109 protein-coding genes and 1 pseudogene (2 of these 110 only partly in view) are annotated in these 112,416 nt (G+C 72.7%); 54 read left to right on the plus strand and 56 right to left on the minus strand.

Going from position 1 to position 112,416, the window contains the following annotated elements:
* The 3 genes in view from AMK16_RS10525 to AMK16_RS10535 are tightly spaced (at most 48 nt apart) and all read right to left on the minus strand, a layout consistent with a single transcriptional unit that may run on beyond the window.
* Positions 1-407: the 5' portion of an AAA family ATPase gene (locus tag AMK16_RS10525; protein WP_073912322.1), read on the minus strand. It extends 877 nt beyond the left edge of the window; 407 of the gene's 1,284 nt are visible here — the first part of the coding sequence; it begins with the start codon at positions 405-407; the stop codon falls past the left edge of the window.
* Positions 408-414: 7 nt separating this feature from the next.
* Positions 415-1,116, minus strand: coding sequence for a Flp pilus assembly protein CpaB (gene cpaB / locus AMK16_RS10530; RefSeq protein WP_073912325.1), 702 nt, complete (start codon positions 1,114-1,116; stop codon positions 415-417).
* 48 nt (positions 1,117-1,164) lie between these two features.
* Positions 1,165-2,067: a hypothetical protein gene (locus AMK16_RS10535; protein ID WP_073912329.1), complete on the minus strand. Its 903-nt coding sequence runs from the start codon at positions 2,065-2,067 to the stop codon at positions 1,165-1,167.
* A 344-nt stretch (positions 2,068-2,411) separates the two neighbouring features.
* Between AMK16_RS10535 and AMK16_RS10540 the strand changes: the two genes are divergently transcribed.
* Positions 2,412-4,106, plus strand: coding sequence for a chitinase (locus tag AMK16_RS10540; protein ID WP_073912332.1), 1,695 nt, complete (start codon positions 2,412-2,414; stop codon positions 4,104-4,106).
* Between the two features lie 125 nt (positions 4,107-4,231).
* A complete protein-coding gene (locus tag AMK16_RS10545; protein WP_073912336.1) occupies positions 4,232-5,566 on the plus strand; it encodes a M14 family metallopeptidase in 1,335 nt (444 codons plus the stop codon).
* Between the two features lie 145 nt (positions 5,567-5,711).
* On the opposite strand, the gene AMK16_RS10550 is transcribed toward AMK16_RS10545, so the two are convergent.
* Positions 5,712-6,122: a RidA family protein gene (locus AMK16_RS10550; RefSeq protein ID WP_073912339.1), complete on the minus strand. Its 411-nt coding sequence runs from the start codon at positions 6,120-6,122 to the stop codon at positions 5,712-5,714.
* A complete protein-coding gene (locus AMK16_RS10555) occupies positions 6,119-6,889 on the minus strand; it encodes an IclR family transcriptional regulator (RefSeq protein WP_073912342.1) in 771 nt (256 codons plus the stop codon). Before AMK16_RS10555 ends, AMK16_RS10550 begins: the two co-directional genes overlap by 4 nt.
* 177 nt (positions 6,890-7,066) lie before the next feature.
* On the opposite strand from AMK16_RS10555, the gene AMK16_RS10560 reads away from it, so the two are divergent.
* From AMK16_RS10560 to AMK16_RS10590, 7 genes are all read left to right on the plus strand, one after another.
* The gene (locus AMK16_RS10560) at positions 7,067-8,356 is read left to right on the plus strand and encodes an alanine racemase (RefSeq protein WP_073912346.1); all 1,290 of its coding nucleotides are present in this window, start codon (positions 7,067-7,069) and stop codon (positions 8,354-8,356) included.
* Positions 8,357-8,365: 9 nt separating this feature from the next.
* Positions 8,366-9,961, plus strand: coding sequence for an N-acyl-D-amino-acid deacylase family protein (locus AMK16_RS10565; protein WP_073912349.1), 1,596 nt, complete (start codon positions 8,366-8,368; stop codon positions 9,959-9,961).
* A gap of 5 nt (positions 9,962-9,966) precedes the next feature.
* Positions 9,967-10,983 carry a YdcF family protein gene (locus AMK16_RS10570; protein WP_073912352.1) on the plus strand — a complete coding sequence of 339 codons (1,017 nt, stop codon included), beginning with the start codon at positions 9,967-9,969 and terminating at the stop codon, positions 10,981-10,983.
* Between the two features lie 112 nt (positions 10,984-11,095).
* Positions 11,096-11,281 (plus strand): hypothetical protein, encoded by a 186-nt coding sequence (locus AMK16_RS10575; protein WP_073912355.1) that lies wholly within the window; start codon positions 11,096-11,098, stop codon positions 11,279-11,281.
* 217 nt (positions 11,282-11,498) lie between these two features.
* Positions 11,499-11,951: a nitroreductase/quinone reductase family protein gene (locus AMK16_RS10580; protein ID WP_073912358.1), complete on the plus strand. Its 453-nt coding sequence runs from the start codon at positions 11,499-11,501 to the stop codon at positions 11,949-11,951.
* A 276-nt stretch (positions 11,952-12,227) separates the two neighbouring features.
* Positions 12,228-13,439, plus strand: coding sequence for a pyridoxal phosphate-dependent aminotransferase (locus AMK16_RS10585; protein WP_073912361.1), 1,212 nt, complete (start codon positions 12,228-12,230; stop codon positions 13,437-13,439).
* 100 nt (positions 13,440-13,539) lie between these two features.
* On the plus strand, positions 13,540-13,935 hold the full coding sequence (locus tag AMK16_RS10590) for an SCO4983 family protein (protein WP_073912364.1): 396 nt from the start codon (positions 13,540-13,542) through the stop codon (positions 13,933-13,935).
* A gap of 538 nt (positions 13,936-14,473) precedes the next feature.
* On the opposite strand, the gene AMK16_RS10595 is transcribed toward AMK16_RS10590, so the two are convergent.
* Positions 14,474-14,896, minus strand: coding sequence for a hypothetical protein (locus AMK16_RS10595; RefSeq protein ID WP_143196808.1), 423 nt, complete (start codon positions 14,894-14,896; stop codon positions 14,474-14,476).
* A 406-nt stretch (positions 14,897-15,302) separates the two neighbouring features.
* Here AMK16_RS10595 and AMK16_RS38065 point away from each other — a divergent pair, with 406 nt between their 5' ends.
* Entirely contained in the window at positions 15,303-15,437 is a 135-nt protein-coding gene (locus AMK16_RS38065; RefSeq protein ID WP_274535353.1) for a hypothetical protein, read from the plus strand.
* 132 nt (positions 15,438-15,569) lie between these two features.
* On the opposite strand, the gene AMK16_RS10600 is transcribed toward AMK16_RS38065, so the two are convergent.
* Complete coding sequence (locus AMK16_RS10600; RefSeq protein ID WP_073912372.1) at positions 15,570-17,426, minus strand: phosphoenolpyruvate carboxykinase (GTP); 1,857 nt, start codon at positions 17,424-17,426, stop codon at positions 15,570-15,572.
* 319 nt (positions 17,427-17,745) lie between these two features.
* Here AMK16_RS10600 and trhA point away from each other — a divergent pair, with 319 nt between their 5' ends.
* Entirely contained in the window at positions 17,746-18,363 is a 618-nt protein-coding gene (gene trhA / locus AMK16_RS10605) for a PAQR family membrane homeostasis protein TrhA (protein WP_073913581.1), read from the plus strand.
* Between the two features lie 19 nt (positions 18,364-18,382).
* On the opposite strand, the gene AMK16_RS10610 is transcribed toward trhA, so the two are convergent.
* Positions 18,383-20,446: a thioredoxin domain-containing protein gene (locus AMK16_RS10610; protein ID WP_073912375.1), complete on the minus strand. Its 2,064-nt coding sequence runs from the start codon at positions 20,444-20,446 to the stop codon at positions 18,383-18,385.
* A gap of 27 nt (positions 20,447-20,473) precedes the next feature.
* On the minus strand, positions 20,474-21,655 hold the full coding sequence (locus AMK16_RS10615) for a DUF4344 domain-containing metallopeptidase (protein ID WP_079191436.1): 1,182 nt from the start codon (positions 21,653-21,655) through the stop codon (positions 20,474-20,476).
* Between the two features lie 149 nt (positions 21,656-21,804).
* On the opposite strand from AMK16_RS10615, the gene AMK16_RS10620 reads away from it, so the two are divergent.
* Positions 21,805-25,128, plus strand: a complete 3,324-nt coding sequence (locus tag AMK16_RS10620; RefSeq protein WP_073913585.1) for a tetratricopeptide repeat protein — start codon at positions 21,805-21,807, stop codon at positions 25,126-25,128.
* Between the two features lie 111 nt (positions 25,129-25,239).
* On the opposite strand, the gene AMK16_RS10625 is transcribed toward AMK16_RS10620, so the two are convergent.
* The gene (locus AMK16_RS10625; protein WP_073912381.1) at positions 25,240-25,461 is read right to left on the minus strand and encodes a hypothetical protein; all 222 of its coding nucleotides are present in this window, start codon (positions 25,459-25,461) and stop codon (positions 25,240-25,242) included.
* Positions 25,462-25,463: 2 nt separating this feature from the next.
* The gene (gene mca, locus AMK16_RS10630; RefSeq protein WP_073912385.1) at positions 25,464-26,345 is read right to left on the minus strand and encodes a mycothiol conjugate amidase Mca; all 882 of its coding nucleotides are present in this window, start codon (positions 26,343-26,345) and stop codon (positions 25,464-25,466) included.
* Positions 26,346-26,464: 119 nt separating this feature from the next.
* On the opposite strand from mca, the gene AMK16_RS10635 reads away from it, so the two are divergent.
* Complete coding sequence (locus AMK16_RS10635) at positions 26,465-26,878, plus strand: DUF4307 domain-containing protein (RefSeq protein WP_073912389.1); 414 nt, start codon at positions 26,465-26,467, stop codon at positions 26,876-26,878.
* A gap of 245 nt (positions 26,879-27,123) precedes the next feature.
* Positions 27,124-27,621, plus strand: coding sequence for a transcription elongation factor GreA (greA, locus tag AMK16_RS10640; protein ID WP_073912392.1), 498 nt, complete (start codon positions 27,124-27,126; stop codon positions 27,619-27,621).
* A gap of 143 nt (positions 27,622-27,764) precedes the next feature.
* Here the strand turns inward: greA and AMK16_RS10645 are convergent, their stop codons facing one another.
* The 3 genes from AMK16_RS10645 to ilvA form a co-directional block, all read right to left on the minus strand.
* Positions 27,765-28,568 (minus strand): ABC transporter permease, encoded by an 804-nt coding sequence (locus AMK16_RS10645; RefSeq protein WP_107417124.1) that lies wholly within the window; start codon positions 28,566-28,568, stop codon positions 27,765-27,767.
* 86 nt (positions 28,569-28,654) lie between these two features.
* Positions 28,655-29,677, minus strand: a complete 1,023-nt coding sequence (locus tag AMK16_RS10650) for an ATP-binding cassette domain-containing protein (RefSeq protein ID WP_073912398.1) — start codon at positions 29,675-29,677, stop codon at positions 28,655-28,657.
* Positions 29,678-29,905: 228 nt separating this feature from the next.
* Positions 29,906-31,138: a threonine ammonia-lyase gene (ilvA, locus tag AMK16_RS10655; protein ID WP_073912401.1), complete on the minus strand. Its 1,233-nt coding sequence runs from the start codon at positions 31,136-31,138 to the stop codon at positions 29,906-29,908.
* 298 nt (positions 31,139-31,436) lie between these two features.
* On the opposite strand from ilvA, the gene AMK16_RS10660 reads away from it, so the two are divergent.
* The 3 genes from AMK16_RS10660 (at position 31,437) to AMK16_RS10670 (ending at position 32,713) form a co-directional block, all read left to right on the plus strand.
* On the plus strand, positions 31,437-31,958 hold the full coding sequence (locus tag AMK16_RS10660) for a MarR family winged helix-turn-helix transcriptional regulator (RefSeq protein ID WP_073912404.1): 522 nt from the start codon (positions 31,437-31,439) through the stop codon (positions 31,956-31,958).
* 81 nt (positions 31,959-32,039) lie between these two features.
* Positions 32,040-32,462 carry a sigma factor-like helix-turn-helix DNA-binding protein gene (locus AMK16_RS10665; RefSeq protein ID WP_073912407.1) on the plus strand — a complete coding sequence of 141 codons (423 nt, stop codon included), beginning with the start codon at positions 32,040-32,042 and terminating at the stop codon, positions 32,460-32,462.
* On the plus strand, positions 32,459-32,713 hold the full coding sequence (locus AMK16_RS10670) for a hypothetical protein (protein ID WP_073912411.1): 255 nt from the start codon (positions 32,459-32,461) through the stop codon (positions 32,711-32,713). Before AMK16_RS10665 ends, AMK16_RS10670 begins: the two co-directional genes overlap by 4 nt.
* A gap of 123 nt (positions 32,714-32,836) precedes the next feature.
* Here AMK16_RS10670 and AMK16_RS10675 read toward each other — a convergent pair whose 3' ends face one another.
* A complete protein-coding gene (locus AMK16_RS10675; RefSeq protein WP_073912415.1) occupies positions 32,837-33,994 on the minus strand; it encodes a cystathionine gamma-synthase in 1,158 nt (385 codons plus the stop codon).
* A gap of 76 nt (positions 33,995-34,070) precedes the next feature.
* Here AMK16_RS10675 and AMK16_RS10680 point away from each other — a divergent pair, with 76 nt between their 5' ends.
* Positions 34,071-35,174 (plus strand): hypothetical protein, encoded by a 1,104-nt coding sequence (locus AMK16_RS10680; protein ID WP_073912418.1) that lies wholly within the window; start codon positions 34,071-34,073, stop codon positions 35,172-35,174.
* Positions 35,175-35,246: 72 nt separating this feature from the next.
* Positions 35,247-35,909 (plus strand): peptide-methionine (S)-S-oxide reductase MsrA, encoded by a 663-nt coding sequence (gene msrA / locus AMK16_RS10685; protein WP_073912421.1) that lies wholly within the window; start codon positions 35,247-35,249, stop codon positions 35,907-35,909.
* Positions 35,910-36,130: 221 nt separating this feature from the next.
* On the opposite strand, the gene AMK16_RS10690 is transcribed toward msrA, so the two are convergent.
* Positions 36,131-37,177: an NAD(P)-dependent alcohol dehydrogenase gene (locus AMK16_RS10690; RefSeq protein ID WP_073912425.1), complete on the minus strand. Its 1,047-nt coding sequence runs from the start codon at positions 37,175-37,177 to the stop codon at positions 36,131-36,133.
* A gap of 284 nt (positions 37,178-37,461) precedes the next feature.
* On the opposite strand from AMK16_RS10690, the gene AMK16_RS10695 reads away from it, so the two are divergent.
* The gene (locus AMK16_RS10695) at positions 37,462-38,409 is read left to right on the plus strand and encodes a helix-turn-helix transcriptional regulator (RefSeq protein ID WP_079191437.1); all 948 of its coding nucleotides are present in this window, start codon (positions 37,462-37,464) and stop codon (positions 38,407-38,409) included.
* A gap of 43 nt (positions 38,410-38,452) precedes the next feature.
* Here AMK16_RS10695 and AMK16_RS10700 read toward each other — a convergent pair whose 3' ends face one another.
* The 3 genes from AMK16_RS10700 to AMK16_RS10710 all read right to left on the minus strand — a co-directional run bounded on the left by AMK16_RS10700 (position 38,453) and on the right by AMK16_RS10710 (position 41,367).
* Positions 38,453-39,415, minus strand: coding sequence for a GNAT family N-acetyltransferase (locus tag AMK16_RS10700; RefSeq protein ID WP_079191438.1), 963 nt, complete (start codon positions 39,413-39,415; stop codon positions 38,453-38,455).
* Between the two features lie 207 nt (positions 39,416-39,622).
* Positions 39,623-40,891, minus strand: coding sequence for a L,D-transpeptidase (locus tag AMK16_RS10705; protein WP_073912429.1), 1,269 nt, complete (start codon positions 40,889-40,891; stop codon positions 39,623-39,625).
* 134 nt (positions 40,892-41,025) lie between these two features.
* Complete coding sequence (locus AMK16_RS10710) at positions 41,026-41,367, minus strand: hypothetical protein (RefSeq protein ID WP_073912433.1); 342 nt, start codon at positions 41,365-41,367, stop codon at positions 41,026-41,028.
* 107 nt (positions 41,368-41,474) lie between these two features.
* Here AMK16_RS10710 and AMK16_RS10715 point away from each other — a divergent pair, with 107 nt between their 5' ends.
* On the plus strand, positions 41,475-41,837 hold the full coding sequence (locus tag AMK16_RS10715) for a hypothetical protein (RefSeq protein ID WP_073912437.1): 363 nt from the start codon (positions 41,475-41,477) through the stop codon (positions 41,835-41,837).
* A gap of 91 nt (positions 41,838-41,928) precedes the next feature.
* Here the strand turns inward: AMK16_RS10715 and hutH are convergent, their stop codons facing one another.
* The 5 genes from hutH to AMK16_RS10740 form a co-directional block, all read right to left on the minus strand.
* Positions 41,929-43,470, minus strand: coding sequence for a histidine ammonia-lyase (hutH, locus tag AMK16_RS10720; RefSeq protein WP_073912441.1), 1,542 nt, complete (start codon positions 43,468-43,470; stop codon positions 41,929-41,931).
* Between the two features lie 141 nt (positions 43,471-43,611).
* Positions 43,612-44,727, minus strand: coding sequence for a GGDEF domain-containing protein (locus AMK16_RS10725; protein ID WP_073912445.1), 1,116 nt, complete (start codon positions 44,725-44,727; stop codon positions 43,612-43,614).
* Between the two features lie 89 nt (positions 44,728-44,816).
* Positions 44,817-45,611 (minus strand): enoyl-CoA hydratase/isomerase family protein, encoded by a 795-nt coding sequence (locus AMK16_RS10730; RefSeq protein WP_073912449.1) that lies wholly within the window; start codon positions 45,609-45,611, stop codon positions 44,817-44,819.
* A gap of 26 nt (positions 45,612-45,637) precedes the next feature.
* A complete protein-coding gene (locus AMK16_RS10735; RefSeq protein WP_073912453.1) occupies positions 45,638-46,792 on the minus strand; it encodes an adenylate/guanylate cyclase domain-containing protein in 1,155 nt (384 codons plus the stop codon).
* A gap of 350 nt (positions 46,793-47,142) precedes the next feature.
* The gene (locus AMK16_RS10740) at positions 47,143-48,009 is read right to left on the minus strand and encodes a biotin--[acetyl-CoA-carboxylase] ligase (RefSeq protein ID WP_073912456.1); all 867 of its coding nucleotides are present in this window, start codon (positions 48,007-48,009) and stop codon (positions 47,143-47,145) included.
* Between the two features lie 131 nt (positions 48,010-48,140).
* Between AMK16_RS10740 and AMK16_RS10745 the strand changes: the two genes are divergently transcribed.
* The 4 genes from AMK16_RS10745 to AMK16_RS10755 all read left to right on the plus strand — a co-directional run bounded on the left by AMK16_RS10745 (position 48,141) and on the right by AMK16_RS10755 (position 50,982).
* Positions 48,141-49,733, plus strand: coding sequence for an acyl-CoA carboxylase subunit beta (locus AMK16_RS10745; RefSeq protein ID WP_073912460.1), 1,593 nt, complete (start codon positions 48,141-48,143; stop codon positions 49,731-49,733).
* A gap of 15 nt (positions 49,734-49,748) precedes the next feature.
* Positions 49,749-49,955 carry an acyl-CoA carboxylase epsilon subunit gene (locus AMK16_RS10750; protein ID WP_199885427.1) on the plus strand — a complete coding sequence of 69 codons (207 nt, stop codon included), beginning with the start codon at positions 49,749-49,751 and terminating at the stop codon, positions 49,953-49,955.
* A 124-nt stretch (positions 49,956-50,079) separates the two neighbouring features.
* Positions 50,080-50,211, plus strand: coding sequence for a morphogenic membrane protein MmpB (gene mmpB / locus AMK16_RS38070; RefSeq protein WP_274535354.1), 132 nt, complete (start codon positions 50,080-50,082; stop codon positions 50,209-50,211).
* A 150-nt stretch (positions 50,212-50,361) separates the two neighbouring features.
* On the plus strand, positions 50,362-50,982 hold the full coding sequence (locus tag AMK16_RS10755) for a nucleoside triphosphate pyrophosphatase (RefSeq protein ID WP_073912468.1): 621 nt from the start codon (positions 50,362-50,364) through the stop codon (positions 50,980-50,982).
* Here the strand turns inward: AMK16_RS10755 and AMK16_RS10760 are convergent.
* A complete protein-coding gene (locus AMK16_RS10760) occupies positions 50,963-51,391 on the minus strand; it encodes a hypothetical protein (RefSeq protein WP_242438677.1) in 429 nt (142 codons plus the stop codon). The two genes, AMK16_RS10755 and AMK16_RS10760, sit on opposite strands and share 20 nt — an antisense overlap.
* A 371-nt stretch (positions 51,392-51,762) precedes the next feature.
* On the opposite strand from AMK16_RS10760, the gene AMK16_RS10765 reads away from it, so the two are divergent.
* The gene (locus tag AMK16_RS10765; protein WP_073912471.1) at positions 51,763-53,523 is read left to right on the plus strand and encodes an acetyl/propionyl/methylcrotonyl-CoA carboxylase subunit alpha; all 1,761 of its coding nucleotides are present in this window, start codon (positions 51,763-51,765) and stop codon (positions 53,521-53,523) included.
* A gap of 116 nt (positions 53,524-53,639) precedes the next feature.
* Here AMK16_RS10765 and AMK16_RS10770 read toward each other — a convergent pair whose 3' ends face one another.
* Both AMK16_RS10770 and AMK16_RS10775 read right to left on the minus strand, forming a co-directional pair.
* Positions 53,640-54,554 carry a DeoR/GlpR family DNA-binding transcription regulator gene (locus AMK16_RS10770; RefSeq protein WP_242438704.1) on the minus strand — a complete coding sequence of 305 codons (915 nt, stop codon included), beginning with the start codon at positions 54,552-54,554 and terminating at the stop codon, positions 53,640-53,642.
* 211 nt (positions 54,555-54,765) lie between these two features.
* A complete protein-coding gene (locus AMK16_RS10775) occupies positions 54,766-56,205 on the minus strand; it encodes an NAD(P)H-quinone dehydrogenase (protein WP_073912477.1) in 1,440 nt (479 codons plus the stop codon).
* Positions 56,206-56,435: 230 nt separating this feature from the next.
* Between AMK16_RS10775 and AMK16_RS10780 the strand changes: the two genes are divergently transcribed.
* From AMK16_RS10780 to AMK16_RS10790, 3 genes are all read left to right on the plus strand, one after another.
* Positions 56,436-56,873, plus strand: a complete 438-nt coding sequence (locus tag AMK16_RS10780; protein ID WP_073912479.1) for a gamma-glutamylcyclotransferase — start codon at positions 56,436-56,438, stop codon at positions 56,871-56,873.
* Between the two features lie 132 nt (positions 56,874-57,005).
* The gene (locus AMK16_RS10785) at positions 57,006-57,812 is read left to right on the plus strand and encodes a purine-nucleoside phosphorylase (protein ID WP_073912483.1); all 807 of its coding nucleotides are present in this window, start codon (positions 57,006-57,008) and stop codon (positions 57,810-57,812) included.
* A gap of 45 nt (positions 57,813-57,857) precedes the next feature.
* The gene (locus tag AMK16_RS10790; protein ID WP_073912487.1) at positions 57,858-59,513 is read left to right on the plus strand and encodes a phospho-sugar mutase; all 1,656 of its coding nucleotides are present in this window, start codon (positions 57,858-57,860) and stop codon (positions 59,511-59,513) included.
* Positions 59,514-59,960: 447 nt separating this feature from the next.
* Here AMK16_RS10790 and AMK16_RS10795 read toward each other — a convergent pair whose 3' ends face one another.
* From AMK16_RS10795 to afsQ1, 3 genes are read right to left on the minus strand one after another with little or no spacing between them, the layout of a single operon-like run.
* Entirely contained in the window at positions 59,961-60,596 is a 636-nt protein-coding gene (locus AMK16_RS10795; protein WP_242438678.1) for a hypothetical protein, read from the minus strand.
* The gene (locus AMK16_RS10800; RefSeq protein WP_073912491.1) at positions 60,580-62,067 is read right to left on the minus strand and encodes a sensor histidine kinase; all 1,488 of its coding nucleotides are present in this window, start codon (positions 62,065-62,067) and stop codon (positions 60,580-60,582) included. Before AMK16_RS10800 ends, AMK16_RS10795 begins: the two co-directional genes overlap by 17 nt.
* Positions 62,064-62,741: a two-component system response regulator AfsQ1 gene (gene afsQ1 / locus AMK16_RS10805; protein ID WP_189970338.1), complete on the minus strand. Its 678-nt coding sequence runs from the start codon at positions 62,739-62,741 to the stop codon at positions 62,064-62,066. The genes AMK16_RS10800 and afsQ1 overlap by 4 nt, the downstream gene beginning before the upstream one ends.
* A gap of 185 nt (positions 62,742-62,926) precedes the next feature.
* On the opposite strand from afsQ1, the gene AMK16_RS10810 reads away from it, so the two are divergent.
* On the plus strand, positions 62,927-63,631 hold the full coding sequence (locus tag AMK16_RS10810; protein ID WP_073912494.1) for a SigE family RNA polymerase sigma factor: 705 nt from the start codon (positions 62,927-62,929) through the stop codon (positions 63,629-63,631).
* Positions 63,632-63,761: 130 nt separating this feature from the next.
* Here the strand turns inward: AMK16_RS10810 and AMK16_RS10815 are convergent, their stop codons facing one another.
* Positions 63,762-64,496, minus strand: coding sequence for a uridine kinase family protein (locus AMK16_RS10815; protein WP_073913601.1), 735 nt, complete (start codon positions 64,494-64,496; stop codon positions 63,762-63,764).
* A gap of 54 nt (positions 64,497-64,550) precedes the next feature.
* Here AMK16_RS10815 and AMK16_RS10820 point away from each other — a divergent pair, with 54 nt between their 5' ends.
* Positions 64,551-64,898, plus strand: a complete 348-nt coding sequence (locus tag AMK16_RS10820; protein WP_073912498.1) for a hypothetical protein — start codon at positions 64,551-64,553, stop codon at positions 64,896-64,898.
* Between the two features lie 84 nt (positions 64,899-64,982).
* Here the strand turns inward: AMK16_RS10820 and AMK16_RS10825 are convergent, their stop codons facing one another.
* From AMK16_RS10825 to deoC, 3 genes are read right to left on the minus strand one after another with little or no spacing between them, the layout of a single operon-like run.
* Positions 64,983-65,885, minus strand: coding sequence for an aldehyde dehydrogenase family protein (locus AMK16_RS10825; RefSeq protein ID WP_073912502.1), 903 nt, complete (start codon positions 65,883-65,885; stop codon positions 64,983-64,985).
* Positions 65,878-67,323 carry an aldehyde dehydrogenase family protein gene (locus AMK16_RS10830; RefSeq protein WP_073913631.1) on the minus strand — a complete coding sequence of 482 codons (1,446 nt, stop codon included), beginning with the start codon at positions 67,321-67,323 and terminating at the stop codon, positions 65,878-65,880. Before AMK16_RS10830 ends, AMK16_RS10825 begins: the two co-directional genes overlap by 8 nt.
* Positions 67,324-67,333: 10 nt before the next feature.
* Positions 67,334-68,296, minus strand: coding sequence for a deoxyribose-phosphate aldolase (gene deoC, locus AMK16_RS10835; protein WP_107417100.1), 963 nt, complete (start codon positions 68,294-68,296; stop codon positions 67,334-67,336).
* Positions 68,297-68,540: 244 nt separating this feature from the next.
* Between deoC and AMK16_RS10840 the strand changes: the two genes are divergently transcribed.
* From AMK16_RS10840 to AMK16_RS10860, 5 genes are all read left to right on the plus strand, one after another.
* On the plus strand, positions 68,541-69,545 hold the full coding sequence (locus AMK16_RS10840) for a hypothetical protein (RefSeq protein WP_073912506.1): 1,005 nt from the start codon (positions 68,541-68,543) through the stop codon (positions 69,543-69,545).
* Between the two features lie 79 nt (positions 69,546-69,624).
* Positions 69,625-70,248 carry a class F sortase gene (locus AMK16_RS10845; protein WP_073912509.1) on the plus strand — a complete coding sequence of 208 codons (624 nt, stop codon included), beginning with the start codon at positions 69,625-69,627 and terminating at the stop codon, positions 70,246-70,248.
* A gap of 25 nt (positions 70,249-70,273) precedes the next feature.
* Positions 70,274-70,921, plus strand: a complete 648-nt coding sequence (locus AMK16_RS10850; protein ID WP_073912513.1) for a PH domain-containing protein — start codon at positions 70,274-70,276, stop codon at positions 70,919-70,921.
* Positions 70,922-71,542: 621 nt separating this feature from the next.
* Positions 71,543-72,115, plus strand: a complete 573-nt coding sequence (locus AMK16_RS10855; protein ID WP_079191439.1) for a VanZ family protein — start codon at positions 71,543-71,545, stop codon at positions 72,113-72,115.
* A 37-nt stretch (positions 72,116-72,152) separates the two neighbouring features.
* Entirely contained in the window at positions 72,153-72,353 is a 201-nt protein-coding gene (locus AMK16_RS10860; RefSeq protein ID WP_073912517.1) for a PspC domain-containing protein, read from the plus strand.
* Positions 72,354-72,446: 93 nt separating this feature from the next.
* On the opposite strand, the gene AMK16_RS10865 is transcribed toward AMK16_RS10860, so the two are convergent.
* The 3 genes from AMK16_RS10865 to AMK16_RS10875 form a co-directional block, all read right to left on the minus strand.
* A complete protein-coding gene (locus AMK16_RS10865) occupies positions 72,447-73,217 on the minus strand; it encodes a hypothetical protein (protein ID WP_079191481.1) in 771 nt (256 codons plus the stop codon).
* 128 nt (positions 73,218-73,345) lie between these two features.
* The gene (locus AMK16_RS10870) at positions 73,346-73,612 is read right to left on the minus strand and encodes a hypothetical protein (RefSeq protein ID WP_073912524.1); all 267 of its coding nucleotides are present in this window, start codon (positions 73,610-73,612) and stop codon (positions 73,346-73,348) included.
* A 140-nt stretch (positions 73,613-73,752) separates the two neighbouring features.
* On the minus strand, positions 73,753-74,901 hold the full coding sequence (locus AMK16_RS10875; protein ID WP_073912527.1) for an adenosine deaminase: 1,149 nt from the start codon (positions 74,899-74,901) through the stop codon (positions 73,753-73,755).
* Between the two features lie 113 nt (positions 74,902-75,014).
* Here AMK16_RS10875 and AMK16_RS10880 point away from each other — a divergent pair, with 113 nt between their 5' ends.
* Both AMK16_RS10880 and AMK16_RS10885 read left to right on the plus strand, forming a co-directional pair.
* Entirely contained in the window at positions 75,015-75,737 is a 723-nt protein-coding gene (locus tag AMK16_RS10880) for an alpha/beta hydrolase (protein ID WP_073912530.1), read from the plus strand.
* Between the two features lie 117 nt (positions 75,738-75,854).
* A complete protein-coding gene (locus AMK16_RS10885) occupies positions 75,855-76,226 on the plus strand; it encodes a cupin domain-containing protein (RefSeq protein WP_073912533.1) in 372 nt (123 codons plus the stop codon).
* Here the strand turns inward: AMK16_RS10885 and AMK16_RS10890 are convergent.
* Positions 76,202-77,446, minus strand: coding sequence for an ATP-grasp domain-containing protein (locus AMK16_RS10890; RefSeq protein ID WP_073912536.1), 1,245 nt, complete (start codon positions 77,444-77,446; stop codon positions 76,202-76,204). The two genes, AMK16_RS10885 and AMK16_RS10890, sit on opposite strands and share 25 nt — an antisense overlap.
* 143 nt (positions 77,447-77,589) lie before the next feature.
* Here AMK16_RS10890 and AMK16_RS10895 point away from each other — a divergent pair, with 143 nt between their 5' ends.
* A complete protein-coding gene (locus tag AMK16_RS10895) occupies positions 77,590-78,603 on the plus strand; it encodes a helix-turn-helix domain-containing protein (RefSeq protein WP_242438679.1) in 1,014 nt (337 codons plus the stop codon).
* On the opposite strand, the gene AMK16_RS10900 is transcribed toward AMK16_RS10895, so the two are convergent.
* Entirely contained in the window at positions 78,600-79,538 is a 939-nt protein-coding gene (locus AMK16_RS10900; protein ID WP_073913640.1) for a LysR family transcriptional regulator, read from the minus strand. The genes AMK16_RS10895 and AMK16_RS10900 overlap by 4 nt on opposite strands.
* 98 nt (positions 79,539-79,636) lie before the next feature.
* Here AMK16_RS10900 and AMK16_RS10905 point away from each other — a divergent pair, with 98 nt between their 5' ends.
* Both AMK16_RS10905 and AMK16_RS10910 read left to right on the plus strand, forming a co-directional pair.
* Complete coding sequence (locus tag AMK16_RS10905; RefSeq protein ID WP_073912544.1) at positions 79,637-80,968, plus strand: MFS transporter; 1,332 nt, start codon at positions 79,637-79,639, stop codon at positions 80,966-80,968.
* Positions 80,969-81,093: 125 nt separating this feature from the next.
* The gene (locus AMK16_RS10910) at positions 81,094-82,107 is read left to right on the plus strand and encodes a sigma-70 family RNA polymerase sigma factor (RefSeq protein ID WP_073912548.1); all 1,014 of its coding nucleotides are present in this window, start codon (positions 81,094-81,096) and stop codon (positions 82,105-82,107) included.
* On the opposite strand, the gene AMK16_RS10915 is transcribed toward AMK16_RS10910, so the two are convergent.
* The 12 genes and pseudogenes from AMK16_RS10915 to AMK16_RS10970 form a co-directional block, all read right to left on the minus strand.
* A complete protein-coding gene (locus tag AMK16_RS10915; RefSeq protein WP_073912552.1) occupies positions 81,994-82,335 on the minus strand; it encodes an STAS domain-containing protein in 342 nt (113 codons plus the stop codon). The genes AMK16_RS10910 and AMK16_RS10915 overlap by 114 nt on opposite strands.
* 206 nt (positions 82,336-82,541) lie before the next feature.
* Positions 82,542-83,819 carry a thymidine phosphorylase gene (locus AMK16_RS10920; RefSeq protein ID WP_073912555.1) on the minus strand — a complete coding sequence of 426 codons (1,278 nt, stop codon included), beginning with the start codon at positions 83,817-83,819 and terminating at the stop codon, positions 82,542-82,544.
* 99 nt (positions 83,820-83,918) lie between these two features.
* The gene (locus AMK16_RS10925; RefSeq protein ID WP_073912559.1) at positions 83,919-84,338 is read right to left on the minus strand and encodes a cytidine deaminase; all 420 of its coding nucleotides are present in this window, start codon (positions 84,336-84,338) and stop codon (positions 83,919-83,921) included.
* On the minus strand, positions 84,335-85,600 hold the full coding sequence (locus AMK16_RS10930) for an ABC transporter permease (protein WP_073912563.1): 1,266 nt from the start codon (positions 85,598-85,600) through the stop codon (positions 84,335-84,337). Before AMK16_RS10930 ends, AMK16_RS10925 begins: the two co-directional genes overlap by 4 nt.
* Positions 85,597-86,712, minus strand: coding sequence for an ABC transporter permease (locus tag AMK16_RS10935; RefSeq protein WP_073912566.1), 1,116 nt, complete (start codon positions 86,710-86,712; stop codon positions 85,597-85,599). Before AMK16_RS10935 ends, AMK16_RS10930 begins: the two co-directional genes overlap by 4 nt.
* Entirely contained in the window at positions 86,709-88,376 is a 1,668-nt protein-coding gene (locus AMK16_RS10940; protein ID WP_073913643.1) for an ABC transporter ATP-binding protein, read from the minus strand. Before AMK16_RS10940 ends, AMK16_RS10935 begins: the two co-directional genes overlap by 4 nt.
* Positions 88,377-88,627: 251 nt before the next feature.
* The gene (locus AMK16_RS10945; RefSeq protein WP_073912569.1) at positions 88,628-89,680 is read right to left on the minus strand and encodes a BMP family lipoprotein; all 1,053 of its coding nucleotides are present in this window, start codon (positions 89,678-89,680) and stop codon (positions 88,628-88,630) included.
* A gap of 225 nt (positions 89,681-89,905) precedes the next feature.
* Positions 89,906-91,153 carry an amidohydrolase gene (locus AMK16_RS10950; protein WP_073912572.1) on the minus strand — a complete coding sequence of 416 codons (1,248 nt, stop codon included), beginning with the start codon at positions 91,151-91,153 and terminating at the stop codon, positions 89,906-89,908.
* 137 nt (positions 91,154-91,290) lie between these two features.
* Positions 91,291-92,544 (minus strand): hypothetical protein, encoded by a 1,254-nt coding sequence (locus AMK16_RS10955; RefSeq protein WP_073912574.1) that lies wholly within the window; start codon positions 92,542-92,544, stop codon positions 91,291-91,293.
* Between the two features lie 32 nt (positions 92,545-92,576).
* Positions 92,577-93,485, minus strand: a complete 909-nt coding sequence (locus tag AMK16_RS37120; protein ID WP_073913647.1) for an N-acetylneuraminate synthase family protein — start codon at positions 93,483-93,485, stop codon at positions 92,577-92,579.
* A 501-nt stretch (positions 93,486-93,986) separates the two neighbouring features.
* A pseudogene (locus AMK16_RS37125) lies at positions 93,987-94,358 on the minus strand (cytidylyltransferase domain-containing protein); the annotation flags it as partial.
* Positions 94,355-95,707 carry a DUF6716 putative glycosyltransferase gene (locus AMK16_RS10970; RefSeq protein WP_073912577.1) on the minus strand — a complete coding sequence of 451 codons (1,353 nt, stop codon included), beginning with the start codon at positions 95,705-95,707 and terminating at the stop codon, positions 94,355-94,357. The gene AMK16_RS10970 and the pseudogene AMK16_RS37125, both read right to left, overlap by 4 nt.
* Before the next feature lie 177 nt (positions 95,708-95,884).
* On the opposite strand from AMK16_RS10970, the gene AMK16_RS10975 reads away from it, so the two are divergent.
* Together AMK16_RS10975 and AMK16_RS10980 are read left to right on the plus strand one after the other, a co-directional pair.
* Entirely contained in the window at positions 95,885-96,865 is a 981-nt protein-coding gene (locus AMK16_RS10975; protein WP_073912580.1) for a glycosyltransferase family 2 protein, read from the plus strand.
* A complete protein-coding gene (locus AMK16_RS10980; RefSeq protein ID WP_073912583.1) occupies positions 96,865-98,280 on the plus strand; it encodes a polysialyltransferase family glycosyltransferase in 1,416 nt (471 codons plus the stop codon). The genes AMK16_RS10975 and AMK16_RS10980 overlap by 1 nt, the downstream gene beginning before the upstream one ends.
* Here AMK16_RS10980 and leuE read toward each other — a convergent pair.
* Together leuE and AMK16_RS10990 are read right to left on the minus strand one after the other, a co-directional pair.
* Positions 98,273-98,938: a leucine efflux protein LeuE gene (leuE, locus tag AMK16_RS10985; RefSeq protein WP_073912587.1), complete on the minus strand. Its 666-nt coding sequence runs from the start codon at positions 98,936-98,938 to the stop codon at positions 98,273-98,275. The genes AMK16_RS10980 and leuE overlap by 8 nt on opposite strands.
* A 45-nt stretch (positions 98,939-98,983) precedes the next feature.
* Positions 98,984-100,564 (minus strand): acyl-CoA mutase large subunit family protein, encoded by a 1,581-nt coding sequence (locus tag AMK16_RS10990; protein WP_073912591.1) that lies wholly within the window; start codon positions 100,562-100,564, stop codon positions 98,984-98,986.
* 180 nt (positions 100,565-100,744) lie between these two features.
* Between AMK16_RS10990 and AMK16_RS10995 the strand changes: the two genes are divergently transcribed.
* Complete coding sequence (locus AMK16_RS10995; protein WP_073912595.1) at positions 100,745-101,629, plus strand: L,D-transpeptidase family protein; 885 nt, start codon at positions 100,745-100,747, stop codon at positions 101,627-101,629.
* A 167-nt stretch (positions 101,630-101,796) separates the two neighbouring features.
* Here the strand turns inward: AMK16_RS10995 and AMK16_RS11000 are convergent, their stop codons facing one another.
* Entirely contained in the window at positions 101,797-102,870 is a 1,074-nt protein-coding gene (locus tag AMK16_RS11000) for a hypothetical protein (RefSeq protein ID WP_073912600.1), read from the minus strand.
* Positions 102,870-103,610 (minus strand): RNA polymerase sigma factor, encoded by a 741-nt coding sequence (locus tag AMK16_RS11005; protein WP_079191442.1) that lies wholly within the window; start codon positions 103,608-103,610, stop codon positions 102,870-102,872. The genes AMK16_RS11000 and AMK16_RS11005 overlap by 1 nt, the downstream gene beginning before the upstream one ends.
* Positions 103,611-103,979: 369 nt before the next feature.
* On the opposite strand from AMK16_RS11005, the gene AMK16_RS11010 reads away from it, so the two are divergent.
* From AMK16_RS11010 to AMK16_RS11055, 10 genes are all read left to right on the plus strand, one after another.
* Positions 103,980-104,642, plus strand: a complete 663-nt coding sequence (locus AMK16_RS11010; protein WP_073912608.1) for a 2-oxo-4-hydroxy-4-carboxy-5-ureidoimidazoline decarboxylase — start codon at positions 103,980-103,982, stop codon at positions 104,640-104,642.
* 152 nt (positions 104,643-104,794) lie between these two features.
* Positions 104,795-105,175 (plus strand): succinate dehydrogenase, cytochrome b556 subunit, encoded by a 381-nt coding sequence (sdhC, locus tag AMK16_RS11015; RefSeq protein ID WP_073912611.1) that lies wholly within the window; start codon positions 104,795-104,797, stop codon positions 105,173-105,175.
* Between the two features lie 5 nt (positions 105,176-105,180).
* Positions 105,181-105,663 (plus strand): succinate dehydrogenase hydrophobic membrane anchor subunit, encoded by a 483-nt coding sequence (locus AMK16_RS11020; RefSeq protein ID WP_073912615.1) that lies wholly within the window; start codon positions 105,181-105,183, stop codon positions 105,661-105,663.
* Between the two features lie 23 nt (positions 105,664-105,686).
* Positions 105,687-107,441 carry a succinate dehydrogenase flavoprotein subunit gene (sdhA, locus tag AMK16_RS11025; protein WP_073912618.1) on the plus strand — a complete coding sequence of 585 codons (1,755 nt, stop codon included), beginning with the start codon at positions 105,687-105,689 and terminating at the stop codon, positions 107,439-107,441.
* On the plus strand, positions 107,441-108,208 hold the full coding sequence (locus AMK16_RS11030; protein WP_073912621.1) for a succinate dehydrogenase iron-sulfur subunit: 768 nt from the start codon (positions 107,441-107,443) through the stop codon (positions 108,206-108,208). Before sdhA ends, AMK16_RS11030 begins: the two co-directional genes overlap by 1 nt.
* A 191-nt stretch (positions 108,209-108,399) precedes the next feature.
* Positions 108,400-108,948: a hypothetical protein gene (locus tag AMK16_RS11035; RefSeq protein WP_073912625.1), complete on the plus strand. Its 549-nt coding sequence runs from the start codon at positions 108,400-108,402 to the stop codon at positions 108,946-108,948.
* A 153-nt stretch (positions 108,949-109,101) separates the two neighbouring features.
* On the plus strand, positions 109,102-109,494 hold the full coding sequence (locus AMK16_RS11040) for a VOC family protein (protein WP_073912629.1): 393 nt from the start codon (positions 109,102-109,104) through the stop codon (positions 109,492-109,494).
* 249 nt (positions 109,495-109,743) lie between these two features.
* Positions 109,744-110,148, plus strand: a complete 405-nt coding sequence (locus AMK16_RS11045) for a hypothetical protein (RefSeq protein WP_073912632.1) — start codon at positions 109,744-109,746, stop codon at positions 110,146-110,148.
* A 4-nt stretch (positions 110,149-110,152) separates the two neighbouring features.
* Complete coding sequence (locus AMK16_RS11050) at positions 110,153-110,578, plus strand: thiol-disulfide oxidoreductase DCC family protein (protein WP_073912636.1); 426 nt, start codon at positions 110,153-110,155, stop codon at positions 110,576-110,578.
* A gap of 11 nt (positions 110,579-110,589) precedes the next feature.
* Positions 110,590-111,342 carry a TetR/AcrR family transcriptional regulator gene (locus AMK16_RS11055; RefSeq protein ID WP_073912639.1) on the plus strand — a complete coding sequence of 251 codons (753 nt, stop codon included), beginning with the start codon at positions 110,590-110,592 and terminating at the stop codon, positions 111,340-111,342.
* Positions 111,343-111,554: 212 nt separating this feature from the next.
* Here the strand turns inward: AMK16_RS11055 and AMK16_RS11060 are convergent, their stop codons facing one another.
* Positions 111,555-112,416: the 3' portion of a metallophosphoesterase gene (locus AMK16_RS11060; protein WP_073912643.1), read on the minus strand. It continues 518 nt past the right edge of the window; only the last 862 of its 1,380 coding nucleotides appear in the window; the start codon falls outside the window, past its right edge; it ends in the stop codon at positions 111,555-111,557.

The following is a 112,416-nucleotide window of genomic DNA, read 5'->3' on the forward strand; positions in this document are numbered from 1 at the left end:
TGGCGGCGTACGCCCACGGACCACTGGGCGGCGGCCTGGACCCGTGCGGCGAGTTCCTCGTAGGTGAGCGGGAGGCCGATCAGGCCCCGGGCGCCCGAGTCCATCGCGGCGGAGAAGAGGGCCGGGCCCGCGTCGGAGGAGACCAGGACGACGCCGACCGCGGGGAAGCGCAGGGCCACTTCCCGGACGAGTTCCAGCGCGGGCGCCGGGCCGATCCGCTCGTGTACGAGGACGACCTCGGGCAGTTCGTCGACGGACTCCGCGGCGAGGCGGGCCAGGGTGTCCAGGAGGGTGGTGGAGTCGGGGACCGGGGGGGCCGGCTCGGAGGCGGGCAGCTGGCTCAGCAGCGTCACGATGACGCGCGCGGCGTCCGGGTCGCCGACCGCGGGGAGGATTCGGGTGGTCATCCGGGCCTCACTTGTCCCCGTCGAGGGTGTACGTGCGGTCGCTCGCGCTGGGCGCCGAGTCGGTGCCGGGGGCGACCAGGGCCAGGCGTACGTGCTCCGCGAAGGATTCGGCGTAGGCGACGCGCTGGGTGTCCTTGGTGTTCAGGGCGAAGGTGATCGGGACGGCCTCGGCGGGTCCCTTGCGGTCGCTGTCCTTCTCCAGGGCGGTGAGCTTGCCGACGCCCAGGACCCGGGCGTTGGCGACGATGATCACCGAGCGGGCCGGGTCGGTGTCCTTGGCGCCCTTGAAGGTGGCGATGATGTTGACCTTGGCGCCCGAGGTGATCTTGCCCGCCACGCCCGTCGCCGCGTCGATCATGATGGCGATCTCCTGCTCACCGGGCTGGAGCTGCGGCCGGTCGACGAACATGTCCGTCTGGAGCAGCGAGCCCTTCTTCAGGGTGGTGAGCGCGATCTTGTCCTTGAGCGCGCCGAGGTCGGTGACGGCGGTCTGCGACAGCCACCGCCGCGGGACGGTGACCTCCTCGAACTGCCCGCCCGACAGCGGGCTGTACGGAGCTATGTCGCCCTTGGCCCGGTAGGCGACGACCTCGGACCCGACCTTGGAGTTGACGTCGCCGATCACCACGAGGACTCCCGCGAAGGCCCCCAGGGCGCACAGGACCGACAGGAGCAGCAGAATGACGCCGCGGCGCTGGCGTGAGTTCATAGGCCGTACTACCTCGCCGTTCTTCGTTCGTTCGTGGTGTCGGGTCGGTCAGGGTCCAAAGCGGGCGGTACTCGCCGGTGCGGTGGCCGGCGGCGGTGCGGCGAGCGGGGCGGCGAGCGGCGCGGCGCAGAAGCCGCAGCGGTCGCCGATGAGTTCGAACCCGCACCAGCGGCACTCCTCGCGGCGGACCGAGGCGACCAGCTGGTAGAGGACGGAGGGGTCCGGGATCCCGGCGGCGAACTCCACCAGCTTCGCGGTGCCCCACCAGCCGGGCGAGCCGGCCGGCAGCGGGTTCTCCATGATCCCCTGCACCTGCCAGGCGGGGGCGAGTTCGGCCGCGACCCACTCGGAGGCGAGCTGGCCCCGGGCGAAGGTGAGGTGCGTGGCGAAGGCGGGCCCCGGGGGCAGTGCACCGGGACCGTGGGCTCCGGACCCGCCGCCGAGCCGGGCCAGGTGCGGCGTGGGGTGGGCGAGGACGGCGAACTGCGCGTTCGGGGACCAGGACCTGGCGTGCGCCTTGAGTCCGACCGGGACCCGGTCGAGTCTGGCGACCGAGCCCAGCAGGGCGCCGGCGTAGATGTAGTGGGACAGCAGCCGGGCGGCGGAGGCGATGACCCCGGGGCTGAAGTCGCAGACGCTCAGCTGGCGGAGCTGACGCACCAGCAGGGCGGTTGCCAGGGGCGGCAGATCGATTCCGAGGAGCGCGATCCGGTCGGTTTCCAGGATGGCGCGCACGGTGTGCAGCCGCTGGACGGTGGTGGGGGGCAGCCAGTTCGGCACGATGGCCACGAGGTGACCGTGGCGCTCCAGCAGGGCGCTGGTCTCGGCGAGCGCGCCCTCCAGGTCGAGCTGGTCGGGCGGGTGGAGCACGGCGGCGCCGGGCGTGTGCCGGTCGGGGGCCGGAAGCACCAGATCGGTGCTGGTGACGGCAATGGCGGTCGGCACGCGCATCCCCCTGTTCACCCCGTACGCCCGAAACTGTCGCGTGGTCGTCACCGGCGCGCACGCACTGCGCGACCGCGAACGATCGGCAAGCTTCCCCCTTGCCCCAGCACCATATCCGCGACCCCCGTGACAGGGCAGGGCCTTGGGAATTCCCGTGCTGGCGGCACGGGTCACAGGTGGCGGGAAATGCGGACAACAGGGATGGCGCGGAGGGCCATTTCCAGCCACCTTGTGAAGACCCTTGACACGGGGATTGGTCTGGACCAACTTGGCTCCGCCAGGCTTTTCCCGGGGCGCCCCCACCCGCCCCTGCCTCCCCTCGTTCCCTTCCTCCCCCCACCGGAGCCCACGTGAACCGCATACGCTCCCTCGCCTTCCCGGTCGCCGCCGCCCTCGCGGCGGGCGCCCTGACCACGCTCACCACCGGCACCGCACAGGCCGCGGACGTCAACGTCGTCCGCAACGGCGGCTTCGAGTCCGCACTCGCCAACTGGTCCTGTTCCGGCGGGAGCGGCGCCGCCGTCTCCTCGCCGGTCTTCGCCGGGGCCGGCGCCCTCAAGGCCACCCCGGCCGGTTCCGACAACGCCCGGTGCAGCCAGACCGTCACGGTCAAGCCGAACTCGGCCTACACGCTGAGCACGCAGGTCCAGGGCAGCTACGTGTACCTCGGCGCGACCGGGACCGGCACCCAGGACGTCTCCACCTGGACCCCTGGCTCGGGCGGCGGCTGGCAGAAACTGTCCACCACCTTCACCACCGGCCCCTCCACCACCCAGGTCACCGTCTACACCCACGGCTGGTACGGACAGCCCGGCTACGTCGTCGACGAGTTCAGCGTCTTCGGCCCGGACGGCGGGGGCGGCACCGACCCCGGCCCGAGCGTCCCCGGCGCCCCGGCCGGGACCGCCGTTTCCGGCCAGAGCGCGAACGCGCTGACCCTTTCGTGGAACCCGGTCCCGGGCGCCACCGGCTACCACGTCCACCAGGACGGTGTGCGCGTCCAGAGCGTCACCGGGGCCTCCGCCCAGGTCTCCGGGCTCGCCCCCTCGACCTCGTACTCCTTCCAGGTGAGCGCCTACAACGCGGCGGGCGAGGGCCCCAAGTCCGCCCCGGTGAGCGGCACCACGACGGGCGGCGGCAACCCGAACCCGAACCCCTCGGTGCCCAGGCACGCGCTGACCGGCTACTGGCAGAACTTCAACAACGGCGCGACCGTCCAGAAGATCTCCGACGTCTCCGCCCAGTACGACATCGTCGCCGTCTCCTTCGCCGACGCCACGACCACGCCCGGCGCCATCGCCTTCACCCTCGACTCGGCGGGTCTCGGCGGCTACACCGTGGCCCAGTTCAAGGCGGACATCGCCGCGAAGAAGGCGGCCGGCAAGTCGGTCGTCCTCTCCGTCGGGGGCGAGAAGGGCACCATCTCGGTCAACGACTCCGCCTCCGCGAACAACCTCGCCGGCTCCGCGTACGCGCTGATGCAGGAGTACGGATTCTCCGGCATCGACATCGACCTGGAGAACGGCCTCAACCCGACGTACATGACGCAGGCGCTGCGCTCGCTCTCCGCGAAGGCGGGCCCCTCGCTCGTCATCACCATGGCCCCGCAGACCATCGACATGCAGTCCCCCCAGGGCGGCTACTTCAAGACTGCCCTCAACATCAAGGACATCCTCACCGTCGTCAACATGCAGTACTACAACAGCGGCTCGATGAACGGCTGCGACGGCAAGGTCTACTCCCAGGGTTCGGTGGACTTCCTCACCGCGCTGGCCTGCATCCAGCTGGAGGGCGGGCTCGACCCCTCGCAGGTGGGCATCGGAGTCCCGGCCTCCCCGAGCGGAGCGGGCAGCGGCTACGTCTCCCCGGCCGTCGTCAACAACGCCCTGGACTGCCTGACCCGGGGCACCGGCTGCGGCTCCTTCAAGCCGTCCAGGACCTACCCCGGCCTGCGCGGCGCGATGACGTGGTCGACCAACTGGGACGCCAAGGCGGGTAACGCCTGGTCCAACGCGGTGGGTCCCAAGGTCCACGGCCTCCCGTAGGCGGTAGGTGTGGGGGTGGCCGGTTTCGAGCTCGACGGCCTACGAGGTTCTTGACCGGGACATGCCACGAGAGCACGCTGTGCGCGTCCGCACGGCTACCCCCACACTCCCACCCAGGAGAACGCATGCGGCTCCACACCCGCCGGAGGGCCGCCGTCACGGCGGCCCTGCTGGCGCTCGCGCTCGGCGCGCCCGCCTACGGCATGAGCGCGACGGCCTCACCACCACCCACCCCGTCGACCGCCACCCAGGACGAGGCCATCGTCCAGTACGAGATCCAGGGCCCCTCCAGCGCGGCGGAGCGCACGGCGCTGCTGCGCACCGGCGTCTCGGTCGACGAGGTCGACGCCCGGTCGGTCGTGGTCAGCGCCGACACCATGCAGGCCGGCAAGCTGCGCGCGCTCGGCTACGAACTGACCCCCCTGCCCGGCCCCCCGGACCGCTCCCTGCCCGGGATCGCGGCCGGCACCCAGGACTTCCCCTCGGCGGACGCGAAGTACCACAACTACGCCGAGGCGACCGCGGAGATCGACCAGCGCATCGCCCAGTACCCCGGGATCATGAGCAAGCAGGTCATCGGAAAGTCCTACCAGGGCCGCGACCTCTTCGCTATCAAGATCAGCGACAACGTGGCCACCGACGAGGCCGAGCCCGAGGTGCTCTTCACCGCGCACCAGCACGCCCGCGAGCACCTGACCGTGGAGATGGCGCTGTACCTGCTCAACGAGCTGGGCTCCAAGTACGGAACCGAGTCCCGGATCACCAACGCGGTCAACAGCCGGGAGATCTGGATCGTCCCGGACCTCAACCCGGACGGCGGCGAGTACGACATCGCCACCGGCTCCTACCGCTCCTGGCGCAAGAACCGCCAGCCCAACTCGAACTCCTCGTACGTCGGTACCGACCTGAACCGCAACTGGGACTACAAGTGGGGCTGCTGCGGCGGCTCCAGCAGCAGCAAGAGCTCCGAGACCTACCGCGGCCCGTCCGCGGCCTCGGCGCCCGAGGTGAAGGTGGTCTCCGACTTCGTGCGCAGCCGGGTGGTCGGCGGCAAGCAGCAGATCAAGGCCGCGATCGACTTCCACACCTACAGCCAGCTGGTCCTGTGGCCGTTCGGCTGGACGTACAACGACACCGCTCCCGGCATGACCGCGGACGACCTCGCCGCCTACAAGAAGATCGGCACCAGCATGGCGGCGAGCAACGGCTACACCCCGGAGCAGTCGAGCGACCTGTACATCACCGACGGGACGATCGACGACTGGCTGTGGGGCAGCCAGAAGGTCTTCGCCTACACCTTCGAGATGTACCCGTCGAGCGCGGGCGCGGGCGGCTTCTACCCGCCCGACGAGGTGATCGACCGCGAGACGTCCCGCAACAAGGAGGCCGTGCTCCAGCTGCTGGAGAACGCGGACTGCATGTACCGCTCGATCGGCAAGGAGGCGCAGTACTGCGCCTGATGCCCGCACCGCCCGCGTGACCGGGGCGCCCCACCGCCAGGGGGGCGCCCCTTCGGCGGATCAGCCTCTTGGGCAGGTCAACCCCTTCGACGGGGCAGCCCCTTTGACGGATCAGCCTCTTGGGCGGGTCAGCCCCTTCGGCGGGTCAGCCCAGGACCGCCAGCGCGTCGATCTCGATGAGCAGCCCGGCCGGCAGGCCGACGTAGACGGTGGTCCGGGCGGCGGGGGCCTCCTTCAGCCCCTGCTCGGCGAAGTAGCCGTCGTAGAGGGCGTTCATCTCCGCGAAGTGCCCGGTGTCCGTGAGGTAGACACGGATCATCACCACGTCGTCCCAGCTCGCGCCGCCCGCCTCCAGCACGGAGCGGACGTTCTCCAGCGTCCGCAGGGTCTGCTCGCGCAGCGTCGGCCCGGCCGGCGTCGGCGGCTGCCCTTCCACGTGCGGCAGGAAGCCCACCTGGCCCGCGACCTGGAGGATGTTCCCCTTGCGCACCCCGTGCGAGAACCTCGCGGGCGGAACGGCGTGGGTGTCGGGGACGACGGCGGTCTTCTCGGTCATGGGACGTCCTTGCGTACGGGAGCGGAGCCGGAGCCTGAGTACTCCCGGCTGATGCTGTCGGCGGCGCACAGCACCTGGGGCAGGAGGGCGAGGAGCCCCTCGGCGGTGACGACGACACCGGGCGCGGAGAGCGACAACGCGGCCGCGACCCGCCCGTCGGGGCCGTGGACGGGCGCCCCCAGGCAGTTGATGGACTCCTCGTGCCCGCCGAAGTCGGTGGCCCAGCCCTGTTCGCGCACGAGGTCCAGCTCGCGGAGGAACGCGGCCGCGTCGGGGGTCGAGCGGGCCGTGTAGCGCGGGTAGTCGATCCGGTGGGCCAGGGCCCGGCGCTCGGGCTCGGGGAGGTCGGCGAGGAGCAGCTTGGCGACGGCGGCGACCGTGAGCGGGACGGGCCTGCCGATGCGGGAGTACATGCGGACCGGGTAGCGGCTGTCGACCTTGTCGATGTACACGACTTCGTCGTCTTGGTGGAGCGCGAGGTGGACGGTGTGCCCGGTGGCCCTGTTGAGCTCGACGAGGTGGGGGTGGGCGACCTCCCGGACGTCCAGGTTCTCGACGGCCTCGGCGGCGAGCGCGAACAGCTGCGCCCCGAGGCGGTAGCGGCCGTCGGGCAGGCGGTAGACGAAGCCGTGCTCGTGCAGGGTGCGCAGCAGCCGCAGCGCGGTGCTCTTGTGCACGCCGAGCTCCTGCGCGACCGCTCCCAGGCCGGCGGGGCCCTTGGCCAGCAGGGGCAGGATCCCGAGCGCCCGTTCCACGGACTGGCTCATCCCTCGTCCTCTCGTACCCGCCGGCCGGGCGGACCCGGCTCCGGCCGGTACGGGCGGCGCCGCACCGCCGGGCGTTGACCGGCCGTCACCGGGGATGTTAGACAGCGTGCAGCGTGATGCGCAACGACTGTTGCGTGCAACGCAACACACTCGACGCCACAGCCCGGAGGCACCCGCATGGCCAGCGCTCCCGCCGACCCCGTCAAGGCCCTTGCCGACGAGCCCGTCGACCACCGGTTCAAGGGTCTGCCCCCGGACGCACAGGCGGCCGGCCTCACCGTCGGACAGCTCACCGCCCAACGTCGTGACCTGCACACCGGCGGGTTCACCACCCCGGTCCTGACGCTCGACGCCGAGGCGCTGGAGCACAACCTCGCCGCGCTGGGCGCCTACGCCGAGCGCCATGCCCTCGCCTTCGCCCCGCACGGCAAGACCTGCATGGCGCCGCAGCTCTTCCGCCGCCAGCTGGAACACGGCGCCTGGGGCATCACCGCCGCCGTCCCCCACCAGGCCCGTGTCTACCGCGCCTTCGGCATCCAGCGGATCTTCCTCGCCAACGAGCTCGTCGATCCCGCCGCCCTGCGCTGGGTGGCGGGGGAGCTCGCCGCCGACCCCGCCTTCCGCTTCGTCTGCTACGTCGACTCCGTGCGCGGCGTCGAGCTCATGGACCGCGCCCTGGAGGGGCAGCCCGCCCGGATCGACGTCGTCGTCGAGCTCGGCGCCGGCGAGGGGGCCCGTACCGGAGCCCGTACCGAGGAGGACTGCCGCGCCGTCGCCGACGCCGTGGCCCGGGCCGGGACCCTGCGCCTGGTCGGTGTCGCCGGCTACGAGGCCGAGGTCCCGGGCGCCGACCCCGCCCGCGTCGAGTCCTACCTGCGCCGCCTCACCGGCCTGGCCGTCGAGTTCGACGGGGCCGGGCGGTTCGCCGCCGACCTCGACGAGATCGTGGTCAGCGCGGGCGGCTCCGCCTGGTTCGACGCCGTCGCCGACGTCTTCGCCGACCTGCCAGAGCTCTCCCGCCCCACCCTCAGGCTGCTGCGCTCCGGCGCGTACGTCTCCCACGACCACGGCTGGTACACCCGCCTGACGCCCTTCAACCGCCACCCCGAAGAGGGCGGCCTGCGGCCCGCGTTCCGCCTGTGGACCCAGGTCGTCTCCCGGCCCTCCCCCACCCAGGCCTTCGTCAACGCCGGCAAGCGCGACATCGCCTACGACCTCGGCCTGCCCGAGGCCGAGCTGGTGCGCGACGCCTTCGACGGCTCCGAGCGGCCCGCCAAGGGCGTCCGCGTGGTCAAACTGTCCGACCAGCACGCCTGGCTGGAGACCGACGGCGCCGAGGACCTGGCCGTCGGCGACTGGGTGGCCCTCGGCATGTCCCATCCCTGCACGATCTTCGAGAAGTGGCCGCTGATCCCGGTGGTCGCGCCCGACGGCACGGTCACCGACTACGTCCGCACCTTCTTCTAGGCCACGGCCTTGGACCTGGTCATCCGCGGGGCCCGCGTCGTCGACGGCACGGGCGGGCCCTCCTACACCGCGGACGTCGGCGTGCACGGGGGCCGGATCGCCGGGATCGGCCCGCTGGGCCGGGGCCGCAGGACCCTCGACGCGCACGGGCTGGTCCTGGCCCCCGGCTTCGTCGACATGCACGCCCACAGCGACCTCGCCCTGCTCCGCGACCCGGACCACAGCGCGAAGGCCGCCCAGGGCGTCACCCTCGAAGTGCTCGGCCAGGACGGGCTGTCGTACGCCCCGGCCGACGACCACACCCTGGGCCGGGTCCGGGCCGCCATCGCCGGCTGGAACGGCTCCGGGGACGACATCGACTTCGACTTCGACTGGCGCACCGTCGGCGGCTACCTCGACCGGCTGGACCGCGGCTTCGACGGCCAGGGCGTCGCGGTCAACGCCGCCTACCTCGTCCCCCAGGGCACCGTCCGCGCCCAGGTCCTCGGCTGGGACGACCGCCCGGCCGGCCCCGCCGAGCTGGACCGGATGCGGCAGCTCGTCGACGACGGCCTGGCCCAGGGCGCCGTCGGCATGTCCTCCGGGCTGACCTACACCCCCGGCATGTACGCCTCCGGCACCGAACTGACCGAACTGTGCCGCGTGGTGGCGCGCCGCGGCGGCTACTACTGCCCCCACCACCGCTCGTACGGCCGCGGCGCGGCCGCCGCCTACGCCGAGATGATCCGCCTCACCCGGGAGGCCGGCTGCGCCCTGCACCTGGCGCACGCGACGATGAACTTCGGCGAGAACCGGGGCCGGGCCCCGGAGCTGCTGGCCCTGCTGGACGCGGCGCTGGACGCGGGCAGCGACATCACCCTGGACAGCTACCCCTATACCCCCGGCTGCACCACCCTCGTCGCGCTGCTGCCCAGCTGGGCGAACGAGGGCGGCCCCGAGGCGGCCCTGGCCCGCCTGCGCGACGACGCCGAGGCCGAGCGGATCCGGTACGCGCTGGAGGTGGAGGGGGCCGACGGCTGTCACGGGGTGCCCGTCGACTGGTCGGCCGTCGAAGTCTCGGGCGTGGCCGACCCCGCCCTCGCGCACCACGTCGGCACGCGCCTGGACGGCTGGGACACCGCCCGGCGGCTGCTGCTCGGCGACCGGCTCGCGCCGACGGTCCTCCAGCACGTCGGCCACGAGGAGAACGTCCGGGCGATCATGCGCCACCCCGCCCACACCGGCGGCTCCGACGGCATCCTCCAGGGCTCCAAGCCGCACCCGCGGGCCTACGGCACCTTCCCGCACTACCTCGGCCACTACGTCCGCGAGCTCGGCGTGCTCACCCTGGAGGAGTGCGTCGCGCACCTCTCCGGGCGCCCGGCCGCCCGGCTGCGCCTGCCCGACCGGGGCCTGGTCCGCGCCGGCTACCGCGCGGACCTCGTGCTGTTCGATCCGCAGACGGTCGCGGCCGGTTCCACCTTCACCGATCCGCGCCGGCTGCCCACCGGCATCCCGCACGTCCTGATCGACGGACGGTTCGTCATGCGCGACGGGCGGCGCACGGACGTGCTGGCCGGGCGCTCCGTACGCCGCACACCCGTTCGCACCCGACACCTACGATGAAGGGCATGGTCGCCTTCGCACTCGCCGCCCTGCTCTTCCTCGCCTTCTGCGTCAGCGCCCGCAAAGACCGCCGCCGGTTCCGCAACGCCGTGCTGCTCGGACTGACCCTCCTCACCCTGTCCTTCGGCCTGCTCGTGCAGGTGCGGGTGCTGCCGGGCTGGCTGGGGACCGCAGTGCTGCTCCTGGTCCTGGCCGTGCCGACCTTCGGGCTCGTGGCGCTCGGCGTCTTCCTGATCGCGAACGGTGTGACCATGGTCCGCCGGGAGGGCGCGCGCCTGCCCAATCTGCTGTCGCTGCTGGCGGGGCTCGGCATCTTCGCCATGATCGCGCTGCTGATCATCGTGGGCCGCTTCGACTCCACGCTCCTCACCGGCTTCGCGGCGACCCTCACCGCGGTCGTCGCCTATGTCTCCTTCGTGCTCCTGTGCTTCCTCGGCTACGCCTGCCTTTACGGGCGGATCAGGGTGCGCGGCGACGTCGACCACGTGGTGATGCTGGGATCGGGCCTGGTCGGCGGGGACCGGGTGCCGCCGCTGCTGGCCTCGCGGCTGCGCAAGGGACAGCAGATCTACGAGGCCCAGCTGGCGCGCGGCGGGCGGCCGCCGGTCCTGCTCGTCTCGGGCGGCAAGGGATCCGACGAGAAGGTCCCGGAGGCCCGCGCGATGGCGGACTGGCTGATCGCGCAGGGCGTCCCGCAGGAGCACGTGGTGCTGGAGGACAGCTCGCGGACGACCGAGGAGAACATGCGGCTCAGCCGCGAGCTCATGGTGGCGGACGACCCGGGCTACCGGTGCGTGGTGGTCACCAACAACTTCCACGCCTTCCGGGCCGCAATGATGGCCCGCAAGGCCGGGGTCAACGGACAGGTGGTGGGCGCGCCCACGGCACGGTACTTCTGGCCGACCGCCACCCTGCGCGAGTTCGCCGCCGTGTTCTGGGAGCACCGCACCGTGAACCTGGGGATCTGCGGGCTGCTGGTCGCCCTCGGCGCGCTCGCCTCGCTCGTCACGCTGACCGTCTGAACCGGCGCCGCGCGAGGTGCCCGGCGCCGCCGCGCGGCCCGGACCCGGGCCGAGGTGCGTTCATGGGGCCGCCGCCGGAGGATGGGGCCAGGGAACATCGAGGAGGTACGCGATGGACAGTGAATCGGACGAGCAGCCGACACGGTCGGACCGGCTGTACACCGGCGGGGAGCGGCCCTACGACCCCGAGGACCTCGTGATGGCGACCGGCCACGACCCGACTCCGGAGCGGGTCGAGAAGGCGCGCCAGCTGATCGCGAAGGAGGGGCCGCAGGTCATCGAGCGCTACCTGCCGTAGCGCGCTCCGCGCGCACGCCGCCGGCGCTGCGGCCCGGGGTCGCCCCCCGGGCCGCTCCGTCGCGCTCGGGCCGCCGGGGGCGGGCCGCCACGGGTGGGGCGCCGTGCCCGGGCCGCCGCGGGTGGATCGCCGTGCCCGGGCCGCGCGGGTGGGCCGCATCCGGATCCGGTGCACGCTCGTTAGCCGCCCGGGGACCGCAACCCTAAGGACAGGCACCATGCACGCACTCGACGTCGACTGGGACCACCCCACGGACCCGCGACCCGGCCCGCAGCTCGACCACCTCCGCGCGTACGTGGCCACGGACGGCGCCGACGGGCACCTCTGGCACGGGGTCCGCACCCTGCTGCTGACCACCGTGGACCGCGCCCGCGGCCGCGCCGTGCGCACCCCGCTGATCTACGGCGAGGACGCCGACGCGGGGCGCCTGATCGTCCTCGCCTCGGGCTACGGCGCCCCTCGCCACCCGGCCTGGTACGAGAATCTCGCCGCGCATCCGGAGGTCCGTGTCCAGGTCGGCGCCGCGGTCTTCGCGGCCTCGGCGCGGACGGCGTCGCCGGCGGAGCGGGAGACGTACTGGGGCATGATGACGGGCCTGTGGCCCCCGTACGAGGACGAGCAGGCCGCCGCCCGGCCGCGCCGGATCCCGCTGGTGATCCTGGAGCGTTAGCGCACCTACGGACGAAACGATCCTCCGCCGACCGCGCCGCTGCCCGGCGGCCCGGCCGCCGGCCCCCCGGAAGGCCCCCGGGGTGACGAGCGCAACACCCCGCGCCGGGGGCCGGGCGCGTCACCCATTCCGCAGGCCGGAGCGCGAGGGCGGCAGCGATTTCCAAGGAGGGACCACGCAGCCACCCACCCATTACCCGAAACGGGACATACCGCTCGTCGTCGCCCCCGGCGAATGGGCGTGCCATGCCCCCGCTCCGGCCCGTAAGCTCCCGTCATGCAGGTGATCCAGTCAACGAAACTCGCCAATGTCTGCTACGAGATCCGCGGCCCCGTGCTGGAAGAGGCGATGCGGCTCGAAGCGGCAGGTCATCGCATCCTCAAGCTCAACACCGGAAACCCCGCGGCCTTCGGCTTCGAGTGCCCGCCGGAGATCCTTGAGGACATGCTCCGCAACCTGGGCAACGCCCACGGCTACGGGGACGCGAAGGGGCTGCTCTCCGCGCGCCGCGCGGTCATGCAGCACTACCAGACCAAGGGCATCGAGCTGGACGTCGAGGACATCTACCTCGGCAACGGCGTCTCCGAGCTGATCCAGATGTCCATGCAGGCCCTGCTGGACGACGGCGACGAGGTACTGGTACCGGCGCCGGACTACCCGCTGTGGACCGCCTCCGTCTCCCTCGCGGGCGGCACCGCCGTCCACTACCGCTGCGACGAGCAGTCCGACTGGATGCCGGACCTCGCCGACATCGAGCGCAGGATCACCGACCGCACCCGCGCGATCGTGATCATCAACCCGAACAACCCGACCGGCGCCGTCTACGACGACGCGATGCTGCGCGGGCTCACGGACATCGCCCGCCGCCACGGCCTGGTCGTCTGCTCGGACGAGATCTACGACCGCATCCTCTTCGACGGCGCGACGCACACGAACACCGCCGCCATCGCACCGGACCTGCTGACCCTCACCTTCAACGGGCTCTCCAAGAACTACCGCGTCGCCGGCTACCGGGCCGGCTGGATGGCGGTCTGCGGCCCCAAGAAGCACGCCGCGTCGTACATCGAGGGCCTGACGATCCTGGCCAACATGCGCCTGTGCGCCAACATGCCCTCGCAGCACGCCGTCGCCACCGCCCTCGGCGGCCGGCAGTCGATCGAGGACCTGGTCCTGCCCGGCGGGCGGCTGCTGGAGCAGCGCGATGCGGCCTACGACCTGCTCACGCAGATCCCGGGCATCTCCTGCGTGAAGCCCAAGGGCGCCCTGTACCTCTTCCCGAAGCTCGACCCGGCGGTCTACAAGATCAAGGACGACCGGCAGATGGTCCTCGACCTGCTGCGGGCCGAGAAGATCATGGTGGTGCACGGTACGGGCTTCAACTGGCCCGAACCCGACCACTTCCGCATCGTGACGCTGCCCAACGCCACGGACCTGGCGGACGCGGTGACGCGGATCGGGAACTTCCTCGACGGCTACGGGCAGCCGTAGCCGTAGGAGCGGAGCCCCGCTGGAACATCAGCAGGATCAAGCTCAACTTTAGAACGGATCCAATGTAGGATGGTCTCCTGACCCCGCAGGAGGCCTCCTCATGTACGAGCCGATCCGCACGAAGTCGGCCGTCCACCGTGTGGGCGGCGACCCGGCCGACTATCCGCACCGCAGCCGCGGCGAAGCGCTGGACATCCAGCTCGCCGGGCACCTCGCGGCCCTGCTCGCCGTCACCGACGAGCTCGGGCTGGTCGAGGACGCCACCGAGATCGCCGCACAGGTCGCCCGGCTGCGCGGAGCCCAGCCCGCCCGTGCGCCGCGGCAGGATCCCGCCGGGGACGCCGCGGCCCTGCACCAGCGCGCGCACGACCTCGCCGCCCGCGCCCTGCTCGTCGCCGCGTCCCGCGCCGACACCACCGCCGCGATCCTCGCCGCCGGGCGCATGGACGCGCATGCCGCCGCCCTGAAGTCCCCGGACCTGGCCGGCGCCCACTGACGGCCCCGGTCCGGGGCCGCGAAGGCTCCGGACCGGGCGCCACTTCCCCTGCGGGAAGCCCCGCAGCACCAGAAACCCGCGGCCCGCCCGGCAGCCCCGGACGGGCAGCCCCGGCCTCCGGTCGCACCCGACGCCCACAGCCCGGCCCGCGGCCGCACCCGAAGCCCGCGGCCCCCTGGACCGGGGAGCCGGCCCCCGGGACCGCAGCCCCGGAACGGCGGCCCCTGCACCCCGCAGGACCCGAAGCCGGCAGCCCCGGCCCCCGCACCGGCACCGGCACCGGCACCGGCAGCGCCCGGGACCGCAGCCCCCGAGTCGGCGCTGAACGTAGGCCCCGCAGCGTCCGTGCCGCAGCCGCCGGGCGGCAGGGGGGCCCGCTAGTGCTGTGGCCGGGAAGGTTTGCCGGGTCGCGTTGTCCGGTGCGGTGCATCGCAAGGCGGAGGGCCACGTCTCGTACTGGACGTACTTGCGTGGTCCGACAACACAGCGAGGTGCCGTGCCGGGCGCCGCGACCCGGTGAACCTTCCCGGTCACAGCACTAGCCGCGGGGCGTGTAGGCCGCCGAGGCCACCCCGCACCAGGGGGTCGTGGCCGGCGGCCAGACCGGGCCGAGTGCCTCGGCGTACTCCGTCGCCCCCGGGGCGACGCCCGGGATCTTCACCAAGGCCTGCGCGGCCCGCCCGCCCGGCTCCGGCTGCGCCGACTCGCGGAACTCCACGGTCACGACGTACGCCCCCGGCCCCCCGGGCCGCCCCGCGGCCTCCACCGAGGCCACCACCCGCCGGCTGGCCGGATCGATTCGGCATCCGGTCACCCGGACGTCCTCCACCGCCGCACGCGGCGCCGCCTCGCCCCGGTCGCCGCCGCTGGCCCACACGTACAGCCCCAGCGGGGCGAACACCAGCAGACCGGCCAGGGTCACCAGCCCGACCAGCCAGCCCTGCCACTTCAACGCGCTCACGCCCATCCCCCGATCCTCCCCGGCGCCCGCTCCGCCCACCAGCACCGGCAGGCCCACACAGCATTTCGAAACGGGGCCCCTGGACACCCGGCGTCCATCGGGCGCGGCGGGGAGCGCGGGTCTCCGTGAGCACGCAGCACCCTGGGGTCCGCCTCGCACGCGCCGATGACGGGACGCCAGGGCGGGACCGGGCGCAGGGCTTCGCGCCCCTCCTGTTGCGCGTCTCCGCCGGAGCGGCGGGAACACGCCCGGGCCCCGTGGTGGCCGGCGGGCTGCGCGGGGCAGCGGCGCCGATCGCCCCGCCGGCGCGGGTGCGGCCGCCGCGCCCTGCGGACCTCGCCGGACAACCGGGCGTGGTGCGGGCGGACTTCCGGCGACTGCGGGCGATCCGGTTCGATGTGCCGGAATGCGTCGACACTTGCGGCCGGACGCGCCGGCGGACCGGATCACGCCGGGTGGGGAGGCGCCGCAGACGCACCTGGAGCGGCGGCTGACGGGGCTGCCGGACGGGGCGGAACGCCTGACGGCGGACCTCCGCTGAGCAGAGGTCCGCCGTCGTCAAACGCACACGGCCTGCCTGGTGGAGCGCGGACGCTCCTGACGGGCCGGGTGCGGCGGTGGGAACCGCTTGGTCGGGGGTTCCCAGCTCATGGCCCCGGGCGGGGCGGTCGGGTCAGCCCAGACGCTCGACCAGCGCGTGGTACTGGTCCCACAGCTCCTTGGGAGTGTGGTCGCCGTAGGTGTTGAGGTGCTCGGGGACCAGGGCGGCCTCCTCGCGCCACACGTCCTTGTCGACGGTGAGGAGGAAGTCGAGGTCCTCGGCCGGCAGGTCCAGGCCGTCCAGGTCGAGGGAGTCCTTGGTGGGCAGGATGCCGATGGGGGTCTCGACCCCTGCGGCGGTGCCGTCCAGGCGGCCGACGATCCACTTCAGGACGCGGCTGTTCTCACCGAAGCCGGGCCACACGAACTTGCCCGCGTCGTTCTTGCGGAACCAGTTGACGTAGTAGATCTTCGGGAGCTTGGACTGGTCCTTGCCCTTTGCCACGTCGACCCAGTGGGCCATGTAGTCGCCCATGTTGTAGCCGCAGAACGGCAGCATGGCGAAGGGGTCGCGGCGCAGTTCGCCGACCTTGCCCTCGGCGGCGGCGGTCTTCTCGGAGGCGATGTTCGAGCCGATGAAGACGCCGTGGTTCCAGTCGAAGGACTCGGTGACCAGCGGGACGGCGGAGGCGCGGCGGCCGCCGAAGAGGATCGCCGAGATCGGGACGCCCTTGGGGTCCTCCCACTCGGGGGCGATCGTCGGGCACTGGGAGGCCGGGACGGCGAAGCGGGCGTTGGGGTGGGCCGCCGGGGTCTGGGACTCCGGGGTCCAGGCGTTGCCCTTCCAGTCGATGAGGTGCGCGGGCGCCTCTTCGGTCATGCCCTCCCACCAGACGTCGGAGCCGTCCGGGGTGAGCGCGACGTTGGTGAAGACGGTGTTCGCGTACATCGTCTTCATGGCATTGGCGTTGGTGTGCGCGCCGGTGCCGGGGGCGACGCCGAAGAAACCGGCCTCGGGGTTGATCGCGTAGAGGCGGCCGTCCTCACCGAAGCGCATCCAGGCGATGTCGTCGCCGACGGTCTCGACGGTCCAGCCGGGGATCGTGGGCTCCAGCATGGCGAGGTTCGTCTTGCCGCAGGCGCTCGGGAAGGCGGCGGCGATGTACTTGGGGCCCTCGGCCTCGCCCTTGGGCGGGGTCAGCTTGAGGATGAGCATGTGCTCGGCCAGCCAGCCCTCGTCGCGGGCCATGACGGAGGCGATGCGCAGGGCGTAGCACTTCTTGCCGAGCAGGGCGTTGCCGCCGTAGCCGGAGCCGTAGGACCAGATCTCGCGGGTCTCGGGGAAGTGCGAGATGTACTTGGTGGTGTTGCACGGCCACGGGACGTCGGCCTGGCCCTCGGCGAGCGGCGCGCCGAGGGTGTGGACGGCCTTGACGAAGAAGCCGTCGGTGCCCAGCTCGTCCAGGACGGCCTTGCCCATGCGGGTCATGGTGCGCATGGCGACCGCGACGTAGGCGGAGTCGGTGATCTCGACGCCGATCGCGGAGAGCTCGGAGCCGAGGGGGCCCATGCAGAAGGGGACGACGTACATCGTGCGGCCCTTCATGGAGCCGCGGAAGATGCCGCCTTCGCCGCCCTCGGAGCCGGTGAAGAGCTCCTTCATCTCGGCCGGGGCCTTCCAGTGGTTGGTCGGGCCCGCGTCCTCCTCCTTCTCGGAGCAGATGAAGGTCCGGTCCTCGACGCGCGCGACGTCGGAGGGGTCGGAGGCGGCGTAGTACGAGTTGGGGCGCTTGGCCGCGTCCAGCTTCTTGAAGGTCCCCTTGGAGACGAGCTCCTCGCACAGGAGCTCGTACTCGGCCTCGGAGCCGTCGCACCAGACGACACGGTCGGGCTGGGTGAGGGCAGCGATCTCGCCCACCCAGGAAATCAGCTCCTCGTGCCGGGTGGGGACGTCCGTCGGGATGGTGGGAGCCGCGTTGTCGCGCGCCACGATTGCTCCTTGTTGAGGGATTCGTTTGGTGTTTGCCCCGTGGGGGCTGCGACCCGGACGCTTCGCGCTCCGCTCATCCGGTGCCGACCGCACTCATCTGATCATCCGGTGCATGTGCGCATATGTCCAGAGGGCCTCTCACGTGAGCATCGCCACGTCCGTCAATCTTCCGTAAAGACGGCCAACGAAGACCTACGGACCCGTAGGTAGCATGTGCGCCATGACTTCTGATGCCCCCACCGCCGAACCGGCCGCCGGGACCTCCCCGGTCGTCCAGGCCCTGGAGACAGCCGAGGCCGCCCTGGAAGCCAAGCCCCTGATGCGCGGGTGGCTGCACACCGGGATGTTCCCCGCCGTGGTCGTCGCGGGCCTGGTGCTGATGGCCTTCACCGACTCGACCCGGGCACGCGTCGCCTGCGGCGTCTACGTCCTCACGGCCTGCCTGCTGTTCGGCGTCAGCGCGGTGTACCACCGCGGCACCTGGGGACCGCGCGGAGAAGCCATCCTGCGGCGCCTCGACCACGCCAACATCTTCCTGATCATCGCGGGCACCTACACACCGCTGACCGTCCTGCTCCTGCCGCCCTCGACCGGCCGGACCCTGCTGTGGGCGGTGTGGATCGCCGCCGGCGCCGGCATCGCCTTCCGCGTCTTCTGGGTCGGAGCGCCGCGCTGGCTCTACACGCCCTGCTACATCGCCATGGGCTGGGCAGCGGTCTTCTTCCTGCCGGACTTCATGCACACCGGCGGCGTCGCCGTCCTCGTCCTGGTGGTCGTCGGCGGCCTCCTGTACAGCGTGGGAGGGGTCATCTACGGGATGAAGCGCCCCAACCCCTCCCCCCGCTTCTTCGGCTTCCACGAGGTCTTCCACTCACTGACGCTGGCGGCCTTCGTCGCCCACTACGTCGGCATCTCGCTCGCCGCGTACGCGCACTGACGAGTACGGGGCACCCGCCTCAGGGACGACCCGCGCCCAGCTGCTCCGCCAGCTCGGCCGGGTCCGTCGTGGGCCGCGCGCAGACGAAGTGCCGGCACACGTACGCCGCCGGCCGGCCGTCCACGAGGCCCCGCCCGGCAAGCAGCGGGAACTCCCCGTCGCCGTCGTCCGCCGCGCGCGGCAGCCCCGCCGCCACCACCGCCCCGGGAGCCGTCCCCAGCAACGCCGTTCGGTGCAGCGCCGCCCGCGCCGGATCCTGCGCGGGTCCCACCACCGCCACCTCGCGCGGCCCGTCCAGCAACGCCTCCGCGACCGCCAGCCCGTGCCCGATGAAACGCGGAACGCGCGGACCCAGGGCGTGCACCACCCCCAGCGCCTTCTCGGCCGCCGTCCGGTGGGCCTGCGAACCGGAGTGCGCGGCATACGAGAGCAGCGCGCCGGCCGCGGCCGTCCAGCCGGACGGCGCCGCCGTGTCGGTGGGATCCTGCGGCCGCCTGATGAGCTGCTCCGCATCGTGCGCGGTGTCGTACAGCGACCCGTCCGCGGCGACGAACCGGTCCAGCACCAGGTCCACGAGGAGACCGGCGAACTCCAGCCAGACCCCCTCGCCCGTCACGGCCGCCAGCGCGAGGAAACCCTCCGCCACGTCCCCGTAGTCCTCCAGCACCCCCGCGCGCGCCCCGGCCCGCCCGTCCTTGCTGGTCCGCACCAGCCGGGCGCGACCCGCCGGCACCTCGAAGTGCACCCGCACCAGCAGATCGGCGGCCTCGGTCGCCCGCTCCACCAGGTCGGGCCGGTCGAAGAACGCACCGCACTCGGCGAGCGCCGCGACGGCCAGCCCGTTCCAGGCGGCGACGACCTTGTCGTCGCGCCCGGGCGCGGGCCGCTCCCTGCGCGCCGCCAGCAGCCGCTCCCGGATCGAGGCGAACCGCTCCGCGTCGGCCGCCGGCCCGTCCTGCGGCAGCCGCAGCACCGACTTCCCGTGCTCGAAGGTCCCCTCTTCCGTGACCCCGAAGCAGGCGATCGCCAGCTCCCCGTCGTCCTGCCCGAGCACCTCCCGCATCTCGGCCGGGGTCCACGCGTAGTAGGCCCCCTCCACGTGCGCGCCGCTCACCGGGTCCTCGCTGTCCGCGTCCAGCGCGGAGGCGTAACCGCCCTGCTCCGTGCGCAGCTCCCGCACCATGAAGTCGGCCGTCTCCAGCGCGACGCGGCGCGCGAGAGCGGAGCCGGTCGCCCGCCACACGTGCGCGTACACCCGGCACAGCAGCGCGTTGTCGTAGAGCATCTTCTCGAAGTGGGGCACGACCCACTCCCGGTCGACCGAGTAGCGCGCGAACCCGCCCCCGAGCTGGTCGTAGATCCCGCCGCGCGCCATGGCCTCGCAGGTGTCGACGGCCATCTGGAGCGCCCCTTCCGACCCGGTGCGGGCGTGGTGGCGCAACAGGAACTCCAGCACCATGGACGGCGGGAACTTGGGCGCCCCGCCGAAGCCGCCGCTCGTGGCGTCGTACTCACGCGTCAGCGCGAGCAACGCCTGCGCGAGCTCCTCGGGCCCGGGCGCGCCGGCCTTGCCGTAGTCCAACTGCCGCCCGGCCAGGTCCCGTACGATCCGCTGCGCGACGTCGGCGACTTCCTCCCGGCGCCCGGTCCAGGCGGCGCGCACGCCTTCGAGGACCTGCATGAAGGAGGGCATCCCGTGCCGGGGCTCCGGCGGGAAGTAGGTCCCGAAGTAGAAGGGCTCGGCATCGGCGGTCATGAACACGGTCATGGGCCACCCGCCCTGCCCGGTGGCGGCCTGCACGGCCTCCATGTAGACGGCGTCGACATCGGGCCGCTCCTCGCGGTCCACCTTGATGTTGACGAAGTGCTCGTTCATGTAGGCGGCCGCCGGCTCGTCCTCGAAGGACTCGTGCGCCATCACATGGCACCAGTGGCAGCTCGAATAGCCGACGCTGAGCAGCACCGGCACGCCGCGCTCCCGCGCCTCCGCGAAGGCCTCCGGGGACCAGGGCCACCAGTCGACGGGGTTGTCGGCGTGCTGGAGCAGGTACGGCGAGGTCTCGTTCGCGAGGCGGTTCGACATGGGGCCATCCTGCCGCACGTGATCGGATCAGCGGCGAAGGAGCGGGTCCAAGGCGTGGGTCCAGGTGTCGCGGGCGGGGGGCCAGGCGGTGGGGCAGGTGGCGCGGGACGGGGTGGCGAGGTCCGGGTGGCGGGCGGGAGCGGCGCCGTAGACCGCGCAGCGGTGGGATTCCGCGCGGACGGCGTCCGGGGCGTGTTCGTCGGTGGGGTCGGGGGCGGGGTCGGCCGCTGCCGCGAGGTCGTAGGCACGGGCGGCGGTCAGGAGGGCGTGCTCGCCTTCGGGGCCCTCGCGCAGGAGCATCAGCCGGGCGAAGCGGTCGGCGGCGTCCTCCTCGGCCCGGTCGTCGTCGAAGCGGAGGTGGCGCACCTCTGCGAGGGCGTGGCCCGCCTCGTGGTAGAGCGTCTCGCGGACGACCTCGGCGACCTGGTCGGCGACCTGGTCGGCTATCTGGTCGGCGACCTCGTCGCCGGTCCGGGCGGCCGATCCGGCGGACGGGGCGCCGGGCGCCTCCGGTGCACCACCCGGCGATGCGTCCGGCGGGGCGTCGGGCGCGAGGGGGTGGCCGCGGGTGAACAGGTCGCGGTCCTGCGCCAGATCGTCGTAGCAGAGCTCGATGGTGCGGGTGGCGGGGTCGTAGCCGGTGCCCTCGCCCGCGCAGGAGCGGGCGAGGACGGTCACCCGGTAGGGGAGGACGACATAGGCGTTGAGGTCCTCGGCGGCCTTCTGCACCAGCCGCCGCTGCTCCAGGAGGCGCGCGCCGTAGCGGTCGGCCGCGGCCGGTGTTCCGAGGCGCGGGACGAATCCGCTCGCCGGGGGCTCCTTCGTGCAGCCGGCTGTCGCCGGCGCGAGACAGAGGAGGCTCGCGGCCACCGCGGCGGTCATTCGACGGCGCATCATCCGGTCAGGCCCGGGTGCGGACGTGGGTCGTGACGGTGTCCTGCTGTTCGATGTGCCGGACGCGGAGCGTGCTGCCGGAGGTGTCGGCGCTCGGCCACCGGCCGTCGCCGGCGTCGCGGTGGCCGGGGACGCTGCGCCTGCTCCCCCGGCGGCGGGGGTCGCGGCGGACCGCTCGGGGGCCGGGCCTGCGGCCACATCCTTGCCGGTGCGGACGGCGGCGGGCGGGGCGCCCACGCCGACGGCGAGGTGGTGCAGGGCCGTGCGCCGGCCGACGGCGATCGCGGCCGCTGCGCCGATCTGTCGAAGCGTCATGATGCTTCCCGTCAGGTGGCTTTGGGCTTGCGACCTGACTATACGAAGGCCGGCGCTTCCCTCTGAACTAGCTCAGATTCCCTCGCGCTCACGACCGTACCGGCGGACACTTGGGGCACGTTGCCGGAGCTCTCTTGGGGGGAATGCCGATGCGGGACAGCCATCGAGGTGAGGCCGAGCGACTGGTGGTGCGGGTCGTGGAGGAGGAAGCGCGGCGGGCGGCGGGCGGCGCCCCGCTGGAGGCGGCGGCGCTGCTGGCCCGTGCCCGTGCGGCGCTGGACGCGCTGGCGGCGAGCGCGGCGCCGGAGTACGAGGCGTACGTGGGGGCCCTGGACGAGGCGGCGGCCGGGGGCCGGTCGCTCGGCGAATCCTTCCGTCGGGCCGACACCCCGACGGCGTTGCTGGTGACGGCGGTCGCGGCGGCGGCCGCCCTGGGGACGGACCTGGCGCTCGGGGTGGCGCCCGGTACGGCGCTGACCGCGGGGGCGGTGGCGGGCGCGGCGGGGGCGGTCGCGACGGTGGTGAAGGTGACGGCGTCGCACCTGCCTGCGGCGAACCGGCGGGCCGGGGAGCTGGGCCGGCCCGGCGGGGCCGAGCAGCTGAGGCTGCAGTGGCTGTCGGCTCTGGAGGTGCGGGGCATACGGCCCTTCCTGGAACAGCAGCGCGCGGTGTCCGCGGCCGCTCGGAGCCCCCGCGGGGCCCTCCGGCCGGCTCCGCAGCTGCGGGGAACGGACCGCAGTGCGCAGGCGCGGCGGCGCAGTGTGCTGGAGCAGTCCTTCGACCAACTGCCGGACGCGACGGGGCTGTTCGCCGGCCGCCGGGCGGAGCTGACCCGGATCGCGCAGTGGGTGCAGACGGCCCGGGCCAGTACCGAGACGCGGCCCGTGGTGGTGGTGCTGCACGGTGAGCCGGGGGTAGGGCGGACGGCGCTGGCGTTGCGGGCGGCGCAGGGGCTGCGGGACCAGTTCCGGGGCGCGTGCGTGGTGGACCTGCGCGGCGGGTCCACGCGGGGCGAGGCGCCGTTGTCGACGAGGGAGGCGCTGCTGCACCTGCTGAACCGGCTGGGTGCGCCGCGCGAGCAGCTGCTGTTCCGGGAGGGGGCGTCGGCGGAGCAGCAGGTGCGGCGGCTCGGCGAGCTGTACCACCAGCACCTCCAGGGGCTGCCGGTGACGGTGGTGCTCGATGACGCGGTGGATGCGGAACAGGTACGGATGCTGGTGCCGGAACGGTCGGAGAGTCTGGTGCTGGTGACGGCGCGGGAGCCGCTGGAGCTGCCGGCGGATCTGGCGGCATGGGTGCACCAGCTGCCGGTGGAACGGCTGGGGGAGGCGGAGGCGGCGGAACTGGTACGGGCGGCGGCGCCGGAGGGCCGGCTGCCGGCGCCGGAGGCGCTGGCAGCGGTGCTGGAACGGGGCGCGGGTCTGCCCCTGGCCCTGCGCCTGCTGGTCCCGCCGGCCGTGGCGGGTGTGGAGGGTGTGGCGGACGGTGCGAGCGCGCCCGGCGACGGGGACGGGGGCCGCGACGGTGGCCGCGGCCGCGACGCCGGCTCCGGCACGCCCGCCGCCGGCCCCTCGCTCGCCGACGTCCACCCCGTGGAGCGCGCGCTGCGGGCCGCCGACGCGCGGCTCGCCGGTCCCGCCCGGCTGCTGCTGCGGCGGCTGCCGCTGGCGGGGCGGGCTTCGCTGGGCGGCGCGGCCGCCGCCGCGCTGGCGGACGTACCCGAGCAGGCGGCGCTGCGCGCACTGGAGGAGCTGTGGGAGGCCGGGCTGGTCGAGCGGGTGCGCGGGCAGCGGTTCCGGATGCACGACGCGGTGCGCGCGTACGCCGCCGGGCGCCTCGCGGCGCAGGAGGACCGGGCCGGGGCGGCGGCGGCTCAGGAGCGGCTGATCCGCACCTACGCGCAGCTCGCGGACTCGGTGATCCGGATGGTCGACGGGAAGACGTCGACGCGGGCGAACCACTTCGGCGGGCACGGCTTCGCCTCGCTGGACGCGGCGCTGCGCTGGCTGGACGACGAGTCGAGCTTCATCACGGCGGCGCTGCGGCATGCGGACGGGGTGGACCCGCAGGCGGTGCTGGACCTGCTGGGGGCGCTGTGCGACTTCTGCCTGCTGCGCGGGGACCTGTACCGGCTCGGTGAGATCGACGAGCTGACGCAGGCGGTGGCGGCGGCGGGTTCACCGGCGGGTTCCGGCGGTCAGCAGGGCCGGCTGGTGCGGTCGGTGCAGTGGCGTACGGGCATCGCGGCGCGCCAGCTGGGCGAGCTGGACAAGGCGCGCAGCACGCTGAGCTCGGTGGTGGACCAGTACAGGCAGGCGCATCAGGAGGCGGGCACGGCGAGGGCGCTGGTCTCGCTGGGGATCACGCTGCACCACCAGGGCAACCTCCCGGAGGCGGCGGCCCGCATCCGCGAGGCGCTGGCGCTCCAGGAGCCCGAGGAGCTGGCCGGTGACCGGGCGTGGGGTCTGCACGCGCTGGCGGCGGTGGAGCGGGACCTGGCGCACCTCGGGGAGGCGATGTCGCTGCTGGAGCGGTCGCTGGCGCTGCACCGGGAGAGCGAGAGCGTGCACGGGGAAGCCTGGGCGCACTTCCAACTGGGACAGGTGTACCTGCGGCTGGGGGACGTACCGCGGGCGGAGGGGGAGCTGCGGCTCGCACTGGAGCTGTACGGGCGCACGCGCGACGACCGCGGACGGGCCTGGGCGCTGACGCAGCTGGGCCGGGCGCGGGTGGTGGACGGCGACGCGGGGCCGGCGCGGGAGCGGCTGCGGGAGGCGCTGGCGCTGCACCGGGAGGCGGAGGACGCGCGCGGTGAGGCATGGACGCTGTACTACCTGGGGCAGGCGCTGGAGGAGGGCGGCGAGCGCGATCAGGCGGTGCGGGAGCTGGAGCGGGCCCGGACGATGTTCTCGCGGATGCGGGACGTGTACGGGCTGGCGCACGCCCGGCACCATTCGGGCCGGGTGACGCGCGACCAGCGGGCGGCGCAGACGGGCAACCTGCGCAACTCCGGCTTCGCCCGGCAGCTGCTGGTGGACGCGCGGGCGGATTTCCGGCGCATCGGGCTGGCGCACGGTGAGGCGTGGACCTGCCTGGAGCTGGCGGTGGTGGACGCGGGCAACGGCCGGATGTCGCAGGCGGTGGGGCTGTGCGAGGAGGCGGTGCGGCTGTTCGTCTCCTACGGGGACCGGCGGGGTGAGGACTGGGCGCGGTTCCTGCGGTGCACGATGCTGCCTTGTCAGGTGCCGCCGCTGCCCGGCGGGCTCGACGAGGCGCGGGCGGAGCTGGCACGGCTGGCACGGGCGCCGCACGCGGCGCGGGACGGCCGGCTGGAGGACTGTCTGGAGACGTACGGGGTGATCCTGGGCCGAGGGGTGGATCCGGCGGAGGGCTGGCAGGCGTGGCGGCTCGGACTGGTCCCGAACCTCCGCTCGCGGGAGATCATGGGTGTCCCGCTGACCGGCCCGGCCTGACGGGCGCAGCCGCGTACGGCAAGCCCGGCGTACGGCAAGGCGCGCGTACGGCATGCCGCAGGCCGCCGCCCCGCCGGTTCCCGGGCCGGGGCGGCGGCCGCGTGGAAGGTCTCAGCCGGTCCGGTCCGGCGCCGGGGCGGCGGCCGGGTCCGGGGCCTCCTGGAAGTCGACGCGTCCCATGTGCCGGCTCATCGACTTCATCAGGCCCCACACGCCGAGGGCGAGGGCCGCGAAGACGATGAAGCCCAGGATGCCGGGCGTCACCTTGTTCTTGTCGAAGGTGTCACCCGCCAGCGGGAGGAGCTGGGTCAGTGCTGCCTGTGTAGGGCTCATGGCTACGCATTCTCCCGGATGCCCGCGAAGAGGTCGGACTCGGGGAGGGAAGTGTCGACGAACGACTTCGCGAGCTCGTACTCCTCCGTGGGCCAGACCTCCTTCTGGATCTCCATCGGGACGTGGAACCAGCCGCCGTCCGGGTCGATCTGCGTGGCGTGCGCGATGAGCGCCTTGTCGCGGATCTCGAAGAACTCGGCGCAGGGCACGTGCGTGGTCAAGGTCCGCTCCTTGCGCTCGAACTCCTTCCACCGCTCCAGCCACTCCCCGTAGGGGGATTCCAGGCCGCGGGCGAGGAGCGCCTCGTGCAGGGCGATGGTGCGCGGCTTGTTGAAGCCCTGGTTGTAGTAGAGCTTCTGCGGCTGGTAGGCGGGGCCGAACTCGGCCTCCGGGTACTTCTCGGTGTCGGCCGCGCCGTCGAAGGCCACCATGGAGATCCGGTGGGTCATGATGTGGTCGGGGTGGGGGTAGCCGCCGTTCTCGTCGTAGGTGGTGACGACCTGCGGCCGGAAGGCGCGGATCTTCTTCACCAGACGGCCGGCGGCCTCGTCCACGTCTTCCAGCGCGAAGCAGCCCTCGGGCAGCGGGGGCAGCGGGTCGCCCTCCGGCAGGCCGGAGTCGATGTAGCCGAGCCATTCCTGCTGGATGCCGAGGATCTCGCGGGCCTCGTCCATCTCCTTGGCGCGGACCTCGTGGATGTGCTCCTCGATGTACTTGTCGCCCTGGAGCTTGGGGTTCAGCACGGAGCCCCGCTCACCGCCGGTGCAGGTGACGACCAGCACGGGCACCCCCTCGGACACGTACTTGGCCATGGTGGCCGCGCCCTTGCTCGACTCGTCGTCGGGGTGGGCGTGGACGGCCATCAGTCGAAGCTGCTCGGTCAAGACAGGATCCTCTGTGGTTCGGCGCGACGGGCGACTTCTATAGTGACCGAATCGGGGGAAGGAAAATTCCGGGGCGGGCCCGCGGGGCCCCGCCTCCGCCCTCTCGGAAGGAACGATCGATGAGCACGGTACGCGAGGACCTGCCCGAGGGCCGCTACGGCCGGTCGGCGGACGAGCGCGCGGACCGCGGGCTCAAGGTCGTCGGGTCGGTGCTGGGCGTCGTGCTGCTGGGCCTCGTCGGCTGGATCGGCTGGGACTACATCGCGGGGCAGAGCGTCAGCGCCGAGGTGATCAAGTTCCAGGTGGTGTCGGACACCGAGGTGAAGGTGCACCTGGAGGTCCGCAAGGAGTCCTCCGTCACCGGGGTGTGCACGCTGAGCTCGCAGGACGAGGGGCACGGCGAAGTGGGCCGCGGCGACTTCACCTTCGCGCAGCCGGTGGGCCGGGTGGACGAGGTCCTCTCGCTGAAGACCACCAAGCGCGCCACCATGGTCGAGCTGACCGGCTGCCAGCCGCTCGCCTCGGCCCGCTGAGGCCGGGCGGGCCGCCCGGCGCGGTCGCCGACGCGCCCGGCCGTACGGGAGCCGTACGGTGGAGGGACCGGGACGTGCACGGTCCGGGACGCCCTGCGGTGCGACATCCGCGGCGCGGTCCCGGAGGCGACCCCGGGGGCAACGGGCCTCGCGGGTCCTCCCCCTTTTCTTCCCGAATTGTTAGGCTCGTGGTTTCGCCCGCCGCTGGCGGCCATGTAGTCCCCCTGTACCGACGAGGAGCACCCGTGACCCAGACGAGCGAAAGCGTCACCTGGCTGACCCAGGCGGCGTACGACCAGCTGAAGGCGGAGCTGGACTACCTCTCTGGTCCCGCCCGCACGGAGATCGCCGCGAAGATCGCAGCCGCCCGCGAGGAGGGCGACCTGCGCGAGAACGGCGGCTACCACGCGGCCAAGGAGGAGCAGGGCAAGCAGGAACTCCGCGTCCGCCAGCTGACGCAGCTCCTGGAGAACGCCAAGGTCGGTACCGCTCCGGCGTCCGACGGCGTCGTGGCCCCCGGCACCCTCGTCAAGATCGCCTTCGACGGCGACGAGGACGACACCATGGAGTTCCTCCTGGCCTCCCGCGAGTACGCGTCCTCGGACTTCGAGACGTACTCGCCGCAGTCCCCGCTGGGCAGCGGTGTGATGGGCAAGGCGATCGGTGAGGACGCTCAGTACGAGCTGCCGAACGGCAAGAAGGCCTCCGTCAAGATCCTGAACGTCAAGCCCTTCACCGGCTGATCACCCTCGATCACCGCGCTTCACGCGCCGATGCCCGGCCGGGTCCGCCCCGGCCGGGCATCGGCGCGTCCGGGGCCGGTCCGGCCGCGGACGGCGGCGCCGGGCCTGCCGGTCGCCGGCGGACCCGGATCCGCCCCGGTTCCCTACGCGGTCGCCGAGCGGTACTTGCGGACCGCCAGGGTCCGGAAGACCGCGATGATCAGCAGCGACCACAGGACGGACGCCGTCACCGGGTGCTGCATCGGCCAGGCATCCGGTACGGGATATCCCTCGGGGAGGTTCCCGAAGAGCACGCGGGCGGCCTGGACGGTGGCGCTGAAGGGGTTCCACTCCGCGATGTGGCGCAGGAAGGGCGGCATGTTCTCGGAGGGGACGAAGGCGTTCGAGATGAACGTCAGCGGGAAGAGCCAGATCAGTCCGCCCGACGTGGCCGCCTCCGGGGTGCGCACCGAGAGGCCGATCAGCGCGCCGATCCAGGAGAAGGCGTAGCCGAGCAGGAGCAGCAGCCCGAAGCCGGCGAGGACCTCGCCGATGTTCGTGTGGGTGCGCCAGCCGACGATCAGGGCGACGATCGCGAGGACGACGACGGTCAGCGTGGTCTGGACGAGGTCGGCGAGCGTACGGCCGGTGAGGACGGCGCCGCGGGCCATGGGCAGGGAGCGGAAGCGGTCGATCAGGCCCTTGTGCATGTCGTCGGCGATGCCGGCGCCCGCGCCGGCGGTGGCGAAGGTGACGGTCTGGGCGAAGATGCCCGCCATCAGGAATTCGCGGTAGGCGGCGGGCGAGGTGCTGCCTCCGACGCTGATGGAGCCGCCGAAGACGTAGCTGAAGAGCACGACGAACATGACCGGCTGGATCACACCGAAGATGATCATCTCGGGGATCCGGGACATCCGGATCAGGTTCCGCTTGGCGATCACCAGCGAGTCGTTGACCCCCTGCACGATGCCGCCGCGCGGGCGGGGTGCCGCGAGCTCCGGGGTAGGGGAGGCGCCCGGGCTCGGGGAGGTGCCCGGCGTCGGGGAGGTGGTGGTCACTTCGCCGTCTCCTTCCGCGCCGCCTTGCGGCCCTTGGGTTCCGCGCCGGCAGCGCCGTCGCCGTTGTCGTCGCCCGCCAGCTCGGCCGCGTGGCCGGTGAGGGATATGAACACGTCGTCAAGGGTGGGGCGGCGCAGGCCGATGTCGTCGATCTCGATGCCCCGGCCGTCCAGTTCCCGGATGACCTCGGCGAGGAGCCTGGCGCCCCCGGACACCGGCACGGTGAGCTTGCGCGTGTGGAGTTCGACGGAGGTCTCGCCCTTGCCGAAGCCGGCGAGGACCTGGCGCGCGGCCGTGATGTGCTCGCGCTCGTGGACGACGACCTCCACGCGCTCGCCGCCCGTGCGGGCCTTGAGCTGGTCGGAGGTGCCGCGGGCGATGACCTTGCCCTGGTCGACCACGGCGATGTCGTGCGCGAGGTGGTCGGCCTCCTCCAGGTACTGCGTGGTGAGCAGCAGGGTGGTGCCGCCCGCGACCAGTTCCTGGATGATCCCCCAGAGCTGCTGGCGGTTGCGGGGGTCGAGTCCGGTGGTGGGCTCGTCCATGAACATGACGGGCGGACTGACGACGAGGGCGGCCGCGAGGTCCAGGCGCCTGCGCATGCCTCCGGAGTAGGTCTTGGCGGTGCGGTCGGCGGCGTCGGCGAGGTGGAAGCGCTCCAGGAGTTCCGTGGCCCGGGCCTTCGCGGCCTTCGCCTTCATCTGGTAGAGCTGCCCGACCATCTGGAGGTTCTCGCGGCCGGTGAGGTACTCGTCGACGGCGGCGAACTGGCCCGACAGGCCGATGGCGCGGCGGACCTCGTTGGGGTGCCCCAGCACGTCGATGCCGGCGACGACGGCCTTGCCGCGGTCGGGGCGCAAGAGGGTGGTCAGGACGCGCACGGTCGTGGTCTTGCCCGCGCCGTTGGGGCCGAGCAGGCCGAGGACGGTGCCTTCGGGGACGTCGAGGTCCACGCCGTCCAGAGCCCGGACGTCGCCGAATGTCTTGACCAGGCCTTCGGCGTAGATGGCGCCTGGCATGGGGATTCTCCTTGTGTGGAGGTGAAGTGGGCCAGTGTGATCGGCACATTTCCAGACAAATACTAGGGGCGCCGGACATCACTCGCCCGGCCCGGCGGGGGGTGCCCCGACCCCGCCTCCCGGCCGCACCCTAACGCGTTATATCGCGATCCGCCACGGGATTGCGCAGGCTGGTCGCGGCCGGCGTCCCACGGCGGGCCGGTCACGGCGCAATCCGTATCAGCCGTATCAGCCGTTGACCGCGTAGCCCGCGCCGTGCAGCGCCCGCGCGACCTGTGCGCAGTGCTCGGGGCCCTTCGTCTCCAGGTGCAGTTCCACCTCCACCTCGGTGAGCCCCAGGCGCGGGTCGGTCCGTACGTGACTCACGTCCAACACGTTCGCATCCGCCTCCGACAACACCCCCAGGAGCCCGGCCAGGGCGCCGGGCCGGTCGGTCACGCGCAACCGCAGCGACAGGTAGCGGCCCGCTGCGGCCATGCCGTGGCGCAGGATGCGCTGGAGCAGCAGCGGATCGACGTTCCCGCCGGACAGGACGGCCACCACCGGTCCCCCGCCGTACAGTTCGGGCTCGCTCAGCAGCGCGGCGACCGGGCTGCACCCCGCCGGTTCGACCACCAGCTTGGCCCGCTCCATGCACAGCAGCAGCGCCTTGGAGAGCGCGTCCTCGGATACCGTACGCACGTCGTCGAGCAGTTCGCCGATGATTTTGAAGGGGATGTCGCCGGGGCGGCCCACCTTGATGCCGTCCGCCATGGTGTTCGGGTTGTCGACCGAGACGGGGTGGCCGACCCGCAGCGAGGGCGGGTAAGCGGCCGCGCCGGCCGCCTGGACCCCGATGATCCGCACGTCCGGGCGCAGCGCCTTCACCGCGACCGCGATGCCGGCCGCGAGACCGCCGCCGCCGATGCCGACGACGATGGTGCGGACCTCGGGGCACTGCTCCAGGATCTCCAGGCCCACCGTGCCCTGGCCGGCGATGATGTCGCGGTGGTCGAACGGGTGGATGAACACCGCCCCGGTGCGGTCCGCGTGCTCCTGGGCGGCGGCGAGGGCCTCGTCGACGACCTGCCCGTGCAGGCGCACCTCGGCGCCGTACTCCTCGGTCGCGGCCACCTTGGGCAGGGGCGCCCCCACGGGCATGAACACCGTCGAGCGGACCCCGAGGAGGGAGGAGGCCAGCGCCACGCCCTGCGCGTGATTGCCCGCGCTGGCGGCCACGACGCCGGCGGCACGCTGCTCGGGGCGCAGGCCGGCGATGCGCACGTACGCCCCGCGCAGCTTGAAGGAGCCGGTGCGCTGGAGGTTCTCGCACTTGAAGTGCACCGGGGAGCCGGTGAGCGAGGAGAGGTGCCTGCTGCCTTCCATCGCGGTGACCCGGGAGACGCCGGACAGCATCTTCTGAGCCCCCCTGACGTCGTCGAGGATGACCTGCGGGACGGGCTCGGGCACGCGGTAGTTCATGCCGCCAGTCTCGCAGCCCGCACGCGGCCCGGCCCCGGACCGCGGCGCGGGCTGGGCCGGGCGCGGAAGGCGAGCCGGCGGAAGGCGAGCAGGCAGGAGTGCGGTCGGCGGGAGGAACGGCCGCTCGCGGCGCAGCGGGCGCGGCCCCGGACAGGGGCGATATCGCGCCAACCGGGAACGCCGTGCGACCACCCCGCGGGCGGCCCGTACCAGTTCTCGTGCGAGACGTACGAGGCGCCGCACGGCCGCGTACTGTGTCCCCCATCCTTGTCGGACCACGCGAAGAGAGCCCACGGCCATGCCTTACTCCCCGGCCAATTCCGATCTGCCCGCGGCGGCCGAAGCACCCGCCGGTTCCGGTCTCCTCGACGCGCTCCAGCACCAGGTGGCGGTCTTCGCCCGCCGCGCCGAGCAGACCCGTCTCGGCGGTGTCGGGCAGGCCCGCAACTCGATGGACCGCGCCGCATACCTGTTGCTGAACCGGCTCGACCTGGAGGGGCCGATGGGCGTCAAGGCGCTCGCCGGCGGCATGGGCATCGACTCCTCCACGGTCACCCGGCAGGTCGCGCCCCTGGTCGACAGCGGCCTGGTGAAGCGGACCTCGCACCCCGAGGACGGCCGGGCCGTGGTGCTGGCGCTGTCCCCGCGGGGGCTGGCGCGGCTGGAGGAGGTCCGCTCCTCGCGGCGCGAGCTGATGGCGCGCGTGACGGAGGACTGGACCGAGGAGGAGCGCGAGTCCTTCACCGGGCTGCTGACCCGCTTCAACCTGTCGCTGTCGGAGCTGATGGCGGCCGTCGCCGAGGCCGGCCCGGCCTCCTGAGGCGGCCCGCGGCCCGGACGCCCGGCCGGGTCCGTCCGACCTCTTGACCAGGGTGGTCCCGCTGCCCGCACTATGTGACCCATGCGGGCGGTTGAGCAACGGGCGTGCCCCTACGCGGAGTTCGAGTCCTTCGTCGCGGGCGCGGCGGGGCGGCTCCTGCACGTCGCCGTGCTGCTGACCGGTGACCCGGAGGCCGCGCGCCGGCTGCTGGCGGGGGCGCTGGCGCGCACGTACGCGAGCTGGCGGCACCTGCGCGGGGACGATCCGTACGACCACACCCGCCAGGAGCTGTGCGCCGCCTTCGCCCGTACCGGCCGGCGCCACCACGGCGGGGCCGGGGTGCTGGCCCGGCTGACCGTGGCGGAGCGGCTCGTGCTGGTCCTGCGGATCTACGAAGGGGTCGCCGAGGAGGTCACGGCCGCGCAGCTGGGGCTGCCGGCCGAGCGGGTCCGGGTGCTGTGCAACCGGGCGGTGGCCGCGCTGCGGTCCCCGGAGGTGGCGTGAGCGGCGTCCCGGACCGGAAGGAAGCGCAGGTCAGACGGATCTTGGAGGGCCCGTACCCGGCGGTCCCGGCGGGACTCGCGGCGAGTGCGGCGGCCCGCGGCGCCCGGCTCCTGCGCCGGCGCCGGGCGCTGCGCAGGTTCGGCTGGACGGTGCTCCTCGCGGCGGCGGTGGCCTTCACGGTGTGGGCGGCGGCGGTCCGTCCCTGGGCCGCGCCTGCGGCGGGCATCTCTCCGCCGCTGGAGGGCTGGTAGGCCCCGGGCGGCCGGCCCCGGGGCGCCTGCGCCGGACCCGGTCGGGATCCGGCGCAGGCGCGAGCGGGGGCCGGACTCGCCGGCGCATCCGCCGCCCGGGCCCCGGGCGACGCGGCGGATCGGCTAGCCCAGTGCCTGGGTCAGGTCCGCCAGAAGGTCGTCGGCGTTCTCGATGCCCACGGACAGGCGGACCAGGTCCGCCGGGACCTCCAGGGCCGAGCCGGCCACCGAGGCGTGCGTCATGCGGCCCGGGTGCTCGATCAGGGACTCGACGCCGCCCAGGGACTCGCCCAGCGTGAACAGCTTGGCGCGGTTGCAGACCTCGACCGCCGCCTCCTCGCCGCCCGCGACCCGGAAGGAGATCATCCCGCCGAAGTTGCGCATCTGCTTGGCGGCGACCTCGTGGCCCGGGTGCTCCGGTAGGCCCGGGTAGAGGACGTGGGTGACCTTGGGGTGGCGGGTCAGCAGCTCCGCGACCTTGGTGGCGTTCTCCGCGTGCCGGTCCATGCGCACGGCCAGGGTCTTGATCCCGCGCAGCACGATCCACGAGTCGAAGGGCCCGGCCACCGCGCCCATCGCGTTCTGGTGGTAGGCCAGTTCCTCGCCGAGGGCCGCGTCCGCGGTGACCAGCGCGCCGCCGACCACGTCGGAGTGCCCGCCCATGTACTTGGTCAGCGAGTGCACGACCACGTCCGCGCCCAGTGCCAGGGGCTGCTGGAGGTAGGGGGACGCGAAGGTGTTGTCGACGACCAGCCTGGCGCCGGCCGAGCGCGCGATGTCGGCGACGACGGCGATGTCGGTGATGCCGAGCAGCGGATTGGAGGGGGTCTCGACCCAGATCGCCTTGGTCTTCGGGGTCAGGGCGGCGCGTACGGAGTCCGGGTCGGAGGTGTCGGCCACCGACCACTCCACGCCCCAGCGCGAGACGACCTTCGCGAAGAGGCGGAAGGTGCCGCCGTAGGCGTCGTTCGGGATGACCACGTGGTCGCCCGGGGACAGCAGCGTACGCAGCAGGCAGTCCTCGGCGGCGAGCCCGGACGCGAAGGCGAGGCCGCGCCGGCCGCCCTCCAGGGCCGCGAGGTTCTCCTCCAGCGCGGTCCGGGTCGGATTGCCGCTGCGGCTGTACTCGTAGCCGCCGCGCAGTCCGCCGACGCCGTCCTGCTTGTACGTGGAGACCTGGTAGATCGGGGGTACGACCGCGCCGGTCAGGGGGTCCGCCGTGTTGCCCGCGTGGATCGCGCGGGTCTCGAAGTTCTGGTGCTCGTGGGTGTGGTCACTCATGGACAGAGCCTATGCCCAGCCCCGGGCCGACTTCCCTATTGGCCTGCGGCACCCGCTGTCTGGTTCGCTGGGGGACATGGAGATTCTGTGGTTGCTGTTCGCGATGCTCATGATCGTGTTCGTCCTCGTCCCGTACGTCCGCAGGCGGGGCTCCATCCGCCAGGTCGCGCCGGGCAGCCCGGACGCCGCCGACCCCGCGAACTACGGGTTCGACCGCCAGGAGGATCTCGACATCCGCATCCCGGGGCCCGACCGGGACCTGATGGACGCCCTCGACCACGTACGGCGCACCGGCCAGTGGCAGGCGGCCTCCCAGCTGCTCGCCGGGACCCCGAAGGAGGGCGAGCTGCGCTGGCAGCGCGTACAGGCCCTCGGCGGCGCGGCGGCGCTGGAGCTGGTGCAGCAGCCCGGGGCCGGCGCGCAGTGGCTGAAGGCGTGGCGGCTGGAGGCCGGGAAGGACGCGGGCGGCGCGCAGGTGCACGCGGAACTGCTGGTGCAGCAGGCGTGGCGGCACTCGGGCGGGGTCGGGGCCGACGACCACCGGATCATCCTGGAGGAGGCGCGGGAGGCGTGCCGCAAGGCGGCGCTGCTGTCGCCGGGCGACCCGGTCCCGTACATCACCGAGCTGGCGGTCGCCCGGGGCCTGGCCTATCCGGAGGCGGAGTTCGACGCGCTGTGGGCGCAGGTCATCGACCGGGCGCCGGCGCACATGGGCGCGCACCTCGCGGCGCTGCACTACTGGTGCGAGAAGTGGCACGGCTCGCGGGAGAAGGCGGACGCGTTCTCGCACGCGGCGGCGGCGCGGGCTCCGCAGGGCTCGCTGCTGGCGGCGCTGCCGTTGTTCGCGCTGTACGAGAACCTGCCGGACGTCGTCCTGGTGGGGAGCTTCTACCAGGGGGCCGCCGTGACGCGGGCGGTGGAGGGCGCGCTGTACGCGGTGCACACGGCGCGCCAGGACGACCCGATGCTGGCGCACGTACGTCACCTGCTGCTGCTGTTCCTGGTGAACATGGAGCGCTGGGCGGAGGCGATGGAGCAGGTGCGGCACGTGGACGGCTGCGTGGGCGCCCTGCCGTGGTCGGCTTCGGAGGATCCGGCGGCGCAGTACGCGGTGTACCGGGCGCTGGCGGTGGCGGGCTACGAGGCGAACGGCGGCTCCCCGGCGACGCTCCCGCACTGAGGCGGCGGGCGGCCGGGCGCGGGAATCCCGGCCGGCCCCCGCCGGTTGTCATCGGTGACAAGGAGGGAATCCATGTTCTCGTACCGCCGCACGCCCGAGCTCCCCACCCGCGACCAGGCCCTGACCGGCCGCGCGGAACCTCTCTTCGGCCTGCCCGAGAAGCACACGGTGCTGGGCAACCCGCTGGCCGGCCCGTACCCGGAAGGTCTCGAGGTCGCCGACTTCGGGCTGGGCTGCTTCTGGGGCGCGGAGCGCAAGTTCTGGCAGACCCCGGGGGTGTGGACCACCCTGGCCGGCTACCAGGGCGGCTTCACGGAGAATCCCACCTACGAGGAGGTCTGCTCGGGCCGGACCGGGCACACCGAGGTCGTCCGCGTGGTCTTCGACCCGCAAGTGGTGTCGTACGCGGCCCTGCTGAAGCTGTTCTGGGAGTCCCACGACCCCACGCAGGGCTTCCGCCAGGGCAACGACGTGGGCACCCAGTACCGCTCGGCGCTCTACACCCACTCCCCCGCCCAGCAGGCCACGGCGGAGTCCTCCCGCACGGCCTACCAGCAGGTCCTCGCCTCCTCGGGCTACGGCGAGATCACCACGGCCGTCATGCCCGCGGCGGACCGCCCGTTCTGGCCGGCCGAGGCCTACCACCAGCAGTACCTCGACCGCAACATTAACGGCTACTGCGGCATCGGCGGCACGGGCGTGGCCTGCCCGATCGGCATCGCCGCGGCGGAGTGACCGCCCGTTCCCACCCGCCCGTCCCGCTCTCCCGGGGCGGGTCGCCATGACCTCCGTGATCCGGGGGTGGGTCACCCGCCAGGGGCGAGCGGGGTGTGGCCGCCGAGACCCACGGCGGGTCGCTGAGGCAGGAGTCCCGCGCGTTGCACGCCGGGCGTCACGGCCTCGGCGCCCGCCCCCCGGGGCCCCGGCGCCCGCCGCCCGGGCCCCGCGCCGCCGGATCAGATGGTGGACGCGTCGATCACGAAGCGGTAGCGGACGTCGCTCGCCAGGACCCGCTCGTACGCCTCGTTGACCTGGTCGGCGCTGATCAGCTCGATCTCGGAGCCCAGACCGTGCAGGGCGCAGAAGTCCAGCATCTCCTGGGTCTCGCGGATCCCGCCGATCATCGACCCGGCGAGGGTCTTGCGGCCGCCGATGACGGAGAACAGGTTGAGCGCGACCGGCTCCTCCGGGGCGCCGACGTTCACCAGCGCGCCGTCCACCTTCAGCAGGCCGAGGTACGCGTCCAGGCTGAGCGGCGCGGAGACGGTGGAGACGATCAGGTCGAAGCTGCCGGCCAGCTCGTCGAAGGTGGCTTCGTCGTTCGTGGCGTAGTAGTGGGTGGCGCCCAGCTTCAGGCCGTCCTCCTTCTTGCGCAGGGACTGCGAGAGCACGGTGACCTCGGCGCCCAGGGCGTTGGCGATCTTGACGCCCATGTGGCCGAGGCCGCCCAGGCCGACGATCGCGACCTTCTTGCCGGGGCCGGCCTGCCAGTGCCGCAGCGGGGAGTAGAGGGTGATGCCGGCGCACAGCAGTGGGGCGGCGACGTCGAGCGGTATGCCCTCGGGGATGCGCAGGGTGTAGTTCTCGTCGACGACGATGTGGGTGGAGTAGCCGCCGTACGTGGGCTCGCCGTTCTTGTCCACGGCGTTGTAGGTGCCGGTCATGCCGCCGGTGCAGTACTGCTCCTGGCCGCGCAGGCAGTACTCGCACTCACGACAGGAGTCGACGAAGCAGCCGACGCCGACGCGGTCGCCCACGGCGAACTTGGTGACGCCCGCGCCCACCTCTGCGACGACTCCGGCGATCTCGTGCCCGGGGACCATGGGGAAGATGCCTTCGCCCCAGCCGTCGCGGGCCTGGTGGATGTCGGAGTGGCAGATGCCGGCGTACTTGATGTCGATGAGGACGTCGTGCTCGCCGACGGGACGGCGGGGGACGGTGGTGCGCTCCAGCGGGGCCTTGGGGGCGGGGGCGGCGTATGCGGCGACCTGGGTGACGGACATGGGGTGCTCCTTGGCGGTAACGCTGGTGACTGTGGTGATGCGGGTGCGCGTGCTGCATGCTTTGCCTGCGCTGCGTCTGCGGGATGTGCGCAGCGTGGTGATGCGTGCGCTGACCGGTGACGCGTGAGCACCGCGGGACGGATGTTCCCGCAGTGACACTCCTCAGCCTGCCCTGCCGGAGGCGTCCCACCCAGGCCCCTGTCCTGCCTAGGACCGGCGGTCCTACCACTGGCGGGGTCAGGCACGGCCCACCCCGCTCGCCCGGGCGCCGCGATACTTGCGGTATGAACCAGCTGGATCAGCGTGCCGAGCTCGGCGAGTTCCTCCGCTCCCGCCGGGCGCGCCTGCGCCCCGGGGACGTGGGCCTGCCGGACTACGGCCGCCACCGGCGCGTACCGGGACTGCGCCGCGAGGAGCTGGCGCAGCTGGCGGGGGTGTCGGTCGCCTACTACACGCGCCTGGAACAGGGCAGCGGGCACAACGTGTCGACGGAAGTCCTCGACGCCATCGCGGGGGCGCTGCGGCTGGACGGCACGGAGCGGGAGCACCTGACGCACCTGGCGCGGCCGAGGACGCGCCGGCGCCGCCAGAGCCCCCGCCCGCAGCAGGTCCGGCCGGAGCTGCGGACGCTGCTGGACGCGATGGAGGGCGTACCGGCGTACCTGGTGGGCCGCCGGCAGGACGTCCTCGGCTGGAACCGGCTGGCGGCGGCGGTGTTCGGGGACTTCGGGGCGCTGCCCCCGCAGGAGCGCAACCTGGTGCGGCTGGTGTTCCTGGACCAGGCGACGGCGGAGCTGTACGCCGACTGGGAGTGCAGGGCGTGCGAGGTGGTGAGCAATCTGCGGATGTACGCGGGCCGGCATCCGGACGACGAGCAGCTGTCGGCGCTGGTCGGGGAGCTGTCGGTGAAGAACGAGGAGTTCCGGCGGCTGTGGGCGGCGCACACGGTGGCGGACAAGACGCACGGGGTGAAGTCACTGCGCCATCCGCTGGTGGGCCGGATCGACCTGGCCTTCGAGACGCTGACGCTGCCGGACGACCCGGCGCAGTTCCTGGTCACCTTCCACCCGGCGCCGGGATCGCCTTCCGCGGACGCCCTGCGCCTGCTGGCGTCGTGGTCCGCGCCCCGGGAGACCCCGGCCCGCACCGCGGACGCGCCCAACGCCCAGGACATGCAGGACACGCAGGACACCCACGGCACCCGCGACACCCACGACATTCCTGGAGCGTGAGCTAGAGAGCTCTAGAGAGCTCTAGAGAGCTAGAGAGCTAGAGCTAGAGCTTGAGCTGCAAGACGGCCGCGTCGCGCTCCCGCCGGTAGCCCAGGGCTTCGTTGACGGCCCGCATCGGTGTGTTGGCGTCGGCCACGGTCGTCCGTACGGCCCTCAGCGCCGGGTACCGGGCGGCCGCCTGCGCCAGCATGCGCAGCTTCACCGCGCGGCCGAGGCCGTGGCCGCGGTGGGCGGGGACGACGACCGTGTCGTACTGGAGCGCGCAGGGGCCCGCCGGGTCGGGGAGGACCAGTTCGGTGTAGGCGGCCACCTCGCCGGCGGGGGTGACCGCCGCGACCGTGGTGAGCTCGCCGCCGCGGTCCAGGACGAGCCGGTGCGCGGCGTGCAGGCGCGGCGCCGTCCAGGCCTGGATCCGCTCGTCCAGCCCGCCGCTCGGTGCGTCCTCCATGGCCCCGTGGGCCAGCGCGGCCGCCCCCGCCCACGCGTCCGGGACCAGGCCGTGCCAGACCAGCAGCTCGTAGCCGGGCGTGGCCGGGACCCGGATGCCGGCCGCGTCGGCGGGCACCTCCCCTACGTACCAGCCCAGCGGCAGGACGCTCTCGAAGCCGAGGCCCTGCGCGAAGGCGTGCCCGGGGCCGCCGAGGTCGGTCGTGGTGGCGACCGAGGTCCGGCCCTGGCCGAGCAGTTCCTCACGGACCCGCTGCCACAGGGCCGTGCCCACGCCCCGCCGGCGCGCGTCCGGGCGTACGGCCATGACGTCGAGGAAGGCGGTGTGGGTGTTGCCCTCGTCGGTGAACAGGAGCAGGGAGGCGATCCCCTCGCCGTCGCCGGCCGCCCAATTCACGAAGCGGCCCCGGGCCCCGGGCACCCGCAGCCGCCCGGCGATCTCGGTGCGGCCCGGCGCGGGCACGCCCGGCAAGTCCGCGGCCTGTGCGGCGACCAGCACGGCCCACCAGTCGTCCACCTCGGTGTCGGTCGGGGGTACGGACAGCGCTCGGATCCTCATACCCCGAGCCTAGGGGCGGGTCCGGGCCGCCGCTGAGGGGTTTTCCACCACCGCCACCGTGACCCGGCCCAGGCCCTGGCCCCGCCCCCGCCCCGGCCCCGGCGGCGCGCCACCGCCCCCGCCGGTCGCCGCCACGCACGCGGCGAAAAAGGCGGACGGCGCGCAACCCCGTGGGGTTGCGCGCCGTCCGCCGGATGTGTCCCGCCGTCAGGAGGCCGCGCCGGCCTTCCAGTCGGCCCAGCTCATGTTCCAGCCGTTGAGGCCGTTGTCCGGTGTGATGGTCTTGTCCGGGGAGTTCACCACGGTGACCACGTCGCCGATGAGCGAGTTGTCGTAGAACCAGGCGGCGGGCTGGTTCGGGTCGCCCGCGCCCTTGGCGTCGTTCAGACCGACACAGCCGTGGCTGGTGTTGACGCTGCCGAAGATCGAGTCCGATCCCCAGTAGTTGCCGTGGATGAAGGTGCCGGAGGTCGACAGCCGCATCGCGTGCGGGACGTCCTTGATGTCGTACTCGCCCTTGCCCTCACCGTCCTTGAAGCCGACGGTGGCGCCGTCCATCCGGGTCTCCTTGAACTTCTCGGAGATCACCATCTGGCCGTTGTAGGTCGGGTTCTCCGGGGAGCCCGCCGAGATCGGGATGGTCTTGAGGACCGCGCCGTCCCGGGTGACCGTCATCTTCTTGGTCTTCGCGTCGACCGTGGAGACCTGGCTGCGGCCGATCTTGAAGGTGACGGTCTTGCTCTGGACGCCCTGGACGCCGGGAGCACCCTGCACGCCCTCCAGCGCCAGCTTCAGCGTGACGGTGGAGTTCGCCTGCCAGTACTGCTCCGGGCGGAAGTCCAGACGCTGCGCGCCGAACCAGTGGCCCACGACCTCCTGTCCGCTGCTGGAGGAGACGGAGATGGCCGACTGCACGGCCTTGCGGTCCTTGATCGGCTTGTTGAAGGTGATCGAGACCGGCATGCCCACACCGACGGTCTGGCCCTCGTCCGGGATGAACGAGCCGACGAAGCTGTTCTCCGGGGAGATGGTGGTGAAGGAGGCGTTCTCGTGCGCCTCGCGGCCGTCGGCGTCCTTGGCGGTCGCCGACAGGGCGTACTTGGTCGAGCGCTTCAGCGCGGCGTCCGGCTTCCAGCTCTTGCCGTCCGCGGCGATCTTGCCTGCCACGGCCGTGCCCTCGGGGCTCTTCAGCTCCACCTGCGTCAGGGTGCCGTCACTGACGGCGACGTTCGTCGCGTCGTTCAGGCCGACGTTGGTCGCGCCGTCCTTCGGGGTGATGGTTATTCGGGCCTTGGAGGTGTCCTTGGCCGCGGCCGCGTCGACATCCGCCTGGGACTTGCTGCTCTCGCCGCTGCCCTTCGGCTGTCCACCCCCGTCGTTGCACGCCGAGAGCACCAGTACACCGCCGAGCACGGCGGATACGGCCACCAGGGACCTTCTCCGCCGCTTGCTGTCCGTCCTCACACGCCACTCCATCGTTGCCGGAAACCCCGGGGCTGCCGTCCCGGGACTGGCCGGGCAGGGGGACACCGCCCCCCTGCCCCGCCCTGACAACGCGTTAACGGCGCGGATCGGTTCCACATTCCGTTGGGATGTGGGCCACCACACGGTCAGGCGTTGTCGGTTTCTTCGTCGAAGGCCCCATCTTCCTCGTCGAGGTCCCACTCCATGGACTCGGGGTCGTATTCCACCGGCTCACTGCTCCAGGAGGCCTGCGCCAGCTCGACGCCCGGGATCTCCGCGACCAGGTCAGTGGGGTCGACCAGGTAGGCCAGGGCCTCCGACTCGTCCTCCCGGACGGCGGACTCGGCGTGGCCGCGCTCCTCGTCCGGCATGAACTCGTCGGCCTTGATGTGCGCGAGGGCGGCTCCGGTGAGCGCCCGGGGATCCGGCACCTCCAGCACCAAATCCACCCGAAGCCGTACGTATCGTGATGTCTCAGTAGGGTTCATACGACGGAGAGTAAGCCCGCGGAACCCCCGGCTTTCCCACGACCCGCCCCTTTCCGTAGCATCACCGCACACGGCCAATTCGCTGCTGCCACAAGGGGGATCGCACCGTGTCCGCACGCCGACCGCTGCTCACCGCTCTCGGAGCGAGCACCCTTCTCGCCGCCCTCTGGTTCGTCCCCTCGGCCAACGCCACCGCACCAGGGCTCGGGGTGGGTGACGCTGCCGTGCCCGCGGCCGCCGACAGCGGCCGGACGGCCACCCTGACCTCCCTGCACACGCAGGCCCGGCCCGGGGTCCTGTCGGAGGCCGAGGCGGAGGTTGAGGCGGAGACGGACGCCCGGCCGGCGCCCCTCACCCTCGCGAACACCGGTTCCGTCGACACCACCCCCTACCTCATGGGCGGTGCGCTCTGCCTCGGCGTGGGGGCCGGCTGCGTCGCCTTCTCCGTACGCCGCTCCCGCGCCCTGTAGAGCGCGCGGCGGGGCGCGCCGGACCGGGCGCCGCGAACGCCCGCAGGGCCGGCCCGGTGACGGGACGGCCCTGCGGCGTACATCCGGTGGGTCAGGCGAGCGGGCCCGTGACCCCTTCCACCGCGGCGACCAGAGCACCCGTACGGATGAATTCCTCCGCGGCGGCCAGGTCGGGGGCGAGGAAACGGTCCGGCCCCGGGCCCTGCACACCGGCCGCACGGGCGGCCTCGATCGCGGCCAGGCTGGCCGGAGCAGCCGTGAGCCCGTGGCGCAGTTCGATGGCGCGGGTGGCCGCGTACAGCTCGATGGCGATGATCCGGGTCAGGTTGTCGACGGCGGTGCGCAGCTTGCGGGCGGCCGACCAGCCCATGGAGACGTGGTCCTCCTGCATGGCGGAGGAGGGGATCGAGTCGGCGGAGGCGGGAACCGCGAGCCGCTTCATCTCGCTGACCAGGGCGGCCTGCGTGTACTGCGCGATCATCAGCCCGGAGTCCACGCCGGCGTCGTCCGCGAGGAAGGGCGGCAGGCCGTGGCTGCGGTTCTTGTCGAGGAGCCGGTCGGTGCGGCGCTCGGCGATGGAGCCGAGGTCCGCGGCCGCGATGGCCAGGAAGTCCAGTACGTAGGCGACCGGCGCGCCGTGGAAGTTGCCGTTCGACTCGACGCGGCCGTCGGGCAGGACCACCGGGTTGTCCACGGCGGCGGCGAGCTCGCGGGAGGCCACCAGGGCGGCGTGCGCCATGGTGTCGCGGCCGGCGCCGGCCACCTGGGGGGCGCAGCGCACGGAGTAGGCGTCCTGCACGCGGGGCGCGGACTCCTCCTGGAAGTGCCCGGTGAGCCCGGAGCCGTTCAGTACCGCGGCCATGTTCGCGGCGGAGGCGCCCTGGCCGGGGTGGGGGCGGATGGCGTGCAGCTCGGGCGCGAGGACCTTCTCGGTGCCGAGCAGCGCCTCCAGCGTCAGCGCGGCGGTGATGTCGGCGCTGGTGTAGAGCTTGCCGAGGTCGGCGAGGGCCATGACCAGCATGCCGAGCATGCCGTCGGTGCCGTTGAGGAGGGCCAGGCCCTCCTTCTCGCGGAGCACGACGGGCTCGATGCCGGCCTCGGCGAGCAGCTCGCCGGCGGGGCGGACGGTTCCGTCCGGGCCCTGCGCGTCGCCCTCGCCCATCAGCGCGAGCGCGCAGTGGGACAGCGGGGCGAGGTCGCCGGAGCAGCCGAGGGAGCCGTACTCGTGGACGACGGGGGTGATCCCGGCATTGAGCACGTCGGCCATGGTCTGGGCGACGGAGGGCCGTACGCCGGTGTGCCCGGAGGCGACGGTCTTGAGGCGGAGGAACATCAGCGCGCGGACGACCTCCCGCTCGACGCGCGGCCCCATGCCGGCGGCGTGCGAGCGGACGATGTTGCGCTGGAGCTGTGCGCGCAGCTCGGGGCTGATGTGGCGGGAGGCGAGGGCGCCGAAGCCGGTGGACACCCCGTAGACGGGCTCGGGCTTGGCGGCGAGCGCGTCGACGATCTCCCGGGCGCGGGCGAGCGCGTCGAGCGCCTCGCCGGACAGCTCGACCCGCGCGTTGCCGCGGGCCACGGCGATGACGTCCTCGGCGGTGGTACCGGACGTCCCCACCACGACAGTGTGCATATCCATATTCAGCACCCTACGGATTGAATCGCTTCATGTCACTAGCCGAATGTGTCACGAGTCAGCCTGTGGAGGACCCCTTACCCTTCCACCGGCATCGGTGCGCACCCACCACCCGGCGCGGGCGGTCGTACGCCGCTGCTACCCGCGGCCGCGGAAGCGCCGGCGTTCGCCCGAGGCGGCGGCCTGGGCCGCGTCGGCGAGGCGCACCACGGCGGTGTCCCGGCCGGCCACCACCGGCTTCGGCGAGCGCGCGGCCTTCGCCTTGTACTGGGCGGCGTCCGCCAGCCGGAACAGCCGCCGGGAGGACTTCACCAGGCCGATCGGGTCCCCGGTGGAGGCGACCCCGCAGGCCACGCCCTCACCCAGCTCCAGCTCGGCGGCCCGGGCGCAGAGCTCCTCGGTGACCCGCACCACCTCGTCCGCCGTCGGACCCACCCCCACCAGGCAGAATTCGTCACCGCCCAGGCGCGCCACCAGCGCCCCGGGCAGCATGGCCCCGCACAGGCTCAGGACCGACCCGAACCGCTCCAGCAACCGGTCGCCCATGGCGTGGCCCAGGGTGTCGTTGACCCGCTTGAGGCCGTTGAGGTCGCAGACCACGAGGCTGACGACGGCCCCGGTCCGCCGGTGCTCCTCCAGCGCCTCGTCCAGCCGCATGTCGACCGCCCGCCGGTTCGCGAGGCCGGTCAGCGGATCGGTGAAGGCCAGGCGCCGGGCCTCCGCCAGCCGCTCGCTCTGGGCGAGCCCCGCCGCCACCACGGCCGCGAGCACGGTGGCGAACTCGGCGTCGTCCTCGTCGAAGTCGGGCAGGCCCTCGTCCCGGGCGATGTACAGCTCTCCCCAGGCGCGCCCGCTGAGCACGATGGGCGCCACCACGCAGGTGCCGCGACCGCGCCGGCGCAGGGCCTCCCCGCGCCGGCCCGGCCGGTCGCCGACGGCGCTCTCCACCCAGGCGTGCGGGCCGCCGCCGCCCGCCCAGCGCTCGTGCAGGAATTCGGTGACTTCGGGGAAGTCGTGCACGGGGTAGGACTCGTCGTCGGGGAACTCCTCCTCCCCCGCCCGGCGCTCGCCTTCGTTCACGAGCACCCGCAGGCGCCCCCGTTCGCGTTCCCACGCGGAGATCGCGGCGAAGGAGCCGTCCAGCGCCACCCGCGCCCCCCGCGCGGCCGCCCGCACACTGTCCCGCGGCGCGCACGCCGCGGCCATCGCCTGTGCGAGGCACACCACGGCTCGCAGCCGCCCGTCAACTCCCATCACCCCAGGCTAAGCACTTTTATCCGATTTAGTGACAATTGGCGCGCCATTCGCCGCCATCAAGATCACAAACCTGGGCTCCGGAGCCGCTAGTGGCCGGGCCAGTTCGGCTTGCGCTTCTCGTTGAAGGCCGCCACGCCCTCCGCCCGGTCGCCCGAGAAGGCCACCGTCCGCCAGGCCGCGTCCTCGACCTCCAGCCCGGCCGCCAGGTCCATCCCGTGCCCCAGCCGCAGCGCCCGCTTGGCCGCCCGCAGCCCCACCGGGGAGTTCGCCGCCATCCGCGAGGCCAGCGCCAGCGCCTCGGCCGTGTCCCGTCCCGCGGCGACCACCGAGTCCACCAGCCCCAGGGACAGCGCCTCGGCCGCCCCCACCCGGCGCGCCGTGAAGATCAGCTCGGCCGCCCGGGCCGCACCCACCCGGCGCGGCAGCAGCTGGGTGCCCCCGCCGCCGGGGATCACGCCCACCGAGACCTCGGGCAGGCCCACCACGGCCGTCTCGTCCGCCACGATCACATCGCAGGCCAGGGCCAGCTCGAAGCCGCCGCCGAGCGCGAAGCCGTGCACCGCCGCGATCGTCGGCACCGGCAGCTCCAGTACGCCCCCGTACGCGCCCCGCGTGGTCGGCCGCTGCCGCACCAGCTCGGCGTCCGACAGGGAATTGCGCTCCTTGAGGTCCGCCCCGACGCAAAAGGCCCGCTCCGCGGTCGAGGACAGCACCACCACCCGCACCGAGTCGTCCGCGGCGAGCGAGGCGCAAGCCGCTCCGATGGCGCGGGCCATCTGCGTCGACACCGCGTTCATGGCCTTGGGGCGGTCCAGGACCAGCTCCGCGACCCCGCCCTCGTGCCGACGTACCGCCACGAACTGCGACTCGGACTGCGACACGACAGGACCCTCCCGGTTAACGAACGTTACCCGGGGATCTTAGGCGTCCGCCGCGTGAGCGACCAGGGCTCCACGACACCCAGCCCGCGCACCGGCCGCTGCCACATCGGCTGGAGCGCGAAGCGGTACCCGCCGCCGCCCTCCTGCGACTCGGCCTCCTTCTCCGACACCGGGGCGGCGCCCATGCGGCCCAGCTCCTCGGCCATCGCACCGTCCACCAGGACCGCGTCCTTCGGCGCTATCGAGGTCAGCCTGCTCGCCAGGTTCACCGTCGTCCCGAACACGTCGCCCATCCGGGTCGTCACCGTGCCGAAGGCGATCCCCACCCGCAGCTCGGGCATCTGGGGATCGGCCTCCATCGTCTCGATGAGCCGCAGCGCGATCTCCGCCGCCGTCGCCGCGTCGTCCGCCGCGTACAGGACCTCGTCGCCCAGCGTCTTGATCAGCCGGCCGCCGTGCGCGGCCACCAGGTCCGCCGCCGTCGTCTCGAAGGCCTCGACCAGCTCGCCGAGCTCCTCCTCCTCCAGCCGCCGGGTCAGACGGGTGAAGCCCACCAGGTCGGCGAAGCCCACCGCGAGCCGCCGGTCGACCATCTCCTCGTCGTCCGCCACCTGCACCACGCGCCCCGTCGCCGCCGCCAGCTGGCGGCGCCACACGTAGACGAGGAACTCCTCCAGTTCCGGGAGCAACAGCTCCACCAGGGGGTACGTGACCTCCGTACGGGTCATCCCCGGCTCCGGCGGCTCCGTCAGGCCCTCCAGGAAGGAGTCGATCTGCCACTCCGCCAGCCGCGCCGTGGTCTGCCCGGTGGAGCGCGCCACCTGCACCGCCATCGGCTCGGACAGCAGCCCGGCCTCCACCAGGCCCGCGAGCCGGCGCAGCGCCAGCACGTCCGCCTCCGTCAGGGCCTTGGCCTGCCCGATGTCCGCGAATCCCATGGCCCGCCAGAAGCGGGACGCCAGCTCCATCGAGACGCCCGCGCTGCGGGCGGCCTGGAAGGGGGTGTAGCGGCGCTCGGCGCCGAGGATCAGCTGCTCCAGCCGGATCGCGAGGGGGTCGGCGGTCGGCTGCGCCGTGTGGTCCACCTCGTGGTGCGGGGTGTGCTGGCCGCGCCCGATCGGGGTGCCGGGACCGGAGGGCCCCGGGGCGGACGCGCTGGACGTAGGGTCGTCGACGGTCAAGGGCCGCCTCCTGTCCATTTCCGTGCGCACTGCCTGCCGAACCGGGTGATCACCAGGAGTACCGGGATCGCCTAAACCATACGGCAGGTGTGCCGTAGCTCACTCCCCCTCCCCGCCATTGCGGCCCGGTCCGGCCGCGGGGCGCCTCCTGCCGGACCCGGGTGGTCCCTACGGGCCCGGGAACGCCCGTACCTCGCGTTTCCTGCGCGCGTTCCCCCGCCCGCTCCGGCGCCTGCCCCGGCGGCGCCCCTCCGACTCGTCCGCGGGGCGGGTTTTCTCGCACGGAGCGGGCGTGAGGGGCGGCCGCGCGGCGGGCGGGGGCACGGGGGCGCGGCGGGCGGGGGCCGGGGTCAGTGGACGGAACGCAGGTGGACCACGTCACCCGCGCCCACCGCCTCGTGCGTCTCCTCGGCCGTACGGATCACCAGTCGCCCGTCGGTGTCGATCGCTTCGGCCGTTCCGGTGAGCGTGCGGCCGCCGGGCAGCTCCGCGCGGACGTGGCGGCCGAGGGTGGCGCAGCCCGCCGCGTAGGTCTCCTGCAGGGCGCTCGCGGCCGGATCGCCGCCGCAGGCGCGCCAGTTCCCGTACCACTGCTCCAGGGAGCGCAGTACGGCCCGCAGCAGCGGGTCGCGGTCGGTCACGGTGGCCTTGGCCAGCGCCAGCGACCCGGCGGCCGGCACCGGCAGCTCGTCCTCGGTCAGGGTGACGTTGAGCCCGATCCCGATCACGACGCCGTCGGCCACCCGCTCGGCGAGGATCCCGCCGGCCTTGCGCTCCTCGCCGTCCACGGCCACCAGCAGGTCGTTGGGCCATTTGAGCGCGGTGTCCACGCCCGCGGCCCGGGACAGCCCCGTCGCGGTGGCCACCCCGGCCAGCAGGGTCAGCCACCCCCACCGCTCCTGCGGCACCGCGTCGCCCGGCTTGAGCAGGACGGAGAAGAACAGTCCGGACCGGGCCGGCGCGACCCAGCTCCGGTCGAGCCGACCGCGCCCGGCGGTCTGCTCCTCGGCGACGAGCACGGCCCCCTCGGGCAGGTGCGCGGCCCGCCCCGCGAGGTCGCTGTTGGTGGAGCCCGTGGAGGACACGACCTCCAGGGAGGACCACAGTCCCCCCTCGGTGACCAGGGCCCGCCGCAGGCCGGCGGCGTTCAGCGGCGGGCGGTCCAGACTGGACCAGCGTCCGGCGGAAGCTCCCGTTGATGCATCTGAAGGCGTCATGCAAGCCACAGTAGGTGTGTCAAACGCCGCACTGCCGAGCGCCATGCCCGCCGATACGCTACGCACCAGTAGCCAGCAGTAGTCAATCAATTGACCAGGCCGTTGACACCACGCAGGGAGCCGCGACCCCGATGTCACAACCGTCAGAGCCGATCGACATGCACACCACCGCGGGCAAGATCGCGGATCTGCAGCGCCGCATCGACGAAGCCACCCACGCCGGATCCGCGCGTGCCGTGGAGAAGCAGCACGCCAAGGGCAAGCTGACGGCGCGTGAGCGGGTTGCCCTGCTGCTGGACGAAGGGTCCTTCGTCGAGCTGGACGAGTTCGCCCGGCACCGCTCCACCAACTTCGGACTGGAGAAGACCCGCCCCTACGGCGACGGCGTCGTCACCGGCTACGGCACGGTGGACGGCCGCCCGGTGGCGGTGTTCTCGCAGGACTTCACCGTCTTCGGCGGCGCCCTCGGCGAGGTCTACGGCCAGAAGATCATCAAGGTCATGGACTTCGCCCTGAAGACCGGCTGCCCGGTCGTCGGCATCAACGACTCCGGCGGCGCCCGCATCCAGGAAGGCGTCAGCGCGCTGGGCATGTACGGCGAGATCTTCCGCCGCAACGTCCACGCCTCCGGCGTGATCCCGCAGATCAGCCTCGTCGTCGGGCCCTGCGCGGGCGGCGCCGTCTACTCGCCCGCCATCACCGACTTCACGGTCATGGTCGACCAGACCTCGCACATGTTCATCACCGGCCCCGACGTCATCAAGACGGTCACCGGCGAGGACGTGGGCTTCGAGGAGCTGGGCGGTGCGCGCACGCACAACAGCACGTCCGGCGTCGCGCACCACATGGCGGGTGACGAGAAGGACGCCATCGAGTACGTGAAGTCCCTCCTGGCGTACCTGCCGTCGAACAACCTCGCCGAGGCGCCCGCCTTCCCGGAGGAGGCCGACACCGAGGTCACCGACGCCGACCGGGAGCTCGACGTACTGATCCCGGACAGTGCGAACCAGCCGTACGACATGCACACTGTTATTGAGCACGTGCTGGACGACGCGGAGTTCCTGGAGACGCAGTCGCTCTTCGCGCCGAACATCCTCACCGGTTTCGGCCGGGTCGAGGGACACCCGGTGGGCATCGTCGCCAACCAGCCGATGCAGTTCGCCGGCTGCCTGGACATCGACGCCTCGGAGAAGGCGGCACGGTTCGTCCGGACCTGCGACGCCTTCAACATCCCGGTGCTGACCTTCGTGGACGTCCCGGGCTTCCTGCCGGGTACGGACCAGGAGTACAACGGGATCATCCGGCGCGGGGCCAAGCTGATCTACGCGTACGCGGAGGCCACCGTGCCCCTCATCACCGTCATCACCCGCAAGGCTTTCGGCGGCGCGTACGACGTCATGGGCTCCAAGCACCTCGGCGCGGACCTCAACCTGGCCTGGCCGACCGCGCAGATCGCCGTCATGGGCGCTCAAGGCGCGGTGAACATCCTGCACCGGCGCACGATCGCGCAAACGGCTCCCGAGGAGCTGGAGGACACCCGCGCCCGGCTGATCACCGAGTACGAGGACGCGCTGTTGAACCCGTACACGGCCGCCGAGCGCGGTTACATCGACGCGGTGACCATGCCGTCCGAGACGCGGGCGCACGTGGTCAAGGGGCTGCGGCAACTGCGCACCAAGCGGGAGTCCCTGCCGCCGAAGAAGCACGGCAACATCCCGCTCTAGGAGGTCGGTCCTGTGGTGATCAAGGTCGTCAAGGGGAATCCCACCGCGGAGGAGCTGGCCGCCGCACTGGCAGTGGTCCAGGCGCGCGCGGCGGCGCTGGCCGCCGTGCCGTCGGAGCCGCCGCCGGTGCCCGACGAGTGGTCGACGCCGGCCCGGGTGGCCCGGCACCGGCTGCGGACGCCGGGTCCGCGCGCGTGGGGCCGTACGTACTGGCCGGGCTAGCCGTCACCCCGCCACCTCCTGCGGGCGCTTGTGCGAGGCCCGGGGAGAGGATGACGTGAACGGGGGGTGGCGCCTGAGTACGGGTACTCAGGCGCCACCCCCTTGCCGGGGTCAGGATCGGAGCATGCTGTGGTCCGATCCCGAGAACGAGCCCCCGAAGGACATGCGCGACGCGCAGGCGATGGTGCGGCGGATGACCCTGGTGCTCGCCCTCGCCATGCTCGTCGTCGTGTACGTGCTGGGCGTGGGCTTCTGAGGGGACGGCCCGGGGGCCCGGGGTGCCTTCGGCGGATCCGGCGTGTCCCCGGCGTGCCCCGGGAGGGACGCCGCGGGCGCGTGGCGCGGCGCCCGCGTCCCCCGTCCGGGCGGTCTGCGGCAGGATCCGGTGCCCCCCTACGATGGGCCCATGACCGTCACCCCGCTGCCCGCAAACGGCCGCAAGCTCGTCCTCGCGTCCGCCTCCCCCGCCCGGCTGAACCTGCTGCGGCAGGCCGGGCTCGCCCCGCACGTGATCGTCAGCGGCTTCGACGAGGACACGCTGGCGCACGACGAGCCGGCCGGGCTGGCGCTGGCGCTGGCCGAGGCCAAGGCCGGGGTCGTGGCGGCCCTGGACGAGGCGGCGGGCGCCCTGGTGATCGGCTGCGACTCGGTGCTGGAGCTGGACGGCGAGGCGCTGGGCAAGCCCGTGGACGCCGCCGATGCCACCGCACGCTGGAAGTCCATGCGCGGGCGGGCGGGCGTGCTGCGTACGGGGCACTGCGTGATCGACACGGCAGGCGGCCGCCAGGTCTCGGCGACGGCTTCCACGACGGTCCGCTTCGGCGAACCGACGGACGCGGAGGTCGCGGCGTACGTGGCGAGCGGCGAACCGCTGCACGTAGCGGGGGCGTTCACGCTGGACGGGCTGTCGGCGCCGTTCATCGAGGGCATCGACGGGGACCCCGGCAACGTGATCGGGCTGTCGCTGCCGCTGCTGCGCTCCCTGCTGGGGGAACTGGGCGTGTCCATCACGGATTTGTGGGCGTGAGCTCCCGGTACGGCGACGGGGCGGCGTAGAGCATCAGGGTCAGGACCAGGAGACACAGGATCAGCATCATCACCGCGAAGGCGCCCCAGCCGACCAGGGCGACGGCGAGGATGCCGAGGACCCCGTGGGTGACGGCGGCGGCGACGAGCACGATGCGCGCGAAGGTGCCGGGGGCCCGGTCGCGGAGCGCCGACAGGGCGGCGAGCACGGCGCACAGCAGCAGGAAGGCCCCGATGCCCGCTCCGAGGACGTAGGTCGCCTTGGACATGACATCCGGATCGCTGCCCGCGATCGCCATCGACTGGTTCGCGGTGGTCGCGCCGAGCACGATGTGGACGAGCACCAGCACCGCCGCTTCCGCGACGAGCACGATCGCGGCCAGTGCGGCCACGAGTCTGCGCAGCACCACGCCCCCCCCACTCGTCACAAGCCTGTTCGACGCCTGGAGGCTACTAACGGGTAAACCTGCGGACAAGGGGTGCGGGCCGCTTCGTTACGGTAGGCACCCCAGGATGGCGATCACGCAAAGAAAACGTGGGCCGTTCGTAGGGACTCGACAAAGAATCGCCCGGGGCCGCTGACCCGCCGCACAGAGACCTTCGCTACACGGGAGGGCTAATGTGCAGTCGGGGATCCCCCTGACCTGGGGCGCCACAAGGGTTTCTTCGCCTCGAGGTGGACTCGAATCACACTCCGTGTGGGCAAGGTCACCTCTGGATAAGGGTCGAAAGGCCGTGTGGGCTGTCCCTAAACTCAGCTTGTTTCAAGGAGGGAGCCATCGTGCGCAAGGTGCTCATCGCCAACCGTGGCGAAATCGCTGTCCGCGTTGCTCGGGCCTGCCGGGATGCCGGGATCGCGAGCGTAGCCGTCTACGCCGATCCGGACCGGGACGCTCTGCACGTCCGCGCGGCCGACGAAGCTTTCGCGTTGGGCGGTGACACCCCGGCCGCCAGCTACCTGGACATCTCCAAGGTCCTGCAGGCCGCAGCCGATTCCGGTGCGGACGCCATCCACCCCGGATACGGCTTCCTCTCCGAGAACGCCGACTTCGCGCAGGCTGTCATCGACGCGGGCCTGATCTGGATCGGCCCGCCGCCGCAGGCGATCCGCGACCTCGGCGACAAGGTGGCCGCCCGCCACATCGCCCAGCGGGCCGGCGCGCCCCTGGTGGCCGGCACCCCGGACCCCGTCTCGGGGGCCGAGGAGGTCGTCGCCTTCGCCAAGGAACACGGTCTGCCCATCGCCATCAAGGCGGCCTTCGGCGGCGGCGGCCGCGGCCTGAAGGTCGCCCGTACGCTCGAAGAGGTGCCCGAGCTCTACGACTCCGCCGTCCGCGAGGCCGTCGCCGCCTTCGGGCGCGGCGAGTGCTTCGTCGAGCGCTACCTCGACAAGCCCCGCCACGTCGAGACCCAGTGCCTGGCGGACTCGCACGGCAACGTCGTCGTCGTCTCCACCCGCGACTGCTCGCTCCAGCGCCGCCACCAGAAGCTCGTCGAGGAGGCGCCCGCGCCCTTCCTGAGCGAGGCCCAGAACGCCGAGCTCTACGCCGCTTCCAAGGCCATCCTCAGGGAAGCCGGCTACGTCGGCGCCGGCACCGTGGAGTTCCTCGTCTCCGCCGACGGCCTCATCTCCTTCCTGGAGGTCAACACCCGTCTCCAGGTCGAGCACCCGGTGACCGAAGAGGTCTCCGGCATCGACCTGGTCCGCGAGATGTTCCGCATCGCCGACGGCGAGGAGCTCGGCTACGGCGACCCCGTCCTGCGCGGTCACTCCATCGAGTTCCGCATCAACGGCGAGGACCCGGGCCGCGGCTTCCTGCCCGCCCCCGGCACCGTCACCCGCTTCGCCCCGCCCACGGGCCCGGGTGTCCGCCTGGACGCCGGCGTCGAGTCCGGCTCCGTCATCGGACCCGCCTGGGACTCCCTCCTGGCCAAGCTCATCGTCACCGGCGCCACCCGCCGGCAGGCCCTGGAGCGCGCCGCCCGGGCGCTCGCCGAGTTCGAGATCGAGGGCATGGCCACGGCCGTCCCCTTCCACCGCGCCGTCGTCACCGACCCGGCCTTCGCACCGGCGGAGGGGCCCTTCACGGTCCACACCCGCTGGATCGAGACCGAGTTCGTGAACGAGATCCCGGCCTTCACGGCTCCGGCCGCCGAGGACAACGAGGACGAGCCGGGCCGCGAGACGGTCGTCGTCGAGGTCGGCGGCAAGCGCCTGGAGGTCTCGCTGCCCTCCTCGCTCGGCATGACGCTGGCCCGTACGGCGGCCGCCGGCGGTGCCAAGCCCAAGCGGCGCGCTGCCAAGAAGTCCGGCCCCGCCGCCTCGGGCGACACCCTGGCCTCCCCGATGCAGGGCACCATCGTCAAGGTCGCCGTCGAGGAGGGCCAGCAGGTCACCGAGGGCGAACTCATCGTCGTACTCGAAGCGATGAAGATGGAGCAGCCGCTGAACGCGCACCGCTCCGGCACCATCGTCGGCCTCACCGCCGAGGTCGGCGCGTCCCTCACCTCCGGCGCGACGATCTGCGAGATCAAGGACTGACGCCTGGGTCGCACACGCGAACGCCGGCGGGGCTGCACGAGCAGCCCCGCCGGCGTTTTCCTCCGGCGGGCGTTTTCCTCCGGGCGGGCCGCCCGGGGCGCGGACCCGGGACGCCTCTACCGGCGCCGCATGTCCGCCACCCTCGCCCGCTCGCCGGCCTGCTGCTCCAGCATCGAGGCGGGCGCGCTGCGGAGCTGGGCGGTGGGGGCCCCGCGGCGCTGGACCGGCAGGGGGGACTCCCGCCGGGGCCGGCGTCCCTGCATACCGTCGACCGCGCCGGCCGCGGCCGCGCCGGCGACCGTGATCTGGACCCCCTGGTCCGCCAGCGCCTGGAGCTCCGTCGCCGCGCGGTCGTCGTGCGGTGGGGGTTCGTCCGTCACCAGGCGGGTCATCACGTCCGTCGGCACCGTCTGGAACATGGTGTCCGTGCCGAGCTTCGTGTGGTCGGCCAGGACGACCACCTCCGCCGCTGCCTGGACGAGGGCCCGGTCCACGCTCGCGCTGAGCATGTTGGAAGTCGAAAGGCCCCGCTCCGCCGTCAGGCCGCTGCCCGAGAGGAAGGCGCGGGAGACCCGCAGCCCCTGGAGGGACTGCTCGGCTCCGCTGCCCACGAGGGCGTAGTTGGACCCGCGCAGGGTGCCGCCGGTCATCACCACCTCCACCCGGTTGGCGTGCGCCAGGGCCTGGGCGACGAGCAGCGAGTTGGTGACGACGGTCAGGCCGGGCACCCGGGCGAGCCGGCGGGCCAGCTCCTGGGTCGTGGTGCCCGCGCCGACGACGACGGCCTCGCCCTCTTCGACGAGGGAGGCGGCGACATCGGCGATGGCGGTCTTCTCCGCCGTCGCGAGATGGGACTTTTGCGGAAAGCCGGACTCCCGCGTGAAACCGCCCGGCAAGACCGCACCGCCGTGCCGGCGGTCGAGGAGTCCTTCTGCCTCCAGCGCCCGCACGTCCCGCCGTACGGTCACTTCGGAGGTCTGGACGACGCGGGCGAGCTCCCGGAGCGATACCGCTCCGTTGGCCCGCACCATTTCGAGGATCAATTGGCGACGTTCTGCAGCGAACACGAAACTGACAGTAACCCCAACGACCGTCTGCTTTCAGCTCCTTGCGCCGGAATACCGAAGTTGTCCGTAAAGCGGGACGACCAGTGGTATACGCGGCTTGAGAGTTGGGTGAACGTTCGGCCACGGCCGACCGCCCCGCCTCAAAGCCCTTGCGGCGGGCGGCGGTTGGCCGTCCTCAGGCCTCGCCGGCGACCTTGCGCGAGTGCAGCTGGCGGGCCACCTCGGCGATCGAACCGGACAGGGAGGGGTACACGGTGAACGCGTTTGCGATCTGCTCGACCGTCAGGTTGTTGTCGACCGCGATCGAGATGGGGTGGATCAGCTCGCTCGCGCGCGGGGAGACGACCACGCCGCCCACCACGATGCCGGTGCCCGGGCGGCAGAGCAGCTTCACGAAGCCGTCCCGGATGCCCTGCATCTTGGCGCGGGCGTTGCGCAGCAGCGGGAGCTTGACCACACGCGCGTCGATCCTGCCGGCGTCCACGTCGGCCTGGGTGTAGCCGACGGTGGCGATCTCGGGGTCGGTGAAGACGTTCGAGGAGACCGTCTTGAGGTTCAGCGGGGCCACCGCGTCGCCGAGGAAGTGGTACATCGCGATGCGGCCCTGCATGGCCGCGACGGAGGCGAGCGCGAAGACGCCGGTGACGTCGCCGGCCGCGTAGACGCCCGGGGAGGAGGTGCGCGAGACCTTGTCGGTCCAGATGTGCCCGGACTCCTTGAGCCGGACCCCGGACTCCTCCAGGTTCATCCCGGCGGTGTTGGGGACCGCGCCGACCGCCATCAGGCAGTGCGTACCGCTGAGCACCCGGCCGTCGGCGAGCGTGACCTCGACCCGGTCGCCGACGCGCTTGGCGGATTCCGCGCGCGAGCGGCCGATGACGTTCATGCCGCGGCGGCGGAAGACGTCCTCCAGGACGGCGGCGGCGTCGGGGTCCTCGCCCGGCAGCACGCGGTCGCGGGAGGAGACGAGCGTCACCCGGGAGCCGAGGGCCTGGTAGGCGCCGGCGAACTCGGCGCCGGTCACACCGGAGCCGACCACGATGAGCTCCTCGGGGAGCTCCTCCAGGTCGTAGACCTGGGTCCAGTTGAGGATGCGCTCGCCGTCGGGCATCGCGTCCGGGATCTCCCGGGGGTGTCCGCCGGTGGCGATCAGCACGGCGTCCGCGGTCAGGATCGTTTCCGACCCGTCGGCGGCCGTGACGATGACGTCCCGGGTGCCGTCGATGCCCTGGGGGCCGCCGAGCTTGCCGCGGCCGCGCATCACGCGGGCGCCGGCCCGGGTGACGGAGGCGGTGATGTCGTGCGACTGGGCGAGGGCCAGGCGCTTGACGCGCCGGTTCACCTTGCCGAGGTCCACGCCGACCACGCGGGCGGCCTGCTCGATGTGCGGGGTGTCGTCCGCCACGACGATGCCCAGCTCTTCGTAGGACGAGTCGAAGGTGGTCATCACCTCGGCGGTCGCGATGAGGGTCTTGGAGGGTACGCAGTCGGTCAGGACGGACGCGCCGCCCAGGCCGTCGCAGTCCACGACGGTCACCTCCGCGCCGAGCTGGGCTCCCACCAGGGCCGCCTCATACCCGCCGGGTCCGCCGCCGATGATCACGATCCGGGTCACGAAAAGTCCGCCTCACGTCTACCGGGCCGGCTGCCGCCCCGTCCGGTGTTCCGGGGGGTCTCCCCGGGGGATGCATTCCGTGCTCCATTGTCCCGCACGCTCCGAGGTGCTTCGCGCCCGGTCCCCGCGCCGGCCTCCATCCGGGCGTACCGGGGCCCCCGCCGTGGCCGGCGAGGGCCGTCCGGCCGCCGGAGCACCGCCACGGCCACCCCTCCCGTACCCTCGACCTCATGTCGCTCTACGCCGCGTACGCCGGCAACCTCGACCCGCGGCTGATGACGCGCCGCGCCCCCCATTCGCCGCTGCGCGGCACGGGCTGGATCAACGACTGGCGGCTGACCTTCGGCGGCGAGCAGATGGGCTGGGAGGGCGCACTCGCCACGGTCGTGGAAGCCCCCCGCCACCAGGTCTTCGTCGCCCTGTACGACATCGCGCCGCTGGACGAGGACTCCATGGACCGCTGGGAGGGCGTCGGGCTCGACATCTACCGCCGGATGCGGGTGCGCGTGCACACGCTGGAGGGCGAGGAGGCGGCCTGGATGTACGTCCTGAACGGCTACGAGGGCGGCCTGCCCTCGGCCCGCTACCTGGGCGAGATCGCCGACGCCGCCGAGTCCGCGGGCGCCCCGCACGACTACGTGATGGAACTGCGCAAGCGTCCCTGCTGATCCCCGCGGGGGACCGCGCGGGCCCCCGGCGGGTCGCGGCGGGCCCTTGGTCGGAAACGACAAGACAACGATCCGAACACCGTGAGCTGTGCCATCTACGCGCGTAGGCACGGAGCGGTTACGCTCGTCGGCGTGAACGCATCTGTTATCGACCCCTTCGCCGCCGCCGACGCCGCAGCCGCCCGCCTGCGCGAGCTGACCGGCGCCGAGACCCACGATGTCGCCCTCGTCATGGGCTCCGGCTGGGCCCCCGCCGCAGAGGCGCTCGGCGCCCCCGAGGCGGAGTTCCCGGTCACCGAGCTGCCCGGCTTCCCGCCGCCCGCCGTCGAGGGCCACGGCGGCAAGATCCGCTCGTACAAGATCGGGGACAAGCGCGCGCTGCTCTTCCTCGGCCGGACCCACTACTACGAGGGCCGCGGCGTCGCCGCCGTCGCCCACGGCGTGCGCACCGCCGTCGCCGCCGGCTGCAAGACCGTCGTCCTGACCAACGGCTGCGGCGGTCTGCGCGAGGGCATGAAGCCCGGCCAGCCCGTCCTGATCAGCGACCACCTCAACCTGACGGCCACCTCGCCGATCGTGGGCGCCAACTTCGTCGACCTCACCGACCTGTACTCGCCGCGCCTGCGCGCGATGTGCAAGGAGATCGACGAGACCCTCGAAGAGGGCGTCTACGTGCAGTTCCCCGGCCCGCACTACGAGACCCCGGCCGAGATCAACATGATCCGTGTCATGGGCGCGGACCTGGTGGGCATGTCCACCGTGCTGGAGGCGATCGCCGCCCGCGAGGCCGGCGCCGAGGTCCTGGGCATCTCCCTGGTCACCAACCTGGCGGCGGGCATCTCCGGCGAGCCGCTGAACCACGAGGAAGTGCTCCAGGCCGGCCGTGACTCGGCCGCGCGCATGGGCACGCTGCTGACCCAGGTCCTCGCCCGCATCTGAGGCACCGGGCGTCCGTACGAGAGCCACGAGAGACAGGCGGAAGTAGTGCAGGAACAGGACGACCTCATCACCCGGGCCCGGGCCTGGCTGGCGGAGGACCCGGACCCGGAGACCGCGGCGGAACTCGCCGGGCTCATCGAGGCGGGCGACACCGCCGAGCTCGCCGACCGCTTCCGCGGCACGCTGCAGTTCGGCACCGCCGGACTGCGCGGCGAGATCGGCGCGGGCCCCATGCGGATGAACCGCTCCGTGGTCATCCGGGCCGCGGCGGGCCTCGCGGCCTACCTCAAGGCCCAGGGCCACGCCGGCGGCCTGGTCGTCGTCGGCTACGACGCGCGCTACAAGTCCGCGGACTTCGCCCGCGACACCGCGGCCGTGATGACCGGCGCCGGGCTGCGTGCGGCCGTCCTGCCCCGTCCGCTGCCGACGCCCGTCCTGGCGTACGCCATAAGGCACCTGGGCGCCGTCGCCGGCGTCGAGGTGACCGCCAGCCACAACCCGCCCCGGGACAACGGCTACAAGGTCTACCTCGGCGACGGCTCGCAGATCGTCTCCCCGGCCGACGCCGACATCGCCGCGGAGATCGGCCGCGTGGACACCCTCGCCTCGGTCCCCCGCCCGGAGTCCGGCTGGGAGGACCTGGGCGACGAGGTCCTGGATGCCTACCTGGCCCGTACGGACCACGTCCTGACGGCCGGCTCCCCCCGGGGCGTGCGGACCGTCTACACGGCCATGCACGGCGTCGGCAAGGACGTCGTCCTGGCGGCCTTCGCCCGCGCCGGCTTCCCCGAGCCGGTCCTGGTCGCCGAGCAGGCCGAACCGGACCCGGCCTTCCCGACGGTGGCCTTCCCCAACCCGGAGGAGCCCGGGGCGATGGACCTGGCCTTCGCCAAGGCCGCACAGGTCCACCCGGACATCGTGATCGCCAACGACCCGGACGCGGACCGCTGCGCGGTGGCCGTCCCGGACGCCTCCTCGGCCTGCGGCTGGCGGATGCTGCGCGGCGACGAGGTCGGCGCGCTGCTGGCCGCCCATCTGGTGGGCAAGGGGGCGCGGGGCGTCTTCGCCGAGTCCATCGTGTCCTCCTCGCTCCTCGGCCGGATCGCGGAGGCCGCGGGCGTCGGCTACGAGGAGACCCTGACGGGCTTCAAGTGGATCGCCCGCGTGCAGGGCCTGCGCTACGGCTATGAGGAGGCCCTCGGCTACTGCGTGGACCCGGAGGGCGTCCGCGACAAGGACGGCGTCACCGCCGCGCTGCTGGTGGCGGAGCTGGCCTCGGAGCTCAAGGAGCAGGGCCGGACCCTGACCGACCTGCTGGACGACCTGGCGGTCACACACGGCCTGCACGCCACCGACCAGCTGTCGGTCCGCGTCTCGGACCTGTCGGTCATCGCCTCGGCGATGGCGCGGCTGCGGGCGCATCCGCCGGTGTCCCTGGCCGGCCTGTCGGTCGTCTCGGCGCAGGACCTGAACCGGGGCACGCAGTCCCTGCCGCCGACGGACGGGCTGCGGTACCACCTGGACGGCGACCACAAGGCCCGGGTGATCGTCCGCCCGTCCGGCACGGAGCCGAAGCTGAAGTGCTACCTGGAAGTGGTGGTCCCGGTGGCCGGCGCCCAGGACCTGCCCTCGGCCCGCACGCGCGGCCAGGAGATCCTGGACGCGATCAAGAAGGACCTGGCCGCCGCGGCAGGCATCTAGCCGCCCGGTCCTTCGTGCGCTCCCCCCGCACGGCTCGGCCCCGGCGCTCTCCCGGCTTCGGGTGAGCCGCTGCGGCCGCACTCCGTCCGTCGGCCTCCTGAGCTCCGGCTCGGGGGGCCGTCGGCGTCTCGCCGGTCCCCGGCGAGGCCGGATACCGACCGCGCCACGCACCGCCGCGGCCGACCGCTCCGCGTCGCGGACCTCGAAGCGCAGGTCATCGCGACGGCCGCGGCCGGACGCGTCGGGTCCCTGCGCCCGGCAGCCGGGCCGCTCACCCGCCCGAGCGGGGGGCGGGCCCGGGCGCGACCCTTGGTCCGGGCCCGCCGCACGCGACTGATCCGGGCCCTCGCACGCGATCCGGCGCCGTCCGGCCACACGCCGTCCGGATCCCGGCGCACCGGCGCGAAAGCCGGGGCGGAGCTCCGTCGCCGGACCGCGCGAGCGCCGTCAGGAAGGGCCGGGGCGGACGATCTCACCCAGCGTCGGCACCGACTCCGGCCGGGAGCGGACCGCCTCCGTGCACTCCCACGTCCGCGGCGGGTCCGCGTCCGGGCCGCCGAGGACCACCGGCCCCGGCCCCGCCGATACCGCCTCGCTGCCCGACAGCGTGCACACGATCTGCGAGAGCGCCACCGGCGGCAGGTCCTCCGGCTTGCGGCTCAGCCGCACCGTGCCCGCCGGGTCCCCCGGCCTCGGCGCGACCGCCGTCAGCCCCGAGGGGACCCCGGTCGTGAAGCCTGCGTCCCGCTCCTCCGCGGACGGTGTCCGCTCCAGCGCCTCCAGCAGCGCCTGCGCGACCAGTGCCACGGGATCGCGCAGGACCCGCTTCTCCGGGACCGGGACCACCCGTTCCACGCCCACCAGCTGCGATCCGCAGACCAGTTCCACCGTGGCCCGGAAGCCCTGCACCCCGTTCTGCCCGGCCGGCAGAGCCGGGGTGTCGCACGAGACCCGGGAAGGCGCCGCGCCCACGTCCACCGGAACGGTCGTCGCCCTGATGCCGCAGCCGGACAGGCCGGCCAGCACCACCAGCGCGGCCAGCGCGGCCAGCGCCACCGGCAGGGTCCTACGCGTCCTGCTCACCCTCGATCACCTTCCCCACGTCCACCGGCAGCCGCAGCGTGAACAGCGCCCCGCCGCCGGGAGCGTTGGCGGCGGTGATGTCACCGCCGTGGATGTGCGCGTTCTCCACGGCGATCGACAGGCCCAGCCCGCTGCCGTCCGACTTCGGCCGCGAGGCACTGGCCTTGTAGAAGCGGTCGAAGACGTGCGGCAGGACCTCTTGCGGGATACCCGGGCCGTTGTCCTGGACGGCGATCACCAGCCACTCCCCCTCCACGGACACCGAGACCCGCACCGGCGAGCCCCCGTGCTTGAGCGCGTTGCCGATCAGGTTGGCGAGGATGACGTCGAGGCGGCGGGGGTCGAGGCGCGCCACGATGCCCCGCTCGGCGTCGAGTTCGACCGCGTCCAGCCAGGCCCGCGCGTCGATGCAGGCCGTCACCTGGTCGGCGACGTTCACGTCGTCCAGCACCAGCCGGGCCGTGCCCGCGTCGAAGCGGGTGACCTCCATCAGGTTCTCCACGAGGTCGTTCAGGCGCCGCGTCTCGCTGACGACCAGCGCCACCGCCGGCGCGATCATCGGGTCGAGGTGGTCGACCTCTTCCTCCAGCACCTCGGCGACAGCCGTCAACGCCGTCAGGGGTGTGCGCAGTTCGTGCGACATGTCCGCGACGAAGCGCCGGCTGGACTCCTCGCGCGCGCTCATGTCGGCGACCTTCTTCTCCAGCGCCTCCGCCGTCTTGTTGAAGGTGTGCGACAGGTCGGCCAGCTCGTCGGTCCCCCGCACGTCCAGCCGGTGGTCGAGCTCGCCCTCGCCGAGCCGGCGCGCCGCGTCGCCGAGCCGCTGCACGGGCTTGAGCACGGTGCGGGCCGCGCCCTGCGCCAGCAGCGCGGAGCCCAGCAGCGCCAGACCGGTCGCGATGGTCAGCGACCAGGCCAGCGCGTTCAGGTCGTCCCGCTCCTGGGCGAGCGACTTGTACATGTAGCCGGTCAGCCCGCCGCCCACGATGCGCGTGCCGCCGACGAGGTACGGGTTGCCGTGCGGCTTGGTCCGCTGCCAGTAGACGTGGTACTCGGAGTCGTTCGCCGCCGTCGTCTTCTGCCGGTCGTCGACCGCGTGCCGCAGGGACTTCGGTACGTCGTCCAGCCCGAAGGCGTCGGGCCCCGCCGCGCCGGACACCTGCCGGTGGTCCTTCAGTTCCTGCACCAGCAGCACGCTGTAGCCGGGGCTGCTGCCCGCCATCAGCTCGGCGGTCCGCTGGATCTCCTCTGCCGTGGGATCGGCGGGGAGCGCGGCGGCCCGGTTCTGCATCTCCTGGCGGAAGTCGCCGAGGGCGGCGTCCTGGGTGCGGGTGAGGACCGCCTCGCGGTTGAGCCAGTACGCGATCCCCGAAGCGGAGACCGCTGCCGTCAGTGCGACCAGGGCGAAGACGACGAGGAGCCGCAGCCGCAGGCTGGTCCAGCGCCGGCCCGCGAGCAGCGCCCGGATCACTGCGGGGAGTCCAGGCGGTACCCGACGCCCCGGACGGTCCGGATCAGGGTGGGCGAGGACGGCACGTCCTCGACCTTGGCGCGCAGCCGCTGCACACACGCGTCGACGAGCCGGGAGTCGCCCAGGTAGTCGTGCTCCCAGACGAGGCGGAGCAACTGCTGGCGGGAGAGGGCCTGTCCGGGACGGCGGCTCAGCTCCAGCAGCAGCCGCAGCTCGGTCGGGGTGAGCTGGAGGTCCTCGCCGTTCTTCGTCACCGTCATGGCGGAGCGGTCGATGACGAGCGAGCCGAAGCTCGCGGAGTCGCTGGACTCGCGCTCGCCGCGGCGCAGTACGGCACGGATGCGGGCGTCGAGGACGCGTCCCTGGACGGGCTTGACGACGTAGTCGTCGGCGCCGGACTCCAGGCCGACGACGACGTCGATGTCGTCGCTGCGCGCGGTGAGCAGGATGATCGGCAGCTGATCGGTGCGGCGGATCCGCCGGCACACCTCGAAACCGTCGATCCCGGGCAGCATCACGTCCAGCACGATCAGATCCGGCCGCTGCTCGCGCAGCAGTTTCAGGCCGTCCTCGCCCGTCGCCGCGGTGGCCACACGGTGGCCCTGGCGGGACAGGGAGAGTTCGAGGGCCGTGCGGATGGCGTCGTCGTCCTCGATCAGCAACAGGAAGGGCACGGGCTCATTCTGTCCCATCGGCCGACGGGAGTTCGACCGCCAGGGCCACCGGATCGCGCCCGGGCCGCTGTGACAGGGCTGTGACAGTCGGCGGACACCCCGGTTAAGTCGGCCGGGCAGTCTTCTGTCAGCGAACAAAAGCACGGAACCGAAAACGAAGCAGACTCCACGACGGGGGGCGCGAGATGAACACGCTGCACAGCACGACCACCAGCGCGGTCGTCACGCGGCTGCACGATGTGAACCGTCGGGCGGGTGCCCGTTCGGTGACGGTCGCCCGTCCCCGGCCGTCGCACGTGGTGGCCATCGACGCGAACACCTACCGGCCCTCCGCCGTTGCGGCCCCGTCCGGTTCGCCCTCCGCCACTTCGGAGGCCGAGTTCACGGCGTACGTGCAGGAGCGGCGGGCCGCCCTCTACGCGACGGCCTTCCACCTCACCGGCGACCGCCACGAGGCCGAGGATCTGCTGCAGAGCGCACTGTTCTCCACGTACCGCGCCTGGGACCGGATCAGCGACAAGGCCGCCGTCGGCGGTTACCTGCGGCGCACGATGACGAATCTGCACATCAGCGCGTGGCGCCGGCGGAAGCTGAGCGAGTACCCGACGGAGGAACTGCCGGAGACGGCCACGGACACGGACGCGATGCGCGGTACGGAGCTGCGCGCGGTGCTGTGGCAGGCGCTGGCCCGGATCCCGGAGCCGCAGCGCACGATGCTGGTGCTGCGGTACTACGAGGGCCGGACGGACCCGGAGATCGCGGAGATCCTCGGGATCAGCGTCGGCACGGTGAAGTCGAGCATCTGGCGCTCGCTGCGGCGTCTGCGGGAGGACGAGGCGCTGAGCTTCGGCCGTGACGAGGCGGCGTCCTTCGAGGAGCTCGTCGCGTAGGGCGCACCACACAAGAGCCATCGGGCCAGGGGGCCCGTCCTACGGGGGTGGGGCGGGGGCCGCGGGGGGAAGAGGCGGGATCGGGCGGCCGGGGGTCCGCACGGTCCCGCCTCTTCGCGTCCGCGGGCCGTCAGACGCCTGCGAGGCCGGTCATGCCCTGGGCCGGGGTCGTCGTGCGGTGGCGGCCCGCCGCGGCGGCGGCCAGGCGGCCCAGCGCCTCGTCGCGGCCACAGGCGTGGGCGCCCAGCGCGGTGTGCCGGGCCACGATGCCCCGTTCGGCCCGCATCAGCCGCCAGCCCCTGCGCAGCAGGAACGGCACGGACTTGCGGCCCTCCCGCAGGTCACGGGCGAGCCGGCGCCGGAAGGTGGTGGACGGCCGCCCCCGCAGGCAGATCGCGTCGGCCAGCAGCCCCAGTTCCTGGCAGCGCGCCGCGATGTCGGCGGCGAAGATCCCCTCCGCGATGAACAGCGGCGTCCGCGGCGACCGTGCGATGTCCAGCGACTCGGTGCCGGTCCGCGAGGACGTGGCGATGTCGTACACCGGCACCTCGGTCCGCCCCGACGCGCACAGTTCGGCGATCGCGGCGACCGCCGCCTCGGCGTCCCAGGACCGCGGGGAGTCCCAGTCGATGTCACGGCTGCCCTCGACCAGCGGGAGGGTCGGGTCGGCGCCCTCCTTGTAGAAGTCGTCGAGGCGCAGCACCGGCAGTCCCGACCGGGCGGCCAGTACGGATTTCCCGGAGCCCGACGGACCGGTCAGGAGGACGACTCGGGTCGGCGAAGGAGAGGAAGAGCTCACGGGACACCAGTCTGAACCATTCCCCCGGGTAGGGGATCCTCCCGGTGGCCGGTTGGTATCCAGGATCACACCTCCACTACGCTGCGTGCGCACGCGACCACGACCTCAGGCGGGAACCCCATGGCACGTCACGCAGCCCCTTCCGCAACGCACCGGCTCCGTACCGCCGGTCTGACGGTCTCGATGGCCGGCGCGGCCCTGGCGATGGCCGCCGGCGGCGCGCAGGCCGGCGAACTCTCCGTCCCGGCGGCCCTGTCGGGGATCGCCGACCCGATCGCGAACCTCAAGGTGAACCCGCTGGCCAACACGGGCGTGGACCCGCTGGACAACGGCGTCGCCACCAAGGTCGCGGACTTCCCCGCGCTCGGCACGGGCATGGTCACCGGCAGCCTGACCCGCGGTTCCTCGGTCGGCGAGCTGCCCACCGCCGCCGTCTCGTCACTGCTGGGGCCGGTCCTCCCCCGCTGAGGCCCGCCGGGCCCCGACGGCGGCACGCGAAGGCCCCGGCAGCGCGGGGGACGCTGCCGGGGCCGGTCTCGCGGGGGGGAGTTCCTAGTACGAGGAGCCGCCCGCGCCCAGCGACCCGGTCGGGTGCCAGACGGTCTTGGTCTCCAGGAACGCCGTCATGCGGCGCGTGCCCGGGTCCGCGCTCCAGTCGTCCACAGGCTGTGGACGCAGGACGCGCTTGAGGTTGTCGGCGGCCGCGATCTCCAGCTCCTTGGCCAGCACCGGGTCCGCACCCGCGAGGTCGATCGCGTTGACGTCCTGGTGGGACGCCAGGTGCGGGCCCATCTCGCCGGCCTTGCCGGACAGGATGTTGACCACGCCGCCGGGCAGGTCGGAGGTGGCGAGGACCTCTCCGAGGGAGAGCGCCGGCAGCGGCGCCTTCTCGGAGGCGATCACGACGGCGGTGTTGCCGGTGGCGATCACCGGGGCAAGCACCGAGACCAGGCCCAGGAAGGACGAGTCCTGCGGGGCGAGCACCGTGACGACACCGGTCGGCTCGGGGGTGGAGAGGTTGAAGAAGGGGCCCGCGACCGGGTTGGCCCCGCCCGCGATCTGGCCGATCTTGTCGGTCCACCCCGCGTACCAGACCCAGCGGTCGATGGCCGCGTCCACGACCGCGGCGGCCTTCGACTTGGACAGCCCCTCGGCCTCGCCGACCTCGCGCACGAACTGCTCGCGGCGGCCCTCCAGCATCTCGGCGATGCGGTAGAGGATCTGGCCGCGGTTGTAGGCGGTCGCGCCCGACCAGCCGCCGAACGCCTTGCGGGCGGCGACGACCGCGTCACGCGCGTCCTTGCGGGAGGAGAGCGGGGCGTTGGCCAGCCACTTGCCCTTGGAGTCCGTCACCTCGTACACCCGGCCGCTCTCGGAACGCGGGAACTTCCCGCCCACGTACAGCTTGTAGGTCTTGAAGACGCTCAGACGCGCCGGCGTCGACGAATCAGACATCGAGGTAGCCCTCCAGGCCGTGGCGGCCGCCCTCGCGGCCGAAGCCCGACTCCTTGTAGCCGCCGAAGGGCGAGGTCGGGTCGAACTTGTTGAACGTGTTGGCCCACACCACACCCGCGCGGAGCTTGCCGGCGACCGCGAGGATCCGCGAGCCCTTCTCCGTCCAGATGCCGGCGGACAGGCCGTACTGGCTGTTGTTGGCCTTGGCGACGGCCTCGTCCGGCGTGCGGAACGTCAGCACGGACAGCACCGGGCCGAAGATCTCGTCGCGAGCGACGGTGTGCGCCTGCGTGACGTTGGTGAAGAGCGTCGGGGCGAACCAGTAGCCCGCCTCCGGCAGTTCGCACACCGGGGACCAGCGCTCGGCGCCCTCGGCCTCGCCGGTCTCGGCGAGCGCGGTGATCCGGGCCAGCTGCTCGGCGGAGTTGATCGCGCCGATGTCGGTGTTCTTGTCGAGCGGGTCGCCCAGGCGCAGGGTGCTCAAGCGGCGCTTGAGGGAGTCCAGCAGCTCGTCGTGGATCGACTCCTGGACCAGCAGGCGCGAACCGGCGCAGCAGACCTGGCCCTGGTTGAAGAAGATGCCGGTGACGATGCCCTCGACGGCCTGGTCGATCGGCGCGTCGTCGAAGACGATGTTGGCGCCCTTGCCGCCCAGCTCCAGTGTGGCCTTCTTGCCGGTGCCGGCGATCTGGCGGGCGATGGCCTTGCCGACGGCGGTCGAGCCGGTGAAGGCGACCTTGTCGACGTCCGGGTGCTCGACGAGGGCCGCGCCCGCGTCGCCGTAGCCGGGGAGGATGTTGACGACGCCCCTGGGCAGGCCCGCCTGGCGGCAGATGTCCGCGAAGAACAGCGCCGACAGGGGCGTGGTCTCGGCGGGCTTGAGGACGACCGTGTTGCCGGTGGCGAGCGCCGGGGCGATCTTCCACGCGAGCATCAGCAGCGGGAAGTTCCACGGGATGACCTGGCCGGCCACACCCAGCGGGCGCGGGTTCGCGCCGTAGCCGGCGTGGTCGAGCTTGTCGGCCCAGCCCGCGTAGTAGAAGAAGTGCGCGGCGACCAGCGGCAGGTCCGCGTCGCGGGTCTCCCGGATCGGCTTGCCGTTGTCCAGGGTTTCCAGGACGGCCAGCTCGCGGCTGCGCTCCTGGATGATCCGGGCGATGCGGAAGAGGTACTTGGCGCGCTCGGAGCCGGGCAGCGCGGACCACTTCTCGAAGGCCCTGCGGGCGGCCTTGACGGCCCGGTCCACATCGGCGGCGCCGGCCTGGGCCACCTCGGACAGGACCTCTTCAGTGCTCGGCGAGACGGTCTTGAAGACCTTGCCGTCGGCGGCGTCGGTGAACTCGCCGTCGATGAAGAGCCCGTAGGAGGGGGCGATGTCGACGACCGAGCGGGACTCGGGAGCCGGTGCGTACGCGAAGGGGGATGTCTGTGTCTTCATGTCCATGGTCTCAGTCCACCGTCACGTAGTCGGGACCGGAGTAACGGCCGGTGCTCAGCTTCTGACGCTGCATCAACAGGTCGTTGAGCAGGCTGGAGGCGCCGAAGCGGAACCAGTGGTTGCTCAGCCAGTCCTCGCCCGCGGTCTCGTTGACCAGGACCAGGAACTTGATCGCGTCCTTGGTGGTGCGGATCCCGCCGGCCGGCTTCACGCCGATCTGGATCCCGGTCTGCTCACGGAAGTCGCGTACGGCTTCCAGCATGAGCAGGGTGTTGGCCGGGGTGGCGTTGACCCCCACCTTGCCGGTCGAGGTCTTGATGAAGTCGGCGCCGGCCATCATGCCGATCCAGGAGGCGCGGCGGATGTTGTCGTAGGTCGACAGCTCGCCGGTCTCGAAGATGACCTTGAGGCGGGCGGCGGTTCCGTCGGGGCGGACGCACGCCTCCTTGACGGCCTTGATCAGCTCGTACGTTTCGAGGTAGCGGCCCGCGAGGAAGGCTCCACGGTCGATGACCATGTCGATCTCGTCGGCGCCGGCGGCGACGGCGTCCGCGGTGTCCGCGAGCTTGACGGGCAGAGCGGCGCGGCCGGCCGGGAACGCGGTGGCGACGGAGGCGACCTTGACGTCGGCGCCGTTCAGCGCCGCCTTCGCGGTGGCCACCATGTCGGGGTAGACGCAGACGGCGGCCGTCATCGGGGTGCTGCGGTCGGTGGGATCGGGGTTGACGGCCTTGACGGAGAGCGCCCGGACCTTGCCCGGGGTGTCCGCGCCTTCCAGGGTCGTCAGGTCGATCATCGAGATGGCCAGGTCGATGGCGTACGCCTTGGCCGTCGTCTTGATCGAACGGGTGCCGAGGGCGGCCGCGCGGGCCTCCAGGCCGACAGCGTCGACGCCGGGCAGCCCGTGCAGGAAGCGGCGCAGCGCACTGTCGGACGTCGTCACGTCAGCGAATGCGGTGAGGGTGGTGGGCATGGTCACCACATGAGCATATCTACGCGCGTAGCGACATGTCACCCCCTCCCCCTGATTCGCGATGGAATCGACACCTCCACTCACCGTTACACCTCCATGACAGGAAGCGAATCCTCCGTCCATGCAAGATCAATAGATTTCTTCTCAGCAGCCCGCCAGAAACTCATCCGGACGAAAACCCGACAGAGACAACGCGGCATGCGGCTCTCCCTTCCGGTCCTCACCCTTGCTTCAAGGAGTCGTTATGCGTACCGCCGCCCGCACCTCCCTCCTCACCGTCGCCCTCGCCGGAGCGCTCCTCGCGCCCGCCGCCGGCGCCGCGTACGCCGCCGCCCCTGTGAGTGCGGCCGCCTCGTCCCCGGTCTCCGACCGCACCAGCGGTACGCCCGTCTCCATCGACAAGGGTGTCGTCGCGGTGCTGCGCCACAAGTCCGAGGGCCCCGAGGCCTACATCCGCGCCGTCTCCCCGGACTGGAAGCCCGGCGACGACTACAACGGCAAGCTCCTGGCCGTGCTGGACGACAAGCACCGATCCGCCACGGTCGGCGCCCTGAAGCTGGCACTCGTCGAGGGCGAGACGGTGCACATCGAGGACCTCGTCGTGACCAAGGACGGCAAGAGCACCCCCTACCGGCTGCCGAAGGCCCAGGGTCCGGAGTGCATGTCCGAGCGGCTCGTGCAGCAGCTCGGCGCGGGCGTGGAAGCCTGGCTGTTCATGCACCCGGGCGGCCCGCTCGCCGAACTCCACACCGCGGGCGAGGAAACCGTCTGGAAGTCGCTGAACCGGGGCGCCCCCTCCCTCCCCGCGGACGCCGGAATCGTCGCCCGCATCCTGAACGCGAGCTCCGACCGGCCCGTCTTCGAGTGGAAGACCCAGGGCGGCGGCATGCCGTACGGCCACGCGGCCTTCCCGAAGCTTCCCAAGGGCTGCACGTTCGACTACACGTTCCAGAAGCCGACCGAGAAGCCGCAGCCGGAGACCCCGGTCTCCCCCGCGCCCTCCGCCAAGCCCACGGCCCAGCCCTCCGCCGCGCCGAGCGCCACGGCCGCGCCCTCGCCCGCCGCGGCGAAGCAGCAGACCGCCGGCCAGACCTCCGTCGTCCCCAAGGGCGGGGTCGCCGCGGGCACCGAGGTCGCCACCGAGGACAACGACAACTCCACCACCGCCCTCGCCGGTACCGGGCTCACCGCGATCCTCGCCGCACTCGGAGCCTTCGTACTGCTCCGCCGCCGACGCACCCAGGGCTGACCGGCCCCGCACGTCCCGAACCCCCGCCCGGCGGACCGCCCCCACGGCGGCCCGCCGGGCCGTTTCCCGGAGCATCCCCATGGCCCACCGCGTACGCCTGCTGCTCGCCACCGCCCTCCTGTGCACCGCCCTGACCGGCTGCGGCGCCGCCACCGCGTCCGGGGCGCCGGACGGAGCCGCCCCGTCGAGCGCCGCCCCGCCCTCGGTCACCCCCACCAGCGCCCCGGCCGCCCCCGCGACGGCCACCCCGCTGGCCGCCTCCGAACCCGTGCGCGTACGGATCCCCTCCGCCGGGGTCGACGCCTCCCCCCTGCTCGAACTCGGCCTCGCCGCCGACGGCACCGTCGAGGTGCCCTCTGTGGCCGAGGCGGACAAGATCGGCTGGTACACCAAGGGCGTCACCCCGGGTGAGACCGGACCCGCCGTCCTCATCGGCCACTTCGACACCGCGCGCGGCCCGGCCGTCCTCAAGGACGTCTCCCGGGTCCGCCCCGGTGAGGAGATCACGGTGTCCCGGGCCGACGGGAGCACCGCCGTCTTCCGCGTACGGGAACTGGAGCAGGTCGGCAAGAAGCGGTTCCCCACCGCCAAGGTGTACGGCGACACCACCCGTCCCGAGCTGCGCGTCATCACCTGCGGCGGCGAGATCACGGACGGTCACCGGCCGGACAACATCATCCTGTACGCCGATCTCGTCGGTTGAGACGGCGTGGGGCAGAATCGACCGCATGAGCAGCCAGCAGCAGCCGACCGACGAACCGGTGTACGACGACCGGGTCTACCGATCCTCCACGGCCGTGGTCACCGGGGTGCTGCTGCTCGCGCTGATCGCGTGGCTGTGCGGGGACGCGGTGGTGCGCGGCTCGGGCAGCACCCCGTGGATCGCGCTGGCGCTGGCGCTGTGCGCGGTGCCGCTGACGGTGGCGTTCACGATCCGGCCGGCGGTCTTCGCCAATGACGACCGGATGCGCGTACGGAACCCCTTCCGGGTCATCGAGCTGCCCTGGGCGGCGGTGGACGCGGTGCGCGCCGGGTACTCGGCGGAGGTGCTGGCCGAGGGGTCGAAGTACCAGCTGTGGTCCGTGCCGGTCTCCCTGCGGGAGCGCAAGAAGATCAGCCGGCAGCAGCTGAGCCGCCGCGGCGGTCTCAGCGGCCGGGGCCTGGGCAGCCCCGGGGCGGACCGGACGGCCGGCGAGCCGGGCGCCCCGCTGCGGGCCGGCGCCGACAAGGTCGTGGAGGAGCTGCGGGAGCTGGCCGAGCGCGGCGCCTCACGGACCGGCGCGCAGGGCGGCGTGCGCGTGCAGTGGTCGTACGAGATCATCGCGCCCGCCGTGGCGGGCGCGGTCCTGCTGATCGTCCTCCTCGCCACGAGCTGACCGGCGCCTCCGGCCTCGGGCCTCGGGCTGCCGCGGGAGCGGTGCCCTGGCTGACGGAGGGCCGCAACACCGCCTGACGGCGTGCCCGCCACCGCAACGGGGGCCGGGGGCACATGCCCCCGGCCGGGGCCGGCCGGACCCGGGGCCGGTCCACGGGCCCGGCCCCGGCCCCGGCACACCCCCGCCCGAGCTCCTGCCCGACTGCGTACCGCAGCACGCCGGACACGGCCGCCAGATCCCCACCGGGCCAGGTACCGCCGGGTGCGCCGCACGGCGGACAGCCCAGGATTCACCACCGGGCCGAAGGCCGGACGCCCCCTCGGGCACGGCCCGCGCCCAGACCCATGGAGCCGGGTGTCGCCGGGGCGGCGGGTCGGGGTCGCCGGTGCGTCGGACGCCGGTGGTGTTCAGCAGGACCGAGTCCACGTCGACGACCTGGCCCGGCACCGCGGTCTGGAGCATCTCGATGCAGGGGGCTGCCCGGGAGGCGGTGCCAGGACCGAGGGGCGGGCGCTCGGGCGGGGCTGCGGTGGGCGCCCTCGGGGCTCGACCGTACGTGCTCCCCGCCACACCCGCCGCCGCAGCGGAACCGTGGCTACCGGGTGGCGCGTCCTCGCAGGTGTGCAGCGTCTTGAGGCCGGCGGCAGCGCCGCCACCGCCATCCACTTCCGGCTCCGGCTCCTGGCCGTGGCCCTGCTTGCCGCCCACCTTCTGGTCGTCGGCTGGCTGACCCTCCGCCCGCTGGACGTGCCGTGGGCCGCGGCCGCCAACCTGGACCCGTTCGAGGGGATCAGGACGGATCTCGCGTACGGGCCGCTGGAGGCCGCCCGCCGGATCGGGGAGGGGCTGGTGCTGCTGGCACCGCTGGGCGTGCTGCTGCCGATGGCCGGCGGACGGCTCGCGCCGTCCCCGCTGTCGGCGTGGTCCTCGCTGGCCCGGACGGCGGCGGCGGGCGCGCTGGCCTCGGTCTGCATCGAGATGCTCCAGACCGCGGTGCCGGGCCAGGTCGTCGACGTGGACTCGGTCCTGCTGAACACCACCGGCGTGCTGCTCGCGCACGTGGCCGTCGTACCGGCGCTGCGGGCCCGGATGCGGCGTTCACGGGGCGCTTATCAGGGGGCTACCCCGAGAATTTCCAGGGTCGGGCTCGGCCCCTGGACCGAGGTGCTGTCGGCGGTACCGCGGGAGTATTGAGGCATCGCAGGAAAGCGGTCCCGACGAAGGAGAAACCATGAGCGCCCTTGCCCGCCCCCGTGACGGACGGTGGATCGGCGGAGTCTGTGCCGGACTCGCGCGCCGCTTCGGAATGTCCGCGAACACGATGCGCGTCATCTTCGTCGTCTCGTGCCTGCTGCCCGGCCCGCAGTTCCTGGTCTACCTGGCGCTGTGGCTGCTCCTGCCGAACGAGAAGTCCTCCTCGGCCGCCTGGTAGAGCGCCTGGTGGAGCGCCTGTCCCCGGGCCTCGGCCCCTGGCCCTCCGCCCCCAGCCCCTCGGCGCCCGGGTCCTCGCCCCCAGCCCCTCGGGTCAGCCGGCCCGCTTGACCTTTTCCACCTGCTTGTCGGTGACTTCCTGCGGCACCTGCGCCTTCTGCTGGGCCGCCGCGACGTTGAGGGCCATCAGGCGCACGATGGTGTCGCCCTGGCGCACGACGAGAAGGTGGACCTGCGCCGAGACGCCCTGGGCTGCGGCGGTGGTGGTCCAGCTGACGCTCTCGTCGCCAGTCGTGCGGTAGTCGGCGGCCCGGACGTCGCGGTAGCTGCCCGTCTGCTTCTCGACGGTCGCGGAGAAGCCCGCGCCGCAGGCGGCGACGGCGGCCTTGAGCCGGGCGATCAGCGCCTTGGCGTCGCTCTCGGCGTAGGAGCTGACGGAGGCGGAGACGGCGAGGCCGACCTGCTTCTGGGAGCCGACGCCCCGGTTGACCGTCTCGCGGGCGGCCGGGTCCGGCTCGTCGCCCATGACGTCGGCCAGCGGCTGGCAGGCCTTCTTGTCCGCCTGCGGCTGGCCGTCCGGGGCGCCCGGGTTCTTGCCCTGGGCGGAGATCTGGTAGCCGGGCAGGTCCCCCTGTTCCAGCGCGGAGCGCTCCAGCCTGCTGCCGCTGCCGGCGGCCCCGGGCGTGGCGGATCCGCCGGGGACGGTGGCCCCCGGGGCGCCGGGCACGGGGGAGACCTGCCCCGCGGAACCCTTGGGATCCGGGTCCTTGCCGCTCGCGGGGGTGTCCGTACTGCTGCACCCGACCGCCGCGACCAGCAGGGCGGGGAGCAGCGCGACCGTCGTGGCTCGTACCTTCATGCGCATGATCAGGAACCTCATACCCCGTGTGCGGGCGGGCAGTTGGTGGTGATCGTGGCACACGGCACGACATGGCGCCCACCCGTTCGAAGCGGTGTGCGCCATACGTGCGCGCGTACGGATGTCAGCGCGGGTCAGCCACCGAGGTTGCTGGTCGGCAGGCCGCCGAGGAGACCGGTGACGGGCTGCGTGAGCGCGGCGGCCGGGTCGCTCGACTCCTGGCCGTGGTCGGCGCCCACCTGCTGCTGGCTGGTGACACTCTGGAGCGCGCCGGTGGCGGTGCCCAGCGCGTCGGTGAGACCGACGGCCGGAACGGCGGCCGAGGCGGTACCGGCCGCGGCGGCGGCGAAGGCGGCACCGAGAACGGCGACACCGAGGGTCTTGGCAGCTGACTGCTTCATGGAATTCTCGTCCTTGCGACGGGGAAATGAGCGGCTCCGCAAACTAGTCACTTCAAACCCGCGCCCGCAAACATCATCAAATACGAGAAAGCGCCCGGGAATTGCTCCTCCCGGGCGCTCTCAGTACGTCACGCCGTGGCCTACGCCGAGACGGAACCGCTGGTGGAAACGGTCTGCTGGAACAGCCACTCCGACTTCAGCTCCGCGTACCCCGGCTTGATCACTTCATTGATCATGGCCAGTCGTTCATCGAAAGGAATGAACGCGGACTTCATCGCATTGACGGTGAACCACTGCATGTCGTCCAGCGTGTAACCGAAGGTGTCGACCAGGTGCTCGAACTCGCGGCTCATGCTGGTCCCGCTCATCAGGCGGTTGTCGGTGTTGACCGTCAGCCTGAAGTGCAGCTTGCGCAGCAGGCCGATGGGGTGTTCGGCGTAGGAGAGCGCCGCGCCCGTCTGCAGGTTCGAGGTCGGGCACATCTCCAGGGGGATGCGCTTGTCCCGGACGTACGAAGCCAGGCGGCCCAGCGTGACCGAGCCGTCCGCGGCGACCTCGATGTCGTCGATGATCTTCACGCCGTGGCCGAGCCGGTCGGCGCCGCACCACTGCAGGGCCTGCCAGATCGACGGCAGGCCGAAGGCCTCGCCCGCGTGGATCGTGAAGTGGTTGTTCTCGCGCTTGAGGTACTCGAAGGCATCGAGGTGGCGGGTGGGGGGGAACCCGGCCTCGGCGCCGGCGATGTCGAAGCCGACCACGCCGTTGTCGCGGTAGCGGTTGGCCAGCTCCGCGATCTCCAGCGCGCGGGCGGCGTGGCGCATCGCGGTCAGCAGGGCGCCCACCCGGATGCGGTGGCCGTTGGCCTTCGCCCGGCGCTCGCCCTCGCGGAAGCCCTCGTTCACGGTCTCGACGACCTCTTCGAGGGTCAGGCCGGCTTCCAGGTGCTGCTCGGGGGCGTAGCGGATCTCGGCGTACACGACGCCGTCCTCGGCCAGGTCCTCGGCGCACTCGGCGGCCACCCTGAAGAGGGCCGCCTTCGTCTGCATGACCGCGCAGGTGTGCGCGAAGGTCTCCAGGTAGCGCGGGAGGGAACCGGAGTCGGCGGCTTCGCGGAACCAGATGCCGAGCTTGTCGGCGTCGGTCTCGGGGAGGTTCTCGTAGCCGGCCTCGCGGGCCAGCTCGATGATGGTCCCGGGGCGCAGTCCACCGTCGAGGTGATCGTGCAGCAGCACCTTGGGGGAGCGGCGGATCTGATCCGGGGTCGGCAGGTTGGGGGTCTCGCTCGTCATCTGGGCACTGTAGCTCCTACGCGCGTAGAGCGGGTGCCGGCCGCGAGCGTCGATATGTAACAGAGACCGCACGGACCCATGGCGTACACCCGGGTGTCTGAGACTGTTCCGCCATGGCACAGCATGCGCCGCCGGCGCGCGGGGCCCGCCTGGGGCGGGGAGCCGGCGCGAACGGCTCGGGATCGACGGTCAGTGGTGTGGTGCTCCTGCTTCCGGGGGCATCCAGATTCTCCCCCGGTCCGCTGCGTCCGCTCGCGCGGGCGCTGGCCCGGGCGGGCGGGGCGCAGGGGCTGGTCGCGCACCCCGTCGTCCACGGCGGCGCGGCGGCCCGCGAGGAGCAGGCGCGGTGGGCGGCGGACGAGGCGGTGCGGCGGTACGGGGACGTGCCCGTGTGCCTGGCCGGCTACGACGCGGGCGGGGTGGCCGCGCTGCGGGCGGCGGGGCACGACGCCGTGAACTCGGTCGTGGCGCTGGCCCCCTGTCTGGGGGAGGCGGCCCGCGAGGCCGCGCCCGAGCCGGTGACACAGCTGTCGGGGCGGCAGGTGCTGATCGTGCACGGCACGAACGACGCGCGCAGCGATCCCGAGGCGTCCTTCCGGCTCGCCGCGCGGGCGAAGAAGGCGAACCGCTCGACCTGCCGGTTCGAGGTGCACTCCGACGGGCACGGGCTGCGGGACCACCAGGCGGAAGTCGTCGCCCTGGCCGTCGATTTCGTCCTCGGGACGATGTTCTCGGGCCGGTACTCGCGGCCGGTGACGGACGCGCTCGCCGCTCCCCCGCCGCTGGGCCTGCGGATGCCGCTGGCCTCGGGCTTCGGCAGGTCGCCGCGGCGGTGACGGGCCGGTCCGGCCGCCCGCCTCCCCGGGGGCGGCCGGACGCCGGGAGCGGACCCGGCGGCCGGGCGTACAGTGAGATCGAGGACTCGGGGGACTCTTCCCCAGGAGGCGTTCGGCATGGCCGATCTGGTATGCAGGAACTTCGACGCGGCCGATGAGACGCGGCCGTTCCTGGCCGGCATGGGACGGCTCGACCTGCTGGAGACGGACGGCGGACAGGTCGGCCGCGCGGTGTTCGAGCCGGGCTGGAAGTGGTCGGAACACATCAAGCCGCTGGCCGGTACCGAGAGCTGCGAGTCCGCGCACACGGGGTACGTGGTGAGCGGCCGCATCAGGATCGTCATGGACGGCGGGGACGCCGTCGAGGCCGGTCCGGGCGACTTCATCCAGGCGGCTCCCGGGCACGACGCCTGGGTCCTGGGCGACGAGCCGTGCGTCGTACTGGACTGGACCGGCTACGGCGACTACGCCAGGCCGCCCTCGGGCTGAGGGATCCGGCGGGCGGGGCGGGCCTGGTGCAGCAGGCCCGCGGCCCGGTCCAGGGCGCGGGACAGGGAGCCCGGAGTGGCCGCGGCCGCCAGGACGTAGGCGTGGTGCAGCGCGCCCGTCGGGGCGCGGCGGACGGTGGCCCCCGGCGGGATCTGCAGCTGGACGCGGACCACGCCCGGTACGGCGCGGGCGGCCGCGAGCCCGGGGTGGACCCCGTCCAGGCGGCACCCGGGCGGGAAGTCCACGTACCGCAGCCCCGCATGGGCGGTGCGCGGGTGGCGCGCCGGCCCCGGCAGGCCCAGCCCCGCGGCGAGCGCGAGGGCGAGGACGTCGGTGCCGAGGGCGGTCCGCAGCAGGCGGCCGATCTCTTCCGCGCCGGGGCGGGCGTGGGCCTCGATGAGGCGGGGGCCGTGCGCGGTCAGGACCACCTCGGTGTGCGAGGGGCCGTCGTGGTGCCCGGCGAGGTCCAGGACGTCGCGGACCAGGGCCCGTACGTCCTGTGCGGTGGCCGGCGACAGGGCGACGGGCAGGTCGTGGCCGGTGGCCGTGAGACCGGGGCCGGCGCGCCGGCGGGTCCAGCCGAGGATGTGGTGGCGGCCCGCGCGGGAGAGCGAGGCGACGCCGAGCTCGGGCCCTTCGAGGTACTCCTCGACGAGGAGGTCGGTGACCTCGGGGTAGCAGCCGGCCAGGGCGCGCGCCCCGGCCTCGTCCAGGACGAGGCGCACGCCTTCGCCGTCGGCGCCGGCGCGGGGCTTGACCACGCAGGGGTAGCCGATGAGGGTGGCGATGAAGGGGAGGGTCTCGGCGCGGCCGCAGCGGGCGAAGGACACGGGCCGGCGGGGGTGCAGGGTGTTGGAGCGGGCGCGCAGGGCGGCCTTGTCCATGAGGGCGGTGACGGCGGCGCTGGGGGTGCCGGGCAGCCCCAGCTCCTCGTTGGCCCGGGCGGCGGCGAGCGCTCCGGCGGCGTCGAAGCCGAAGACGGCGGCGCGGCCGTGGCGCACCTCCTCCAGCCCGGCCACGGCCCCGACGAGGCGCCGGTGGTCGCGCCAGTCCGTCCGTACCTGCCGCTGCGCCCCCTCACGGCCGGATGACACCGAGGGGTCCGGCGCGACCACCACGGTGCGCGCCCCCGCACGGCGGGCGGCCGCCACCACGGCGGGTCGCGGGCTCAGCAGGACGGCGACGGCCCCCTGCGTTCCTCCGGGCGTCCGCTGCCCCATGCCGCGCTCCCCCCTCACGCCGTGCGCCCACTGTGCCCCGTCGGCATATGCCGGTCGCCGCCCGGCACGCGTCGTCTTGCCGCATTGCGGGAACACGAGGGGTGTACGAACGGACACAGCCCGGGACGAAAAGGCATATGCCAGTGCCAGCCGACCAAGCCGGAGAACTGACCCCCGCGGCGCGCCGCCTGTACGCGTACGCGGTCGAGCGGCACGCCTTCGACGCGGCCGAGGCCACCGCGGCCCTCGGGGTCCGGGCGGCCGCGGCGATCACCGAGCTGGCCGCCGCGCACCTGCTCCAGCGGGCGCCGGGCGGCTCCCCCGACCAGTGGTGCGCCGTCGCGCCCCGGGCGGCCGCCGCCCGGGCGCTGGCCCCGCTCGCGCTGCTCGTACGGGATACCCACGACGAGATGGACCGGCTGCGGGGACGGCTGGAGGGGCTGGTGCCGGCATACGAGGCGGGCGCCGCCCGCCGGGACCCGGGCGGCCGGGGCCACCTGGAGCTGGTCACCGAACTCGGGGCGGTACGTGACCTGATCGCGGAGCTGGTCGCGGCCTGCGAGCGGGAGCTGCTGACCTCGCAGCCGGGCGGGGGCCGCCCGCTGGAGACGCTGGAGGAGTCGATCGGGCGGGACGAGTCGCTGCTGGCGCGCGGGGTGCGGATGCGGACCATCTACCAGCACACGGCGCGCTATTCACGGCCGACGGCGGCCTACGTGGAGCGGGTGACGGCGCTGGGCGCGCAGGTGCGGACACTGGGCGACGGGCTGATGCGGATGCTGGTCTTCGACGAGCACACGGGCCTGATGGCGGTGCCGGGGCGCAGCGGGGCGGCGCTGGTGGTGCGCGAGCCGAATGTCGTGCACTTCATGACGGCGGCCTTCGAGCGGTCCTGGCTGGGGGCGGAGCCCTTCGGGGCGACGGTGGGCCCCGAGGCGGCGCGGTCGATCTCGGACGAGCTGCGGCAGACCATCGTCCGCCTGCTGTCGCAGGGGCTGGAGGACAAGGTGATCGCGCGCAGGCTCGGCATGTCGGAGCGGACCTGCCAGCGCCACATCGCGGAGATCATGCGGGCGGTGGGCGCCAAGTCCCGTTTCCAGGCGGGGTACTTGCTGTCCTCCCGCCCGGCCCCCGCCGACGGCGCCCGGACGCCTTAGGCCGGCGGCTCCAGTTCGGGGATCAGGCGGCCGCGCCGGGAGAGCAGGAAGCGTTTGAACTCCGCCACGGGCGGGGTGTCCGGGTGGCCGTCGAGCCAGGCGACGCCGATCTCGCGGACGGCGCGCGGGGCGGTGACCGTCAGCTCGACGACACCGGGGCGGGCGACGGCAGGGGGCGGCAGGAGGGCCACCCCGAGGCCCGCGGCGACCAGGCCGCGCAGGGTCTCGGCCTCTTCGCCCTCGAAGGCGACGCGCGGGGTGAATCCGGCCTCCGCGCACAGGTCGTCGGTGATGCGGCGCAGGCCGTAGCCGGGTTCCAGGGTGACGAAGGTTTCCTCGGCGGCTTCGGCGAGGCGGATGCGCTTGCGGCTCGCCAGGCGGTGGTCGTCGGGGACGACCAGGCGCAGGCGCTGCTCGTCGAGGCGGCGGGCGACCAGACCGGGGGCGACGGGCAGCGGCGAGGTGAGGCAGAGGTCGAGCTCACCGGCCCGCAGCCGCTCCAGCATGGCCTCGCCGTAGTTCTGCACGAGGGAGAAGCGCACGCGGGGGTGGTCGGCGCGGAAGGCGCGGATGAGGCCGGGCACCGTCTCGGAGCCCAGGGTGTGCAGGAAGCCGAAGGCGACCTTGCCGGAGGCCGGGTCGGCGTCCTGCCGGACGGACTCGGCGGCGCGGGCGATACCGTCCAGGGCCTGCTCGGCGGAGGCCAGGAAGGTGCGGCCGGCCGTGGTGAGGGCGACGGTGCGGCCGGTACGGGCGAACAGCGTGACGCCGAGGTCCTGTTCGAGGCGGACCACGGCCCGCGACAGGGTGGACTGCGGGACGCCCAGCTCGTGCGCGGCGCGGGTCACGTGCTCATGCCGGGCGACCGCCTCGAAGTAGGCGAGGCGCGGGGCCAGCAGACGTGTCACCGACACGTCTTCTTCGTAACGGTTCATCGACATGCGCCGCCTTGAGCTGTGCTGATGCGTGAGTGGATCGATTATCGCGAATCCGCGCATTGGACGCATCAAAAACCCGGGCCTACCTTCGGAGCATGCCTCCCGCTCATACCGGGGCACCCTCTCCCAGCTACCGCTGGGCGGTGCCCCCGACCCCGTGCGCCTCCACCCCTCCGTTCCCCACCGCGCCCGCCCAGGACCCCGCATCCGGTGGCCGGGAGCCCGGCCGTCCCGGCTACCGCCGCATGAGCCTCGCGCTCTTCGCCGCCGGGCTCGCCACTTTCGCCCTCCTCTACTCCACCCAGGCGCTGCTCCCCGCGATCTCCGAGGGCTTCGGGGTGACCGCGGGTCGGGCCAGCTGGACGGTGTCCGCGGCCACCGGCGCCCTCGCGCTGTTCGTGCTGCCGCTCAGCGCGCTGTCCGAGCGGTTCGGGCGCACCCGGATGATGACGTGGTCCATGGCCGTGGCTGTGGCCGTCGGCTTGCTGGTGCCGTTCGCGCCGAGCCTGGAGTGGCTGGTGGCCCTGCGGGCCGTCCAGGGCGCGGCGATCGCCGGGATCCCGGCCTCCGCGATGGCGTACCTGGCGGAGGAGGTCAAGCCGAAGGCCCTGGTCGGGGCGATCGGCCTGTTCGTGGCGGGGAATTCCATCGGCGGCATGAGCGGCCGTCTGGTCACGGGCTGGGCGGCGCAGCTGTGCGGCTGGCGGGCGGGCCTGCTGAGCGTGGGGCTGATGTCGCTGGTCTGCGCGGCGGCGTTCACGGTGCTGCTCCCCCGGGCTCGGTTCTTCCGCCCCGCGTCGCTGAACCCGCGCGCGGTGGGCCGCACGGTCGCCGGGCACCTGCGCGATCCGCTGCTGCTGAGGCTGTACGGGATCGGCGCGCTGTTCATGACCGTCTTCGGCGCCGTGTACACCGTCATCGGCTACCGGCTGGTGGACGAGCCCTTCTCGCTCCCGCAGGGCGTGATCGGGTCGGTCTTCCTGATCTACCTGGTCGGTACGGTCTCCTCCGCCGCGGCGGGCCGGCTGGTGGCCCGGATGGGGCGCCGGGGCGCCCTGTACCTGGCCGTGACCACCACGGCGCTGGGGCTGCTGCTCTCGCTGACGCAGTCCCTGGCCGCGATCCTGCTCGGTCTGGTCCTGATCACCGCGGGCTTCTTCGCGGGCCACGCGGTGGCCTCCGCCGCCGTGAGCCGGACGGCGAGGACGGGACGGGCGCAGGCCTCCGCGCTCTACCAGTCCGCCTACTACCTGGGCTCCAGCGCCGGCGGCACCCTGGGCGCCCTGGCCTACCACTGCGCGGGCTGGGCGGCGACGGTCGCCATCGCCCTGCTGGCCGTGCTCGGCGTCGTCTCGATCACGCTGTACGGCTCCCACACGGCCCGCACCGAGCGGCGGATGCCGGCTCGCGCGGCGACCGCGCGCTGAGGGGGCGTCAGGGTGCGGGAGGGGGTCGCCGCGCAGGACTCGCGGGGGCCCGGGGTCTTCGCGCTGCCGTTGTCAGACCCCTCGGGTAGTTTCCAGGTATCGGAACCAACTGGGGGACGACCGCCATGAGTGACCTCGCCACGACGCCGCCGGAGCAGGATCTGGACGCGGCGATGGACCGGTACCGGACCGAGCTCACCGGCTACTGCTACCGCATGCTCGGTTCGTCCTTCGACGCCGAGGACGCGGTGCAGGACACCTTCATCCGTGCCTGGCGCGGCTTCGACCGGTTCGAAGGCCGTTCCTCGCTGCGGTCGTGGCTGTACCGGATCGCGACCAACGTCTGCCTGGACCTGTTGAAGGCCGGGCAGAAGCGGGCCCGCCCCATGGACCTGACCGCCCCCCAGCACCAGGCCTCCGCCGTGCTGAGCGAGCGGCCCGAGGTGACGTGGCTGGAGCCGGTCCCCGACGGCCGGGTGCTGCCGCAGACGGCCGACCCGGCGGAGACGGCCCTCGCCAGGGAATCCGTACGCCTGGCCTTCGTCGCGGCCCTCCAGCACCTGCCGGCCAAGCAGCGCGCGGTGCTCATCCTGCGCGAGGTGCTGGCCTGGAAGGCCGACGAGGTCGCGGCGCTGCTGGAGACCACGGTGGCCTCGGTGAACAGCGCGCTCCAGCGGGCCCGGGCCACGCTCGGCACGCACCACATCCGCGAGAGCGACGCGGCGGACCCCCTGGACAGCGGCCAGGCCCGGCTGCTGGAGCAGTACCTCTCCGCCTTCGAGGCGTACGACATCTCGCGCCTGACCGCGCTCCTGCACGAGGACGCGGTGCTGTCGATGCCGCCGTTCGACCTGTGGCTCCAGGGGCACGAGGACATCGCGGCCTGGCACCTGAACCAGGGCATCGGCTGCAAGGGCTCGCGCCTGGTCCCGACGACGGCGAACGGCATGCCGGCCTTCGGTCAGTACCGGCCGGCGGCCTCCGGCACGGGGCACACCCCGTGGGCCCTGCAGGTCCTGGAGATCTCAGACGGGAAGATCGCCGGGCTCAATGCCTTCCTGGACACCGGGCGGTGGTTCCCGCTCTTCGGCCTCCCCGAGCAGCTCGACGAGGCCGGTGAGGTCCAGCAGGGCGCGTAAGGCCGGCGCGGCCCCGGTCACGGCGAGGCCCCGCCCGTACCCCCGGGCGGTGAGCCGGAGCCGGGCGAGGACCTCCACCGCGCCGAGTCCGGGGGCCGTGACGGCGCGGGCGTCGCACACGACGCCGGCGGCCCCGGCCTCGTAGAGCAGGGCGAGCCGCGCGCACAGCCGCGCGGCGTCCTGGGCGGTGGGGCCGGGGCCGGGCAGAGCGAGTCGAGTGATCGTCACGAAGGGGTGACTCCCCCGCCCGGCGCAACTCATCGGCGCGCCGGGCGATCCGCACGGCGGGGAGGTCCCGAGACGTCCGTCCCGGGGAGACGCGGGGCGCCGGGCGCGGGGCCCCGGTCCCCCGCCGGTCCCGGCATGCCGAACGGGACCGGCGGGGGTCCGCCGGTCCCGTTCACCCGAAGGGGGAGTCCCTCGACAGCCGCAGGTCAGGCGATGCGGTCCAGGACGATCGGCGTGGCGGAGAAGGCGGTGCCCGCCGGGGCGACGTCGTAGCAGCCCTCCAGCGAGGCGAGCGCGTACGCGAACTTCTCCGGGGTGTCGGTGTGCAGCGTCATCAGCGGCTGTCCGGCCGTGACGGTGTCGCCCGGCTTCGCGTGGAGCTCGATGCCGGCGCCCGCCTGCACCGGGTCCTCCTTGCGCGCGCGGCCGGCGCCGAGCCGCCAGGCGCCGACGCCCACCGCGTAGGCGTCCAGGCGGGTCAGGACGCCCGAGGCGGTGGCCGTGACCACGTGCTGCTCGCGCGCCACCGGCAGCGCCGCATCCGGGTCGCCGCCCTGGGCCGCGATCATCCGGCGCCAGTGGTCCATCGCGGAGCCGTCGGCCAGGGCCTTGGCCGGGTCGGCGTCCTTGATGCCGGCCGCGTCCAGCATTTCCCGGGCCAGCGCGATGGTCAGCTCGACCACGTCGGCCGGGCCCCCGCCCGCCAGGACCTCCACCGACTCGCGGACCTCCAGCGCGTTGCCGGCGGTCAGGCCGAGCGGCGTGGACATGTCCGTCAGGAGCGCGACCGTCTTGACGCCCGAGTCGGTGCCCAGGCCCACCATGGTGCGCGCCAGCTCGCGCGCGTCCTCGATGTTCTTCATGAAGGCGCCGGAGCCGACCTTCACGTCCAGCACGAGGGAACCGGTGCCTTCGGCGATCTTCTTCGACATGATCGAGGACGCGATGAGCGGGATGGCCTCGACCGTGCCCGTGACGTCGCGCAGGGCGTAGAGCTTCTTGTCCGCCGGGGCCAGGCCGTCGCCGGCCGCGCAGATGACGGCGCCCGTGGTGTCCAGGACGTGCAGCATCTCCTCGTTGGACAGCAGCGCGCGCCAGCCGGGGATGGACTCCAGCTTGTCCAAGGTGCCGCCGGTGTGGCCCAGGCCGCGGCCCGACAGCTGCGGTACGGCGGCGCCGCAGGCGGCGACGAGCGGGGCCAGCGGCAGGGTGATCTTGTCGCCGACGCCGCCGGTGGAGTGCTTGTCGGCGGTCGGGCGGGAGAGGGAGTCGAAGTTCATCCGCTCGCCGGAGGCGATCATCGCCGCGGTCCAGCGGGCGATCTCGGCGCGGTTCATCCCGTTCAGCAGGATGGCCATCGCCAGCGCCGACATCTGCTCGTCGGCGACGACACCGCGCGTGTACGCGTCGATGACCCAGTCGATCTGCTCGGGGCTCAGCTCGCCGCGGTCCCGCTTGGTCCGGATGACGGAGATGACGTCCATGAAGTGCTTCTTTCTACGCGCATAGAGAGAGGAATTGCGGAGGGGGAAGGGAAGACGACGGCCCTCCGCCCGGTAAGGGGCGAAGGGCCGTCGGCACGGCTATCTCAGGTGGTCGGGCCCGAAGGCCTGCGGCAGCATCGCCGCCAGCGGCAGGATCCCGTCCGGCGTCTCGACCAGCAGTTCGGGGCCGCCGAACTCGTACAGCAGCTGGCGGCAGCGGCCGCAGGGGACGAGGATCTCGCCCTTGCCGTCGACGCACGTGAAGTGCGTCAGGCGGCCGCCGCCCGTGGCATGGAGCGTGGAGACCAGCCCGCACTCGGCGCACAGCCCGAGTCCGTAGCTGGCGTTCTCCACGTTGCAGCCGGTCACGACGCGGCCGTCGTCCACGAGCGCCGCGACCCCGACCGGGAAGCCCGAGTACGGCGCGTACGCGTGGGACATGGCCGTCCGGGCCGCCGTCCGCAGCGCTTCCCAGTCCACGGAGCGGTCCGGGGCCGGGACCGGGGTCGGAGCCGTCACTTGCCCTGCCCCTTGCGGTACGGCAGACCGTCCGCCTTCGGCATCCGCAGGCGCTGCGCGGACAGCGCGAGCACGAGCAGTGTCGTCACGTACGGCGCGGCGTCCACGAACTGGCTCGGCACCGAGTCGGTGAGCGCGTACCAGACGAAGAGCAGGACGGCACAGAGCGCCGAGACACCGGCCTGGAGGTACTTCTTCTTGTACAGCTGCCAGACGCACACGAGCACCAGCACGATCGCGATCAGCAGCAGCATCGCGTGGACGTTCGTGGCGCCGCCGCGCAGCTTGAGGCTGTCGATGAAGCCGAAGAGTCCCGCGCCCAGCGCCATGCCGCCCGGCATCCAGTTACCGAAGATCATCGCGGCGAGACCGATGTAGCCGCGGCCGCCGGTCTGGCCCTCCTGGTAGATCGGGCTGGCCACGATCGAGAGGAACGCGCCGCCGAGGCCCGCCAGGGAGCCGGAGACGATCACGGCGATGTACTTGTACTTGTACACGTTGACGCCGAGGGACTCGGCGGCGGTGGGGTTCTCACCGCAGGAGCGCAGCCGCAGACCGAAGGTGGTCCGCCACAGCACCCACCAGGTGCCTGGGACCAGCAGCAGGGCGACGACCGTCAGCAGCGACAGCTCGGTGACCAGGCCGCCGATGACGCCGGCGAGGTCCGAGACGAAGAACCAGTGCTTGGCCTGGAGGTCGGCCATCCAGTCGGACAACCCTGGCACGGTGATCTTGTAGATCGGTTCGACCTGCGGGGACTGCTTCGAGGAGCCGCCCGGGGCGTCGGCGAAGGTGAAGTTCGACAGGTACTGGGTGAAGCCCAGCGCCAGGATGTTGACGGCCACACCGGAGACGATGTGGTTGACGTTGAAGGTGATCGTGATGATCGCGTGCAGCAGGCCGCCGATGGCGCCGCCGGCGATGCCGGCGAGGACACCGGTCCACGGACCCCACTGGTATCCGGCCCAGGCACCGAACCAGGTGCCGAGGATCATCATGCCTTCGAGGCCGATGTTGACGACGCCCGCGCGCTCGGCCCACAGGCCGCCGAGGCCGGCGAGGCCGATCGGCACGGCGAGCGAGAGGGCGCCGGAGACCTGGCCGGCCGAGGTCAGGTCGTTCGCGCCGCTGATCAGGCGGACCAGCGAGACCAGCGCGAGGCCGGCCGCGATGATCAGCATGATCCAGGGCAGGGTGAGCTTCTTGCGGCCGCCGGAGTTCTTCGGGGCGGCGGCCGTCGCGGAGACAGTGCTGGTGCTCACGCCGCGACCTCCTTGTCGGTCTTGATGGCGTGCCCGGCGGCCAGCTCTTCGCCGACCTTCTGCTGCTGGCGGCGGATCCCGTAGCGGCGGACGAGTTCGTAGGAGACGACCACCGCGATCACGATCAGGCCCTTCATGATCGTGCCGATCTCCTTCGCGTAACCGGCCTGGTCGAGCGAGGCCGAGGCCTTGTCGATGAAGGCCATCAGGAACGCGGCGAAGAGGATGCCGACCGGGCTGTTGCGGCCGAGCAGCGCGATGGTGATGCCGGTGAAGCCGACACCGACCGGGAAGGCCAGGTTGTAGGTGTGCGTCTCGCCCAGCAGCTGCGGCATGCCGGCGAGGCCGGCGACGGCGCCGGAGATGAGCATCGAGGTGATGATCATCTTCTTGGCGTCCACACCGGATGCCTGCGCGGCGGACTCGCTGGCGCCGGTGGCGCGCAGGTCGAAGCCGAAGCGGGTGCGGTTGAGCGCGAACCAGTAGACGACGCCGAGGGCGAAGGCCACGAAGGTGAAGCCGTAGATCTCCAGCCCGTCACCGAGGGACACGGCCGGGAACCAGCCCGACTCGGCGATGTCGCCGGTCGTCAGGTCGTTGGAGCCCTCCAGCTGGACGCCGAGGTTCTTGGTCAGCATCAGCCAGGCGATGAGGCTGGTCGCGATGGCGTTCAGCATGATCGTGGAGACGACCTCGCTCACGCCCCGCTTGGCCTTGAGGACACCGGCGATGCCGGCCCAGAAGGCACCGACGAGCATGGCGACGAGGATGATCAGCAACAGGTGCAGCGGACCGGGCAGGGCCACGGCCGCGCCGACCACGGCGGACAGCATCGCCGCGAGGCGGTACTGGCCGTCGACGCCGATGTTGAAGAGGTTCATCCGGAAGCCGATGGCCACGGCCAGTGCGGCGAGGTAGTACGTGCCGGCCTGGTTCACGATGAGGACCTGGACGTCCTCGTAGCCGGCGTTCTCCACCATGAGCCGCAGCGGCTCGATCGGGTCGATGCCCGTGGCGGCCAGTACTGCCATGGTGAGCAGGAAGGCGGTGACCAGCGCCAGGGCGGGTCCGGCGATGCCGAGGAGCAGCCGGTCCTTGTCGAGTTTCTTCATCGGGCCTCGTCCTCCGGTGCGTCGGTACCGGGTCGGGTACCAGCGGCGGAGTGGTTGTCGGTTGCTTCCAGGTGCCCGGAGGCGGCGCCCGTCATGGCGGTGCCGAGCTCCTCCGGGGTGACGGTCGCGGGGTCGGCGTCCGCGACCAGGCGGCCGCGGTAGATCACCCGCAGGGTGTCGGACAGGCCGATGAGCTCGTCCAGGTCCGCCGAGATGAGCAGGACCGCCAGGCCCTCGCGGCGGGCTTCGCGGATCGCGTCCCAGATCTGCGCCTGCGCACCGACGTCCACACCGCGGGTGGGGTGGGCGGCGATGAGGAACTTCGGGTTGTGGCTCATCTCGCGGCCGACGATCAGCTTCTGCTGGTTGCCGCCGGAGAGCGAGGCGGCGGTGACCTCGATGCCGGGCGTGCGGACGTCGTACTCGCGCACGATCCGCTCGGTGTCCTTGCGGGCGGCCTTCGGGTCGAGGATGCCGCGCTTGGAGTTGGGGGCCTCGGTGACGTGGCCGAGGATGCGGTTCTCCCACAGCGGGGATTCCAGCAGCAGGCCGTGCCGGTGACGGTCCTCGGGGATGTACCCGATGCCGCCCTCGCGCCGCTTGCGGACCGGGGACTTGGTGATGTCCGTGCCGTCGAGGGTGATCACGCCCGCGTCGGCGGCGCTCATGCCCATGAGGGCCTCGATCAGCTCGGTCTGGCCGTTGCCCTCGACGCCGGCGATGCCGAGGATCTCGCCCTTGTGGATGGTGAAGCTGACGTCGTCCAGCAGGAGGCGGCCGGCCTCGACCTTCTCGTGGAGGGTCGAGTCCTCGGTGACCGTGGGCCGCAGGGTCTCCGGCTCGACCGCGACGACGCCGGCCGCCGAGACCGTCAGGCCGGACACCGTGAGCATCGGGACGTCGGTCACGGTCGACTCGCGGGTCTCCGGCGAGGGCAGTTCCGCACCGACCATCAGCTCGGCGAGCTGCTTGGTGGTCGCGGTCCGCGGGTCGGCGGTGCCCACCGTGGTGCCGCGCCGGATGACGGTGATGTCGTCGGCGACCTTCAGCACCTCGCCCAGCTTGTGGGAGATGAAGATGACGGTCAGGCCCTCGGCCTTGAGCTCGCGCAGGTTGTCGAAGAGCGCGTCCACTTCCTGCGGCACGAGCACGGCGGTCGGCTCGTCGAGGATGAGGATCTTCGCACCGCGGTAGAGGACCTTGAGGATCTCCACGCGCTGGCGGTCGGCGACACCGAGGTCCTCGACCAGGGCGTCGGGGCGGACCCCGAGGCCGTAGGCGTCCGAGATCTCCTTGATCTTCCTGCGGGCCTTGGCGCCGATGCCGTGGAGCTTCTCGCCGCCGAGGACCACGTTCTCCAGGACGGTGAGGTTGTCGGCGAGCATGAAGTGCTGGTGCACCATGCCGATGCCGCGGGCGATGGCGTCGCCGGGGCTGCTGAAGGAGACCTGTTCCCCGTCGATGGCGATGGTCCCCTCGTCCGGCTTCTGCATGCCGTAGAGGATCTTCATCAGGGTCGACTTGCCGGCGCCGTTCTCGCCGATCAAGGCATGGACCGTGCCCTTGCGGACGGTGATCGCGATGTCCTTGTTGGCGACGACGCCGGGGAAGCGCTTGGTGATGCCGTGCAGTTCTACGGCGGGGGGCGGGCTGGACGCGTTGATGACGCACTCTCCTTGGCGCGGAAGGAGCGGAGGCAGGGGGGACAGGGCGGGGAGTGAAAGTATCGCGTCCACGATGCTTCTACGCGCGTAGCACTGTCAGAAGTGAAAACTCGCGGCCATGAGGCCACTTGGTCAAGAACGAGTGATCACAGGAGCCCCCGGACGGGGTCCGGGGGAGTGGCGAGGGGCCCGGGGGGCGGTAGAGACCGCCGCCCGGACCCCGGAGACCACGACTGACTGTCAGACGGGCCTTACGGCGCGGTCTTGACGGTGATCTTCTTGGCGATGATCTCGGCCTTGGCCTTGTCCACCGCGGCGATGACGTCGGCCATCTTCTTGTACTCGGGGTTGGAGTCGGCCAGGCCGACGCCGTCCTTGTCGAGGCCGTAGCGGACCTCGCCGGTCTCGGGCTTGCCGTCCTTGACCGACTTGATCAGGTTGAAGACGGAGTCGGAGACGTCCTTGGTGACCGAGGTCAGGATGTGCTCCTTGTACTTCGACAGACCGGCCTGGTTGTACTGGTCGGAGTCGACGCCGATGGCCCACTTGCCCTTGGCGGAGACGGCCTCGATGGCACCGGAACCGGCCAGACCGGCCGCGGCGTACACCACGTCGGCGCCGGCGTCGATCTGACCCTGCGCGGCGGCCTTGCCGAGGTCGGGCTTGGAGAAACCGTCGAAGTTCGGCGGCTGGGTCAGGTACTGGGACAGCACCTTGGCGTTCGGGTTGGTGTCCTTGACGCCCTGGGCGAAGCCCGCCTCGAACTTCTTGATCAGCGGAACCTCGACACCGCCGATGAAGCCGACCGTGCCGGTCTTGGAGACCTTGGCGGCGGCGACGCCGGCCAGGTAGGAGCCCTGCTCCTCGCTGAAGACGAGGTTGGCGATGTTCGCACCGGTCACCGACGTGTCGTCGATGATGCCGAAGGTGGTGTCCGGGAACTTCGGCGCGACCTTCTTGATGGCGGGCGCGTAGGAAAAGCCGACACCGATGACCGGGTTGTTGCCCTTGCGGGCGAGCTCGGTGAGGCGCTGGACCTTGTCGGCCTCGCCCTCGCCGTCGGTGGGCTCCGCCTCGGCGGTCTTGATCTTGAGGTCCGTCTTGGCCTTCTCAAGACCCGCGAAGGCGGCGTCGTTGAACGACTGGTCGCCGCGGCCACCGATGTCGTACGCGATGGCGGCGCTGGCTTCCTTGGTGTCGGAAGATCCGGTGTCAGACGACTTCTTACCGCCACAGGCGGTGGCCGAGAGGGCCAGCGCCGCGGACGCGATGCCCACGGTGGCGATCCTGGTGATCCGGCGCAAGGGGAGGCTCCTTCAAAACCTGACCGAAGCGCCACGACCGGCGCTGGTTTCGCGGCGATCGTAACGCGCGTAGATGTCAGTTAAAGGCCCGTTCATGAGTCGTTATCGGATCGTCGCGAACCGGACAGTGACCGATCGGTAACTGCTGCTGTGCCCGGCCCTTGTGTACCAAGGGCCGGGCACGTCCGCGGGGAGAGGCGGCCGGTGGCGCGGGGACTTGCGCGCTTACTGGCGGGCACCACCGTTACGCCGCCCGTCCAGCAGGGCCGCGGCCGTGAAGAACTCCACGCCGAAGGCGATCGCGGACTCGTCCACGTCGAAGTCGCCGCGGTGCAGGTCGCGCTTGGCGGTGTCTCCGGGAGCGCGGACCCCCAGGCGGGCCATGGCGCCGGGGACGTGCTCCAGGTACCAGGAGAAGTCCTCGCCGCCCAGGCTCTGCTCGGTGTCCTCGACGGACTCGGAGCCGCAGCGGGCCGACATGGCCTCCCGGAGCAGTTCGGTGACCGCGGGGTCGTTGACCACGGGGGGCACTCCGCGCACGTGGTTGATCTCGAACTTGGCCCCGTGCATGGTCGCGACCTCGTCGATCGCCGCGTGGATCATGTCCGGGGCGTCGTGCCAGGCGTTCAGGTCCAGGCAGCGGACGGTTCCGGACAGCTCCGCGTGCATCGGGATCACGTTGCAGGCGTGGCCGGTCTCGATGCGCCCCCAGGTGACCGACATGCCCGAGCGGGCGTCCATCCGGCGGGCCAGCAGGGCCGGGACGTCGACGGCCACCCGGGCGGCGGCCGTCACCAGGTCGGTGGTCAGGTGCGGGCGCGCGGTGTGCCCGCCGGGGCCGGAGAGGCTGACCTCCAGCCGGTCGCAGGCCGAGGTGATGGGGCCGGGCCGCAGCCCGATCCGGCCGGCGTCGACCCGGGGGTCGCAGTGCACGGCGACGATCTTCCCCACGCCGTCCAGGACGCCCGACTCGATGGCGTCGGTCGCCCCGCCCGGGAGGACCTCCTCGGCGGGCTGGAACAGCAGCCGCACGGGCCGGGGCAGCAGACCCTGCCGGTGGAGCTCCGCGAGGACCAGGCCCGCCCCCAGGACGACGGTGGTGTGCACGTCGTGGCCGCAGGCGTGGGCGCGGTCCGGGAAGGTCGAGCGGTAGGACACGTGCGTCTTGGCATCGGGGATGGGCAGGGCGTCGATGTCCGCGCGCAGGGCCAGCATGGGCCGGGCCCCGTCCCACTCCCCCACGTCACAGATCAGGCCCGTGCCGGACTTCAGCACCCGTGGTCGCAGGCCGGCTTTCTCCAGTCGGGCCTTGATCGCCGCCGTGGTCCGGAACTCCTGGTGTCCGAGCTCCGGGTGCATGTGCAGATCCCGGCGGAAGGCGATCAGTTCGGCGCGCAGGTGGTCCGGAACCGTGCCGGGCAGCTCGGGCCGGCCGGTCGCGGCGGGCTGGGCGGTCTGGGACTCGCGGGACATCAACTGGTTCACCTGTTGAAGGGTAGGCGTACCGGCGGCCCAACTGGCTGGGGATCACAAAAAGTTCATGCCGTTAGGGGAAGGAAACCCGGCCTCTGGAGGCATGAGGGGAGACGGGCGGGGGTAAACTCGCGCGCTCATCCGGCCGCGGGAGCCGCCTGTACGGAAAGTCTGCGCACATCGCGGGCGGTGTCGGTGACCCCCGCGAGGAAGGTGCGGGCGCGCGGCGACGCGGAGCCGGTGAGCCAGGCGGGTGCCACGTCGCAGACGGCGACGGTGACGCCGGTGCCGGTCAGCGCGTACGGCAGGGTGTGGACGACGGTGGAGGGGAAGCTGACGATCGTCCGGCCGATCGGCCCGCGCCGTGCGATCAGCTCCAAGGGCAGGTCCGGCCGTACGATCTCCAGCCCGGCCGCCTCGCTCAGCGCGCGCAGCTTCTCCGGGGACTCCCGGCGGTGTGCGAAGTAGCGGGTGGCGCCGTGCTCCCGGGTCAGGGCGCGTACGGCGTCCAGGTAGCGGCCCGGGTCGACCACCCCCGTCTCCACGAGCGAGGTGCCCACCAGGTCCGTGCCCCTGGTCAGGCGCGGCGGGCCGAAGCGGGCCCGGGTCCAGGCGAAGTCGTTGGTCCGGAGCGTCATCGCGCCGTGGACGGTGACCGGCATCGAGGTGAACACCTCGACGCTGCGGTCGGCGCCCGCGGCCGGGAGGAAGCGGCGCCGCGCGGTCGCCGAGACAGGCGCGTAGGCCAGCTCGCGCAGCCGGCCGGGCAGTCCTTGGCCGCCGACGCGGTGCCAGCGCACGAGCCGCTCGCCGCGGGCGGTCTGGGCGGCGAACTCCATGGTGGCGGTGCCGTCGTCGACGACGACGAGCTCGTCTGCGCGCACCAGGGTGAGCAGCAGCTGGACGTAGCGGGAGAAGGGGTCGCCGACGACGACCGTGCGCGCCGCGCGCACGTCACCGGCGAGGGCGGTGAGTGCCTTCAGCGGCGCCAGTCCGCCGCCGCGGGCCTCCTGCCAGCGGACCTCGTGCCCCTCGTCCCGGGCGAGCGCGGCCATCCGGCGCAGCTGGCCGCGGGACATGGGGTCGGTGGGCGGCAGGACGACGATCCGCACCGGCTGCGCGGCCGCGCGGCCGGCGCCTGCGGACCGGGGGCCGGTGGCGCCGCCGTGCCCGGAGCCGGGGCCGGTGGCGGGGCCCGGCTCGGATCCGGGGCCCGGCTCGGATCCGGGGCCGGCTGCGGGCCGCGGGGCGGTCGTGCGGCGGTGCTGGCGCGGGAGGCCGTCCAGCAGCGGGCTGCGCGGCGCGGGGCTGTGCGCGTACGCCCACTCCAGCACGTTCAGGAGCTGGACCGGACTCTCGACGAACGCCAGCGTGGAGGCTGAAGGGGTCACCACGTACTCCTCGGGGTGGGCGGGAGTGCAGGTCAGACGGCGGCGAGCTCGCCCTGGAAGCGGCGGAGCTTCTTCATGGGCCCCAGCTCGGAGTCGTAGACCCGCTTGACGCCGTCGCCGAGGGCGGCCTCGATGGTGCGGATGTCGCGGACCAGGCGGGCCAGGCCCCCGGGCTCCACGGAGGCGGCCTGGTCGGAGCCCCACATCGCGCGGTCGAGGGTGATGTGGCGCTCGACGAAGGTGGCGCCGAGGGCGACGGCGGCGAGGGTCGTCTGCAGGCCCGTCTCGTGGCCGGAGTAGCCGATCGGGACGTTGGGGTACTCCTCCCGCAGCGTGTCGATCACCCGCAGGTTGAGCTCCTCGGCCTTGGCCGGGTACGTCGACGTCGCGTGGCACAGGAGGATGTTGTCGCTGCCGAGCACCTCGACCGCGTGCCGGATCTGGCGCGGCGTGGACATGCCGGTGGACAGGACGACCGTGCGGCCGGTGGCGCGCAGGGTGCGCAGCAGTTCGTCGTCGGTGAGGCAGGCGGAGGCCACCTTGTGGGCGGGGACGTCGAACCTCTCCAGGAAGGCGACGGCCTCGGTGTCCCACGGGGAGGCGAACCAGTCGATGCCGCGCTGGGCGCAGTGGTCGTCGATGGCGCGGTACTCGTCCTCGCCGAACTCGACCCGGTGGCGGTAGTCGATGTAGGTCATCCGGCCCCAGGGGGTGTCGCGTTCGATGTCCCACTGGTCGCGCGGCGTGCAGATCTCGGGGGTGCGCTTCTGGAACTTCACGGCGTCGCAGCCCGCCTCGGCCGCGGCGTCGATCAGGGCGAAGGCGGTGGCCAGGTCCCCGTTGTGGTTGATGCCGATCTCGCCGACGACGTAGACGGGGTGGCCGGGGCCCGCCGTGCGCTGTCCGAAGGTGCGCAGGCGGGTGCGGGGAGAGGCGGTCATGGCAGGTGACGTCCTTCGGTGCGGGGGTGCCGGGCAGGCGCGGGGCGCGGAGGGTGTGAGGTGCGGCTGGTCCGCGCGGGATGCGGGCGGTGCCTGGGGTGCTTGGAGTGCCTGAGGTGGCTGGGGTGTTTGAGGTGGCTGGAGTGCCTGGGGTGCCTGGGGTCTTCGGGGAGTGGGCTGCGGGTCGGGGTGCACGTCGAGCAGGGGGGCGAGGAGGCGGGCGCGTTGCAGGTCGTGCGGGTCGTCGATCTCCAGGACCCGCGCGGGGTCGGTGGGGACGGGCAGGACGCGTCCGAAGAAGCGGTGGCGGGCGGTGCGGAAGCCGGCGCTGTCCATGGCGTAGGCGGCGCCGGTCTCCAGCAGGTCCTGGGGACGGTCCTGGCGCCGGGGGCGGTACGCCGCCTCATGGTTGATCCCGGTGCCGAGGCCGCCGGGCAGCTCCCGCCAGAGGAAGCCGTGGAAGGGGGCGACGGTCAGGGCCGAGTCGGCGGCGCCGGAGGCGACGGCCGCGGCGACGGCTTCGACGTCGGTGGCGGCCAGGAAGGGGCTGGTGCACTGGACGAGGAGGACGACATCCACGGTGAGGGAGTGCAGTTCCTCGAAGGCGGTGAGCGCGTGCAGCAGAGCGGTCTCGCTGCTCGCGGTGTCGCCGCAGAGCGCGGCCGGGCGGGCGATCACGCCGGCGCCGGCGGCGCGGGCGACGGCCGCGATGGCCGGGGAGTCGGTGGATACCACCACGTCGGTGACGGTCGGCGCGGCCCGGCAGGCCCGGACGGCGCGGGCGACCAGCGGCGTGCCGGCGACCTCGGCGAGGTTCTTCCCGGGGACGCCCTTGGAGCCGCCGCGCGCGGGAACGACCGCGAGGACCCTCACAGCTCCCCCATCCTGCGGATCACCGGGGCCACCCGCTGCACCCCGTGCCGGTACGCCCCGCGGGCGGCCTCGCGCAGGTGGGCGCGCAGCCGCCGGCGCAGCGCCGACTCCCGCGCCGGGAGGGCCGCCGCGCCCGGGAGCGGGGTGCCGTCGGGGGCGAGGCGGTGGCGGGCGAGGATCCCGGGGAGGTATCCGGGGGCGGTGGTGAGGGTGTAGTAGGGCGCGGGCGGGGGCAGCCGGGGCGCGGCCAGCAGCGCGGCGACCTTGGCCCGGGCGGCGCCGTACGCGTCCCCGCCGGCCGGGGCGCCCGGGGCGGCCCCGGGGGCGCCGCCGGGTACCGCCGGGGCGGGCAGGACGCCCTGGGACGCCAGCCACCCCGGGTCGGCGTGCGGCAGCAGGCCCGCGTCGAGCCGGTCCCAGGAGGTCAGGCAGCCGGAGCCCAGGAAGTGGTGGTTGCCGAGGGCTTCGCGGATGCCGAGGTCGGTGAGGACGGCCGTCGGGATGGACCGGTGCAGGGACTCCAGGGCGGCGGTGGAGGAGACCGTGACCAGCAGGTCGGTGCCGTCCAGCACCTCGCCCATGTGGCCGTACACCAGACGGCAGTTGGGCGGCAGCCCGCCGGGGATCCGCGCGGCGAGCCGCTGGTACGGCTGCTCCTCCAGGTGCGTGGTGTGCTCCCCGGGCCGGCTGCGCAGCTTGATCAGCACCTCGCGCTCCGGGTGCAGCCGCGCGTGCCCGGCCGCCCGCTCCAGCAGGTACGCGCGGTCGGCGCGGCCCTCCGGTACCGAGGGCTGGACGGCGAAGACCACCCTGTGGGGCCGGCCCCCGGCCGGCGCGTACGGCGCCCCGCCCAGGAACGGCAGCGCGGTCTCGGTGACGGCGCCAGCGTCCGCTCCCACCCCTTCGTACACGGCGCGGAAGCGCTCCGCGTCGTGGCGGGAGTTGGCGAGGACGAGGTCGGCGCCGTGCCGCAGCAGCAGGCCGTCGGCGAGCTTCTCGTACACGACGCCCACGTAGCCGGTGACGAGGACGGGCCGGGCGGCCGGCCCGGGCCACAGGGCGCGCGCGCCGTGCAGGACGGCCTGGACGGCCCCGCCGACGAGGGCGAGGACGACCACGTCGTACCGCTCCCGGCCGATCTCGGCGAGGAACTCCGCGCAGGTCACCTCGGCGGGCCGGTCGCCCCGGACGCCCACCTCGCCGAGCTGGCGCGCGGTGGGGGTGGCACGGCCGCGCAGCAGGTATCCGGCGGGCTGGTGGTCGGGCACGAGACGGCGGGCGGTCAGTGCGCCCCATTTCCATCGGGTGTCGGAATCGGCGAGTACGGCGACGCTTTTGCGTTCTGGCACGCGGCAGAAACTATTCCGCGATGCCGGTGACCGGCCCAACGAGCGCACAACAGCGGGTTAACAACCCGTCGAAGAGATGCGAAAGCGCACGGGTTAACGCGCCCGCCCCGCTTCGTTCACGTGGAATCCTCGTCCGGGCCACGGTGAATGCCGGGAGGGCGTCCTAATGTCCCACAGGTGCCCAAGCTCTCTGTTGTCGTGCCGTTCTTCAACGTGCAGACGTACGCGCCGGACGCCCTGCGGAGTCTCGAACTGAACGCCCGGGACGATTTCGAGTTCCTCCTCGTCGACGACTGCTCCACGGACGGGACCCCCGCCCTGCTGGAGCGTGCGGCGCGCGAGCTGCCGGGGGCAGTGCACCTCAGACACGAGCGCAACGGCGGCCTGGCCACCGCCAGGAACACCGGTCTGGACGCGGCCCGCGGGGAGTACCTCGCCTTCCTGGACGGCGACGACTGGCTGGCCCCCGGCCACCTGGCCCGGATCCTGGCCGCCATCGAGGCCCTGGGCTGCGACTTCGTCCGCACCGACCACGTGCGGTGCACCGGCAGGTCCCGCAGCGTGCAGCGCGTCCCGTACGGTCCGCAGTCGGTGGTCGCCGATCCGCGCACCGCGATCCTGCCCGCCGACCGGGCCACCTCGGTGGACTATCCGTACGCCTGGGCCGGCATGTACCACCGGCGGCTGCTGGAGCGCGGGGTGCTGCACTTCACCGACGGGCTGCGTACGGCGGAGGACCGGCCGTGGATCTGGCGGCTGCACCGCGAGGCCCGCTCGTTCGCGGCCGTCGGAACGCCCGGAATCTTCTACCGGCGCGGGGTCTCCACCTCGCTGACGCAAATCGGCGACGAACGGCAGCTCGATTTCATCCGCGCATTCGATCAAGTACTGTCGGACGTCGCCGCGGACCGGGATTCGGATCTGCTGCTCCCGAAAGCAGTCCGAACGTATTGCGCAATCATCGCGCACCATTTCGGTTCCATCGAAAGGTTCGAACCGGCTGTGGCCAGGAAACTGCGCTCCATGAGCACGGCCGCGCTCGGCCGCATGCCCCGGGACGTGCTCGACCGGGTCCTGGACTCGATGGACGGGGAACGCTCCGCCCTGCTGCGCCGCCTGCGCAGGCGCTTGCGCACCGCGGCGGGGGCGGGCGTCTGATGCCGACACAGATCTTCCTGGCCTCCACCCTCTACGGGGCCGCCACCCTCGCGGCGGGCATCGACGCGGGCGCCTTTCCGCCCGCCGCCCGCCGGATCCTGCTGACCAGCAACCACGCCGTCACGGCCGAGGTCAGCCCCGGCGTGGCGGACATGCCGGGCTTCGCCGTGCTGCGCACCCGCTTCGACGAGGTCCTCGACTGGAACCGGGTCATCGAGCCGCAGCATCCGAGCACCTGGGCGCCGCGCGCCGAGGACGTGCCGCTGTGGGAACGCCAGCTGCGCACGCTGTGGGGCCTGGGCGAGGACCGCGTCGAGCTGATCGTGGAATCCCTCCAGGTGCCGCCCGCCCAGACCTTGTGCCGGCTCTTCCCGGGTGCGGCCGTCGACGTCTACGCGGACGGGCTGATGAGTTACGGGCCCACGCGCTTTCGGCTCGACCCCCAGCTGGGGATGCGGGTGCGGCGCGTGCTCCACCTGGACCTGGTGCCGGGGCTGGAGCCGCTGCTGCTGACGGAGTTCGGCGTGCGGGTGGAGCCGCTGCCGTCGGAGTCGTTCCGCAAGGTCCTCGCCGAACTGGCCGACGCCACCGGTTTCGGCGAAGCCCCCGGTCTCGACGGCCTCGGCGAGGACGCCCGCCCCGCCCGGCACGCAGAGCCCTCCGCCTCCCCCGCGACGGCCCCGCCCGGGCCCGCCCTCCTCCTCGGCCAGTACCTCTCGGCGCTCGACCTGATGAGCGCCGACGAGGAGGAGGAGCTCCACGTGTCGATGGTCCGGGGCGCCCACGCCCTCGGCCACCGCGAGCTGGTCTTCAAACCCCACCCCAGTGCCCCGGCCGCCTACTCCCGCCGCGCCGAGGCCGAGGCCCGGCGGCTCGGCGCCCGCCTCACGGTGATCGGCTCCCCGGTCCTGGCCGAGACCCTCTACCGGCGGCTGCGCCCGGCGCTGGTCGTCGGCTGCTTCTCCACCGGCCTGCTGACCGCCGCCACGCTGTACGGGCTCCCGGTGGCCCGGACCGGCACGCGGGCCGTGCTCGCCCGCCTGACCCCCTACCCGAACAGCAACCGCGTCCCGCTGGTCCTGGTGGACGCCCTGCTCCCCGACCTGGCGGACCCGCGGGCCGTGCGCGACTGGACGCCGCCGACGCCCGAACGGGTCCGGGCGGAGCCCGCCGGGCTGCTGACCGCGGTCGGGTACACCATGCAGCCGCAGATCCTCGCCGCGCGCCGCTCGGCAGCCGAGGCCTACCTGGCCCGGCACCTGACCCCCCGCACCCGGCACTACTTCACCCGCCGCCGGCTGACCGCACTGGGCCTGCCCGGCGGCATCCCCGCCCGGCTGGCGTTCCTGCCCCGCAGCCGGGCGGTGCGCCGTGCCGTACGCCGCGTCCGGCGGCTGCGCCGCGGCCTCAGCTGACGGCGAGCTTGACCGCGAAGCCCAGGAACAGCACGCCGGCCGCCGAGGTCGCCCCCGCCGACAGCCGCTTGCGGCGGCGGAACGCGGCGGACAGCCGGGTGCCGCCGAAGATCAGCAGCGTCAGGTAGAGGAAGCTGCCGATCTGCAGCAGGCCCCCCAGCAGCACGAAGGACAGCGCCGGGTAGGCGTAGCCCGGGTCCACGAACTGCACGAAGAAGGACATCAGGAAGAGGATGGCCTTCGGGTTGAACAGGCTGATCAGCAGGGCCCGGCGATAGGGCCGCTCGACCTCGCCCGCGCCGTCCCCGCTTGCGTCCGCCCCGATCGCGGCGGCCATGTCCGCGCGCGCCCGGCGCGAGCGCCACAGTGCCCAGGCGCCCCGCATCATGCCGATGGCCAGCCAGGTCAGGTAGCCGGCGCCGAGCAGCTTGACGATGCCGAACAGCAGCGGGCTGGCCTGGAGCAGCGAGGCCGCGCCGACGGCGGCGAGCACCATCAGGACGGTGTCGCCGGTCCACACCCCGGCGGCGGCCCTGTACCCCGTGCGCACCCCGCGGCGGGCGGCCACGGACAACACGTACAGCGAGTTCGGACCCGGCAGCAGAATGATCAGCACCAGGCCGGCGAGATACGTCGGAAGATCGGTCACACCCAGCATGGGCAGGAGTGTGACATGGGGACGCACCTGTCGCGCCAGTCGGTTTCACCATGTGGAACCGGCCGGTTCGTAACTCCCCCACACCTCCCGCAGCGCCCCGCACACCTCCCCCACCGTGGCCCGGGCCCGCAGGGCCTCCTTCATCGGGTACAGCACGTTCCGCGTCCCCGCGGCCGCCTCCCGCAGGGCCTCCAGGGCCGCCGTCACCGCTGCGCCGTCCCGCTGGGCCCGCAGCCGCGCCAGCGCCGCGCACTGGCGCGCCTCGATCTCCGGGTCCACGCGCAGCGGCTCGTACCGCTCCTCGCGGTCCAGGGCGAAGCGGTTCACCCCGACCACCACCCGCTCCCCGCTCTCCGTCTCCTGCGCGATCCGGTAGGCGTTCCGCTCGATCTCCTCCTTCTGGAAACCGGCCTCGATCGCGGCCACCGCGCCGCCGTGGTCCTCCACGCGCCGCATCAGGTCGAGCGCCGCCGCCTCCAGCGCGTCCGTCATCCGCTCGACGGCGTACGACCCGGCGAAGGGGTCGACCGTGTGCGGCACGTCCGTCTCGTGCGCGAGGACCTGCTGGGTGCGCAGCGCGAGGCGCGCCGACGCCTCGGTGGGCAGCGCGATCGCCTCGTCGAAGGAGTTGGTGTGCAGCGACTGCGTGCCGCCCAGTACGGCGGCGAGCGCCTGCACGGCCACCCGTACGAGGTTCAGCTCCGGCTGCTGCGCCGTCAGCTGGACCCCGGCCGTCTGGGTGTGGAAGCGCAGCGTCATCGACTTCGGGTCGAGCGCCCCGAACTCCTCGCGCATGACGCGGGCCCAGATCCGCCGGGCCGCACGGAACTTCGCGACCTCCTCCAACAGCGTGGTGCGGGCCACGAAGAAGAAGGAGAGCCGGGGCGCGAATTCGTCGACCGCCATGCCGGCGGCCAGGGCCGTACGGACGTAGGCGATGCCGTCGGCGAGGGTGAAGGCGATCTCCTGCGCGGGCGAGGCCCCGGCTTCGGCCATGTGGTAGCCGGAGATGGAGATGGTGTTCCACCGGGGGATCTCCGCGCGGCAGTAGCGGAAGGTGTCGGCGGTGAGCCGCAGCGAGGGGCCGGGCGGGAAGATGTACGTCCCCCGGGCGATGTACTCCTTCAGGATGTCGTTTTGGACCGTCCCGGTCAGCTGCGCGCCCGTGATGCCCTGCTCCTCTGCGACCAGCTGGTAGAGCAGCAGGAGCAGAGCCGCCGGTGCGTTGATGGTCATCGAGGTGGAGACGCGGTCGAGGGGGATCCCGTCGAACAGCGTGCGCATGTCGTCGAGCGAGTCGACGGCGACCCCGACCTTGCCGACCTCCCCGCGGGCGAGGGGGGCGTCGGAGTCGTGGCCCATCTGCGTCGGCAGGTCGAAGGCGACGGACAGGCCGGTCCCGCCGCCCTCGATGAGCTGCCGGTAACGCGCGTTGGACTCGGTGGCCGTACCGAATCCGGCGTACTGCCGCATGGTCCACGGCCGACCGGTGTACATGTTCGGATAAATCCCCCTTGTGTAGGGGAATTCACCCGGTGCGCCCAGTGCGGCGGCGGGGTCCCACCCCGTCAGGTCACCGGGGCCGTAGACGGGTTCGATCGGGATTCCGCTCTCGCTGCGTGCCATCGACTTCGGTCCTCCGTAGAGCTGGCGGGCCCGGGGCTGCTACAACCGTCCCCGCGACATGTCCTCGCAGGACCGCGGACGGCTCCTGGTCACAATGGCGCAACATCCCGGGGCTCCGTGCAACTCTCCACGCGCGCGAGACATCACCTACTTACACGACGTAGAAATCGGGGGACTGCAATGCACCGCCAGAGAGTCATAATCCGCACGCTCGGTCTGGCCACCGCCGTCGCGCTCGCCGCGACCGCCTGCGGGCCGCAGAAGTCCGGGGCCTCGGGTCCCGCTTCCCCGGCTCCGTCCTCGCCCACGGCGGTTGCCTCCCCCGAGACCTCTCCTTCCACCGACGGCAAGCCCGGCGAGAGCTCGCCCTCCGCCTCGCCGTCCGCCTCGGCCTCCCCGTCCGCCTCGGCCTCGCCTTCGCCTTCGCCCACGGTGAAGCAGATCATGGCCAACGGCGACGACACCGAGCAGGTGCGCGAGCTCCAGGCACGCCTCAAGCAGCTCAAGCTGATGTCGGTCGCGCCGACCGGCTTCTACGGGACGAAGACCACCTCGGCGGTCAGGTCCTTCCAGTCGAAGAACGGGCTGACCGCGACCGGTTCGGTCGACGAGCCCACCTGGAGGAAGATCCAGAGCGCCACGAAGAAGCCCACCGCCGAGGAACTGCGCCCGCCGGTGGTCAACGAGGCGGACGCCCCCGACCCGCGCTGCATGCAGGGCCGGGTCATGTGCATCAGCAAGGAGAGCCGCACCCTCGCCTGGATGATCGACGGCAAGATCGTCTCGACGATGGACGTGCGTTTCGGCTCGGAGAACACCCCGACCCGCGAGGGCGTCTTCAACGTGGGCTGGAAGGCCAAGGAGTGGACGTCGACGATCTACCACACGCCGATGCCCTACGCGATGTTCTTCAGCGGCGGCCAGGCGGTGCACTACTCGGCCGACTTCGCGGCCCGCGGCTACGCCGGCGCCTCGCACGGCTGTGTGAACGTCCGGGACAAGGCCAAGCTCTCGGCGCTCTTCGACGCGGTGCAGGTCGGCGACAAGGTCGTCGTCTACTGGTGAGGCCGGGTCGCAACGTAAGGGGCGCGGGCAGGGCCGGGGGAACGTGCCCCGCCCGCGCCGGTTGCGCAGAGCCCAGGGGTACGGGGGGAACCCCGGCTCATGCGCGGCCGATGACCAGTCGGCTCGCTACGTACTGCGCCGCGGATTCGAAAAGTGTTACAGCCGGGTCAGCGGCCGTCGGCCGGACCTGCCGAACGCCCCGGGAACGACGGCACCAAGGTCGGCGGGCGCAGCACTTCGCCTCCCGCGCGGCCCTCTCCGGCTGAACCGGGGGCGCCCATGCCCTTGCCGCCGTCGACGACGCCGTCCAACAGCGCCTCGCAGTAGAACGGGATGCGGGCCAGGCCCCGGGCCAGGCGGGAGAGCCGCTGGCGGCGATCGTCGTTGAGGTGGCCGGCGCGGTAGTCGTCGCAGAGGTCCACGGCCCGGCGCTGGTTCTCCCGGTCGCGGTCGCGGCCGCCCGCGTCCGGGCCGCCGAAGGAGTCCGACGCGCTGTCGCCGCCCCCCTTGCCGCCCGTCTTGCCGCCGTTCTTGTTCCCCTGCGCGTCCTTGCCGGGACCGGCGCTCGCGTGCGGGCCGTAGGCCGTGCCGGCTCCGGGAGTGGCGGGGCCCTGGAGGGACCCGGGGGGCTGGGCCGTGCCCGCGGTGGCGGCCGGAGCCGCGCCGTCCCGCAGCGGCGTGGGCCGCAGCTGCGGGCTGAGCGTCGAGGGTCCGCCGGCGTCGCCGCCCGGGGTGGGATCCCCGTCGGCGCTCACGGACATCGCGGGTCCGGGGCCGGCGACGTCGCGGGCGGGCCGGTCCAGCAGACCCGCGCCCGCGGCGGCGGCGATCCCGCCGACCGCGACGCTCGCCAGGGCCGCCGCGAGGGCGAACCGCACCGGCCGCACGCGCCGGGGCGCGGGGACGCGGGCGGCGGCGGGCCTGCCGAGGCCGACGAAGGGTTCGCCCGCGCGGAACCGGAGGCCGGAAGACGGCACGGCAGGCGCAGAGGCGGCAGCCGAGGCGGCGGAGGTTCCGGCGGCCGCGCGCGCCGCACGGAAGGCGGCCACCGCGGCGGCCTCGCCGGGCGACTCCCCCTCGGCGGACGGCACACGGGCGAGGGCGTCGAGGGCGTCGCGCAGCCGCAGGGCCTCGCGCCGGGCCCGCGGACCGGCGGCCGGTCCCACAGGGTCGACCGGTCCGCCGCTCAGCAGCCGGTCCGCCGCGGCTGCGTCCAGCCACCTGTCACGCTCGTCGGCCATCACATGTCCTTCTGCGTCCGCCAACGTGAATGCGTCACACCGGTTTGTTCTACGAGGCCCCCGCCGTGGCCACGCTGCGCGGGTACGGCGTCGAGATCCCTCCCGCCCCCGCTGCTCCGTGCCTGGCCATCGGCATTATGGCCGACCCGTGCTCCCAGGTCCGCCTCCGGGTCCGGGCCGCCCTGCGCGCCTTGCGCGCCGAGCAGCTCCGCCAGCTTCTTCAGGCCACGGTGGGCGGCCGTGCGCACCGCGCCCGGCCGCTTCCCGAGGGTCTCGGCCGCGCTCTTGGCATCCAGGCCGACCACGACCCTCAGGACGACGGCCTCCGCCTGGTCCTGCGGCAGCTGCGCGATGAGCGCCATGGTCAGCCCGGTGGAGAGGGACTCCATGGCCGCGCCCGCGGTGTCGCAGTCGGCGGCCCAGCCGGCCAGCTCGCTCTCGTCGCCGCCGATGGCGGGGCGGCGCCCGCGCATGCGGATGTGGTCGAGGGCCCGGTTGCGGGCGACGCGGGCGGCCCAGCCGCGGAAGCGGTCGGCGTCACCGGTGAAGGAGTCCAGGTCGCGGGCTATCTGCAGCCAGGCTTCGGAGGTGACGTCCTCCGCGTCGCCGTCCCCGACGAGCGTGCGTACGTATCCGAGCAGGCGTGGGTGCACGGCGCGGTACACAGCACGGAACGCGTTCTCGTCGCCGTCCTGTGCCGCGAGCACCGCGGCGGTCAGCTCCGCGTCGTCCCCCAGCAAAGTCCCCAACCCGTTCACTGTCCTGTACGTCTGGCGCAAATCAGCACGTTACGGCTTTCAAGCACCTTCGTCCACGAGATGTACAACCAGCAACCACTCCTGCGCGGAGCGGGGTGTGACACAAAACGCACTCGGGGCGCTGACAGGGATACGGGCTTGTCGCACGAGCCCGTGACGGATGGCGGCCGGGGCCTCTCCTGTGGGGGGTGGCGGCCTCGGTCGCCCTCCCCTTCCCGGGCCGCTTCGCCCTCGCTCCCACGGGTCCCACAGCTCCCACGACCCTCACGGCGCTCCCCACGTCATCCTTTAGGCTCACTTCCGGGTGAAATCCCCTATTGCGTACGACACACCCTGCCTCGCGTAGATAGCGTGGCGGTATACCCGCGCCGCGCCACGAGGAGCCCCCCGCTGTCCAGCCACCTTCCGGCACAGACCCCCGGGGGCACCACCCCGGTGGCCCCTTCCGGACGAAGTCTGGGCGGGAAGAAGTCCGGGGTCGCCGCCGCCCACTCCCACGGCCCCGGGCTCGCGCGCTTCAACGCCCTGTCCCCCGAGGTCGCCCAGGCGGCCCTGTTGCACTGCTGCGGCAGCAGGCGCTGGGCGCACCGAGTGGCCGCGCACCGCCCCTACCCCGATCCCGGCGCGTTGCTCGCCGCCGCGGACGAGGCTTCGTACGACCTCTCCCAGCAGGACCTCACGGAGGCGCTGGCCTGCGAGTACTCGGCGGAACTGGCACACGGGGCCTCGTACGCCGCGCTGCTGGCCCTCGACGCGGCCCACGCGGAGTACGAACGCAAATTCGGCCACGCCTTCGTGATCTGCCTCGACGGGCACCCGCCGGAGGAGCAGGCGGACCAACTGCTGGCCGCCATCCGCCGGCGGATGGGGCACGAGGTGGACGAGGAGCGCTCGATCTCCGCGGACGAGCTGCGCCGCGTGGCCCGGGCCCGACTGTGCGACCTGACACATTGGCTGACCACGACAGATGGACCGTCTGGGGCGGAAATCGGGCTATTCGCCCCTGCGGGATAGCCCGTACGAGCCTGTTTGATCACACCGATGGCCCCCGCGCGAAGGAACCGACAAAGCGTCGCTACGATGTCCGGGGCCGGAGGACCGTACCCGGCCGGGCCCGACCGACAAAGAAGCCGGCTGGCCCCCGCCCCGCTTCCGGAGGGTTTTCCGTGCCGGCTGGAACGTTGTACCGCGGCCGGGAAGGAATGTGGTCCTGGGTGGCTCATCGAGTCACCGGCGTCCTCATCTTCTTCTTCCTGTTCGTACACGTCCTCGACACCGCTCTCGTTCGCGTCTCCCCCGAGGCGTACGACGATGTCGTGGCTACCTACAAGACTCCGATCGTCGCGCTGCTGGAATACGGCCTCGTGGCCGCCATCCTGTTCCACGCGCTCAACGGTCTCCGTGTCATCGCCGTGGACTTCTGGTCCAAGGGCCCGCGCCACCAGAAGACGATGCTCTGGTGGGTCGTGGGCATCTGGGTCGTGCTGATGGCCGGGGCCGTTTACCCCGTACTCAGCCACGCCTACCTTGAACTGTTCGGGAAGTGACGCGCATGTCTTCTGACACTTCTTCCGCCAAGGTCATCGGCGACGTGGAGGCCGTGAGCCCCTACGGCGTCGACAGCCCGGCGCCGTACATCGAGGCCCCGCGCAAGCGCACCGGCAAGACGCCGCGTTCGACCCGTGGCAACTTCGAGATGGCCGCATGGCTTTTCATGCGCCTGTCGGGCATCGTGCTCGTCGTCCTCGTCATCGGCCACCTGCTGATCCAGCTGGTGCTCGACGGCGGCGTCTCCAAGATCGGCTTCGCCTTCGTGGCGGGCCGCTGGGCGTCCCCGTTCTGGCAGGTCTGGGACCTGCTGATGCTGTGGCTGGCCATGCTGCACGGCTCCAACGGTCTGCGTACCGTCATCAACGACTACGCGGAGCGCGCCGGCACGCGGCTGTGGCTGAAGGGCCTGCTCTACACCGCCACGGTGTTCACCATCCTTCTGGGCACGCTGGTGATCTTCACCTTCGACCCGAACATCCGCTAGGCAACGGGGCTGAGGCGAAACCAATGAAGATCCACAAGTACGACACCGTCATCGTCGGCGCGGGCGGCGCGGGCATGCGCGCCGCCATCGAGTCGACGAAGCGCAGCCGCACCGCGGTGCTGACGAAGCTCTACCCCACCCGCTCCCACACGGGCGCCGCGCAGGGCGGCATGGCCGCCGCGCTCGCCAACGTGGAGGAGGACAACTGGGAGTGGCACACCTTCGACACGGTCAAGGGCGGTGACTACCTGGTCGACCAGGACGCCGCCGAGATCCTGGCGAAGGAGGCCATCGACGCCGTCCTCGACCTGGAGAAGATGGGCCTGCCGTTCAACCGCACCCCGGACGGCACCATCGACCAGCGCCGCTTCGGCGGGCACTCGCGCAACCACGGCGAGGCGCCGGTCCGCCGGTCCTGCTACGCCGCGGACCGCACGGGCCACATGATCCTCCAGACGCTGTACCAGAACTGCGTCAAGGAGGGCGTGGAGTTCTTCAACGAGTTCTACGTCCTGGACCAGCTGCTGGTCGAGGAGGACGGTGTCAAGAAGTCGGCCGGTGTGGTCGCGTACGAGCTCGCCACCGGCGAGATCCACGTGTTCCACGCGAAGTCCGTCATCTACGCCTCCGGCGGCACCGGCAAGTTCTTCAAGGTGACCTCCAACGCGCACACCCTCACGGGTGACGGCCAGGCGGCCTGCTACCGCCGCGGCCTGCCGCTGGAGGACATGGAGTTCTTCCAGTTCCACCCGACGGGCATCTGGCGCATGGGCATCCTGCTGACGGAGGGCGCCCGCGGTGAGGGCGGCATCCTGCGCAACAAGGACGGCGAGCGCTTCATGGAGAAGTACGCGCCGGTCATGAAGGACCTCGCCTCCCGTGACGTCGTCTCGCGCTCCATCTACACCGAGATCCGCGAAGGCCGCGGCTGCGGCCCGGCCGGCGACCACGTGTACCTGGACCTGACGCACCTCCCGCCGGAGCAGCTCGACGCCAAGCTCCCGGACATCACGGAGTTCGCGCGCACGTACCTCGGTATCGAGCCCTACACGGACCCGATCCCGATCCAGCCCACCGCGCACTACGCCATGGGCGGCATCCCGACGAACGTCGAGGGTGAGGTCCTCAGCGACAACACCACCGTCGTCCCGGGCCTGTACGCGGCCGGCGAGGTCGCGTGCGTGTCGGTGCACGGCGCGAACCGCCTGGGCACCAACTCGCTGCTGGACATCAATGTCTTCGGCAAGCGCTCGGGCATCGCGGCCGCGGCCTACGCCCACGCCAACGACTACGTCGAGCTGCCGGAGAACCCCGCGCAGCAGGTCATCGACCTCGTCGAGCAGCTGCGCAACTCCACGGGCAACGAGCGGGTCGCGGACCTGCGTCTGGAGCTCCAGGAGACGATGGACGCCTGCGTGATGGTGTTCCGCACCGAGCAGACCATCAAGACCGCGGTCGAGAAGATCGCGGAGCTGCGCGAGCGCTACAAGAACGTGTCCGTCCAGGACAAGGGCAAGCGCTTCAACACGGACCTGCTGGAGGCCATCGAGCTGGGCAACCTGCTCGACCTGGCCGAGGTGATGGCCGTGTCCGCGCTGGCGCGCAAGGAGTCCCGCGGCGGTCACTACCGCGAGGACTACCCGAACCGCGACGACGTCAACTTCATGCGCCACACCATGGCGTACCGCGAGGTCGGCGCCGACGGCAAGGACTCCGTTCGGCTGGACTACAAGCCCGTCGTCGTCACCCGCTACCAGCCGATGGAGCGTAAGTACTGATGGCCACCCCGACCATGTCCAAGACGGACCAGATGGAGGCCGCGGCCGCGGCCTCGCCCTTCATCACGGTCACGTTCCGGATCCGCCGCTACAACCCCGAGATCTCGGACGAGGCGCAGTGGCAGGACTTCCAGATCGAGATCGACCCGAAGGAGCGCGTGCTCGACGGTCTCCACAAGATCAAGTGGGACCTCGACGGCACGCTGACCTTCCGCCGCTCGTGCGCGCACGGCATCTGCGGCTCCGACGCGATGCGGATCAACGGCAAGAACAGGCTCGCCTGCAAGACGCTGATCAAGGACATCAACCCGGAGAAGCCGATCACCGTCGAGGCCATCAAGGGCCTCACGGTGATGAAGGACCTCGTGGTCGACATGGAGCCCTTCTTCCAGGCGTACCGCGACGTCATGCCGTTCCTGGTCACCACGGGCAACGAGCCGACGCGTGAGCGCCTGCAGTCCGCCGAGGACCGCGAGCGCTTCGACGACACCACCAAGTGCATCCTGTGCGCCGCGTGCACGTCCTCGTGCCCGGTGTTCTGGAACGACGGCCAGTACTTCGGCCCGGCAGCGATCGTCAACGCGCACCGCTTCATCTTCGACTCGCGCGACGAGGCCGGCGAGCAGCGGCTGGAGATCCTGAACGACAAGGACGGCGTGTGGCGCTGCCGCACGACCTTCAACTGCACCGACGCGTGCCCGCGCGGCATCGAGGTCACGAAGGCGATCCAGGAAGTCAAGCGTGCGCTGATCACGCGCCGTTTCTGACGTCCCGGCACACCCGCGATCCGCTCGCGTGAGGCCCGTATCCCGTGCAAGGGGTACGGGCCTCACGCGTACCCGGGGGGCCCGGCGTCGCCAAGGCCCTTACGCGCAGGGGCAGTCACCGCACCGCTCGCGCGGGCGCGGCCGGGCGACCGGGGTACGAAGCGGCGGGGCGCTGTGGTTGGATCGGCCATATGAGTGAGCAGCAGCCGAATCCTTACGCGGGCGACCCCAGCCAGGGCGCTCCGCCCCACATCCCGGCCCAGGGGGACAACAGGTGGGGCCCGGGTGAGGCCGGTTACGGCTATCCGCAGCCCTACCCGGCGGCCCCGCCCTACCAGCCGACGGTGGGCGCCGGCATGCCGGCCCCCGGCCCCTACCCGGCCGCCCCCGCGGGTGGCGGCGGGAGCCTGTCGCTCGGCGACATCACGATCGCGGGCGACCAGATCATCACTCCCTCGGGCACGATGCCGCTCAGGGGCGCGATGTGGAACGCGACCGACCTCTCGCGCACCGAGGAGAAGATCCCGGCGCACGCGATCGTGCTCGCGGTCATCTTCTTCCTCTTCTGCCTGCTGGGGCTGCTGTTCCTCCTGATGAAGGAGAAGAAGACCACGGGCTACATTCAGATCACGGTCACCAGCGGCGGCCGCCACCACTCCTCGATGCTCCCGGCGACGGACGCGGGCTCGTACGCGCGGGTGATGGCCCAGGTCAACTACGCCCGCGCGCTCAGCGTCTGAGGTCTCCTCACGCACGGCCGGCTTCGGAGGCGGGGAGCCGGCCGCTCGGGGTCCGGGCCGGCGCCGGGCCCGGGGCCGGACAGGTGCCGCCCCGGATCGCCGCACGGGCGGGGGGACCTGGACAGCGGTCGCGCCCTGATCGATAGTGCGCGCATGGCTTCTCTCCTACGACACCTCACCGTCGACTGCTCCGACGCCCACGGCCTGGCGCAGTTCTGGGCCGCCGTCCTGGACGGCTCGCTCGCCTCCGACGACTTCCCCGGCGATCCGGAGGCGACGGTGAAGGCACCGGGCGCGGACCTGCTCTTCGTGACGGTGCCCGACACCAAGGCGGGGAAGAACCGGCTGCATCTGGACCTGCAGCCGCAGGACCGCACCCGCGACGAAGAGGTGCAGCGCCTCCTGGCCCTGGGTGCCACCGTGACCGGCGACCACCGCAGGCCCGACGGGTCCGGCTGGGTCACCCTGGCCGACCCGGAGGGCAACGAGTTCTGCGTGGAACGGAGCGCCGCCGAGCGCGAGCGGACCGCCCCCGTCCCCGAGTGACCGCCTCCCGGCCCCCACGTCCCCGGGCGGCGCCCCCCTCCCCGTGGGCCTACGCCGGGGCCCTGTGGGTGGAGCCGCGCCCAGCCCCATAGACCCGGCCCCCTGGACCCGGCCCCAGACGCAGCCAATGGCCGCTGCCGCATCCCCTCGTGGGGACGCGGCAGCGGCCATTGGCTTGAACATGTTCAAAAGAAGCCCTACAGTCATCTCCGTCAGCAGTATTGAACATGTTCAAAGGGGTTGGGGACAATGGATCTCACCGTGGTCGCGTACGTCATCTACCTGCTCATCAGCATCGGACTCACCGTCTGGGTCGCCCGCACGCTCAGCCGCAACGGACGCGTCTTCATCGGCGATGTCCTCCAGGGGAACGAGAAGCTCGCGGACGCCGTCAACCAGCTCCTCGTGGTCGGCTTCTACCTCGTGAACATCGGCTTCGTGACCCTCTACCTCCGCTCGGGCGAGGAGATCGTCCAGGCCCGTGACCTCTTCGAGGCGCTGTCGGTCAAGCTCGGTGTCGTCCTGCTGGTCCTCGGGGTCATGCACCTGGGGAACGTCTGGGTGCTGAACAAGATGCGCCGCCGGGGAATCATGGAGCGCCAGCAGACTCCGCCGCTCGCCCCGCAGGGGTGGACGGCTCCGGCCGGGGCCTGATCCCATGGGCCCCTCGGGAGCGGTCCGCTCGCTGACCGTGCTCTACGACGCCGACTGCCCGCTCTGCGTGCACGTCCGGCACTGGCTGATCGCACAGCCGTCGCTGGTCCCGCTGGTCCTGGTCCCCGCCGCGTCGGCGGAGGCACGGCGGCGCTTCCCCCGGCTCGACCACGCCTCGACGCTCAGGGAGATCACCGTCGTCGGGGATTCGGGGCAGGTGTGGTCCGGGACCGACGCCTTCGTCGTCTGCCTGTGGGCGCTGGCCGAGCACCGGCCGAAGGCCAACTGGCTGGCGACGGCCGCCGGCCGGCCTTTCGCCCGGGCGGCCATGTACACGGCCTCGAAGTGGCGGGCGGCGGTACGGACCGGGGACCGGCCGTCACAGGAGGAGGAAGCGGCCTGTGACGACCACTGCTCCGTCCCCCGATAGGCTCATCCATCGTGACTGATCAGAAGGCTCCCAAGAGCGAGCAGACCCGCACGCTCATCCTCGAAACCGCGCTCCGGCTCTTTCAGGAGCGCGGTTTCGACAAGACGACCATGCGGGGGATCGCGAAGGAGGCCGGTGTCTCGGTCGGCAACGCCTACTACTACTTCGAATCGAAGGAACACCTGGTCCAGGGCTTCTACGACCGGATCGGCGCCGCCCACCAGGCGGCCGTCCGGCCCATCCTGGACGACGAGACCGATCTGCAGAAGCGCCTCGCGGGCGTTTTGACGAGCTGGATGGACATCGCCGCTCCCTACCACGAGTTCGCCTCGCAGTTCTTCAAGAACGCGGCGGACCCCGAGAGCCCGCTCAGCCCCTTCTCCCCGGAGTCCGAGCCCGCGCGGCGGGCGGCGATCGCCATCCACCGCGAGGTGCTCGCCGGGGCCAGGACGAAGGTGCCGGCCGAGCTGGCCGACGTGCTGCCGGAGCTGATGTGGCTCTCCCAGATGGGTCTGGTCCTGTACTGGGTCTTCGACCGGTCGCCGAACAGCGAGAAGACCCGGCGGCTGGCGGAGCGCGGTGCGCAGCTGACGACGCGGGGCATCGTGCTGGCCCGGTTCCGGGTGCTGCGGCCGCTGGTGCGCGAAGTGCACGAACTGTTCGCGGACTTCCTGCCCGGCATGGCGCAGACGGCCACGGCGGGTGCCCGCAAGCGCGCTTCGGACCCGGACGACGGGCCCGGCACGGACCCGCTCCCCGCGTAGGGAGCCGGCGCCGACGAGGGGCGCGAGGGAGTGGTCCGCGCCTCGTACGGCTTCTCGGCCACCGCGCCGCCGGGCGTCGGCCCACTGGGCGCCCCGCCGCCGGCCGCCGCGCCGCTGGGCGCCGGGCAGGAGGACCGCATCCCTGGACCCCGCCCCTGTACGGCTGATGGCGACGTCCCGTGCGCATCCGGGTCGTTGCCGCTTCGATGCGTTCAGGCCTGGTACGAGGCCAGTTCGACGACCGTGATGTCGGACGGCGCGCCCACCCGGACCGGGGGCCCCCAGGCACCTGCGCCGCGGGAGACGTAGAGCTGGGTGTCGCCGTAGCGCTCCAGTCCGGCGACGGTGGGGTTGGCGAGCTCGGCGAGGTAGTTGCCGGGCCAGAGCTGGCCGCCGTGGGTGTGCCCGGAGAGCTGGAGGTCGACGCCGTGCCGGACGGCGTCGTGGATGACCACGGGCTGGTGGGCGAGGAGCACCGCGGTGCGGGTCCGGTCTCGGTCACCGAGTGCGGCCCCGAAATCGGGGCCCTGCCCCTCGCTCTCGCCCGCCACGTCGTTCACACCGGCGAGGTCGAAGTACGGGAGAGCGCGGCGGGCGTTCTCCAGCGGGGTCAGGCCGAGCTCGCGGACGTGGTCGACCCACTGCCGGGCGCCGGAGAAGTACTCGTGGTTGCCGGTCACGAAGTACGAGCCGTGGCGTGCGCTGAGCTCGCGCAGCGGTTCGGCGGCGGGCCCGAGGTCGTGGACGCTGCCGTCGACCAGGTCGCCGACGACGGTGATGAGGTCGGGCTGGGTGCGGTTGATCGTGTCGACGATGCGCCGGGTGTGGTCGCGGCCGAGGATCGGGCCGAGGTGGATGTCACTGACGACGGCGATGCGGAAGCCGTGCGCCGCGCGCGGCAGCCGGGCGAGCGGCACCTGCACCCGCCGGACGCTCGGGCCGCGCAGCACTCCGTACGCTCCGCCGGCGACGGTTCCGAGGGCCACGGCGGCAGCCGCGCCGCCGACCGCCCGCGCGACGAAGCGGCGGCGGGTCAGCGCGAGTCCCCCGGAGGTGGTCGGCACGGTCGCCGCC

The organism is Streptomyces sp. CB00455, from assembly GCF_001905445.1.
Lineage (GTDB): Bacteria > Actinomycetota > Actinomycetes > Streptomycetales > Streptomycetaceae > Streptomyces.

Coding starts and splice junctions, on each gene's coding strand:
- cpaB (WP_073912325.1), bottom strand. CDS start 1,116: ATGAACTCACGCCAGCGCCGCGGCGTCATTCTGCTGCTCCTGTCGGTC.
- AMK16_RS10535 (WP_073912329.1), bottom strand. CDS start 2,067: ATGCGCGTGCCGACCGCCATTGCCGTCACCAGCACCGATCTGGTGCTT.
- AMK16_RS10545 (WP_073912336.1), top strand. CDS start 4,232: ATGCGGCTCCACACCCGCCGGAGGGCCGCCGTCACGGCGGCCCTGCTG.
- AMK16_RS10550 (WP_073912339.1), bottom strand. CDS start 6,122: ATGACCGAGAAGACCGCCGTCGTCCCCGACACCCACGCCGTTCCGCCC.
- AMK16_RS10555 (WP_073912342.1), bottom strand. CDS start 6,889: ATGAGCCAGTCCGTGGAACGGGCGCTCGGGATCCTGCCCCTGCTGGCC.
- AMK16_RS10560 (WP_073912346.1), top strand. CDS start 7,067: ATGGCCAGCGCTCCCGCCGACCCCGTCAAGGCCCTTGCCGACGAGCCC.
- AMK16_RS10570 (WP_073912352.1), top strand. CDS start 9,967: ATGGTCGCCTTCGCACTCGCCGCCCTGCTCTTCCTCGCCTTCTGCGTC.
- AMK16_RS10575 (WP_073912355.1), top strand. CDS start 11,096: ATGGACAGTGAATCGGACGAGCAGCCGACACGGTCGGACCGGCTGTAC.
- AMK16_RS10580 (WP_073912358.1), top strand. CDS start 11,499: ATGCACGCACTCGACGTCGACTGGGACCACCCCACGGACCCGCGACCC.
- AMK16_RS10585 (WP_073912361.1), top strand. CDS start 12,228: ATGCAGGTGATCCAGTCAACGAAACTCGCCAATGTCTGCTACGAGATC.
- AMK16_RS10590 (WP_073912364.1), top strand. CDS start 13,540: ATGTACGAGCCGATCCGCACGAAGTCGGCCGTCCACCGTGTGGGCGGC.
- AMK16_RS38065 (WP_274535353.1), top strand. CDS start 15,303: ATGCGTCGACACTTGCGGCCGGACGCGCCGGCGGACCGGATCACGCCG.
- trhA (WP_073913581.1), top strand. CDS start 17,746: ATGCGCGGGTGGCTGCACACCGGGATGTTCCCCGCCGTGGTCGTCGCG.
- AMK16_RS10610 (WP_073912375.1), bottom strand. CDS start 20,446: ATGTCGAACCGCCTCGCGAACGAGACCTCGCCGTACCTGCTCCAGCAC.
- AMK16_RS10615 (WP_079191436.1), bottom strand. CDS start 21,655: ATGACGCTTCGACAGATCGGCGCAGCGGCCGCGATCGCCGTCGGCCGG.
- AMK16_RS10620 (WP_073913585.1), top strand. CDS start 21,805: ATGCGGGACAGCCATCGAGGTGAGGCCGAGCGACTGGTGGTGCGGGTC.
- AMK16_RS10625 (WP_073912381.1), bottom strand. CDS start 25,461: ATGAGCCCTACACAGGCAGCACTGACCCAGCTCCTCCCGCTGGCGGGT.
- AMK16_RS10635 (WP_073912389.1), top strand. CDS start 26,465: ATGAGCACGGTACGCGAGGACCTGCCCGAGGGCCGCTACGGCCGGTCG.
- AMK16_RS10650 (WP_073912398.1), bottom strand. CDS start 29,677: ATGCCAGGCGCCATCTACGCCGAAGGCCTGGTCAAGACATTCGGCGAC.
- ilvA (WP_073912401.1), bottom strand. CDS start 31,138: ATGAACTACCGCGTGCCCGAGCCCGTCCCGCAGGTCATCCTCGACGAC.
- AMK16_RS10660 (WP_073912404.1), top strand. CDS start 31,437: ATGCCTTACTCCCCGGCCAATTCCGATCTGCCCGCGGCGGCCGAAGCA.
- AMK16_RS10665 (WP_073912407.1), top strand. CDS start 32,040: ATGCGGGCGGTTGAGCAACGGGCGTGCCCCTACGCGGAGTTCGAGTCC.
- AMK16_RS10675 (WP_073912415.1), bottom strand. CDS start 33,994: ATGAGTGACCACACCCACGAGCACCAGAACTTCGAGACCCGCGCGATC.
- AMK16_RS10680 (WP_073912418.1), top strand. CDS start 34,071: ATGGAGATTCTGTGGTTGCTGTTCGCGATGCTCATGATCGTGTTCGTC.
- msrA (WP_073912421.1), top strand. CDS start 35,247: ATGTTCTCGTACCGCCGCACGCCCGAGCTCCCCACCCGCGACCAGGCC.
- AMK16_RS10690 (WP_073912425.1), bottom strand. CDS start 37,177: ATGTCCGTCACCCAGGTCGCCGCATACGCCGCCCCCGCCCCCAAGGCC.
- AMK16_RS10695 (WP_079191437.1), top strand. CDS start 37,462: ATGAACCAGCTGGATCAGCGTGCCGAGCTCGGCGAGTTCCTCCGCTCC.
- AMK16_RS10700 (WP_079191438.1), bottom strand. CDS start 39,415: ATGAGGATCCGAGCGCTGTCCGTACCCCCGACCGACACCGAGGTGGAC.
- AMK16_RS10705 (WP_073912429.1), bottom strand. CDS start 40,891: ATGGAGTGGCGTGTGAGGACGGACAGCAAGCGGCGGAGAAGGTCCCTG.
- AMK16_RS10710 (WP_073912433.1), bottom strand. CDS start 41,367: ATGAACCCTACTGAGACATCACGATACGTACGGCTTCGGGTGGATTTG.
- hutH (WP_073912441.1), bottom strand. CDS start 43,470: ATGCACACTGTCGTGGTGGGGACGTCCGGTACCACCGCCGAGGACGTC.
- AMK16_RS10725 (WP_073912445.1), bottom strand. CDS start 44,727: ATGGGAGTTGACGGGCGGCTGCGAGCCGTGGTGTGCCTCGCACAGGCG.
- AMK16_RS10740 (WP_073912456.1), bottom strand. CDS start 48,009: ATGACGCCTTCAGATGCATCAACGGGAGCTTCCGCCGGACGCTGGTCC.
- AMK16_RS10745 (WP_073912460.1), top strand. CDS start 48,141: ATGTCACAACCGTCAGAGCCGATCGACATGCACACCACCGCGGGCAAG.
- mmpB (WP_274535354.1), top strand. CDS start 50,080: ATGCTGTGGTCCGATCCCGAGAACGAGCCCCCGAAGGACATGCGCGAC.
- AMK16_RS10755 (WP_073912468.1), top strand. CDS start 50,362: ATGACCGTCACCCCGCTGCCCGCAAACGGCCGCAAGCTCGTCCTCGCG.
- AMK16_RS10770 (WP_242438704.1), bottom strand. CDS start 54,554: ATGGTGCGGGCCAACGGAGCGGTATCGCTCCGGGAGCTCGCCCGCGTC.
- AMK16_RS10780 (WP_073912479.1), top strand. CDS start 56,436: ATGTCGCTCTACGCCGCGTACGCCGGCAACCTCGACCCGCGGCTGATG.
- AMK16_RS10810 (WP_073912494.1), top strand. CDS start 62,927: ATGAACACGCTGCACAGCACGACCACCAGCGCGGTCGTCACGCGGCTG.
- AMK16_RS10820 (WP_073912498.1), top strand. CDS start 64,551: ATGGCACGTCACGCAGCCCCTTCCGCAACGCACCGGCTCCGTACCGCC.
- AMK16_RS10825 (WP_073912502.1), bottom strand. CDS start 65,885: ATGTCTGATTCGTCGACGCCGGCGCGTCTGAGCGTCTTCAAGACCTAC.
- AMK16_RS10830 (WP_073913631.1), bottom strand. CDS start 67,323: ATGAAGACACAGACATCCCCCTTCGCGTACGCACCGGCTCCCGAGTCC.
- deoC (WP_107417100.1), bottom strand. CDS start 68,296: ATGCCCACCACCCTCACCGCATTCGCTGACGTGACGACGTCCGACAGT.
- AMK16_RS10840 (WP_073912506.1), top strand. CDS start 68,541: ATGCGTACCGCCGCCCGCACCTCCCTCCTCACCGTCGCCCTCGCCGGA.
- AMK16_RS10845 (WP_073912509.1), top strand. CDS start 69,625: ATGGCCCACCGCGTACGCCTGCTGCTCGCCACCGCCCTCCTGTGCACC.
- AMK16_RS10850 (WP_073912513.1), top strand. CDS start 70,274: ATGAGCAGCCAGCAGCAGCCGACCGACGAACCGGTGTACGACGACCGG.
- AMK16_RS10860 (WP_073912517.1), top strand. CDS start 72,153: ATGAGCGCCCTTGCCCGCCCCCGTGACGGACGGTGGATCGGCGGAGTC.
- AMK16_RS10865 (WP_079191481.1), bottom strand. CDS start 73,217: ATGCGCATGAAGGTACGAGCCACGACGGTCGCGCTGCTCCCCGCCCTG.
- AMK16_RS10870 (WP_073912524.1), bottom strand. CDS start 73,612: ATGAAGCAGTCAGCTGCCAAGACCCTCGGTGTCGCCGTTCTCGGTGCC.
- AMK16_RS10875 (WP_073912527.1), bottom strand. CDS start 74,901: ATGACGAGCGAGACCCCCAACCTGCCGACCCCGGATCAGATCCGCCGC.
- AMK16_RS10880 (WP_073912530.1), top strand. CDS start 75,015: ATGGCACAGCATGCGCCGCCGGCGCGCGGGGCCCGCCTGGGGCGGGGA.
- AMK16_RS10885 (WP_073912533.1), top strand. CDS start 75,855: ATGGCCGATCTGGTATGCAGGAACTTCGACGCGGCCGATGAGACGCGG.
- AMK16_RS10890 (WP_073912536.1), bottom strand. CDS start 77,446: ATGGGGCAGCGGACGCCCGGAGGAACGCAGGGGGCCGTCGCCGTCCTG.
- AMK16_RS10900 (WP_073913640.1), bottom strand. CDS start 79,538: ATGAACCGTTACGAAGAAGACGTGTCGGTGACACGTCTGCTGGCCCCG.
- AMK16_RS10905 (WP_073912544.1), top strand. CDS start 79,637: ATGCCTCCCGCTCATACCGGGGCACCCTCTCCCAGCTACCGCTGGGCG.
- AMK16_RS10910 (WP_073912548.1), top strand. CDS start 81,094: ATGAGTGACCTCGCCACGACGCCGCCGGAGCAGGATCTGGACGCGGCG.
- AMK16_RS10920 (WP_073912555.1), bottom strand. CDS start 83,819: ATGGACGTCATCTCCGTCATCCGGACCAAGCGGGACCGCGGCGAGCTG.
- AMK16_RS10935 (WP_073912566.1), bottom strand. CDS start 86,712: ATGAAGAAACTCGACAAGGACCGGCTGCTCCTCGGCATCGCCGGACCC.
- AMK16_RS10950 (WP_073912572.1), bottom strand. CDS start 91,153: ATGTCCCGCGAGTCCCAGACCGCCCAGCCCGCCGCGACCGGCCGGCCC.
- AMK16_RS37120 (WP_073913647.1), bottom strand. CDS start 93,485: ATGACCGCCTCTCCCCGCACCCGCCTGCGCACCTTCGGACAGCGCACG.
- AMK16_RS10980 (WP_073912583.1), top strand. CDS start 96,865: ATGCCGACACAGATCTTCCTGGCCTCCACCCTCTACGGGGCCGCCACC.
- leuE (WP_073912587.1), bottom strand. CDS start 98,938: ATGCTGGGTGTGACCGATCTTCCGACGTATCTCGCCGGCCTGGTGCTG.
- AMK16_RS10990 (WP_073912591.1), bottom strand. CDS start 100,564: ATGGCACGCAGCGAGAGCGGAATCCCGATCGAACCCGTCTACGGCCCC.
- AMK16_RS10995 (WP_073912595.1), top strand. CDS start 100,745: ATGCACCGCCAGAGAGTCATAATCCGCACGCTCGGTCTGGCCACCGCC.
- AMK16_RS11000 (WP_073912600.1), bottom strand. CDS start 102,870: ATGGCCGACGAGCGTGACAGGTGGCTGGACGCAGCCGCGGCGGACCGG.
- AMK16_RS11020 (WP_073912615.1), top strand. CDS start 105,181: ATGTCTTCTGACACTTCTTCCGCCAAGGTCATCGGCGACGTGGAGGCC.
- sdhA (WP_073912618.1), top strand. CDS start 105,687: ATGAAGATCCACAAGTACGACACCGTCATCGTCGGCGCGGGCGGCGCG.
- AMK16_RS11030 (WP_073912621.1), top strand. CDS start 107,441: ATGGCCACCCCGACCATGTCCAAGACGGACCAGATGGAGGCCGCGGCC.
- AMK16_RS11035 (WP_073912625.1), top strand. CDS start 108,400: ATGAGTGAGCAGCAGCCGAATCCTTACGCGGGCGACCCCAGCCAGGGC.
- AMK16_RS11040 (WP_073912629.1), top strand. CDS start 109,102: ATGGCTTCTCTCCTACGACACCTCACCGTCGACTGCTCCGACGCCCAC.
- AMK16_RS11045 (WP_073912632.1), top strand. CDS start 109,744: ATGGATCTCACCGTGGTCGCGTACGTCATCTACCTGCTCATCAGCATC.
- AMK16_RS11050 (WP_073912636.1), top strand. CDS start 110,153: ATGGGCCCCTCGGGAGCGGTCCGCTCGCTGACCGTGCTCTACGACGCC.